This window comes from Mesorhizobium shonense (genome assembly GCF_040545255.1).
Classification (GTDB): domain Bacteria; phylum Pseudomonadota; class Alphaproteobacteria; order Rhizobiales; family Rhizobiaceae; genus Mesorhizobium; species Mesorhizobium shonense.
In genome coordinates, this window is sequence record NZ_JBEPLM010000005.1 from 398,605 (window position 1) to 512,321 (window position 113,717).

Genomic DNA, 113,717 nt, shown 5'->3' on the forward strand with positions numbered 1-113,717 from the left:
TGTAAGTGTCCATGTCAACCTCGGACTCGCCTTCGATCTCGGACCCGCCGGCGGCCAGCCGCGTTCTTGTCGTCCAGGCACAGGGTTCTCCTGCGAGACGCTATACGTCGGCAGTGTTGTGGGCCTCTCGGAAGAGCGGCAGCAAGGTGTCCAGGCGACGTCCCAAAGCTCTGAAAGGCCTGCCGGGTAGACCAGATCGACCTTTAGCCGATTTACTACTCAATAATGGTAATGGCGAGAATGTCCGCGAAGCTGATATGTTTCTAAGCCGACCGGTGACGCGATCGGTCAGGTGGGTGGAACAGCGATTTGGACATGCCGGCGGGGCACAAAGGCCCGCGCGATGAGTTTGAGCGCGCCTAACAGCTAACTGCCCGAACCTTTTGGAAAGAAAGCCATTTCAGCCGACGCTGAAGGGGTGGTGTCGTGCTGCTGATCGCAAGGATTCCGAGATGGCAAGTCCAGCTGACAATCCGACGATGATCCGGGAGTTTTTGCCGCTCGACGTCAGGGAGATCGTTGATTTCTTTCTCCGGCGTTGGAAGCTTGTGTGCAGTATTGCAGCGCTCACCTTCAGCTTATTTCTAGGCGCCGCCTATGTTATTCCGGCATCGTATACGGGCGTTGCGCAAATCCTGCTTGACGCCCCGATCGACTATATGACTCCGCAAGACTATTCCAATTCTGACTTTGCCGACAATCCAACATTCATCGAAAGTCAGATTGCAGTCCTGAGATCTGCCTCACTTCTTCAACAGGTCGTCGACAGCCAGAAGCTTACGGAAGATCCCAAGATCGGGCCGGCGGCATTGGTATGGCTCCAAGGCGCGCTGGGAGTCTCGCGCGTCGGGCTCGGCAACGTCATTGAGCTTGATGTGAGCACCTACGACCCGCAGAAAGCAGCATCGCTCGCCAATGCAATTGCCCAGGCCTATGTCAACGATCGAATAAAGTCCCGTTACGAAGGGGTCCAGAAAGCCTCGACATGGCTTAGCGAGCGGGCCTCCTACTTGCGGGCGGAGCTCAGCCGTTCGGAACAGGCCGTCCAGAAATTTCGGATCGATCACAATCTGCTGGCGACGCCGGCGGGCAGCCTGACCGACCAACAGCTGTCCGAATTGAACGTCGCTTTGATCAATGCGCGCGCCGAACTGTCGGAGAAACGGGCGCAGTATCAACAAGTCGACAAGCTGCAGATTGCCGGCGGCGACATCCAGTCAATGCCCGACGTCTTGCAATCCGTCGTGGTCAGCGCACTTCGATCGCAGCTGTCTCTGGTGAGCCGGAAGGAAGCCGACCTCAAATTGAAATACGGCGAACGGCATCCCGAAGTCATGGCGGCCCAGGCCGAGCGCCACGACATCGAGGGGCAGATTGCCGCCGAGGTCCAGCGCCTCATCGGCAACCTGAAGAATGAAGTCGACGCCGCCGAAGCCCGCGAGGCTTCACTGGCTCGGGCCCTGGACTCAGTATCCAACCGATCCGAGATCGAAGGTCAGGTTGGCGTTCAGCTGCGCGATCTCGAGAGGATCGCCGCCGCGAACAAGGAACTCTTCGAGACATTCCTGTCACGCGCCAAGCTCACCGAGGAAAAATCCACCCTCCTCAACAGCGGCGTGCGTGTGATCACCGATGCCAGCGTTCCGGGTGCACCGAGCTTCCCGAACAGGTCTCTTTTTGCGGCTCTGGGTTTGGTCTTCGGCATTTTCTTCGGCGGCGCCGGCGCCGTTCTTCGTGAGCTTTTCGCTTCCGGCTTCATGGCAAAGAAGCAGATCGAGGACGAACTGGCCGTTCCGGTTCTTGCGTCCATGCCAAGGATGTCGGGCTGGTCGAAGGACGCCCAGTCCCAGGCGCAGCCGGTGGCCTACCTCGAGCGCAAACCACTATCCAGATACAGCGAAGCGGTGCGGCGGCTCCGCCTCGGCCTGGAGGCGACGCCGGAATGGGACCGTTCGCCGCGCCTCATGCTCGTGACGTCGGCGATGCCCGGCGAAGGAAAGACAACTCTAGTGTTGAGCCTGGCCTGCTCCGCCGTGGCCGACGGCAAACGGGTTCTGGTCATCGATGCGGATTTGCGGCTGTCCGCCACAACGGCTTTCTTCGGCATGGCGGACAAGGTCGGCTTGGTCGACCTCCTCACTTTGCCGGTGAAGGCTGCAAACGCAATTCACCTGGACGAACGCTCGGGGATCTCCCTTCTGCCTGCCGGCGCAAGGACCCGCAACCCGCCTGCCCTTCTCGCTTCGGCGCGAATGCGCTCCATTCTCGATGAGCTTCGCGGAAAATTCGACACGGTGATCATCGACGCGCCGCCCGTTGGACCCGCTGCCGATGCCACGATCCTGGCGAAGCATGTCGACAAGGTCGTCTTTGTCGTGAAGTGGCGCGAGACCTCGCGCGAGGCCGTTGCCGAAGGAATTCGACATCTCGGCGGTCGGTCCAGGATTGCCGGTATCGCCTTGACAATGGTGGAGGAACCAAAGCTGCCGAGATACGGCCGTTACACGTCGCTCGAAAGCAGTGTCTCGGACAGTTACTATCTCAATTAGGAAAGAGACAATATTGCGCCATGCTCAACGCTGACTTATACCACAATCGGCCCCTGGAGCCGGCAGCACAAAGTCACGACGGCGAACTTGCCCGTTGGTGCGTGGTCCAGACGCACCAGCATTCCGAAAGCCTCGCCGAAAGGCACCTGCTGTCGCAAAGCTTCCGAACCTATCTGCCCAAGCGAAGGCGAACTGTCCGGCACGCGCGCAGTGTCAAAACCGTCTCCAGTGCATATTTCGACTGCTATCTGTTCGTCTCACTGGCTGTTCATCAGCAGAGCTGGTACCCGATCAACTCGACCGTCGGCGTCCGGAAGCTGGTCATGAGCAAAGGAATGCCGATACCGGCACCTTACGGCGTGGTCGAGTCGCTGATATCGGCAACCGACGATGACGGAATTTTGCATCCGGACATTCTGTTGAGGCCGGGTCAAAGAATCAGGATCATAGACGGACCGTTTTCGGACCAGCTAGGGGTTCTTGACCAGGTCGGCAGCGCTGGGGCGGTCAGGATTCTTCTTGATATTATGAACCGTTCGATTCCGATTACTATCGGCAGAGATAAACTCTCGGTAATTTCTTAATACTTATTGTGAAGTTTCATTTACTGTTTTCTGGTGGGACAATAGCCGAACCCACTCGACGGAATTGGCACCCAATTCACCCTGGGTGCGGCAGCTTGCAAAGACAACATCCGAACTTGCAGGCCGGCATTGAGAAGCTTGGCGCCGCAACGCTGCAGCGAAGTCAGCCGCCGAAGATTGGACAAATCTCACGTCGATCCAATGATGTTTCTGCTGACGCAGAGCGAATTGCGCCAGCAGAAACAAAATAGCGCGAAACCCCTTGCAGCCCGCACCCAAATCCAAATCAGGAAGCTACCGCCCCGACGGACCCGGTGAGCTTCACGATGACCTGCGGCCGCATCAGTATCGTCGCTGGTCCCCGGATGCCAAGGCAAGGATGGTGACGGAAGCGCTGGCGCCGAGAGCGAATGTATCGGCGCCGGCCCCTTCGCTTGGCGTGAGCCCGTCGGGCAGCCAAGCAGATGCAAGGCCCTCTCAAGCCAACGGAAGCGCTTTGCGGCCCCGCGAAACGGCACCGGTGCTGCCGATTGCCGTCGAACTATTTCGAGCGTTCAATGAAGCCGGCCTGAAATACGGGATAATTCAAGATCTGGCATCTCTACATGACGGACTGTCTGGCCGGGACGATCTGGATGTCCTCTTGGACAAGCACGACTATCCGGCCTTCTGCTCGATCGTAAGTCAGCTGCACGGCCGTCGCAGCGTCAGCCTGTCCTGTTACGACAATGTCTGCGCCGGACGGGAAGACTGGTTCCTGCCTGATTTCTCGCATGGCCGCTATCTCCATCTCGACATGCATATCGGCGGCCGGGTCGGCAGGGAATTTCGCAAGCGCTATCCGGTCTTCGATTATCCGGCGATTACGGGCTGGGGGTCGATCAGCATCGACGGCGTAGCGATTCCGGTGGTCTCCTCAGAAGACGAGCTTCGAATAACGATTGCCCGTTTCGCCTTCCGGGCCTGGGCGCCACCGTGGAGGCAATGGATCACCGTCGGCGATGGTTGGAAGGACCAAATTGCACGCCTGCCGTTTCTGTCCAGCGAATCCGGATTGCGTGTGATGGAATACGAACTTGGCGGCGGGCGAACGGTAAGCTGCAGGTTCATGCAAAGCGGCGACGTTTTGGCCGCCCATCGCGGAGATCTCGCCAGGCTGCGGCGTTCGATCCGGGAAATGTGCGGCTTCACGGGGCGCTATGGGATAGCCGATGCCGCGGTCCATCTGGCCCGCAAGACCTCATATCTCGGCTTGCGGTTCCTTCAGCGCTTGATGCCCGGCAGCTTTCCACCAAAGCGACGGCCCGCGGCAGGTGGATTCGTGGTGGCGCTCATAGGCCCGGACGGCACGGGCAAGAGCACCCAGGCTGACCGGCTGACCCAGATTTTTCGATGGAAATTTGGCTGCGCGCAAGCCTATGTCGGAACCGGCGATGGCAATGGATGGTGGCTTCGCAAGGCGCTGCAGGCTCTGGTTTTCCCCCATAGACGCCGCCTCAAGTCCCTGGCCGGCCACGACGGCAAAGATTCCCTCGGCCGGAGCGGAGCCAAGGAGGGCGTTGCAGCCGCCGCATTGGCATTGTGGGCGGTTTTGATCGCGTTTGAACGATACGCTGTGGTGAAACGCGCACATCGGTGGGCGACGCGCGGGCTGATCGTCATTTGCGACAGGTGGCCGCAGGCGCTCCGAAGCGGATATCTCGACGGGCCGACCATCCCACCGCACCTGTTCTCCGTCCCGGGCTTGTCAGCTCTCGCCCGGCTCGAGCAGCGGCTCTATCAGAAGATGGCGGAGTGCCGGCCGCACCTCACTTTGCACCTCGTCTCAGATTTTGCCGTCTCCGAACAGCGAAAGCCGGGAGACATCAAGAAAGAAGCGTTCGATGCGCGGCTGTCATTGATGGCGGAGCTACGAGCCAGGGACAAGAACATCCGGACCGTTGACGCCAGCACGGACGTAGAGGCGGTCGGCCGGGAACTGTTCAGGCACATCTGGCTGTCTTTGTAACAGGCGCGGCCGCGGAGTCCTCGGCCCACATCCATTCCTACACTAGACGCAACCTCGCCCGCGATCGCGCCAGGCGACAAGCGATCCCGGCCATGCCTGCGAAAGGCAGGAGCCGCCAGGCATCTCGCTCGATGCATTCGATCCTCTACCCGAGCCAGGATTTCACGTCCCCTGAGGTATAGGCAAATGAAGATCGTTCATGTGCTTACCCGACTGCTTCGGGCAGGCTCCGAAGAGAACACATTGGCTTGTTGTCTCGCTCAGGCGCGGCACGGCCACGAAGTGCTGCTGGTTCACGGCGAGGAATACGACCCGAGTCTACGGTTGTCCGTCGCCGGAGCCCTTCGAGTGGTGACGCTCGGAAAACTCATCAACTCGATTTCGCCCTCGCGCGACTTTTCCGCGTTCGGGCAGCTCACGCGCCTTATGCGCGATTGGCAGCCCGACATCGTGCACACACATCAAAGCAAGGCCGGCATCGTCGGCCGTCTCGCCGCAAGGGAAGCCCATATCCCCGGCATCGTGCATGGCGTGCACATTTTGCCGTTCGTGCATGTGGGCACTGCGCAGAGGCTGATATTCCTGGCTGCCGAACGCCTGGCCGCGAGGTTCACGCGCGCTTACATCGATGTCAGCCAGGCCATGCGCGACATTTGCATCTCCAATCATTTGGGCCGCCCCGATCAGCATCACGTCGTCCACTCCGGCTTCGATCTGGCACGTTTCGCGAACGCGAAATGGCCGCAAGAACCGCATCTGCTGCTGGGGACGGGCGCCGGCGAGCCAAAGCCACCGGTGGTCCTGATGCTGGCCGCGCTGGAACCGAGAAAACGCCACGTCGAGTTCATTGAAGCATTCGGGCAGGTCGTCGATCGAATTCCGAACGTGCGACTGCTCGTGGCCGGTGAAGGGTCGGCGCGAGCCGCGGTTGAATCGGCGATCGAACGATCCCCGTTCGCGAACAACGTTCGCATGATCGGCCATCACCGCGAGCCGGAACGGCTGATCAGCCTGGCGGACGTGTGCGTGCTGACATCCATGCGAGAAGGGTTGCCCCGCGTCATGATGCAATATCTGGCGGGCGGTCGAGCCAGTGTGATCTCGCACCTGCCCGGCGTGGAAGAGGTTGTGAAGCATGGCGTGAATGGAATTGTGACGCCGTCGGAAGACGTGGGTGCCGCCGCCGCGGCGGTCGCCGATCTTCTCGAGAACCAGCATCATCGCGCTCGACTGGCTGACGGCGCGAAACTCACCGATCTTTCGTCCTGGGGACTGGATTCCATGTGCGAAAGGGTCGAGCTGATTTATCAATCCGTCCTGGAGTCAGCCCCTGCAGCCGCAAGGCCAACCGAGGCGCGAATTCGCGACCGCCTGGCCAAGCAAACCATGGGGCTGCCCGGATTTTGATCGCCCTTTCGCTCCTTCGAACGAGCAGGGAGTTGCAAGGCCATTTCTCCAACCGAACGGATCCCCGCTGTCACGCCCTGGTCGACGCGTGTCGACTGGCCGTGAAGGCAGTTGTCAAGGCAAGCGGAGTACAGACGATGTGTTTGCGTGCTGACCAGCAATTTCCATCCCAGCCTTTGCGAAGCTGGAGCCGATGGCTCCTTACCGGATTCGAACCGGCGGCCGGCGTGTTCGCAATGATCGCCGGTCTCGCAATTGCTTTTGTCCTGCTCACGGCGCATGCGTCCCGCGCCGACGGCTATGCCTTCGACACCGGCGACGTCTTGCGGATATCCGTGATCGGCGAGGCGTCCTATCCGCTGGATGTGGTGGTCGATGATCGGGGCTCGATATCGCTGCCCATGTTGGGCGATATCCAAGCGCGAGGCCTCACCACCGTCGCCCTTTCAGAGGCCATTGAGCATGCATTTCGGCAGCAGAAGCTCATCCTCGAGCCGTTCGTGAAGGTGGAGATCGGTCAGTACCGGCCATTCTTCATTTCCGGAACGGTGGCTCACCCCGGATCCTACCCGTTTCAACCGGGAATAACGGTTCGCCATGCGCTCGCCATAGCGGGCGGCTTTCGGGCTAGCGCGGTGGGAAACACGGAGCCGGCCCTGCAAATAGCCGACCTGCGCAGCACTCGCGCAAATCTGGCGATCGAAGAATATCGCCTGAAGGTTCGGCTCGCCCGGCTCCTGGCGGAAAGCCGCGAAGACAAAACCTTCGTTGCTCCGGCGGATCCGCCGATCGAGTTCGGCGGACACCTGATTGCCGACATCATCGCGTCCGAACAAGCCCAGTTGAACGCGCGGCTTGCCGCGTATCAGGACGACGTCTCCTATCTGCAGGCCTCGCTGGATCGGTCGAAGAAGGAAGCTGATATGGTCGCCGCCACCAGAACGGAACGGGAAAAGACTGCAAACCTTCAGCTTGAAGAATTACAGTCTGCCCGCTCGCTGCGGGAAAAGGGGCTGATAACGAACTCGAATGTCAATTCGGCGGAAAGAGCGCATACCAGCTATCGGGCCGAATTGGCGCAGACCGAGCTGCAGCAGGAGCAGGTCCAGCAGGAGATGCTGAACGCGCAGAGCGAACTGCGAAAAAAGCGTCAAAGCCACGAAGTGGAGTTGATCGGGCAGACCCAGGACACGCAGGTCGAGCTTGGAAAAGTCCAAAGTCAGATCAGGTATGTCGCCGACAAGCTTCTGTTTATCTTTACTTACGGCGAACAGAGGACCTTTGACGACTTGCAAGGTTCGGTGAGAATTTCGATTTTCAGGCGCGACCAGAAGATCGCTCACGACCTCGTCGCCGACGAAAATACGGAAGTGAAAGCCGGCGACGTCATCGAGGTCTCGCTTGTGGCCAACAAGGGGTTTTACGCTCCGGACTCCGGAACAATGGCGCCTCCGAATACGGAAGGTGCGGCCACCCAGCCCGGCATCATCGGCCAATAAGACGAGCCTCGCTTTCTCAAGCAGCGCTAGGCTTCGAGCCTGCAGTCGCCGCTCCGCAATGCTCTGGATGAGCTGTGCATTTGATCGGTCTCCGGCCGACTGCACTTAGGGGTTAAGATCTCATCATCGGAACTTTGACAATGACCTTGGGGGCAGCACTGACCGCCTTGGGGAGCCGACTCCACAAGGCGAATTCTGATGCCGCGACGGAACTGAGGCCGCTCAGCCTCCTCCGTGCAACGGTGCGCCGCAAAACGTCTCGTCGCGCCCTGCGCCGCCGGCCCGTCGTCCGGTCGCACATCCCCGGAGCAATCCTGTTCGTCCTCGCCCTTGCGTTGGTTGGAGCCGATCTTTTACCGCGCTTCGTTGATTTCGGCAGGATCTCGCAGGCGCGGCCGTGGACCGATCTCGCGGCCGACTGGCGCCATTTTTCCGATCTGCCTGTATGGCTGGCCGGTCCGGGCGCTCTGCTGGTATTGCTGGCTATCGCGATCCTGGCCTTGCTCGCGGCTGTCGCGCGCTACGCAAGGCGCAAACGGAAGGGCAACTTGCCAGGCGCGTTCGCGAACGCCGGTGCCTCGATCACGGAGCCGGCGCCCGGTTCGGAACTGGCCGATGCATTGCGCTCTTGCCGGGCAGCGTTCGCCGGCGTCGCGCTCTTCAGCGGCGTGAGCAACATCCTCATGCTGACCGGCGCGATGTTCATGTTGCAGGTCTATGACCGCGTGCTGCCGAGCCGCAGCGTACCGACCCTGATAGCCATGGCGATATTGGCCGGCATTCTGTTTGTCGGACAGGCACTGATCGACCTTGCGCGCGGCCGCATCATGATCCGGATCGGCGCCGAGCTGGACGACGCGGTAGGGGGACGCGTCTTCACGGCTGTTTCAAGGCTGCCCCTGTATATCGGCCAGCAGGGCGATGGATTGCAGCCGCAGCGCGATCTCGACGGCATCCGCACATTTCTGTCGAGCCCCGGGCCGGGCACGCTTTTCGACCTCCCGTGGCTTCCTTTTTATCTGGCGATCATCTGGAGCCTTCATCCGACCCTCGGGATCACCGCCACCTGTGGCGCGATCCTGTTGGTGACGCTGACGGCCGCGACCGAGGTCTTTACGCGCAAACCGATAAGCGCCGCGGCTGTGACAGGCGTGCGGCGCAACAGCCTCGCCGAGGCCAGCCGCCGCAACGCGGAGGTGCTTGCGGCGATGGGCATGGGCAACCACCTGCACGACCACTGGCGGGAGGCGAGCCGTGAATATCTGGCGCAACAGCAGCGCGTCAGCGATATCGTGGGCGGCTTTGGCAGCTTCGCCCGCGCCTTGCGGCTGATGCTCCAGTCGGCAATGCTGGGTGTGGGCGCCTGGCTGGTGATCCAGGGCGAGGCGACGTCCGGGATCATCATCGCCGGCTCCATCCTTGCCGGCCGCGCGCTGGCGCCTGTCGATCTCGCCATCGCCCATTGGCGCAACTTCGTGGCCGCGCGTCAGAGCTGGAGCAGGCTGAGCAAGTTGCTCGCCCGATTGCCGCCGGACGCGCAGCCGATGGCACTTCCGGTTCCCGGTGCGAATTTGACGGTGGAGCGCATCGCGATCGGCGCGCCGGGCGCGCAGCGGATCATCGTGCAAGGTGTGGAGTTCAGCCTGGACGCCGGCTCGGTGCTCGGCATCATCGGACCAAGCGGCTCCGGCAAATCGAGCCTCGTTCGTGGGCTGGTCGGCGCGTGGCGACCGCTGGCAGGCCGCATCAAGCTGGACGGCGCCGCACTCGATCAGTGGTCGTCGGAACGCCTTGGCCGCTACATAGGCTACCTGCCCCAAGACGTCGAACTCTTCGCCGGAACCGTTGCCGCCAATATCGCCCGCTTCGATCCCGGACCGGATCCGGAGGCTATTGTTGCCGCCGCCCGCGCGGCGGGTGTCCACCAGCTGATCATCGGTCTTCCCAACGGCTACGAGACGCAGATCGGAGAGGGCGGAACCGCGCTTTCGGCAGGGCAGCGCCAGCGCGTTGCCCTGGCACGCGCGCTCTATCGCGATCCGTTCCTGGTCGTCCTCGACGAGCCCAACTCCAATCTCGACAGCGAAGGCGAAATGGCGCTTGCCGCAGCCATCCTAGGAATCAAGGCCCGCGGCGGCATCGTGGCGATCGTGGCGCATCGGCCGAACATCCTCAGCACCGTGGATTTCCTGCTGCTGATGAAAGAGGGGCAGATGCAGATCTTCGGCACCAGGGAGTGCGTCCTGACGAAGCTCCTGCCGATGCCGCAAGTCAGTGCCGAGGGCCTGCAGCCGGTAGCAAGCGCGCCACAATTGCGGAACTGAACACAGGACTCGGGCAAGCAAGGCGACGGACTTGAAGCGGCCTTCCTCCAACCGGCGTTCCATTCGCCGCAACCTGCTGGGCGGGACAACCGTCGTCGCGCTGCTCGTCGGCGGGGTCGGAGTCTGGGCCGGAACCGCGGACATTTCCGGAGCCATCATTTCGCGTGGCGCGGTAGTTGTCGAGACCAGCGAGAAGAAGGTGCAGCATCCGACCGGCGGCGTTGTCGGCAAGATCTTCGCGCACGACGGCGACCGTGTCCGAGCCGGAGACGTTCTGGTCCAGCTCAGCGACACCATTCCGCGCGCCAGCCTGGCCTATGTGACGAAGAACCTGGACGAGCTTTATGCGCGAAAATCGCGGCTTGAGGCCGAGCGTGACGGCAGTGAGCGGATTGTGCTTGCTCCCGAGCTTGCCGCGCGAGTGAACGACCCCGAGATTGCAGCCACGGTGGCCAGCGAGCAACGTCTATTCGATCTTCGCCGGGTCGAGGTGTCCGGCAACAAGGCACGCTTGCGCGAACGCATCGAGCAACTCGGCAAGCAGATCGAAGGCTACTCGGCCCAGGAATCGGCAAAGGCCAAGGAGATCAAGCTGATCAACGACGAGCTCGTCGACATCCGCAGCCTCGTCGAAATGAAACTCACCCTCAAGTCGAAGCTGACCGAATATGAACGCGAGGCGACACGCATCGAGGGTGAACGGGCGCAACTTGCATCGAGCATGGCGCAGGCGAAAGGGGCCATCGCCGAAGTCGAGCTGCAGGTCCTGCAGCTGGACAAGGAATTTTCCAGCCAGACCGGGAGCGAACTGCGCGATGTCGAAGCCAAGATCGCCGAGTTCGAGGAGAAAAAAGTCGCCGCCGAGGACCAGCTGTCGCGCATCGACATTCGCGCCCCTTCCAGCGGCACGGTTCATCAATCTTCGATCCATACCGTGGGCGGTGTGATCGGCGCAGGGGAGCCGATCATGCTGATCGTACCCGACACCGACACGCTCACCGTCGAGGTGAAGGCCGCTCCGCAGGACATCGACCAGCTCTCGATCGGCCAACGCGCGCTTCTTCGCTTCACCGCCTTCAACGTCCGCACCACGCCCGAAACCGAGGGTGTGGTCTCCATGATCTCGGCCGATGTGACGCGCGATCAGCACACCAATGAAGTCTACTACGTGGTGCGCATCACGCCCGGCCCGAAGGACCTGAAGAAACTCGGTCCTGTCTCGCTCATTCCCGGCATGCCGGTGGAAGCGTTCATCCGGACCGGTGACCGCAAGGTGTTCTCCTACCTGATGAAGCCTTTGACGGACCAGATGATGCGCGCCTTCAGGGACCAGTAGCGGCTTGCCGTGCGGATCGCGCAAATCCTAGTTCATCTTTAGCGACGGAGACTTGTCATGATGACAACCGAGCTGAAACCTCCGATTTTTCTGATTGGCAATTATCGGTCCGGCACCACGATTGCGCAGAAATTGATCGGGCTGCACCCCGACATCGTTACCTGGTACGAGCCAAAAACGGTGTGGCTTTATGCCGACCCGGCGCGGCGTCATGACGAATTTGGCGAAATCGATGCCACGAAAAAAGTCGCTCGTTACATTCGGGGCCGGTTCCTCGAATACCAGTTACGAAATGGCAATCGGCAGATCATGGAAAACACGCCCGCCAATGTCTTGCGCGTGCCGTTTGTCCACGAAATATTTCCTGAAGCCATATTTCTGTATATTACGAGGAATCCATTCTCCTACATAAGCTCGATGGAGCTCAAGTGGCAGCGAGCCAAGTCATTCAAGGGGCTTCTGCGTCTCCTGAAAATGACCCCCGTCACTCAGATTCACTACTATGCCACAGACCTTGCTAAACAGATCATTGCCAAAAGAATATTACGAAGAAAATACACCTCCATCTACGGCCCTCGCTACAACGGGATAGATCGGGACTTGAAGGAGCAAGAAAAACTGACGGTGATCGCGCGCCAATGGGCGCGCGGCAATCGGAAGGCTCGAGAAGATCTCGCGAGGCTGGGCAACAGCCGCGTGCTGTCGTTTCGCTATGAAGATCTTATCCAGGATCCTGAGCTGGTCTTGCGGCGCATCTTTGATCATTGCGGGCTGAACTGCACCGACGACATCGTTCGCACGGCCAAGGAGATGATCGATCCCGGCCGCCAGCAGAAATGGCTGCGCCTGGATCCGAACGAACTGGCGGCGATCATTCCCGAGGTCCAGGATGAGATGGATTTCTACCGCTACGAGATCCCGTCCCTTCTCGTTGAACATGGCTCGCGGCCAACGCGGGCTCCGTTGGCGTTTCATCAAGGCCGTCCGGATATTCCGTCTCCCCGCTGAGCGGTTCCGGGAAAGATGCATGGCCGCCCGCCTGGGTCGGTCGAGTAAGTAACCTGCACGTGGAGATTGGCGTGAGCGACATTCGGCGCGGGCTGGCAAAACGCAGTGTCGTGGGCATGTTCTGGACGGGCCTGTCCATGGGCGCCCTGGCGGTTGCGGAGCTTGTCGCCCTTCTCCTCCTGGCCCGGCTGCTCTCGCCCAACGAGTTCGGCCTTTACTCGGCAGCACTGATCGTCATCAAGTTTTCGGCCATCTTCCAGGGCCTTGGCATTACGCCTGCGATCGTGCAGCGGCCTGTACTGGAGGAGCGGCATCTTCGGGTGGGGTTCACCTTGTCGTGCCTGCTCGGACTTGCCGTGGCCGCGCTGGTATGGGCGATGGCACCTGCAATCGCCAGCCTTCTTCGCCTCCCCGATCTCATTCCAATCGTGCGCGCGATCTGCTTCATCTTTCTTTTCCAGGGAGCTTCCATGGTGGCGTTGGCCTCGGCCCAGCGCGCGTTGCGGTTCCGTTGGCTCGCGCTCGTCGACGCGGTCGCTTTCGCAATCGGTTATGTGGTCGTCGGTCCTGTGCTGGCTTGGCTCGGCTTCGGCATCTGGGCACTTGTCGCAGCGCTCCTGGTCCAGCAGTTGTTCCGCACGATCGTGCTGCTCGCCGGGCAGCGGCACCCGATGCGGCCGTTGCTCGAGCGAAGCGCGATTTTCGAACTGCTCTATTTTGGAAGCGGCTTCACCATTGCGCGGGTCTGCAACTACCTCGCCACTCAGGTGGACAGGCTCGTCGTGGGCCGCTACCTCGGCGCCGATGCGCTCGGCGTCTACGGCTTGTCGTCCCAGCTCATGACGACTCCGGCGGTCATCGTCGGCCAGGTGCTCGATCGCGTGCTGTTCCCCACCATGGCGCTGGTCCAGGAAGAGCCCGTCAGGCTTGCGCGTGCCTATCGCAGCGCGGTCGCCGGTTGTGGCCTGCTTGTCCTGCCGGCCAGCGTGGTTGTGGCGATCGTCGCGCCCGAATTGGTTCGGGTCATTCTCGGACGAGGCTGGGAGGGTGTAGTAGCCCCCCTCCAGATCCTGGCGTTCAGCATGCTGTTCCGCACGAGCTACAAGCTTAGCGACTCCGTCTCGCGGGCAACCGGAACGGTTTACGCACGAGCCTGGCGCCAGGCTGTTTTCACCGTCGGTGTCTTCGTCGGAGCCTTCATAGGGCAATTTTGGGGGGTGGAAGGTGTGGCGTTCGGTGTCGGCCTGGCATTCGGGGCCAACTTCTTCCTCATGGGGCAGTTGAGCCTGCGCGTGACCGGGATGACATGGGCGGATTTCTTCCTGGCGCACTTGCCTGGCCTCGCGCTAGCGGGCGTCGTCGGAACCGGCGTCTGGGCGTTCGTGGAATGGCTTCGCGCCTTCCAGCTGTCTCCTCTTCCGCTGCTCATCGATACGGCATTGCTGGCGTCTGCGGGGGGCCTGCTGTTGTGCTGGCTGCTGCCGTCGCTGTTCCTTGGGCGGGAAGGCCTGTCGCTGCTGCGCTTGCTCGCTGCAGTGGTGCCCGCGTGGCCTAGGATGAAGCAGGCAACAGACTGATCATCGGCGGAACTCGAGATAGGTCCGAGGATCACATTCTTCACGCGCAACGAAATCATCGCCTTGCTCGATCATGGGTCGGCCTGACCCGGGTCGGGCACCTGGAGGTTTCGTTGTTAATCGAGGGGAAATGCGGAAAGGAGATGTATCATGGCTGAACTATTCGAAACGCGGGTGGCGACAGCAGGCGACGATGTCGAGGAGAAAGGCTCCGGTACGATCGGAACCAACACCGGCGACCTGGAACTGGGCTACGACAGCACCACCCGCCAGACCGTCGGCATCCGCTTCACCGGCATCGACATCCCGCAAGGCGCGATCATCACCAGCGCCTACATCCAGTTCCAGGCCAATGAGGTGAAGACCGGCGCGGCCTCGCTGCTGATCCAGGGCGACGACACCGACGACGCCAGTCCCTTCACCAGCACCGCGTTCAACGTCTCGTCGCTGCCCCGGACGACGGCGTCCACCGCCTGGACGCCGGACCCGTGGACCACGATAGGCGAACAGGGTCTGGCCGAGCGCACGCCCGACCTTACGGCTATCGTCCAGGAGATCGTCAACCGCTCGGGCTGGGTGGCGCTCAACGACATGGCCTTCCTGATCACCGGCACCGGCACGCGCACGGCAGATTCATATGAATACAATCCCGCCGGCGCGCCGCTGCTGCACATCGAATATATCTTGCCGGGATCCGGAAATCCGGTGGCTTTCAATACACCCGCCGATAGCAATTCCGCCACCAACCAGATCGCCGAGCTCGCCGCGGCTGGTGCCCCAACCGGAATCACCGCTTCGGCCACGGATCCCGATGCCGGATCGAGCGTCACCTACAGCATCAACGATGCGCGCTTTGCCATCAATTCCAGCACCGGTGTCGTCACGCGCTCGGCCATCGGCACACTCGACTTCGAAACCCAGTCGTCCATCAACCTGACGGTGACGGCGACCTCCTCCGACGGCAGTACCGCCAACAAGATCTTCACCCTCGCCGTCCTCGACAGCCCGGAGCCGGTCGCGTTCAACACGCCGCCCGATGCCAACACCGCGGCCAACCAAATCTCCCAGAACGCCGCCGCAGGCACGGCGGTCGGCATAACCGCCTCGGCCACGGATCCCGATGCCGGTTCGACGGTCACCTACACGATCGACGATACGCGCTTTGCCATCAATGCCAGCACAGGCGTCATCACGCGATCGAGCACCGGCGCGCTCGATGCCCAATCCGAACCGTCAATCAATCTCCACGTGACAGCCAAGTCGTCCGACGGAAGCATCGACATCCACACCTTCACCGTTGACGTCACCGGCGGCAGCGGCCAGTTGCCGACATCGGTGACCTTGGCGCATACCATTCTGACTTCGCAGTGGTCTCCGCCAAGTCCCGATCCAACGGATATCGTCTATATTTCTCATCTCGGCACGCTGCTGGTTGCCGACAGCGAAGTCGATGAAATGTCCATTTTCACCGGCAAGAATCTCTACCAGATGAATCTGAACGGCACCCTGGCGGGTACGCTCACGACCATCAATTTCTCCGATGAGCCGGCCGGGGTCACCTACAATCCGACGAACCACCATCTCTTCTTCTCGGACGATACCGGCACGAAGAGCGTCTACGAGTTGAACCCAGGCAAGGATGGGCTTTACAACACGTCCGACGATATCGTGACCTCATTCAAGACGTCCGCGTTCGGCAGTTCGGATTCGGAGAGTCTTGCCTACGACACAAACCGCGGAGTGCTCTATCTCGAGGATGGCTCAACCCATAGGATTTACACCATCGCTCCGGGCCAGAACGGCAAATTCGACGGCGTCCCAAGCACGGGCGGCGATGATGTCGTGACGAGTTTTTCTGTACAATCGCTCGGAACCCCTTCTGACGGGGGGCTCGCGTATGATCCGGTCCACGACCTGCTTTATGTCATCACGTCACGCAACTCGGTGGCGATGGTGACGCCAACCGGGGATCTGCTGGGCACGCTCGATATCTCCGCCGCTCACGCGAAGAAACCGGCGGGATTGGCGCTGGCGCCGAGCAGCGACGATCCGAGTCATCACATGAGCCTCTACATCGTCGATCGGGGCGTGGACAACGACTCGAACCCGACCGAGAACGACGGCAAGATCTATGAATTCCATTTGAATGACTGGCTGCTCGCCTGACCCGTCAGCTGCGATCTTTCAGGCCCCCGGAGCGCGTCATGCCCGGCTCGAAAGGGCTGGGTCTGGTGGTGCCGAGCCAATGCGCCCCGGACGCGCGAGCGCGGCGCGTTGCAAGCGCGAGCGAGACAAACCGCCGCCGGCAAAAGAAAAGCCCGGATCGCTTGCGGCAGCCTGGCGTGCCGCAAGCGATCCGGGCTTTCAACGTAGAACCAAATAAATAATTAGAGCAGTTCGCCGTTTCCATGAAACGGTGAACTGCTCTGCTCTAAGCCCTATGGCCTCAAAACGCTGTTTTCAGCGATCATGCCGGTCGAAGAGGCTTACGATTGGCCGGGAGGGCCAAGGTGAATATGGTTCGTGTCTCCCCAGCCATTGCCCGGGCGTGATCCTCCCGACTGGGCAATCGCCTTCGAGTTCAGGCTCGTGCCGAGCAGAAGCGTTATCGCCGGCGGGGTCACCGCCGCAAAACGCCCCGCCTTCTTGAGAAAGTCCCGGCGCGCCTGAGACTCTGAAACCAGCGTTTCCGGCTTCCGTTCCGGGCGTTTTGTGCTTTCGGTTGGCATGTCAAATCTCCCCACACGCGTTTCAAGATTTCACGGACTTTACTCTATGCTTCCCGGGACGGAGGTACTAGTTCACCAAAAGGCTTAGATTTTCGCCCTGGGGTTCAAGAGCGTGCGAGCGATGCGCCGCGCAAGATCGGTCGAGCCACGCCGTGCCAGATCATCGGCCTGTGAAAACCGCCGTGCGCCCCACATCAAATTGCCGGCCAGGCGCAACGGAGCGCCGATGATCGGATGGGTCGCCGTGAACACGCGCCTCCAGTGCTGGAAACGGATCATCGGCCGCTGTGCGCATTTTGCCGGAATGTTGGTTCCGAAGAAATGCTGCAGGGCGAGGAGCTGGGTGTCGAGCGCATTGCGGGCGCGCCGATCCGCCATGGATGCCCGCAGCGCCGTCCAGTCCACGTCCTCCCTTTCCGCCAGTCGCGCCAGATCATGAAGGTGCCGCAGATCAATCCTTCCGCGCCAGTAGTCCCCCTCCTTAAGCAGGTCGTGCACGATCCAGTGCAGGGCGCGGGACCGGACAGACGGAATATTCACCCGCAGCCCGTTTCGCCGGACGAGCTTGGGCAGCTCAAAGCCGTTGCCCCTGCTCGGCCGGAGCTCCAGCATTCCGGCGTCCTGCTGCCGGACCATGCCTCGGGCGCCCGCCATCTCGACGTAGCCAAGCTCCTCGAGGCAGCTTCGCGCGACCGCTTCATCGGCCGGTTCCACGGCCAGATCGAGGTCGCTGGTCATCCTGCTGGGGACCCGATCGATCGGGGAAAGGAATAGGGGAACGGCCCCCTTGAGCAGGAGCGGAACGATGCCGCGGCGGTTGAGGGCCGCCACGGCTTCACGCAGTTGGGCTCGCAAGCGCAGATTTCGTTCCCGATTGCAGCCGTGAACGAACCGAAGATACTTGCGTACGTCCCGCGGGAGCCGACTGATCTGGCCGGCCCGCAACAGCGACGAGAACAAGTCCGGCGTGAGCAACGTGCGATTGGCCAGAGCAATCACCGCACGCCAGTCGGCCGCGTCGGCCGGACAGCCGCGAAGCCCCGCGACCAGTGCCTCAAGCGCGTTGCCTCGATGCTTCATCGGCAAGCTTTCGCGATCAGCTCTATTGCATCATCGAGCTTTGAATAGGTCAGGCGGTAGGTCTGCGCCGATCCGATGAGTTGGGTCAGCACGTCGAACGCGGCGCCACTCAGTTCTCGGCCGGGTGCAGACGCGCCGTTGAGCAGGACGCGCAATGCGCTGGCCGGATCGACCGGTTCCAGGCACGCTTTCGCGTCGCGACCTCGACGAAGCTGGATCACACTGCCGATGGGCGCAGGAGAAGGCGGCACGAACTGCCCCGGCACGGCAAACCGAACGCGCCTGCGGTCCGGGCGGCGACAGATTGGGACAGCGTCGATATCGGGGTAATATTCGGCCACAAGCGGCCATGCTCCCGCCTTGACCGCGGGGGCAAACGGAAGCCCCACGCCATGCCCCTTGGCGTCCAGCAGCGTCACGTCATCGGATGCGAAGCCGAACCCTGCATGGATCAATGCCAAGGTCAGCGTTGTCTTGCCCGCGCCCGGATTGCCGCAAAGAAGCACGAGGCGTTCATTGCCGACCAGCGCAGCCGCGTGCAGGGCAAGTTCGTAGGCGCCGTGATCGAGAACCTCGGTCAGCAATTGCCCTTTCAGCATGACGGGCAATTCGTCGCGCGAACAAGACAGGATCCAGTCGCCGTCCCGAAACAGGTGGACCCGTCCCTCGTGTTCAACCACCTGGAGCAGAATGTCGGCAGTCTCTGTTCGGACCTCGAGATGGCGAAATACGGAGACGGCGGGAAAGGCGCAGGCGGCCGGATAGACGATGCGTATGGTAAGGCCCGCAACGGCGACCACCTGGCTCACAGGTTCTTGAGCCGATGATGGAGAGAACGGCGCGCATGGCCGTATCAGGCTCAGTCGCTGCCAGTCCCCAAGCGCTGCCTCGACATGCCTGTTTGCCTCAAGCCTATCGACGCCGCTGCGGGCCATCTCGACCGAGATGGCCTGCGGCGATGTGCCTTCCTCCAGAGAGCGCCAGATGTCGGCAGCAGTATCGTTGACGGCGAAAATTGCCCGCTGGGATGGGCTGAACAAGATGTTTTGCCCCCTGACGCGGGCCAATCGCCCTTGGGTGACAAACCTCGCAGCGTGATCGGCAGAAGCTGGCGACATGGTTTCATCGACCGCCTTGTCCTGTTTCATCGCCTTCCTCTCGTCTACCATGCGGTGACGGTCTAAACTGTCGTTTGCAAAGCTGGCGGCAGCTTGCTGCCGGCGCGATTTCTCACAGCGCTTCGTCGGTGAACCGGGCCACGTCCCGATGCGCTGCGACCCACTGGCGATACGCCTTGTTCCAATATCCGCGGGCATCGGCGCCCGTCAGCACCTTGAACCCGGACGGCGGCAGCGGAAATTTGAACGGAATTGGTTCGTCGGACAGCCACAACAAAGCGTTGTCGCGACTTTCAACCGTCAGCGCCCACGTTCTTTCGAGACGACGCAATCCACGCATGTTTGCCGAAGTCAGCGCGAAAACCGATCCCGTGATCCTCAACCTGGGTGACTGATCGACAGCCTTGATCGGCGCTTGATGTGTGATCTCGCCTTTGGAGAGAAAGGCGTGCATGCGAATGAGGGTTCGGTCGATCCGCACGGTCTCCCCTGTCCCGTCCCGTTCGTTCGACGCAGGATCCACACTGATCCCCGAGAAGCACCCGTCGAACAGGCAATCTTCGACCGTGCCGCTGAGGAGATAATCGTTCTCCACCGCATCATCCCTGACCTCGCTGAGCCAGCACCCTTTGAGGTGAAAGCCGTCGGCCCGCTCGGCCAAGCGGATGCCGTCCCAGCAGCGGCGCACACGAACGCCTTCTATTGTCGCATTGGCGGTTCCGTCCCTGACAAGCAGTGCCGCGCTGTTGCAATAAGTATCCCGCCAGTCGGAGGTCAGCGGCACCTGACCGTCAAAGCGCCCTCCGAGGAAGTGGACGCCGGGGCAGTTGCGGATGACGACCGGATAGCGATTGACCGGCAACGTCCCCTCGTCGCAGCCCATCATCGCGCTGGGATCGCTGTTCCTGCTGTTGGCGACTGTGAAGGAAGCGTTGCGGGCGTCGATCGTCGTTCCGGCTTCGAGATTCCGAATCGATTGTTGCTCGTAGCCGTAGTCACCCGTCAGGACGAGTTGCTTGCCCCTCGGCGTCTGTCCTTCCGCTTGGCACGAGCCCGGCAGCAGAGCGCACACGGGATACAAACCGGCAAGGCCTATGAACGAGCGGCGATCCATCCCCATGCTCATCGATCAGCCGAATCACATGGCCGATGTCGTTCCAGACAGGCCAAAAGCACCGTCTCCAGCGCTCTTTCAGCCACGTCTTCGGGCGACGCCAGTCTTTCCACGTCGACTGACGCCAATACGCCGACGTGATCTTCCGTTCCCATTTCCTTCTCAAGATCGGCCGTCAGCTCATGGCAAGTTCGATCCGCCGCCGACCAGAGATCGAGGTCGCGGCCAGGGGACGCCCTTTGCATTCGCGAGGATTGATCGCCCCTCTTCAGAAGTCGATCCCGCGCCACGCCGGTCTCGGCGCGAAGATGGAGGAAAAGCATGTCATCGACGCCAATGTCAGACAGGATATCAACCCACCTCTCGGAAGTTGCCCGGCGCTTGCTCTTCAAAAATATGGACCAGAAGCCCTGCAGCAATCCCTGATCCATAATGACGATGGCGTTTTGTCTTGGCCTCTCGCTCTGAACGAAGGCAACCAGAACCCACATGTTCCAGATCACCCTGACTGCATCGGCAATCGATGACTGTCCGCTTTCGAGGACGAAGCGGGCTATTCGCATCAGCAGCAAGCGAAACTCACGATCCTTGATTCTTGGGGCGACAATGCCGACCCTGTAGATCTGCCGGCTGATGAAAGTTCTTGTCCCCCACGCCATTCGCACGTCGCCGACCAGCGGGCCGCAACGTCGCAAACCGTTCGCCAACAGACTGGAGGCGGTTGTCTTTCCGACCCCCGGCAGACCAAAGAATTCCACAAATCGGATGTCTGTTTGAAGCGCGCGCGTTCCGACGCTTGGCGGAAGTCTTGCCGCCAGGTCGCGAACCGCGTGCGAGGTCATTGGATTAAAGCGCTAAGGTTGACTCTTGAAGATCAAAGAACCTGAAGAGGCTCTTCCTCTTTTCTTCAATGCTGGAATAGTTGAGGTCCGGTCCCGGCATGCAGCTCTGGCTTCTGGTCGAGCCCGGTCTGCAGTGATCGCTGCATGCCGCGGTAGACCATGAGCAACGCCAGCGGCAACCAGAAGAAAGCCGAGGTTGATGGACCGAAGGAATCGCTCATCTGGTTTGCGACGAGGTAATTCCACACGGCGACCGACGTTCCGAGCACCATCACGTTCACTTCGGTCGCTTGCTCGCCCTTCCCCCTGTCGACCAATGTGTGAAGAACGGAGCTGATCAGATAGGCAACGACCAGCACAACGATAACCGATACCAACGCCAGGCCGGGCACTCCCAGCGTTCTGAAGGCGTCGATGAACAGGTTGTGGCTATGCGGAGCGATGTCGCCCACCCACTGGCCTGCCCCCACTCCCATGAACGGATGCGACAGGCCCAGATCGATCGATATGGACCACAGTTTCTGCCGCGACACGATCGAATGCGCCTCACCTCCGGAAAGCTGAAGTGACAGCAGCCTGTAGGCCCGCGGATTGAGGAACTGCAATGTCGCCAAGCTCAACTGGAACAATATCGGAGCCGCAATGGTCCCGGCGATCACAGTTACTGGGCGCTGCCTCCTTATCACCAGATAGACGCTGTATAGCCCGAAGAACGTGCCGAGACCTGCCACGCCAAGGACGAAGTTTGTCTTTGAGCCCGATTTCACCAAGCCCAAAAGCCCCGCCAGAAGGCAGCCCGAGAGGAGAATCCTGTGCCTTCGAGAAGCGACCAGCTTCGCGGCGACAAGCGGCAGACCGGCCGACAAGGCAATTCCGAGCTGGTTTGCGTGCTTGAAATAGCCCTCCGCCCGATCGGCGAACCGAGCATCGCCCAGCCCGATGGCGACGAGGCAGGATGTCGCGGCAACCATGATGACCATCGCCATCCCGATCCTGTCGATTGCCTCGAAACCCCTGGGCCTCGCGGCGATCACCGCAATCGTCGGAATAATGGCGAAACCAAATACCTGCGCGAAGACCGCGCGCATGGTCCTGATCGGATTGTCTGCATGAAGCGCCGACAGCAGGGACAGAACCATGATGAAAGCAGACATCGTCAGCACGGCAATCGCCAAGCCCGCTTCGGTTCGGTGAAGGCGTTTTGTCGCTTCGGCATAGGGAACGATACTTACCAGGGCGCAGAACAGGGCCAGCAAAAAGGAAAGCGAACCATCCGTCCCGGCGATCCGCGTGGCGCCGGGAAACCATATCGACACGATAAGCAAAAGGATGGATGCCTGCAGCATAGATGGAGACGTCACGCTGAAAGCGCTATGCGGCAACTGTGCGCCGACACTGCTCAGCCCCGCCGAGCAACGTCCAGCGGCCTTTTCGTCCTGATTGGCTGCGCCCGGGAACAGGGCTCCGTGCCACCATTCAAGACATGCTGCCGCACCGCGGGTGAATGTTCCGCGTACTATTCCATAAGCAGCGTAGGCTGAGCGCCTGGACAAGGAAATGAGCGAAAACGCGTCATTCGGAGAAGGTGTCCTACGCCTTTTGTGCAAGCAGCGGAGATGCAGCGATTTCCCGCCACCTGGTTGAGGCCGTCAGGCAGTGCGCCGAGATTGAGAGTTGGTACGGATTCGCAGATGTGGGAGACTTGTGACACGGCACACTTTTGAGTCTTCCACATTATAGGAGATCGCCGTGTTTTGGGGCCTTGTCGCTGTCGGCGCGATTGGCATCTTGCTGGGATTGCGCGTTCGTGCGCCTGCGCTCATCGTCGCGACCGCGGCGACTGTCGTGGTCGGCGCCGTTGCAGGCGGCATTGCCAGCTCGTTTGATTGGCACCGCCTGCTTTCGATCCTGCTTCTCGTTGTCACGCTGCAGTGTGCCTACCTGCTCGGCCTCCTCCTCGGTGTCATGTGGCGTCGGATGCCCCCCGAGCAATGACGGCCGCGGCTGCCATCTCCGTCGCCGCCGGTGCAGGTCCCATTCACCTCTGAGTGCCGCAAGATGCTGCGGTCTCTGCGGCAAGGACATGCATGAAGAAGAATTTGCGATCCGCTTGATCAGGACGCGTGGTCGAATTTCATTACGGCGAAAACGGTCCGCGCAAGAATGACGACATCGGCCCAAATGGACCAGTCTCGCACGTAGCGGCTGTCGATGGAGACGCGGCTGGGATAGTCGATTGCGTCCCTGCCCGTCACCTGCCAGAGGCCGGTCAGCCCCGGCCGGGTTCGGAGATAGTCGATCGCGCAGGCGCCGTAACGTTGCAGTTCGTCCGGGACGACCGGTCGAGGGCCGACACAACTCATTTCGCCGCGCAGCACGTTGATGAGCTGAGGCAACTCGTCCAGGCTTGATTTCCTGAGAATGTGCCCGAGGAACGTGATGCGCGGGTCATTCCTGAATTTCCAGTTCTGCTCCCATTCCTTGGCAGCTTCGGGATTGTTCGCAATATAGTCGGCGAGAACCTGATCGGCGTTGGCGACCATTGTCCTGAACTTGTAGCAGGCGAACCGCTTGCCGTTGAATCCGACCCGGGTGTGCGAGAATATTGCCGGTGAACCGTCGGTCAACAATATCAGTAGAGCAATCGCCAACATGACCGGGGCGGCGAGGACAAGCGCGATCGATGCGACCGTCACGTCCATGATTCTCTTGCGACGCCCCCCCAGCGGGCGATGGTTTTGACCCACGCTGATGCCGGGTCTGCGGGGATTCATGCCAAATGCGCTGATTGTCATGAGTTTCGCCAACGAACGCGGCTGGTTTTCCGCTCCCGATTTCACAGCGGCTGGTCATCCTCGGCAAGAACCGCAAAGGAGGTAGCGCCGCACCCGACCCTGATTACCCGTTAGCCTGATCCGCGCCTTGCAGGCATGATGGCAATAAGCCTTCTGATCGAATGACGTGTCACCAAGCACCCGTTTTCTGCAGTAGCAGTTCGGGCGGGTTCGGCTGTATTGCGGGAGCGACACAGGCCCGCAAAAGGCGTCCGCCGACGCAATGCATGAAAAAGCGTGCGCATCGCGTCCGGACGAGATCCGGCAGGACAGTTTGTTCCGCGTCAGGGATGTGAGCCTATCTGACAGTGGAGACCGCGCAACGTGGCGCCCAGCCTGAAGCCTTCGCCCCGTGATTTCCCTGCAAGGCCGCTTGCTCGTCATGCTGCCGAGATCGACCATGCGGAAGCACTGGCTATTGTGCGCAACCAAATAGCCTCGCTCGATCTCGATCTCTCTGGCCTCACCGTGGTCGTTGGCGCTTCGACAGGATACCATGCGGTGACAGCGACAGCCGCGGCGCTCGCCAATGCCGACCGCGTCATTGCGCTCGCTCGCATATCCGCCAGACATCCGAACCTGGCGGCGGCCGCAGACTCGACATTGGCATTCAGCAAATACGCCAAGGTCTCCGCGCGCGTGGAAGTCACACACCGCATCGACAGCCGCAAATGGCAGGACGTGGACGTCCTCACGAACTGTCCGCAGGTCGCGCCGATTTCGAGATCGCTTATCGAACTCTTGCCCTCGCGAGCGGTCGTTTCGCTGATGGCTGAACCCTGGGAGCTTTGGCCAGGCGCTGTCGATTTCGACGCCTGCGACGAGGCCGGCATCAAAGTTGCGGCTCCCAATCTCGCCCATCCGGCCATAGACCTGCTGCCGGAATTCGCGCGGCTGTGCTGCGCCTTTCTTGGTGACGCCGGCGTCGATCAGCGTGGCGCCAGGGTCGCAATCGTCTGCGACACGCCTTGTGCGCCGTTCCTCGAGCATATGCTGCGCGAAGGCGGAGCGAGGGTAGGTGTTTTTTCGCACCCGGCACTCCTGAGCGACGACGCATGGGATGTGATCGTCGTCGCTATGCGACCCTCCGACAAACCACCAATGGACATCAACTGCCTCGGCCGTATCGCCCGGAACTCGCGCCATGCGCTGCTGTTGCAGTTCAGTGGCGGAATCGATCGCTCGGCCGCCAGCTATTTCGGTCTCGGGGTTTGGCCGCCGAAGCGGCCCGCCCGTGGTCAGCTAGGCCTGCCGCTCGACCTACTCGGAGCCGCTCCGGTGATCCGCAGACTGACGGGAGGGCTGAAAGCCGCCGAAGCTGCATATCGCAACGCGGAGTTGGGCGAAGACAGTGTTGGATTTCTGGTGAAGGCAGGACCCGAGACGGTTGGCCGGAAACGTGCCTGAACAGTCGCCCGAACGTATCCGTTTCGCCAAAGGCCCCAAGCTGGCGCCCAACTTTCCTGACTCCCGGATCTGAGCCGCGGCCTCACAGAAACCCGCAGCTCCGATCCGAGGCAAAGGTGCCCAGCAGTCGTACCGTCGGACCCGCTAGGCAGAGACCGGTCGAGGAGCTTCAAAGCATCATCTGTCTGAGCTTGTAGGCTACCTCCGTGCGGTTCGTAGCCTTCAGTTTCTTCATGATGTTGCGGATATGGACCTTGACGGTGCTCTCGCAGAGATTGAGCTCGTAGGCAATTATCTTGTTCGCCTTGCCTTTCCTCAGCGCCTCCACAACCGCCGCCTCTCGTGCGGTGAACATGCCGGTAAGCGGGCGGGCGCCGTTTGCTGTCGAATGGATGATCTCGCGAAGCGCCAACACGCAGCTGGCGGGCACAAAGATGCCTCCGGCGCGAGCCAGGCCGATGGCCTCGGCGGCGACCTTCACCTTCACGCTTGTGGGAATGTAGCCTCGGGCGCCGCATTCAAGAGCCGCCAGGATTTCCCCCGGCTCATCGGAATCCACCACGACAATTACAGGTACCGTGCCAACCTCGCCAATGAAATGCACGAGCTCCGCCCGAACGCTTTGATCGGTAACCTTTCTGGCCCCCAGGATGACGAGGATCGCGGATGGCTCCGCCTCGCCGTCACTATGCTGGATCTCGTCAAGCGATCCCACCGCGCTGACGCGCAAAGCGGGATTGTGTTCGATAAGGCCACGAGCAAGGCATTCGCGCTCAAGTGCCCGCTTGTCGACAATTACAACCAGGCCTTCGCTTGGCTGTCCTTCTTCAGCATCGGACCTGTTAAGGCCGGTAGCGCTCGGCAGATGCCCATTTGGTACCGGTCCTGTTGCGTCGCTCCAAAAATCGGAAATCTGAGGATGTCCCATCGCCTTTTACTCCTCTCCGCCGCCGACCTTGCTTTCTCCCTTTTTGTATTTGCTCCCTCGCAAAGCCATGTCGAAGGCATGAACTGATACGCTCGTCTACCCGTGTGGCAGGCTGCCTAAATGTTGACTGGGGATTCTGGGAGTAGAGCACACGCCATCGCAACGTCCGGACGTATGGCACCCCCGCTCCATTGAGGTAACTCAGCCTGAGAGGCATACTACGATGCTGTGGAAAACGCGCATTAATCCCGGTTAACAATTTGGTAATTATATCTTAGGTGGCTAATATGCCCGAAAGGATTACAATCTGAAGTTGTGCATACATAAAGAAACACCAAAAAGACGAACGCGAGATCGCCACGGGCCGAGTGCGGAACCTTGCGATTTGGAGGAAACGGAGCCACAATTTTTGAAAGCTTATTGACCTCGGCTGTCAGTGCCCCCACCCAACCCCTGCAGTCGAGGTTCCTTTTTTGGCCGTACGCGGCGTTGCCCGGACGGGCAAAAATGGCGGGGAGCACCGGCGAGCGGATAGCTCGCTACGATCGGACCTCCTGCTACCGACCGCCTTTCGGCTGATAGCTTGTCTATGCCGTGGATCAGGTGTTCATGCGCTCAACCGTGGTCAGCAAGCCTCGATTAATGCATGTCGCCAGTGTGCAGCGGTTTTGGGAGAACGACATGCATCAAAACAAAGATTTAAAGCATGTCGCCCAGAAGTGTGCAGCGGTTCTGGGGCAACGACATGCATCAAAACAAAGATTTAAAGCGCGTCGCCTGAATCCGTTTCGACGCGGCGCGCCTTAGACAGGCACTGCGCGCTCCATGGCCAGTTCGGCTTCCAGGCTCTCGACATCCCGGAAGATCGAGGCGGCAGCCAACGTGCGCCCTCCCCTCTTGAAACGCAGCAGGCAGTCCCTGGCGGCGATGTCGCCCTCGACCACGATCTCTTCCCATCGTTCGGCATGAGCGACATAGTTGATCGGGACGTCGTAATGCTGGCTCCAGAAGAACGGGACTGCAACGTACTTCTCGCGGTATCCGAGCATGTTGAGCGCCGCGGCCTGCCCCTGTCTCTCAGCAACCACCCAATGTTCGACCCGGATATTCTCGCCGCTGTGGGGATCGGGCCACCGCGCGATGTCGCCGGCAGCGAAAATCCCTGGCTCGCTCGTTTCCAGGAAAGCGTCAACGGCGACGCCGCGGTCAACGACCAGCCCTGCCTTCTCGGCAAGCCCGGTGCGCGGCCGCACACCAATGCCGGCGACGACGAGATCCGCCGCCAGAGTACTGCCGCCGCTCAGTCTCACCGTCCCGCCCTCGATGCTGCCTAAGGTTTGCTCGAGATGGAACACGACGCCCTGCTCTTCATGCAGGGCGCGGATGAAGTCGCTCATCTGCGGACCCAGGATACGCTCCATGGGCCGCTTCTCCGGCGCCACGACATGGACGTCGATAGCGCGCGCACGCAAAGAAGCGGCAACCTCGAGCCCGATGAAACTGGCGCCAAGCACGACCGCACGACGTGCGGTGGCAGCTCGCGCGATGATCTCCCTGCAGTCCGCGAACGAACGCAACGTGCGGACATGCGGCTGGCCGGCGCCGGGGACGGCCAAGCGAACGGGTTCGGCCCCGGTCGCAAGCAGCAGCCTGTCATAGGGAATCCTGCCCCCATCCGCGAGGATGACCTGCCGCGCACGGGCGTCGACATGCATGGCTTCCGTGTTGAGCCGCAGGTCGATGTTGTTCTTGGAATAGAATTTTTCGCCGCGGAGCGGGATCCAATCCTCAGGGGCTTTTCCGGCGAGGTAGTCCTTGGAGAGGTTTGGCCGGTCGACGGGCGGCGATTGGTCGTTGCTGAGCATTACGATGCTGCCTTGGAACCGCTCCCGGCGCAGCATTTCGGCCGCTGCGAACCCCGCCGCGCCGCCGCCTATGATGACGATTTTCTCAGGCACCTGGCCGGAGCCCCCGGAGCGCGGTTTCGGAGCCGTCCGTTTCAGTTTCTCGCCGACGAATATGCGGCCGTCCCGCTGTTCGACCGCCCAGCAGGCAAGAGGATTGAGCGCAGGGGCGCGCAACGCTTCGCCCGTCCGCAGATCGAAGCAGGCATGGTGCCAGGGACAGCGGACGGTATCATCCGCGACAAGGCCATCGACGAGCGGCCCGCCGTAATGCGTGCATGTCGCACTGACCGCGAACACGTCGGTTCCGCGGCGCACCAGCAGCACCTGGTCGTCGCCACATCGGCCGGCCAGCTTGCCGCCGTCAGGAAGGTCCGCGAGCGCGATGCCCTGAATCAGATCCGGTCCGGTCGACTTGCCTTGGTCCTGGGCCATTGCCTTCTCCCGCGGCGATAGGCTCGGAATTCAACGGCAGTTTCTCGCCATTGGGGACATCCTGCAAACGAATTCAATCGGCAGTCGGGTGCAAATTTCATGATAGGAACCGGACTGCTCGCGTTCGTCGCGCAGATCGCGCCTTACTGAACTACCCGAGAGTTTGACTGGCAAGGGCATAGGTCATCGGTGCGGTTGCGCCGCCGACGGAATAATCGGCGAGGCGCTTGCCCATGGACATGGTCAGCACCGTGTCGAAGACAGGCATTCCGCTGTGCGACAGAAATGCGGCGAACTCGCCGCTCTCCATATGGGTATCGACCCGCAGGAAGCCACCCGAATGATCGGCCACGTGCGGCCGGACCACCGCGATGGCATCGGCATCCCGCTGCGCCACCACCGGGCCGATGACGTGGCCGCGGCCGAACGGCCGGCACAGGGCAAAGGCCTTGAGCCGGCCATCGTCGAAGAGCCCGTAGCCGACGGATTGATCGAGCAGCTTTTGGACGAGCGCTTCTCTAAGCACGCCGAAACCGGCGGCGTCGAGTGGGATGATCGCTTGCAGGTGCTCCGCACGCAATTGCCGCACCTCGCCATGCGCCTTGCCCATGCCGGCCGATCCGATCGCATGGACAACTCCCTGGCATTGGTAGACGGTCCTCTCCGGTTGGAAATCCAGCGAAAGATAAAGCCGCCTTGCCGCCCGGGTTGCGTTGAGACGCAGGTTACGCCCGGCGACCTTATCGAAGACCCGCTTCATCAGCCACTGCCCTGCCCCCAGCGTCTGCAGTCTCGGCGAGGTGATGACCATTCCGACCGTCGCGAAATCGGCGCCATGTGGGAACCACATGGCCGAGCCGAGAACGCGGCCGATATCATCGAGCGCCACGAACCCGTGCCCGCATTCGCGCAGGAACTGCCAGTCTTCGGCTCGATGCGGCCATCCCACGGACAAGGAGTGCGCGTGCAACCGGTCGAGATCGATGCCATCGATTTCGCCGATGCGCATCGAGAAGGTATCGATTTTCAAGCTTCCGGACGGCTTCAATTTCATGCCTCTGAAAGATTGCCTGACGGGTGCACGCAATGGCCGCTCCGCCCTGCCAACGCTAAACAACCAGACCGATACGATTTGCTCGAAAGCCCCGCGCCAACGCAAGATTCAACTGAAACACTTCCGCTTTCGGCACGCAATCGCGAAAGAAAGCCCACATCCTCTGCCGAATTGCTGCAGCATGCGGTCGACGGCACCAATCCCGGCGAACCCAAAATGCTTTTTGAGGACAGGAATGGACGTCCTAGACATCCTCGACCGTCTCGTCGCCTTTCCATCGGTCGCCGGCAAGCCGAACGGCGACATTGCCGGCTGGATCGAGGCCCATCTCGCCGAACAAGGAGTGAAGGTCACCCTGCTTCCGGGGCCGGAAGGCGACCGTTCCAATCTTTTCGCGACGATCGGTCCAGCCGATGTCCCAGGCTACGTCCTGTCCGGCCACATGGACGTCGTCCCCGCCGGCGAGCCGCAATGGAGCTCTTCTCCCTTCGCGCTGCGCCGCGACGGCGAGCGGCTCTACGGGCGCGGCACTACGGACATGAAGGGGTTCCTTGCTGCCGCGCTCGCGGCTGTGCCGCACGTGGCGGGCATGCGCCTGGCCAGACCGATCCACCTTGCCTTCTCCTATGACGAGGAGGTGGGATGCCGCGGCGTGCCGCATCTGATCGCCCGCCTGCCAGAACTTTGCGCCAAGCCGCTGGGCGTCATCGTCGGCGAGCCAAGCGGCATGCGCGCCGTGCGCGGCCACAAGGGCAAGGCGGCCGCCCGCGTGACGATGCGGGGCCGCACCGGTCATTCCTCGCGGCCCGATCTCGGCCTCAATGCCATCCACGCCATGGCCGAGGTGCTGAGCGCGACCGTGAGCGAAGCCGAGCGGTTGACGCACGGTCCGTTCGACGCTGCCTTCGAACCGGCCTATTCCTCGCTGCAGGCAGGCGTGATCGCGGGTGGACAGTCGGTCAACATCATCCCGGACACCTGCACGCTGGACCTGGAGGCGCGCGCCATACCCGGCGTCGATCCGGCCGGCCTGCTCGCACCCGTCAACGCAAGGGCCGAGGCCTGCGCATCCGAAGGCTTTCAGATCGAGTGGACGCCGATCAGCGCCTATCCGGCGCTGTCGCTGCCGCAAGACGCTGCACTGGCGGCATTGCTGCATGGGCTTACCGGCGAAGAGCCGCTTGCCGCCGTCAGCTACGGCACGGAGGCCGGGCTTTACCAGGCCGCCGGCTTCGACGCGATCATCTGCGGCCCCGGCGATATCGGCCGCGCCCACAAGCCGGACGAATATATCCTTGCCAGCGAACTCGCCGCCTGCCAGCGGATGATCGAGGCGCTGGGCGCGGGCTGCGCGGTCTGAGGGCACCGGAATGACATTCCTGTTCAACTCCGATGCGCGCCGCGGGGCTGTCTTCGCAGAAGCCTTTGCCACAGAGTTGCCCGACCTCCCCTTCGCCATGGACGCCGCGACGGTCGATCCCGACGCCGTGCGCTATCTGATCACCTGGACCGTGCCGGAAAATCTCGCCCGCTACAGGAACCTCGAAATCCTGTTTTCCATCGGCGCCGGCGTCGACCAGTTCCGCTTCGACGCGGTGCCTGCGCACGTGAAGATCGTGCGCATGATCGAGGACGGCATCGTGCGTATGATGCAGGAATATGTGCCGCTGGCAGTGCTTGCCCTGCACCGCAACCTGCCGGACTATCTGGCGCAGCAGCGCGCCGGCGAATGGCGCGATATCCCTCAGCTCCAGGCCGCCTCGCGGAGGATCGGCGTGCTCGGCCTCGGGCAACTCGGCCACGCCGTCCTCGACCGGCTGAAGCCCTTCGGCTTTCCGCTTGCCGGCTGGAGCCGCTCGCCGCGGCGGATCGAAGGCGTGACCTGCCATCATGGCGAACTCGGGCTGGATGAGATGCTGGCGGCCAGCGACATACTGGTCTGCCTGCTGCCGCTGACTGAGGACACGCGCGGTTTTCTCGGTGCCGGCTTGTTTGCGAAACTGCCCAAGGGCGCGGCGCTCGTTCACACCGGCCGGGGGCCGCAACTCGACCATGAAGCGCTTATCACCGCCCTCAACAGCGGCCATCTGTCGGCGGCGATGATCGACGTGACCGATCCCGAACCGCTGCCCAAGGGCCATTCGTTCTGGTCGCATCCGAAGATCATCCTGACCCCGCATGTCGCCAGCGTCACCCAACCGGCGACCGCGGCGCGGGCCGTCATCGACAACGTGAAGCGTCACCGCGCCGGGCTCGATCCGATCGGGCTCGTCGACCGGTCGCGCGGCTATTGAAATCCAACGGAAAGGCCATCCTTTGTCCCTGCTCAAGACCGTCGATACAGACCCAATCTTTTCGCCGCGCGAATCCAAGGCGCTGCCCGAACGGCTGATTGCCGGCAATCCCGCCTTCAAGACCTGGGCACAGGATGTCGCCAAGGACGACCTCGTCCATACCGGCGTCTGGGAGGCGACGCCGGGCGAGACGCGCTCGATCAAGGGCGACACCTTCGAGTTCTGCCATATCCTCTCCGGCGTGGTCGAGATCACGCCCGACGCCGGCGAGGCGATGACCTACCGCGCCGGTGACAGTTTCGTCATGAAGCCTGGCTTCACCGGAGTCTGGAAGACCATCGAAACGGTGCGCAAGATCTACGTGACGGTCGGCTGACAGGCGCTGATCTGCGCGGAAGATTTTGCCGTCCCCCGCGCTTGGCACGCAACTTTCGTCGGCGGCGGATCGGCGAACAGCGCATGCTGCGTGCCAGCACGCGCTAGGCTCGGGCAAATGCTCGAAAGTGATCGCCCCATGACGTTGAGCTTCGAATGAGCCTGAGCTTCGATCCCGACAAAATTCCCCTCCCCGTCGGCCATTTCGTTGGCGGGGAGCTGATTTCGGCCGAGGGCCGCATCGAGATGCGCCGCCCGTCGGACGGCAAGCCATATACCGCCTGCCCAGTGGCCAGCGCGGACATGGTCGACCGTGCGGTGGAAAGCGCCAAGGCGGCGCTGAAGGCGAGCAATTGGGGCGGCGTCCGGCCGCGCGAGCGCACCAGGGCACTCCAGGCCTGGGCCGACCTGATCGAGGCGGAAGCCGAAACGCTCGCCAAGGTCGAGGCGTTGAGCTCGACCCGCCCTGTCGGCCAGCTCGTCGCCGGCGACATCGCCGTCACCGCCGAGCAGATCCGCTTCTTCGCCGAATTCGCCGACAAGGAAGGCAGCGACCTCGTGCCAACTGACGACGCCAGTCTCGGCATGATTATGAGCGAGCCCTATGGCGTGGTCGGCGCGATCACGCCCTGGAATTTTCCGATCTCGATGGCCGGCTGGAAGCTCGGCCCGGCGCTGGCTGCTGGCAACGCGGTCGTGCTGAAGCCGTCCGAGATGACGCCTTTCTCGGCGGTCTACATGGCGCAGCTTGCCGTCAGAGCGGGTCTGCCGGCAGGACTAATCAACGTGGTTTTCGGCGACGGTCCGACGACCGGCACGGCGCTGACCGGCCATCCCGAGATCGCCAAGGTCAGCTTCACCGGCTCGACCCGCGCCGGCTCGGCCATCATGGAGAACGTCGCCCGCACCGGCGTCAAGCCGATGACGCTGGAACTCGGCGGCAAGAGCCCGCAGATCGTGTTTGCCGATGCCGATCTTGACAAGGCGGCGACGGCAATCGCCGGCAGCGTCACCTTCAACGCCGGCCAGGCCTGCGTGGCCGGCACGCGCCTGATCGTCGAGAAGAGCGTCGCCGACAGCCTGACGGCCGCCATACTGGAGAAGATGAAGGCGGCGCGTCCCGGCCCGACCTGGGACGAGGCGACGCAGTATTCGCCGATCATCTCGGAACGGCAGCGTGCACGTGTCGACGGCGTCGTGCGGGCCGCGGTCGAGGCCGGCGGCGAATGCCTGACGGGTGGCGGCGCAATGGATGCTCACGGCTATTTCTATGAGCCGACGCTGATTGCCAATGTCGATCAGGCCAATCCGGCGATCGTCGAGGAGATCTTCGGCCCGGTCCTGACGGTTCAGACCTTCGAGGCCGAGGAGGAGGCCCTGACGCTGTCCAGCCACCCGACCTATGGGCTGGCCTCCGGCCTCTTCACCGCCGACCTGTCCCGCACCATCCGCCTCGCGCGCAAGCTCGAAGCGGGTACGGTCTGGGTCAACCGCTACAGCCGCTCGCGCGACCACATCCTGCCGACCGGCGGCTACAAGCGCTCCGGCATCGGCAAGGATCTGGGGCGCGAGGCCTATCTCGCCAATCGCAGGACCAAGAGCGTCCTGATCAGCCTCTAGAGAGATGCCGATGAAGTCCTACTCGATCGCCCTGATCCCCGGTGACGGCATCGGCCGTGATGTGACCGCCGCTGCCTGGACGGTGCTGGACATGGCGGCCCGGCATTCAGGCTTTGCCGTAACCGGAACTGAGTTTCCCTGGTCCTGCCGCTTCTTCAAGGAAACCGGCCGCATGATGCCCGAGGACGGCATCGAGACCTTGCGCGGCTTCCACGCCATCCTTCTCGGCGCCGTCGGCTGGCCGGCGGAGGTGCCCGATTCCGTTTCTCTCCACGGCCTGCTGCTGCCGATCCGCAAGGCGTTCGTGCAATACGCCAACATCCGGCCGCACCGCCTGCTGCCGGGCGTGACGGGCCCGCTGCGGGCCGAAAGCTTCGATATCCTGTGCATTCGCGAGAACACCGAAGGCGAATATTCGGGCGCCGGCGGGCGCGTGCATCAAGGCACGCTGGACGAGGTGGCGGTGGAGACCTCGATCTTCACCCGCGCCGGCGTCGAGCGCATCCTGCGCTTCGGCTTCGAGCAGGCGCGGGCACGCCGGGGCAGGCTTGCCTCCGTCACCAAGTCCAACGCGCAGAAACATTCGATGGTCTTCTGGGACGAGATCACGCACAAGCTGGCGGCAGACTATCCGGATGTCGCGGCGACCAGCTATCACGTCGACGCGCTCGCCGCGCGCATGATCATGGCGCCGGAGAGCCTCGACGTGGTCGTCGCCTCCAACCTGTTCGGCGACATACTGACGGACATCGGCGCGGCGATCCAGGGCGGGCTCGGCTACGCCGCTTCCGCCAACATCAATCCGGACCGCTCGGCGCCGTCGATGTTCGAGCCGGTGCACGGCTCCGCGCCCGACATCGCCCATCTCGGCATCGCCAATCCGATCGCCGCCATCTGGTCCGGCGCGATGATGCTCGACCATCTCGGCGAAAGAGACGCAGCCGGCCGTGTCATGAAGGCGCTCGAAGCGACGACCGCTCGGGGCGTTGGAACCGTCGCCGGCAAGGACAGCACGGACGCCGTCACCGCCGCCGTCGTCGCGGCGCTCAACTGATTGCAGGGGTCGTTTCCGATGAAAAGCCTGAAAGACAAAACCCTCTTCCGCGAAGCCGGCCTGATCGGCGGCAAATGGGTCGCAGCCGGCTCCGGCAAGACCGTTGATGTGATCGATCCGGCGACCCAGTTGGCAATCGGCACCGTGCCCGACATGGCCGGCTCCGAGACCCGCACGGCCATCGAAGCCGCGGCTTCCGCCTATCGGGATTGGAAGAAGAAGACCCACGCCGAGCGCGCTGCCCTGCTGGAGGCCTGGCATGGCCTGATGCTCACGCATCTGGACGACCTCGCGCTGATCCTGACGACTGAACAGGGCAAGCCGCTGGACGAAGCCAGGGGCGAGATCCGCTACGGCGCTTCCTTCGTCAAATGGTTCGCCGAGGAGGCACGCCGCATCAACGGCCATACCATCCCCTCGCCCACGGCCGACCGCCGCATCATCGTGCTGAAAGAGCCCGTCGGCGTATGCGGCATCATCACGCCGTGGAATTTTCCCAACGCGATGATCACCCGCAAGGTCGCGCCGGCGCTGGCCGCCGGCTGCACGGTGGTGATCAAGCCCTCCGAGTTCACGCCCTATTCGGCGCTGGCCCTTGGCGTGCTCGCCGAACGGGCCGGCATCCCCGCCGGCGTCATCAACATCGTCACCGGCATGCCGGCCGGGATCGGCAACGAGATCATGGCGAACGAGACCGTGCGCAAGATCTCCTTCACCGGCTCGACCCGGGTCGGTTCGCTGCTGATGCGCGGAGCGGCTGACAGCGTGAAGCGGCTCAGCCTCGAGCTCGGCGGCAACGCGCCCTTCATCGTCTTCGACGATGCCGATCTCGACCTCGCCGTCGAGGGCGCGCTCGCCTCGAAATTCCGCAATGGCGGCCAGACCTGCGTCTGCGCCAACCGTATCCTCGTCCAGGCCGGGGTCTATGATGCCTTCGCCGCGAAGCTCAGCGCCCGCGTCAACGCCATGACGGTCGGGCCAGGCACTCAAGCCGGCGTCGCCATCGGGCCGATGATCAATATGGCGGCGGTCGAGAAGATCAACCGCCACGTCGAGGACGCGCTCGCCAAAGGCGCCGAGATCATCACGAAGAGGCCAGCCTTGCCAGAGGGGCCGCAATATGTCGCGCCGCTGGTGCTGACGGGCGCTACGAACGAAATGCAGCTCGCTGGCGAGGAAACCTTCGGCCCGGTCGCGCCGCTTTTCCGTTTCGATACGGAAGAGGAGGCGATCGCGCTCGCCAACGGCACGCCCTATGGGCTCGCTTCCTACTTCTACACCGAGAACCTGAAACGCGCCTGGCGCGTCGGCGAGGCGCTGGAGTTCGGCATGGTGGGGCTCAACACCGGCTCGGTCTCGATGGAGGTGGCTCCCTTCGGCGGCGTCAAGCAATCCGGCCTCGGGCGCGAGGGCGCGCAGGCCGGCATCGAGGAATATCTCGAGATGAAGAGCTTTCACATGGGAATAGGGCAATAGGGAATAGGCAACAGCCTACCTCACCCTGTCGAGCGCCTTGTAGTAGAGGCCGACCATCGGCAGGAACCAGGGCTTGCCGGAATAGCCGGGAATGGCAGGCCACTCGAGCCCCTTCATCGGATTGCGGTCCTCGCGGCCGAGCATGGCATCGGCCATGATCATGCCGAGATGGGTGGAAAGTTGCGCGCCGTGGCCGGAATAGCCCATCGCGTACCAGACCCCGTCATGGTAGCCGGCTCGCGGAAAACGGTCCTTGGTCATGTCGACCAGCCCGCCCCAGCAATAGTCGATCTCGACCTTGGCGAGTTGCGGGAAGATCGCGGCGAGGCCTGCCCGCAATATCTCTCCGCTCTTGGCGTCGGAGCGCTGGTCCGAGGTCGCCGAGAAGCGGGCGCGACCGCCGAAGATCAGGCGGTTATCCGGCGAAAGCCGGAAGTAGTTGCCGATGTTCATCGAGGTCACGCATGTCCGGTTGCCCGGCATGGTCGCGGCGATCTCCGCGTCGCTCAGCGGCCGCGTGGCGATGATGAAGCTGCCGACGGAGATGATCCTGCGGCGGAAAAAGCCGAAATTCGGCGTCGTGTAGGCGCCGGTCGCCACCAGCACATCGTTGGCGCTGATCCGGCCGCGCGATGTGGTCAGTTCATGTCTGGCGCCGGCCTGCTTGCGGTCGGTCACCGCCGCATTCTCGTGGATGACGGCGCCATGGCGAGCGGCGGCCGTGGCGAGACCCGCCACATAGCGGCCCATATGCATCATGGCGCTTTTCTTCGACAGCATCGCGCCATGGAAGGGCGAGCCGATCTCGGACTTGAGATCGGCCGCCGACAGCAGCGCCGTGTCCGGATCGACCTCGGCATGGACGGCCTCGAAATTGCGGGCGATCGCTTCGAAATGCTGCGGCTTGGAGGCGAGCTTCAACTTGCCGGCGCGGCGGAAATTGCAGTCGATGCCTTCCTCTGCGACCAGCGCCTCGATGGTCTCGACGGATACGTCCAGCGCGCGGTAGAGGGCGCTAGCCCGCTCCTTGCCGAGCTCCGCCTTGGCCGAGAGATAGCTGTGGGCGAGGCCGTTGTTCAGATGCCCGCCATTGCGGCCGGATGCGCCCCAACCCACCCGCTCCGCCTCGAGCACCGCCACCCTCGCGCCGGCCTTCGCCAGCTGGCGCGCGGCGGCGAGGCCGGTGAAGCCGCCGCCGATGATGGCGACGTCATAATGCCCCTCGACCGGGCCTTGCGCCCCGCCGGAGAAGACAGGGGCCGTGTCGTGCCAATAGGAAACGAATTTCATCGGCAATCCGCCTGTTTCAAAGCCCGACCACGCCCGGCAGACCGGAAATATCGGCGATCTCGACATAGCCATAATACGGGTTGGCCGGCTCGTGGTCACGATTGACCCAGACCTTGTTCTTGATGCCGAGATCATGCGCCGACATCAGGTCGTAGCGGAACGAAGACGAACAGTGAAGGATATCCTCCGGCCCGCAGCCCAGCCTATCAAACATATACTCGAAGGCCTTGAGGCGAGGCTTGTATGCCTGCGCCTGCTCGGCCGTGTAGACGGCATGGAACGGCGCGCCGAGCTTCTCGACATTGGACATGATCTGCGCGTTCATGGCGTTGGAGAGGATAACCAGCGGAATTTCCTTGGCGACCTTCGCCAGCCCGGCCGGAACGTCCATGTGCGGCCCCCAGGTCGGGACACGCTCATAGACCATCCTGGCGTCGTCGGCACTGAAGGCGACGGCGTTGCGCTTGCAGGCGCGCTCGAGCGCGTTGTGGATGACGTCGGCATAGGGCTTCCAGTCACCCAGGATCTCATCGAGCCGGTACGCCGCGAAGTTCTTGATGAATTCCAGCATGCTCGGTTCATCCAGCCGGTTGCCATAGAGGTCGCGCGCCGCTTCCGCCATCTGGAAATTGGTCAACGTGCCGTAGCAGTCGAAGGTGATGTATTTGGGCCTGAAAGAAGCCATGTCCGTCGATCTCCGGTGGAAGCACATCCGCGTTGGATATATTTCATCATAGGCCGGCCAGCAGCGGGCCACCTGATCGAAATGGCCTTTCCAAAAGCAGAAAGTTCCGTATCCGCCGTCCGGTTTGGCACGCTGTAGCATCTTGCCTGTCGATGGCGGCGCCGTCCCGCGCCGTGCAGCGCATGTGCCGGAAGCAGTGCCAGCACAAGATGCGGCGCGCACCCCGCGCTACGGCGAAAGATACCGCCGAAGCCGAAACCTTCAGACGATCTGCGGCGCGCCGATGCCCGAGACTTGGGAGCAGACGGAAGGATGCTCCATGCAGCAGTGCGAGATCGAACTCCAGGACTTCGGGCCGGACCATATCGAGGGCGCGGTGGCGCTTTCTCGCCAGGAGAATTGGCCGCATCGTCCGCAAGACTGGCAGATGGCGCTGCAGCTCTCCAGCGGCGCGGTAGCGCTCGACGACCAGGGCCGGGTCGCCGGAACCATCCTGGTCACGCCATACGGTACGGATTGCGCGATGATCAATATGGTGATCGTCGACAGGAACATGCGAGGCAAGGGGCTCGGGCGCCGGCTCATGGAACAGGCCTTCGCGCTTGCCGAGAGCCGTCCGCTGCGGCTCGTCGCGACGACCGACGGCATGCCGCTCTATCAGAAGCTGGGCTTCGTGCCCTCCGGCACGATCCTGCAGCATCAGGGCAAGGTCACGGAGCTTCACACGCCTGACGGCGTGCAAGCCGCAAGCGCCGACGATCTGCCGGAGATCAAGGCGTTGGACCGCGACGCCTATGGCGCCGACCGTGAAGCCTTGATCGATGCGCTGGCCGAGCGCGGCCAATTCGCGGTCATCCGCGGCAACGGCGTGATCGAAGCCTATGCCGCGATCCGCCCGTTCGGACGCGGCGAGGTGATCGGTCCGGTCATCGCGGGAAGTGCCGGTGACGCCAAGGCCTTGATCGGCTTCTTCGCCGCGTCGCGTCCGGGCGCCTTCCTGCGCGTGGATACCGACAGCAGGACCGGCATCGCCGGCTGGCTGACCGAAATCGGCCTCGCCCATGTCGGCGGCGGTGTGGCCATGGACCGCCCGTCGAAGAAGGACTCAGAACAGGTCAGGCCGAAAGTTTACGCCCTCGCCAACCAGGCGCTCGGCTAGAGCCGGATGATCTCGGATCGAGTCGATCCGAAGTCTGAATCCGGCTCTAAATCAAAGAGATAGAGCATGATGTCGTCCGAAAACCGCCTCACACTTTTCGGCATCATGCTCTAGTCACGAGGACAAACAATGCTCGCCAATTCCCTGATCGAACTCGACCGCGCCCATCTCATCCATCCGGTCTCCTCCTATCGCGGCCATGAGGCGCTCGGCGTGCGCGTGCTGAAATCGGCGAAGGGGGCGACCGTGACCGACGCGTCCGGCCGCCAACTCCTCGACGGTTTCGCCGGGCTGTGGTGCGTCAATGCCGGCTATGGCCATGACCGCATCGTCGAGGCGGCGGCCCGGCAGATGCGCGAGCTTCCCTACGCCACCGCCTATTTCGACCTTGGCTCGGAGCCGGCCATCCGGCTCGCCTCGGAACTGGCCGATCGCGCGCCGGGAGACCTCAATCACGTCTTCTTCACGCTTGGGGGGTCGGACGCGGTCGACAGCACGATCCGTTTCGTCCGCTACTACTGGAATGCCAAGGGCGAGCCGAAGCGCGACCAGTTCATTTCGATCGAGCAGGGGTATCACGGGTCGTCGGTGGTCGGCGCGGGGCTGACCGCCCTGCCCGCCTTTCACGCCGGTTTCGGCATTCCCCTTGATTGGCAGCACAAGATCCCCTCGCCTTACCCCTATCGCAACCCCGTAGGCGAGGACGGGAACGCGATCATCGCCGCCTCGCTCGCTGCGCTGAAGGCCAAGATCGAGGAAATCGGGCCGGAGCGGGTCGCCGCCTTCTACGCCGAGCCGATCCAGGGCTCGGGCGGCGTCATCGTCCCGCCGAAAGGCTGGATCAAGGCCATGCGCGAGCTCTGCCGCGAACACGGCGTCCTCTTCATCGCCGACGAGGTGATCACCGGCTTCGGCCGCACCGGGCCTCTGTTCGCTTGCACCGATGAGGACATCGTTCCCGATTTCATGACGACGGCGAAAGGGCTGACCTCGGGCTATGTGCCGATGGGCGCCGTGTTCATGGCCGATCATGTCTACAACGTCATCGCCGATGGCGCGGGCAGCGCGGCGGTCGGCCACGGCTACACCTATTCCGCCCATCCCGTCAGCGCCGCCGTGGCGCTCGAAGTGTTGAAGCTCTATGAGGACGGCCTTCTCGAGAACGGCGTTAGAGCCGGTGCCCGCCTGATGGCGGGCCTGTCGGGCCTGAGCGACCATCCGTTGGTCGGCGAGGTGCGCGGCCGCGGCATGCTTGCGGCGATCGAACTGGTGGTCGACAAGGAGAGGAAGACGCCACTTCCCGCCTCGGCGATGCCGGCGCGGCGGGTCTTCGACAGGGCCTGGGACAACGGCCTCATCATCCGCGCTTTTGCGCACGGCGTTCTTGGGTATGCACCGCCGCTCTGCTGCACCGACGGCGACATCGATGCGATCGTCGAGCGCACGCGCCGGACGCTTGACCAGACGCTGGACGATCCCGATGTCCGCAAGGCCCTTTCATGAAGGGCGATGAATTTTTCGCATCTCGAAATATCGCCGGGGCCGACGATTTCGCAATTTTGTGCCGCAGCCCCGCGCCTTTTCGGCGAATCCAGCGCGGGGGAAGTGCCAGACTGCTTTTAAAGACAAGGCCAGAAAGCCCGAATTTCCGGGCTTTTGAAGAAGGTGAACGCCCTGAGCAGCACGGAATTTTGTTCTGTTCAGCACCAAGCAATTCAGCCGCGCGCAGAGGAGAGCTAGTTCTTGGCCAGGGCCTTTAGCGAATTCAAATACATGACCTTCGATGTGGTCGGCACGCTGATCGACTTCGAGGGCGGCATAACGAGCTGCCTGGCCGGGATTGCCGCCGAGGCTGGCGTTGCCGTCGACGGCGAAGAAGCGCTGGCCCTCTACCGGCAGGCCCGCTACATGCCCGACGCGGGCCTGTTCCCCGACGATCTCGCGCGCGTCTACATGGTTATCGCACCGCGGCTCGGCCTGCCGGCCAACGAGAAATACGGCGTCCGCCTGCGGGATTCGGCCGGCATCTGGAAAGGCTTCCCCGACAGCGCGGCGGCATTGGCCGACCTTGCGAAATCCCACAGGCTGATCGCCATGACCAACGCCCGGCGCTGGGCGCTCGATCATTTCGAGAAGCAGCTCGGATCGCCCTTCTTCGCCACCTTCACCGCCGACGATACCGGCACGGAGAAACCGGACCCGGCGTTCTTCCAGAACGTCTTCGATTTCGTTGCGTCCCGCGGCGACAGCAAGGACGACATCCTGCACGTCGCGCAAAGCCAGTATCACGACATCGGTATCTCCCGGGCGCTTGGTTTGACCAATTGCTGGATCGAGCGCCGGCACGCCCAGAAGGGCTATGGCGGCACCATCGAGCCCGAGCGCTTCACCGTGCCGGATTACCACTTCACATCAATGGCTGCCTTGGCGGCGGCCGTGCGGGAAAGCCTGAAGGAACGAACCTGAACCCAAGCCCGGAAAGCCGCAGCAAGACGAGCATACCGACCAAACCGACAGAAAGGGGAATGACATGACCGACAAGATCACCAACTGGACCAGTGCAGACGATGCCATGGTCGAAAACGCCATCCGCCGGGGCGCCAGCCGCCGCGAACTCCTCAAGATGCTGCTAGCCGGCGGCGCCGCGGTTGCCGCGGGCGGCGTGGTGCTTGGCCGCGCCACTCGAGCCCTCGCCGCCACGCCTGTTTCCGGTGGAAATTTCAAGGCGGCCGGCTGGTCGTCCTCGACGGCCGACACGCTCGATCCGGCAAAGGCGTCGCTTTCCACCGACTATGTCCGCTGCTGCTCGCTCTACAACCGCCTGACTTTCCTCGACAAGGACGGCAAGACGCAGATGGAGCTGGCCGAAAGCTTCGACAGCAAGGACGCCAAGACCTGGACGGTGAAGCTGCGCAAGGGCGTCACCTTCCACGACGGCAAGGACCTCACCGCCGACGACGTCGTCTTCTCGCTGAAGCGCCATCTCGACAAAGCGGTCGGCTCAAAGGTCGCCAAGATCGCCGCGCAGATGACCGGCTTCAAGGCAGTCGACAAGTCGACCGTGGAAATCACGCTCGCCGATCCGAACGCCGACCTGCCGACCATCCTGGCGCTGCATCACTTCATGATCGTGGCGGACGGCACCACGGACTTCTCGAAAGGCAACGGCACCGGCGCCTTCGTGCTGCAGACGTTCGAGCCGGGCGTGCGTTCGGTGGTCACCAAGAACAAGAACTACTGGAAGTCGGGCAAGCCCTATCTCGACTCTTTCGAGTTCATCGCCATCACCGACGACAGCGCCCGCGTCAACGCCCTGATTTCCGGCGACATCAATTTTGCGGCCTCGATCAATCCGCGCTCGATGAAACTGCTGGCGAGCCAGCAGGGCTTCGAACTGTCGAAGACGACCTCGGGCAACTACACCGACCTCAACATCCGGCTCGACATGGATCCGGGCAGCAAGGCCGACTTCGTGGCCGGCATGAAGTATCTCGTCAACCGCGAGCAGATCGTCAAATCGGCATTGCGCGGCCTCGGTGAAATCGGCAACGACCAGCCCGTCTCGCCGGCGAACATCTTCCACAATGCCGACCTCAAGCCGAAGGCCTTCGACCCGGACAAGGCGAAGTTCCACTTCCAGAAGGCGGGCGTCCTCGGCCAGTCCATCCCCGTGGTCGCGTCCGACGCCGCGACCTCGTCGATCGACATGGCGGTGATCATCCAGGCTGCCGGCGCAGATATCGGCATGAAGCTCGACGTCCAGCGCGTCCCGTCCGACGGTTACTGGGACAACTACTGGCTCAAGGCGCCGGTCCATTTCGGCAACATCAATCCGCGCCCGACGCCGGACATCCTTTTCTCGCTCCTCTACGCCTCCAACGCGCCCTGGAACGAGAGCCAGTACAAGTCCGAGAAGTTCGACAAGATGCTGGTCGAAGCGCGCGGCTCGCTCGACCAGGCCAAGCGCAAGGAGATCTACGGCGTAATGCAGACCATGATCTCCGAGGAAGCCGGCACCATCATCCCGGCTTACATTTCCAACGTCGATGCCCTCTCCAGCAAAGTGAAGGGTTTGGAAGCGAACCCGCTCGGTGGCATGATGGGCTACGCAATGGCGGAATACCTCTGGCTCGAAGCCTGAGAGGCGCCTGCCGGGGGCCGGTCAGCCGGCCCCCGGCACTGCATTGCGCAACATTGTTTGGCCGAACGCAACCGCAGGGAGCTTCCATGAAGTCTGGGGTTTTAAACCTCGTGCTGAAGCGGTTGGCGGTCGCGGTCGTCACCCTTCTGATCGTCCTGTTCGCCGTGTTCTTCGCCACCAGCATGCTGCCTGGCGACACGGCGTCGATCCTGCTCGGCCAGGCGGCGACCCCCGAGGCGGTCGCCGGCCTGCGCGAGGCCATGCATCTCAACGACCCGGCGATCCTGCGCTTCCTGCGCTGGCTCGTCGGCCTGCTTCACGGCGACCTTGGCACCTCCTACGCCAACGACATGCCGGTCGCGGCGCTGATCGGCGGGCGCTTCGTCAACACCATGAAACTCGCCGGCATCACCACGCTCATCTCGGTGCCGCTGGCGCTGACGCTCGGCATCACCGCCGCGATGCTGCGCGGCTCCTTCTACGACCGGATCGTCACCGTGCTTTCGATCGGCGTCATCTCCGTGCCGGAGTTCATGGTCGCGACGCTGGCGGTCCTGCTCTTCGCTGTCTATCTCAGATGGCTGCCGGCGCTGTCCTCGGTGAACGAGGCGCATTCGCTGACCGACATTGTGCGCATCTATGCGATGCCTGTGATCACGCTCACCTTCGTCATCTCCGCCCAGATGATCCGCATGACCCGCGCCGCTGTGATCGAAACGCTCTCCACGCCTTACGTCGAGATGGCGCTTCTGAAGGGCGCATCGCGCAGCCGCATGGTGCTGAGACACGCGCTTCCCAACGCCCTCGGACCGATCGTCAACGCCGTCGCGCTCTCGCTGTCCTATCTGGTCGGCGGCGTCATCATCGTGGAGACGATCTTCAACTATCCCGGCATCGCCAAGCTGATGGTCGATGCGGTCGCGACCCGCGACCTGCCGCTGATCCAGAGCTGCGCGATGATCTTCTGCCTCGGCTATCTCCTGCTCATCACGGCCGCCGACATCATTGCCATCATGTCCAACCCGAGGCTCAGATGACCATGGCGCGCGCGGCATCCTCCCGACGGTCCTTCCTGGGCCACAGCTACAACCTCGTGGGCGTCCTGGCCTCGCTGGTCATCCTGGCATGGACGCTCGTCGCGATCTTCGCGCCCTACATCATTCCCCATCCGATCGGCGACATCGTCGACGACGACTATTTCGGCCCGATGCGCCAGGGGCTGTGGCTCGGTTCGGACTATCTGGGCCGCGATATGCTCTCCAGGGTTCTGATGGGCGCGCGCTACACGGTCGGCATATCGCTCGCCGCCGTCTCCATCGCCTGCTTCTCGGGCGTCATGCTGGGCATGATCGCGGCCGTCACCGGCGGCTGGCTCGACACCTGCCTCAGCCGCTTTCTGGACGCGATGAACTCCATCCCCAGCAAGCTGTTCGGCCTCGTGGTCGTCGCCGCCGTCGGCTCGTCGATCCCGGTGCTGATCCTGACGCTCGCCGTCATCTACATCCCGGGCGCCTACCGTTTCGCTCGGGCGCTCGCCGTCAACATCAACACGATGGATTTCATGACCGTCGCCCGCGTTCGCGGCGAGAGCACGGTCTATCTCATCGGGTCCGAGATCCTGCCCAACATCATCCGCCCGGTGCTGGCCGACTTCGGCCTGCGCTTCGTCTTCATCGTGCTCTTGCTCTCCGGCCTCTCCTTCCTTGGGCTTGGCCTGCAGCCGCCACTGGCCGACTGGGGCGCGCTGGTGCGCGAGAACATAGGCGGCCTGCCCTTCGCGGCACCCGCCGTCATCGTGCCTTCGCTGGCAATCGCCAGCCTCACCATCAGCGTCAACCTGCTGATCGACAATCTGCCGCAGAAGATCAGGGACAGGGACGCATGACCAATCTCGTCGAGGTCAGGAACCTGCGGATCGAGGCGACGACCGACGCCGGACGTCTCGTCGAAATCATCAAGGGCGTCAGTCTCGACATCCCGAACGGCGAGATCGTCGCTTTAATCGGCGAGAGCGGCTCGGGCAAGACGACGCTGGCGCTCTCGCTGATGGGCCATGCGCGGCCCGGCTGCCGGATCACAGGTGGCGAGATCAACGTGGGCGGCAAGGACATGGCCGCGCTTTCCGAAAAGCAACGCGCCAAATCACGCGGCACCGACATCGCCTATGTTCCGCAAAGCGCCGCCGCCGCCTTCAACCCTGCCGCGACCATCATGGACCAGGTGATCGAGGTCACGCGCATCCACAAGCTGATGCCGCCCGAGCAGGCGCGCCGGCGCGCGGTCGAGTTGTTCAGGGCGCTGTCGCTGCCGGACCCGGAGGGGATCGGCGCCCGTTATCCGCACCAGGTTTCCGGCGGGCAATTGCAGCGGCTGGCGGCGGCCATGGCGCTGATTGGCGATCCCAACCTGGTCATCTTCGACGAGCCGACCACGGCGCTCGACGTGACGACGCAGATCGACGTGCTGAAGGCGTTCAAGTCAGTCATGCGCGCTGGCGGTATAGCAGGTGTCTACGTCTCGCACGACCTCGCGGTCGTCGCCCAGATCGCCGACCGCATCGTAGTGCTGAAGGGCGGCGAAGTGCAGGAGATCGGCACGACGGCTGAAATCCTTTCGGCTGCCATGCACCCCTATACGCTGGAACTGCTGGCCGCCTTCGAACCGAAACCAAGGCAGACGCAGGCGGATGGAGATTCGGGAGCGAAGCCGCTGCTTCGCATCGACAATCTGACCGCCGGATACGGACCGGTGAAACCTGACGGGCAGCCGGTTATCCGCGCGGTCGAGTCCGTCAGCCTTGTCGTGGAGAAAGGGCGCAACCTCGGCGTCATCGGCGAATCCGGCTGCGGAAAATCGACGTTGGCGCGAGCCATCGCCGGCATCCACCCGGCGGCCTCCGGCGACATCGTGTTCGACGGTAAGGCGCTGGAGCGCGCCGCGAGGAACCGCAGCCGCGACCAGCTGCGCGAGATGCAGATCGTGTTCCAGTATGCCGATACCGCGCTCAATCCGGCCAAGCCTGTCGAGGACATCGTCTCGCGGCCGCTGGCCTTCTATCACCGGCTCGACAGGCAGGCGCGCTCGAAGCGCGTCGACGAACTGCTCGACATGGTGCGCCTGCCGAAGGCGCTGCGCTACCGTCATCCGTCAGAACTCTCGGGCGGCCAGAAGCAGCGGGTGAACTTCGCGCGTGCTCTGGCGGCCAACCCCAAGCTCATCATCTGCGACGAAATCACCTCGGCGCTCGACACTGTGGTGGCGTCCGCCGTGATCGAGCTGCTCAAGGAATTGCAGCGCGAGTTGGGTTTGTCCTACATCTTCATCAGCCACGACCTCTCGGTGGTCGAGGCCATCTGCGACCAGATCATGGTGATGTACAATGGCGAGCGGGTGGAGCAGATCACGCCTGACAAGGTGAAGGCGCCCACCCACCCCTATTCCAAGCTGCTGTTCTCCTCCGTGCCGAAGCTTGACCCGACTTGGCTCGACGGCCTCGTCCGCGATCCCGAGCTGGTCAGCCAGTACGGCCACCGCTGACTACATCGGAAATAGGCCGGAAGACTGGGAGTGACGGCAAGTTTTTCAGCCACGATTGTGTCACCAGATCAACGCGCAGGCAGGCAGAATGAAGCTTGATCGACTGGACTCTCGCTTGCTTAATATTCTGCAGACCAACAATCGCCACGGCACGGAAGAGCTTGGCCAAATGGTCGGCCTGTCGGCAACGGCGGTCCAGCGTCGTCTCAAACGGCTTCGGGAAGGGGGAGCAATCGAAGCTGACGTTTCGATCGTGAAACCCAAGACTGTCGGCCGGCCTATTGCAATGCTCGTGCTGGTTTCGCTCGAGCGCGAACGGGCTGACATCGTCGACCGCTTCAAACAATCGATCCGCCAGACTCCGGAAGTGATGAACGGCTACTACGTTACGGGAGAAGCAGATTTCGTTCTCATCGTCACATCCCGAAGCATGGAAGATTATGAAGCTTTTACCCGGAGATTTTTCTACGAGAATCACGACATCAAGGGGTTCAAGACAATGGTTGTCATGGATCGAGTGAAGGTTGGGTTTTCCATGCCAATCGATTTCGAGCATTGTCTTGATTGATGATGCGTTTAGGCCTGTCAACGGCGTGGTGCAGGCAGCCCGTGATGTGAATCTCTGCAAGAACGTGCCGCAAAAATGGGCGCGAGGCGAGCGCCGATCCGAAGACCTGGTTTACCCTGCCGCGGTCCGACTCCGACGCGTTCGGAGCGTTTCCTCTTACAAACCTACGATTGGCAGGAATTCTGCGGAAATTCAATGGAATAAGACGAAATTGCGTGCCCCGACGGACATAAGCTGAGGTTACGTTTTGTAGTCCTCGAGGGTGGAATGCAGATGGAAGCAGTCGGCCTTGAACAGGAGGGCTCGCAACAGCATCCGTCGCCGAATTTCGTTGAACTGAAATTCGTCTGTTTCTGCGATTTGGCCCCCTTAGGGATCCGAGAATGACGACCAGCGAAGATGTCGCCGAAATGGACCGTCGATCGGTTCTACATCCCTTCACCACGGCACGGACAGGAGGCGCCTGGGCATGGCTCCTGTTCTGAAGGTTCGCGAACTCCGCAAGGCATTCGGCGCGGCCAGCGTTCTCAACGGAGTGAGTTTGCAGATGCGCCAGGGCGAGGTCATTTCGCTCGTTGGTTCTTCCGGCTCGGGAAAGAGCACCGCGCTACGATGCATTAACTTTCTTGAGACCCCGAGCTCCGGTGAGATCGAGGTGATGGGCGATGCGATTTCCGCCTTTCAGAACGAACTCCACGAAACGGAAATCATCAACGCGGCCAATATCAGGATTTTTCGTCGCCGCATCGGCATGGTGTTTCAGAGCTTCAACCTGTGGCCCCATCGAACCGTGCTTGGGAACGTGACCGAAGCGCTGGTCTACGTGCTGCGCAAGAACAAGCGGGAGGCGAATGAAGCAGCGCTTTCGGCGCTATCCAAAGTGGGCATGGCCGATTTTGGCCACCGGTATCCAAGCCAGCTTTCGGGCGGGCAGCAGCAACGCGTGGCAATCGCGCGTGTTTTGGCGATGCAGCCCAAGCTGATGCTTTTTGATGAACCAACCTCCGCGCTCGATCCTGAGCTGGTCAGCGAAGTCTTGAAGGTCATCAGAACGCTTGCCGATGAGGGAGCGACCATCCTCCTCGTCACGCATGAAATGAGGTTCGCTCGGGAGGTGTCGAACCGAATGATATTCCTGCACAAGGGTGTCGTTGCGCAGGATGCCGGGCCGGAAGAACTGTTTCGAAATCCCGCAACCCAAGCGGTGAAGCAGTTCCTTTCCAGCGTGATTTCAACCGCCGCCTGATGGCGGCCATCAAACAGAAAGCAAAGAGGGGTAACTCAGAATGCTCGTAAAGAATACACTTCGCTCAATCTGCGTATCCGGCCTGATGGCGGCGGCAATAAGCGTCGCATGGGCCGAGGACGGCGTCTTACGCGTGGGCACCGAAGGCGATGCCCCCCAGTTCAGCATGGCTGACGCCAACGGCAACGTTACCGGCTTCGACGCCGATATCGCCAACGGCATTTGCGCCGAGCTTAAGGTCAAATGCAAATTCGTGGTGCAGACGTTCAGTTCCTTGGTTCCGTCGATGGACAGCGATCGCTTTGATGTCATCATCTCGGGTCTCGGCATCACCAACGAAAGGATGAAGAAGATCGACTACTCCGTCCCCTATGCAACCACACCCCAGTATTTCGTGGTTCCGAAGGATTCTTCGCTCATGGGACTAAAGAGTCTTGCGGAAATCGAGAAGGCGCTGGCCGGCAAGACCATAGGTGTCGTGAATGGCACCACATACGCGCAGTTCATCAAGAAACATATTCCGACCGCGGACCTGAAGACCTACGACGCCACGACCCAGCAGAATTCCGATCTCGCGGCAGGCCGGCTTGACGCTGCATTCGGCGATTCCCCGACCTGGGTCGACTTCCTCGGCTCACCGGACGGCGCCAACTTTGCCCGCATCGACGTCAAGGTCACCGGAGCGGACGATCACGAGGCGCTGGGCTATGGCATGGGTGTTGGCCTGCGCAAGGGCAATACCGAACTCAAGGCCAAGCTGGACGGCGCACTCTGCAACATGATCGACAGCGGCAAGGTGAAGGCTGCCTCGGAAAACTGGTTCAAGGACGACTACACAATCGCGTGCAACAAGTAATCATCCGACAGGCAACAGACCGTCGCGGCAATGCCGCGACGGTCTGATGGAATGTTTTCATGTTGCACGATATCTGGGTGCTGATGGTCGAGAAGGGCTGGCTCCTTGCGCTGCTGCGCGGGGCCGGTATCACGCTTCTGATCGGCTTTGTTGGCGTGGTTGTAGGATTGGCGGCGGCGATACCGCTTGCCATCCTTCGTTGGCGCCAGGTCCCTGTTCTGTCACAGCTTGTTGATGCCTACAGCATCATCATCCGCGGCGTTCCGGGACTACTGGTCATTTATCTCCTGTTCTTCGGCTCCGTCGACTGGGTGCAGAGAATTGCCTCGGCGTTCGGCTACGCGGATAGCGCCGAAAACGCCTATCCATTCCTTATCGGCATTATCGCGATCGCCGCCATTTCATGCGCGTACTCGATAGAAGTCATACGAGGCGCGCTGCAGGCAGTTCCCATTGGCCTCCTGGAGGCGGCTCGATCGCTTTCTTTGTCGCCGCGCGTGACCTTTTTTCGCGTGACGCTACCGCTCGCCCTCAGGCTGGCTCTGGGTGGGATCAACAACGTGTGGCAGATGACGATCAAGGATACCTCGCTCGTATCGGTCGTCGGTATGCAGGAACTGATGCGAGCGGCAGCGGTCGCCGCAGGAATCACGCGCTCGTCGCTTCTATTCTATTGCTTGGCGGCCGCGATGTTCTTCGCCATGACCGCCGTGAGCCAAGTTCTGTTCAACCGCGCCGAAAACCATTTCAATCGCGGCTTCAGTAGAGGTTAGGATGGATTTCAGCATTGTCACATATGCGGTTCCATTTCTCTTCGTCGGCGCGAAGACGACCCTGCTGATTGCAGTTTTCGGCGTCGGTCTTGGATTGCCGTTCGGCATCCTGCTGGCGACAGCCCGCATTTCCCAGACCGGCACGGTTCGCAAATGCGCCGACTTCTACTGCGCGGTCTTCAGGGGCACGCCGATGCTCGTGCAGATCTTTGTGATCTACTACGGCCTCGCGCAAATAGGTTTCATACGCCACAACGCGGTTTTGTGGTGGCTGATCGGCGACAGTCTGCACGCTGCCATCCTTGCCGTCATTCTCAATACCGGTGCCTATACGGCGGAGATCTTCCGTACTGCCCTGCACTCGCTGCCGCGCGGGCTGATCGAGGCGGCAGAAGCCTGCGGCATGTCCGGGTGGGTGGTCTTCCACCGTATCAAGTTTCCTCTGGCGCTGCGTCAGGCCTTGCCTTCCTACAGCACCGAAGTCGCCGTTATCGTCAAGGAATCGAGCCTTGCCTCCACCATAACGGTGCTTGAAATCACCGGCTACGCGAAACGGCTGATGAGCGAGACATTCGCCATCATGGAAATCTTCGTCGTCACCGCTGCCTTCTATCTTGCAATCAACGTCGTCAGTCTGACTGCCCTGCATGCCATCGAAAGGCGCCTGTCTTTCGAACGGCATTCCGCACGCTGAAAGGGTGCCCCATGTCCAAGCTTACCTTTTTCGATCAGAACAATCTCCCCGAACCCAGGAGAGGCGAACCGCTGCCGGAACGGCGCGTGGAAGGTGATCCCCGGTTTCTAACTTGGGATATCGCGCAGACCGCTGATGGCCAAGTGCAGGCTGGCGTATGGGAAGTCACGCCTGGCGCTTATCGTTCCATCAAAGGCGGGACCTTCGAATTTTGCTACATCCTTTCGGGGGTTTCGGAGCTCATAGAGGATGGGTTCGAGCCGCGCCGAATTGCAGCGGGCGATGCCTTCGTCATGCACCCAGGATTCACGGGGGTCTGGCGGGTGATCGAGCCCACCCGGAAGCTCTGGGTCTCGCGCGATTGAGCGCGTGGATTGAACCAGAGATGCACGCCATGGATCCCATCTCCGCGCGTCCCTTTAAGTCCACGCCGTACTGGTGGGACGACTGCGCGTTTTCTGCTCTGCCGGTGTGGCCGGTGATCCCCAGATGCGACGTCGCCATCGTCGGCGGTGGCTATGCGGGCCTGTCGGCGGCCATCGAGCTCGCGAGGGCCGGACGCAGCGTTCAGCTTTTCGACCGGCAACCGATAGGGCAAGCCGCGTCCAGCCGAAACGGCGGCATGGCGAGCGGCAGCATAAGGCCGGGCCGCAAACAATTGATACGAAGGTTTGGTGAAGCGCGCGCCAATGGCATCTTGATGGAAGGAAAGGCTGCGCGAGAGGATCTTTGGGCCTTTCTCGAAGAGGAGCAGGTGGAGTGCGACTTTTTCCTTTCTGGCCTTTTCGACGGAGCGATAAACGACCGCGAATGCGAAGAGTTGAGCCGATACGCCGAGTTGTTGCAACGTTTTCTAGGGATTGAGGCATTTTCAGTTTCCCGTGCAGAGGTATCGCGATACATCGGCACGGAGGTCTACGCGGGTGGCTTCGCGCGCATGGACATTGGTGGTCTTCATCCCGCCAAGCTGCTGGCCGGCATACTACGGGTCGCCCGGGCAACCGACGCGGTCATTCACGAGGATACGGCGGTGCTGGCGATGGTCGCCGAGGCCGGCGGCGTGCGTGTCGCCACGTCGCGCGGCGAGGTCTTCGCCAAGAAGGCGCTGGTGTGCACCAATGCCTATACTGACAACTTCGATCCCTGGCTTCGCCGTCGTCTCGTGCCGGTGCGGAGCCGTATCGTCGCCACCGAGCCTCTAGGCAACGGCGTCATGGAGCGCCTGATGCCGAAGCGCATGATGTATGGCGACACAAGGCAGCTCAGTTACTACTACCGTCCATCGCCAGACGGCTCGCGTATTCTATTTGGCGGGCGCGACGGCACGACGGAAGGGGATCCGCTTTCTCCAACCACGCACCTGCGGTCCGAACTCGGACGCATATTTCCCGAACTGGCAGGTATTGGCCTGACGCATAGCTGGTTCGGCCAGGTCGCAATGAACCGTGACATGATCCCACGAATGTTTACCGTGGGCGACACCATCTATGCCACCGGGTTCTGCGGATCCGGCGTGGTTTGGGCGCGCTGGCTCGGCAAGAAGGCTGCCTTCAAGCTTCTTGGCCAAACAGAGAAGGCCCTGTCGGCCTTCGACTTCGATCCGCCGCCGAAGGCAGTGCCATTCTACCAGGGCAAGCCATGGTTTATCCCGATCGTCTATTCGCTCTACGCGTGGAGGGACAAGCGCGCGATGCGCCGCAAGAATGAGCGCGAGAAACGGTGATGATCTTTTTCAGCGGTCGCGCGCATGGCGTTGTTTTGCGATGCTTTCGCGGTGCGCAAGACCCTAGTTCGTCAGCCGTGGTGGCCACCATTGACTACATCGGAAACAGACTGGGCAGCGGCATGTGCGCCTTGACGATGGGAGACTTCAGCACCACGAAGCTGAAATATTTGTCGATGCCGATATCCATGTCGGTGAGCCGTTCCATGATCGTCTGGTACTCGCCGATGCCGGCGGTCACGAATTTCATCAAATAGTCGTAGCCGCCCGACACGAGGTGGCATTCGATGACCTGGTCGATCTTCTCCACCACGGCGAGAAAACGGGCGAAGTCCACCTGGCGGTGGTTCTTCAAGGTGATCTCGGTGAACACGGTCAGCGTTTGGCCGAGCTTGCCGATATTGACCTGCGCCGAATAGCCTTCGATGTAACCTTCCGACTGCAGCTTCTTGACCCGCATCAGGCATGGGCTGGGCGACAGGTGCACCAGCTCGGCCAGTTCCACATTGGTGATACGGCCGTTCTTCTGCAATTCGTACAGAATCTTGATGTCGATCCGATCGAGTTTCACGGCCGTCTCCACAGAACGCATGCCACAGCACAAAATGCTGCCTTGCCAGTCACCATCGACACTATCACAGCCCACCGGCCTGTCCATCAGAGCGGATACCGCTTTGAGACGCATCGGCTCCCGATTTCGGCCGAGCTGCCGGAATAAAATTCCGCCTCAGCCTCAACTGCGGCAGCGGCTGCCTGCGCAACGCGCTAGATTGGCGCTTCAAGGTGGAGAGACCATGCGCGCGCCGCTGCAGCAAATCGAAACGTCCGGCGAACTGCCGCAATCCGCGGATGCGGTGGTGATCGGCGGCGGCATCGTCGGCGTCTTCGCTGCCTACTATCTGGCAAAGCGCGGCATGAAGGTCGCGCTTATCGAGAAGGGACGCATCGGCGCCGAGCAGTCCAGCAGGAACTGGGGATGGTGCCGCCAGCAAAACCGCGATGCCCGCGAGCTGCCCATGGCGACACGAAGCCTGGATCTGTGGGAGCGCTTTGCGGCGGATACCGGCGAGGATACCGGCTTTCGCCGCTGTGGCCTGCTCTATCTCAGCAATGACGAGGCGGAACTGGCCGGCTGGGCGCGTTGGCGTGACTTCGCAAAGACGGCCGGCGTCACCACGCATATGCTCGACAGCACCGAGGCAAGCGATCGGGGTCTCGCAACGGGCCGGACGTGGAAGGGCGGCGTCTTCTCGCCGACCGACGGCACCGCCGATCCATCGCGGGCCGCGCCGGCGGTCGCCCGCGCCATCCTCAAGCTCGGGGGCAGCGTGCGCCAGAATTGCGCCGCGCGCGGCATCGAGACCGAGGGCGGGCGCCTGAGCGCAGTGGTCACCGAAAGCGGAACGATCCGGACGAAGCTGGCGGTCCTCGCCGGCGGCGCCTGGGCGTCCTCCTTTTGCCACCAGTTCGGCTTCCGCTTTCCGCAAGCGTCGGTCCGCTCCTCCATCCTGTCGGTCTCGCCCGGCGCGGAAGGCCTGCCCGATGCGCTGCACACGGCACGGATCTCGGCCACGCGTCGCGGCGACGGCGGCTATACGCTCGCCATAAGCGGACGTGGGCGCGTCGACATGACGCTGCAGCAGTTGCGCTTCTCCTCGCAGTTCCTGCCCATGTTCCTGAAGCGGTGGCGCAGCCTCGCGCCGGGCGGCCTGCAGGGCGTGCGCTCGGGGCACGAAACGCTGCAACGCTGGCGGCTCGACAGGCCGACGCCGATGGAGCGGATGCGCATCCTCGATCCGGCCCCGGATCGGGCGACCATCCGCCTGACCCACGCCCGCGCGCTCGAGCTGCTGCCGGCGCTGCGCAAGACATCGATCAGCGCGGCCTGGGCGGGCTATATCGACAGCACACCGGACGGCGTGCCCGCCATCGGCGAGATAGACACAGTTCCGGGTTTCTTTCTGGCCGCCGGATTTTCGGGACACGGTTTCGGCATCGGGCCTGGCGCCGGGCACCTCGTCGCCGATCTGGTGACCGGGTCGGAACCGATCGTCGATCCAACATCCTACGATCCACGTCGCTTCGGCGCTTCGGCCTGGGGGAAGGTCGCCGATTTCTAAGACGTGATCCTTGCCGAGCCTCCGGAATTGCATCAGCTTCCCCGGACAAAGGCGCCGATAAGCGCCGGCCGAACAGGCGCCTGCCCGCGAAATCGGCCGACAACGCCGGGCGCGCAGCCGGTCTGCGCCGCGACGAGTTCGACGGCGGCCAACTGACAATAGCGCCCCTGGCACCGCCCCATGCCGACGCGTGAAAGCGACTTCACCCTGTTGGCCTCGCCGCCACCGAAATCCGCGCCCTCACGCACGGCTCCGGCAGTCACGCTCTCGCAGCGGCAGACGATCGCGTCGTCGGGGAGTGCACGCACCATCGCGGACGGCCAGGGAAAGGCGCAAGCCAAACCGCGGGCAAAGCGCTCGAGCCGCGCCAGCTTGCGCAGATCGGCGCCGACCGAGGGCGCTGGACGTCCGAGATCGGAAAGACATGCCGCCGCGGCAAGGCGTCCCGCGATCTCCGCCCCATCCGCCCCGAGGAGTCTGGCCCCGTCGCCCGCAAGATAGACGCCGTTACCCGCCCGGCCCATCGCGTCGGTCTTCGGCAGCCATTGGCGCCACTGCTCGTCATAGGTGAAGGCGCATCCCGCCAGATCGGCCAGATGCGTCTCCGCCCGCAGGTGCCAGCCCATGCCGATCATGTCGCATGGGGTTAGGCGCTCCCGGCCGCGGGCATCGCGCCAGCGCAGCGCTGTGACGCCCGTCTCGTCCGCCTCGATACTGTCCAGCGCCACACCAGCATGATAGCGGCGGCCGAGCCGCGCCCGCAGGACCAGACCGCGCAACGCGACGACCGGCCGGGCGGCAAGTCCCCAGAACCCCCGCATCTGCTGATGCCAGGACGAAGTGTCCAGCACCGCCGCCACATCCGCCCCAGCCTTGAGGAGCTGCGCGCCGACCAGCGTCAGCAGAGGTCCCGATCCGATCAGCACGATGCGCCGCCCAAGCGCGACGCCCTGTGCCTTGAGCGCGATCTGCGCCGCGCCGAGGCTATAGACGCCGGCGCTCTGCCAGCCGGCGACCGGGGCGACACGGTCGGATGCGCCGGTGGCAAGGATCAGGCGGTCATAGCCGATCACCTGCACGCCGCCCTCCCCCAGCACCTGGAGCCGACCCTCATGCACGGCGATGACGGAGCTTAGCGCGCAATGGGTGAGCCGGCCCTTCTCGGCCAGCCGGTCGAACAGCGCATGCAGCGCGCGCGCCTTCGCCGCCTCCGACCCGTAGAGCTGCTTCGGCGTGCGGGCGAAGCCGGCAGGCGGACGGCGATAGATCTGCCCGCCCGCGCGATGTCCTTCGTCGATCACCACCGGATGGAGCCCGGCATCGACCAATGTCGCGGCGGCCCTTATGCCGGCCGGACCCGCGCCGACGATCACGACCCGCGGCGACGAGGTCCCGTTCACGGCCAGCCCTCCGGCGGCGTGGTGCGCAGCCGCATGCCCTCGACGATAACGGTTGTGCAGGCACGCAGACGCGGTCCCTCCTCCTGCCAGACCCAGCAATCCTGGCAAGCTCCCATCAGGCAGAAGCCGGCACGCGACTCGGGTCCGAACTCCGAGCTTCGTAGGGCGTGTCCGGACCCCAGCATGGCGGTCAGCACGGTGTCGCCCGCAAGCGCGCCGCGCATTTCGCCATCGAGAAGGAACTGCACCTCTGCCCGGTCGCGCTCGGCCAGCCGGACGATGCGGCCGGCGGTGATCATTCCGCGGCCTCTCGCACCGGGCCTGGGCGAGGCAGTTCGGGGAAGCGTTCGCAGACCGCTTCGAAGGCCGCCTGGACACGCTGCGGCCCGGAGCGTCCTTTCATGCGCCGGAAGATCTCCGTCTTGGCGAAGAACCGCCAGTGGATCGGCAAGGCGTCCAACAGAGTGTGGAGCCGGTCATAGGCCGCCGGCGTCCATTGCGCTTCGTAGCCGTCGCGCTCCGGGCCGAAGTGGAAATGACCGGCGGACGGCACCTGCCCCGCGCGCAACCGCTCCGTCGCTTGCGCGTCGACCTCGCCGCCGCTGAGGACGACGCCATAATCGCGCTCGGCTGCGGCCGCCGAGACATAGCCGCGCCGCACATCCTGGGCGATCCGCCAGGCCTCGCGCTGATGCGGATCGCCGCGCCCGCCGCCTCCGGCGGAGCGGATTTCCAGCACGTCGCCGGGCTGCAGGACCGCCGTGTCGATGTTGCCCAGCCGCCGCTCGTGCTCTGTCCCCGGATTGACGACCATGTCCGACAGGCCGGCTGCCTTGCCGCCGAGCACGCCCCAGGGACGAAAGAAGCTGCGATCCCGGTTGCGCGCCGTGATCCTGGAGTCGGGGGCAAAGACGCGGAAGGCCATCTCGGTCGCCAGCCCGCCGCGCCAGCGGCCTGGGCCGCCGCTGTCCTTGGCGAGCCCGTATCTCACGAACTCGACCGGCGTTTCGGTCTCCGTGATTTCGATCGGCGTGTTCTTCAGATATGCGGCATCGGCGCCCGATCCGTTGGTGCCGTCGCGATGCGGCATCGCGCCGCCGCCGCCCACCACGGGGTTCACCGCCGCGATGACGCTCCGGCTGGTGCGCTCATCCGTGGTCATGACGTTGACGATGCAGTTGTTGCCGGCCGGCGCCGCCGGCAGGCGTTCCGGCACGGCTTGCGAAAAAGCTCCGAAGATGACCGACCGCAGCCGGGCGCAGGTGAGCGAGCGCATGCCGACGGCTGCGGGATGGACCGGGTTCAGCACCGAACCTTGCGGCGTGATGCAGGTAAACGGCCGGGTGAGACCCGTGTTGAGCAGGATCTTCGGGTTGAGCGTATAGAGCACATAGTAGACGCCGACGAGCAGCATGGTGTGGCGCGGGTCGCCGCCTGAAGGCACATTGAGCGAGGAGCCGAGCTGCGGATCGGAGCCGGTGAAGTCGAGCACCGCCTCGTCGCCCCTGATGGTCAGCGTCAGCTTCAGCCGGCAGGGATTGGCCTCGACGGAATCCTCATCGGCGTAGTCGGCGAATTCCCATGTGCCGTCGGGCATGGAGCGCAGCACGTCGCGCGCCTGCGCCTCCGCATGGTCGAGGAGAGCTGAAACGCCTTCGATGAAGCCGGCCTTGCCGAACTTCTTCACCATTGCCTGGATCTTGCGCTCGCCGGTGTTGAGCGCGCCGACCAGCGCCTTGATGTCGCCGATGTTGAGGTCGGGCTTGCGCACATTGGTGCTCATGATCTTGAGGATCGTCTCGTCGAAGACGCCTTCCCTGACCAGCTTCATCGGCGGAAAGCGGATGCCTTCCTGATGGATTTCGGTCAGCGCGCGGCTGAGCGAAGCCGGCACCGCACCGCCCATGTCGGTGTTGTGAATGTGCCCCCCGGTCCAGGCGACGATCTCGCCGTCGACGAAGACCGGCTTCCACAGATGCGTGTCGGGCGCGTGCGTGGCGACGTGGCCGGAATAGGGATCGTTGGTGAAGGCGACGTCTCCGGGCCGGTAGTCGTCGACCATCGCGATCGCGCGGTGATAGGAAAGCCCTGGATACCAGGTGGCGCCGAGTTCCATCGGGACGGCGAAGGTCGCCCCTGAACGGTCCATCAGCATCACTGTGAAATCCTGCGTCTCCTTGACGAAGGCCGAGTGCGCGGTGCGATGCAGCGTGTGCGCCATGTTCTCGGCGGCCGCGCGGGCATGGTTCGCCAGAACCTGAAGGTTTGTGCGGTCGAACAATGGCGTCACTCCACGAAGGTCAGGAGAAGGTTGAGGTGGCGGTCGACCCGTGCCTGCGCTCCGGCGGGAATGGCAAAGGTGGTGTCCTCCTGAACGACCACAGCTGGCCCCTGGAACGTGCTGCCGGGTACCAGGTTCTGCCGGTCGTGGAGGTCGACGGTCTCGACGCTCGTGCCAGTATAGACCGGAAGCCGACGGGCCACACTGACCGGGGCTTCGATCTCGTCGATCTCCGGGAAGGAGAGCGCCGGCCCTGCGCCGATCGCCGACAGCCGGACATTCACAAGCTCTATCTCACCCTCCAGGTCGTGGAAATCGTAGAGCTGCTCATGAGTGCGGTGGAAGGCTTGCTTGACAGCATTCACGTCGCCATCCGCCAGCCATTTCGGCGAAAGGACGACCTCGATCTCGTAGCTCTGACCGACATAGCGCATGTCGCAGGAGAGATTGAGCTCAACCGCCGCATCATGCCCCTGCGCCGCAAGCCAGTCGCGCCCCTCTTGCGCGAGAGTCTCGAAGGTCTCACGGATGGTCGGCAGCGATGCGGCCGACAGCGGACTGAAGATCGTGCGAATGAAGTCTCCGCGCAGGTCCGCCACCAGCCCGCCCAGCGCCGACACCACACCGGGACGGCGCGGAGCCATGACGCGCTTCATCCCGAGCTCGCGGGCCAGGAACGCGCCGAGCATGGGGCCGCCGCCGCCGAAGGGCATCAGCGTGAACTCGCGCAAGTCGACGCCGGCGCGCGAGGCGAGCTTCTCGACTTCGACGAACATCTCCGATACCGCGATGTCGAGGATCGCCTGCGCGGTCTGCTCGACTGGGCGCCCGAGCCGGGCAGCGAGCTCGCCGACCGCGCGATGCGCCAGTCCGGTATCGATCCGGAGCTGGCCATAGGCCATCTCGCTGTGGCCGAGCCAACCGCACACCACCATGGCGTCCGTCACCGTCGCCCGCTCGCCGCCACGGCCATAGCATGCCGGTCCAGGCGTCGAGCCGGCCGACTCCGGTCCGACGCGCAGCACGCCTTGCGCGTCGACACCGGCGATCGAACCGCCGCCGACGCCGATCGAGCTCACCGACACGGACGGAATATGGAGCGGAAACTCGCCGATCAACTCGCCGGTCCCGAACTGCGCCTCGCCGCCGATGATCAGTGCGAAATCGGCCGATGTCCCGCCGATGTCGAGCGTAAGAACCTTGTCCTCGCCTGCCTGGCGCGCCAGCCATGAGGCGCCGATGACGCCAGAAGCCGTTCCCGACAGCAGCATGTTCACGCAGGCGCGCTTGCCTTCGGCAGCGTTCATCAGCCCGCCGTTCGACTTCGTCAGCATCGGGCGGGCCGGCACGCCGCGGGTTTTCAGCCGCGCTTCCAGAGCCGTCAGATAGGCCGAGACGCGCGGATGGACGTAGCCATTGAGGATGGCGGTCGAGCTGCGCTCGTATTCGCGGATGACCGGCCACACCTCGGCTGAGGTGAAGACGAAGAGCTCGGGCGCAAGACGCGCGATCGCCGCCTTCACCGAAGCCTCCTGCGCGGCATTGCGCCAGGCATGCAGGAAGGACACGATGATCCCTTGCGCTCCGTTCGCTTTCGCCGCCGCGACCGCCCTCTCCACCGCCGTCATGTCCGGCGCCTGGGTTTCGCTCCCATCGGCACGCATGCGAGCCGGAATGCCGAACACCATGTCGCGCGAGATCAAAGGGTCCGGCCGCGAGCAGAACAGCGAGTACATGTCCGGCATGCGAAGCCGCGCGAGTTCGATCAGGTCCTCGAAGCCCGCATTGGTGAGCAGCGCGAGCGGCGCGCCCTTGCGCTGGATGATCGTGTTGATGCCGACCGTCGTGCCGTGCACGAAGCGCGTCATATGGGTCGGATCGAAGCCTTCGCGCTCGGCCAGAAGGGCAAGGCCGGTCATCAGCTCGGCGCCCGGATCTTCAGGCGTCGTCAGCACTTTCAGCGAGGCGACCCGTCCGGAGCGGGCTTCGAGCGCGCAGAAATCGATGAATGTCCCGCCGATATCGACGCCAACCTTCCAGTCGGCCCCATTCTGCGCTGCATCCGCGATGGCACCATCCATGACGCGTCCCTTCCTGTCTTGCCAAACAAATGCTGGCATGACCGGATGGTCCGGGTCCAAGATGGATGACGGGCTAGGTTATAAGCCCTGCTTATACTCTTCCGTCTCGTTCACCCAGGACAGCGGAGCATGCGGCGCGGATCTGATCGCGCATCATCTCATCGGCCCGCGAAAGCGCCCGTGCTCGCGAGGTAAGCAGCGCGATCGGGAATTCCGGTCCCGCCACCAGCGGCCTGACTTCAAGTCCGGCAAACTGGCGCCACGGCAGGAGCGCGTCGACCAGGGCGATGCCCATGCCGGCCTGGACGAAGCCGACCGCGGAGATCGACACGTCGATCTCGAGCGACGGCGAAAGTGTCACGCCCTGGGCGCGGGCCGCATGGGCCAGTTCGTCGGCGGGACGGGTGTTTCCGCGGTAGGATATCAACTCCTCACCGACGAGATCAGCGAGCGTCAGCTCGGTCTTCTTCTGCAACGCGTGCCCGGCGGGCAGCAGGCAGGCGAAGCCGATGCTGCCCATCACCTCGGCGTCAATGTCGGGAGGCAGGCGATCGTCCATGGCCACGCCCAGGCTCGCATCGCCCGCGCGCAGCATGTCGATGATCGCGGCGATCGGCGCAATGTTGGAGCGCAGCAATATATCGGGATGCTGCGCCCGGAATTTGGTGAACGCGCGCGGCAATATCGCCATGGCCGGCGGGGGCGAGGCCGCGACCCGCACCAGCCCGGTCCGGCCCAACCGCAGGTCAGTGGTCTTGCGGCGAAGGCCCTCCAACCCCGCCGACAACCGTTCGGCATCTGCAAAGATCTCCAGCGCCTCCGGAGTAGGCCGCAGCCGGCCTTTCACCCGCTCGAACAGCGTGAAGCCGAGTTCGTCCTCTGTGTGGAGCAGCACCTGGCTGAGCGCAGGCTGAGAAATGTTCAGCATCCGCGCCGCGGCGGTGACGGTGCCCGCGCGCATGACGGCGATGAACACTTCGAGCTGCCGAGCCCGCATTGCCACTCCATAGGTAAAGCTTATGGCTTTTGTCCAAACCCATCTTTGACGCAATGCCGCGGCGCGGACAAGATGGACGCATCCAAGGATCGGCCGCTCTGCGCTAGGGAATGACTATGGGTGTGATCGTGCTGGGCGGCGGCCTGATGGGGACGGCTTCGGCCTATTTCCTCGCCAGGCGCGGCGCGCGCGTTACGCTGATCGAACGCAACCGCGTAGGGGCCGGAGCAACCGTCGCCTCTTTCGGCAACATCCGGCGCACCGGGCGTCATCTGTCCCAGCTTCCGCTGGCCCACCGCTCGCTGAGACTGTGGGGCGAGGCCGAAAAAATGCTTGGCCGCGACGTGGAGTTCCGGGCCACCGGTCATATCCGGCTGATCTTCGATGACGGCGGCCTCGCCGAATGCGGGCCTATGCTCAAGCCGCGCGGCCCTGGGGGCTCGAGCTGGAGGAACTCGACTCGCGCGAGATCCGTGCCCGCTTTCCCGGCCTCGGTCCCGACGCGATCGCGGCGTCGTTCTCGCCGCATGACGGCAGCGGCAATCCGCGGCTGATCGCGCCGGCCTTTGCCGAAGCCGCTCGCAAGCTCGGCGCGGAAATCATCGAGGGAGCCCTGGTCGAAAAGATCGAGCGGACCGACTCCGGTTTCCTTGTCGCCACCTCAAAAGGTTCATTCGCCGCCGAATGCCTGCTCAATGCCGCGGGTGCTTGGGGCGCGCGCATCGCCGCGCAGTTCGGCGAGGAGGTTCCGCTCGACGCCCGTGGCCCGCAGATGGGCGTGACGGAGCCGCTGCCGCATCGCATCTTGCCGGTGGTCGGCATCTGGACACGCGACAAGGATTACGGCGCCTATCTGCGTCAGGTCGAGCGCGGCAACATCGTCTTCGGCGGCGCGGCCGAAAGGGTGCCGGTGGACCTCGATCCAGGCTATGCGGCCGCCGACCCCATGCGCCTGCCGGCGCAGTTGCGCGCCGTCGCCCGGCTGCTGCCGACGATCGCGCAGGTCGCGGTCATCCGTACCTGGTCCGGCTGCGAGGGCTACGTGCGGGACATGCTGCCCGTGATGGGGCGCTCGGCGACGACGCCAGGACTGTTCCACGCCTTCGGTTTCAGCGGACACGGCTTCCAGCTTGGCCCGGGCGTCGGCGACGCCATGGCCGAGCTCATCACGACCGGCCGCTGCGAGACGCCGCTCGATGATTTCAGGGTCGATCGCTTCAGCCGCGCCTGAAAAGCGGCGCTGCCAGGAAGTGGAAAGAGTTGGCTTCTATCCGACCAGGCGGGATGAACTCGAGATGTTTACACCTGAGAGTGCGGCAATCACGGCAGCGGTGACCTCGGCGGTGTGCGCCGCGCCGCCAAGATCCGGACTGAGATACTCTCCTCGACCGGTGACGGTTTCAATTGCGTGCCTAAGGCGACGCGCCGCGGCCTGCTCGCCGAGATGGTCAAGCATCAGGCTCGCTGTCCAGAACGACCCAAGCGGATTGGCGACGCCCTTGCCGGTGATGTCGAAGGCCGATCCGTGGATTGGCTCGAACATCGACGGACGCGCGCGTGACGGGTCGATGTTCGCGGTTGAGCCTATGCCCAGCGAACCACCGAGTGCCGCGGCCAGATCGGACAGGATGTCGGCATGTAGATTGGTCGCCAGCACCGTGTCGATGCTGCCGGGCTTGTTGACCATGCGCTGGGTCATGGCGTCGACCAGCATCCAGTCGACGGTGAGGCCGGAATAGTCTCGAACGACTTCGCGCACGACTTCGTCCCACAGCACCATGCCATGGCGCTGCGCGTTCGACTTGGTGACGACGGTCAAGAGCTTGCGCGGGCGCGACATGGCAAGATCGCAGGCAAAACGGGCGATCCGCTCGATGCCGCTGCGGGTGAAGACCGCAACATCCATGCCGACCTCGATCGGCAGGCCGCGATGGGCGCGGCCGCCGACGCCGGCATATTCGCCTTCGCTGTTTTCGCGCACGATCACCCAGTCGATCTGCTGGCCGAGTTCAGGCCGCAGCGGACCGGTGAGGCCTGGCAGAAGGCGCGTTGGCCGCACATTGGCGTATTGGTCGAACCCTTGGCAGATGGCCAGGCGCAAACCCCACAGCGTGATGTCGTCCGGCAGGTTCGGATCGCCGACCGAGCCGAAATAGATCGCGTCGAAGTCCTGGATCTGAGAGAGCCCATCCTGCGGCATCATGCGGCCGTTGCGGCGATAATAATCCGAGCCCCAATCGAAACGCTTGAACTCGAAGGCAAGGCCCGGCTCGACGGCAGCGAGCGCTTCCAGCACCTCGACGCCGGCCTCGACAACCTCCGGGCCGATGCCGTCACCGCCGATCACGGCGATCCTATGCAAGGACATTTTCTGCTTCCTTTTCGATGGCAGCGACGATGGCGCTGGTCATTCCTTCGGTGTTGGTGGTTTCGCGAATGTCGCCCGTCCGCGTTTCGGGCCGCGCGAGCGCGGCCATCGTGGCCTCCGCCAAGATCGACGATGCGGCGAGCGCCTCTGCTATGCCTCGGTTGTGGCCAAGCCATTCTAATAGCATGCGAGTGGATTCGACATCATCCCGACCTACCATCTTCTCACCAACGTCACCCTGGGTTGAGGGCTGGAGAGCTATGACTGGTTCTTCATGGCGCAGAAGGCGCCCTTCCCGAGAAGCTGATCTGCGCCGACCTCGACTATTACATCAACTACAAGCTCAACAAGAAAGGCGTGGGCCTGGAGATATTCGCGCCGGAAGCCTTCAAGGAATATGCCCGCTGCACGACGCCCGAGCAGATCCATGCGGTGTGCGAGGACTACCGCGCGACCGCGACGCTCGACCTCGCCATGGACACCGCCGATTCGGCAGGAAGACGATCCAGTGCCCGGTCATGGTGATCTGGGGCAGCAACAGCCATGTCGGACGGCATCTCAAGCCGATCGAAGCCTGGACCCCTGGGCGCCGGATCTCCGAGGCTGGGCCATTGCGACCGGCCACTATCCGGCCGAACATCGCCCCGACCTGGTCTATGAGAGCTTCTGGACCTTCTTCAACGGAAACGAGCCGAAGCCCTACCAGCCTTGAGGATGCGCCGAATTGGCTTTCGACCGCGGCGGCAGCAGCCGCCACGCCCGTCTACAATTGCGAACAGAGACGGTAGGCCTCATAGATCGACGAATAGATATCCCGGCTGGCAACAGCGTCCCCAATGCGGTGCAACTCGAACGATCCAGCGGTTGGGGGCTTCTTGCCCTCTTTCGCCCTCGCTCCGGTCATCAGCGCAATGTCGGTGACGCCGTTGTTGGAAGAGCGGGCACGCAGTTCCTGATAGACGTCCTCGATGGGGACCGTGCCACGCTCGACTATGACTTGAGCCGCGCTCAATTCCATCTCTGTACCGGTGAGCTCATGCCGGAATCTGGCGATGATGCCGTTGCCTTGGCGCACGGCTTTGATCAGCCGGACGTCACTGACGACCCGGATGCCGAGTTCCGCGGCGCGTTTGCGGAAGCTCACCCTGTCTGGATAAGGGGTCTCGACCGCCAGCGTGTCGTCCGCGATGGCGAGTGTGACCGCACGGCCCAGGCGGGCGAAATGAAGTGCGCAGGAAACAGCCGCCTGGCGTCCGGTCTCGTCATAGATGAGAATGTCGTCCTTCGCCGGCACGGCTCCGGTCAGCATGTCCCAGACGCTGTCGCAGTGTTCAGCGCCGTCCAGCCGTTCCATGTCCGGAATGCCGCCCGTGGCGACGATCACTGTGTCGGGCCTGTCGGCAAGGACGATCTCCGCATCCGCGTAAGCGTTGAGGCGGACATCCACACCGAGGCGGGTGAGTTCGTTGACGCGCCAGTCGACGATGCCGATGAGATCCTTGCGATCGGAGGCGGAGGCGGCGATCAGCACCTGGCCGCCAAGCCGCGCTCCAGCTTCGAGCAGGATCACGTCGTGCCCGCGCTCGGCGGCAACCCGCGCCGCTTCCATCCCGCCGGGCCCGCCGCCGACCACGACCACCCGCCTCGGCGTTTCGGCCCGGTCGATGATAGGGCTGACGATCGTTTCGTGGCCGCTGGCCGGGTTGTGGACGCATTGGACCTTCTTGTAGAGGCAGTAGGATGCGCCGACGCAGGGGCGGATGCGCTCCTCTTCTCCCCGTATCACCTTGTTGACGATATGCGGGTCGGCGATATGCGCCCGCGTCATGCCGACCAGGTCGACAAGCTTCTCGCGGATCGCATGCCGGGCCGTCGCTACGTCGCGAATGGCTGCCGCGTGAATGACGGGCAGCCTGGTTTCCCGCTTGAACTGCCCGACCAGCGGCAGGAACGGCGCGCTCCGGCTGAACATGCCAGGCATGTTCTGCTCGGCCAGGGCCAAGTCGGTGTCCATCCGACCAAAGATGCAGTTGAAGAAATCGATATGCCCTTCCCGCTCGAACAGCTGGGCGAAGGCAAGGCATTCCTCGAAATCCGACCCATTCTCGACCGCCTCGTCGATCACGAACCGGATGCCGATGGCAAAGTCGTCGCCGACCGCCCGGCGGATCGCCTCGTGGACCATCAGGCCGAAGCGCGCGCGGTTTTCGAGCGTGCCGCCGAAGCCGTCCGCGCGCCGGTTGGTTCTTGGAGAGAGGAACTGACCGATCAGATGTCCGCCGGTGACCGTCTCGACGCCGTCGAGACCGCCATCGCGGCAGCGCCTGGCGGCGCTTGCGTAGTCGCCGACGATCCTGCCGATGTCCGAGGCATCCATCTCCTTCGGGAAATTCCGGTTTCGCGTCTCGCGTACGCGCGACGGCGCCACCGGCGGGAGCCAGTTGCCGGCATAGGCGGTGGCGCGCCGGCCAAGATGCGAGACCTGGCACATGACGGCGGCGCCGTGGCGGTGGATTCGCTGTGACAGCGATCGGAGATGCGGGACGATGCGATCGCTCGAAAGATCCAGTTGACCGCCGCCCCAGCTGGAATCCGGCGACGTCATCGCCGAGCCGCCCATCATGGTCATGGCAAGGCCACCGCGCGCCTTCTCCTCGTGGTAGCGCTGGTAGCGCTCGAGCGGCAGGCCGCCATCGTCCAGCATCGAAGCGTGACTGGTGCTGACGACGCGGTTGCGCAGAACCAGTCCCTTGAGCCGGAACGGTTGAAGCAACGGATCCAGCGATGTCTCCCTACGCTTGGACTGCGGTGCCGCTAAGGTCACGTCCTGCTCCGAACCATTCATGAAAGTTATAGTCCGTCATTTGGAGAGCCTCAGAAAGATTGAAAATTCTTTTGGTGGCTATACGCTGCACGTATGGCTGGCTTCGCAAAACTCGTTCCTTCCGCGCGCGGACTTCTGGTCTTCGAGGCCGCTGCCCGGCTGGCAAGTTTCACGGCCGCTGCCCGGGAGTTCAACGTCACGCAACCGTCCGTAAGCCGCAGCATCGCCCAGCTCGAGGCCGATATTGGCGTCGCTCTTTTCACGCGGAATTCGACGGGATTGACCCCGACCGCGGACGGCCGCGCGCTCTATTCGGCGGTGCGCGAAGGATTTGACGGGATCGAGGAGGTCATCCGCGGGATCAAGGAGAAGAACGCCGCAAAGCCGGTCGTCACGCTCTCCCTTTCAAGCTCGCTGGTGACGCATTGGTTTGTTCCGAGGCTGAGCGTCTTCGCGACAAGATTTCCGGACGTGGACCTGAGATTCGAGCTGATCGCGGGCGTTCTGCGCGGGCCGGTCGAGAACGTCGACCTGGCCACCAGAATCCTGGCCGATGACGACTTAAGCTATCACCGTTGGGCGTTCTCGCCGGAAATCATCGTTCCGGTGTGCAGCCCATCCTATCTGTCGGCCCATGGCCGGCTGAAGCACGACGCGGACGGCGAGGGCCATGTCTTGCTTCATCTCACCGATGCCAAGCTGCAGTGGCTGGATGCCTGGGGCCACGTCGCCGACCGCAAGACCAGCAAGGCAAAGTGGCTCGAATTCTCGGACTACGCGGTTGTGCTCCAGGCCGCGATGAACGGCGAAGGCGTCGCGCTCGGCTGGCTCAGCAATGTCTCTAGGGCTTTGCTTCAGGGGACACTTGTCCCTGCATCGGACCGCCAGATCAACACCGGCCGGACCCATCACCTGATTGCGCCGCGCTCGAGGCCGGTGCGGCCGATCGTCTCCGAGATCTGCGCCTGGATGATCGCTGAGATGCAAGCCGAGTTGAAGGCCTTGCATCCAATGTTGCGGCCGGACGTCTGGCGAAGGGCCGGCTCCAACTGATCGTAGGCTAATGCCTGTCGCCCAGAAGTGTGCAGCGGTTCTGGGGCAACGACATGCATCAAAACAAAACTTTAAAGCGCATCGCCTGAATCCGTTTCAACGCGACGCGCTTTAAGGCTCGGCCACGCGTCGCGCTCGCAAGTTCAATCCAACGAAGTGCCGGCTTGCCTATTTGGTATGCTGGTATAACGTGTAGCTGGTATGGTGTCTTTTGAATGGGGCGTCATAGCGGAACAGCAGACGAGCCGACCATCTTGGCCGGCGCTTTTGGGAGGAGATATCAATGAAGTTCGCAATCGTTGCGGCGCTCGCCGGCGCCGCGCTGGCTAGCGTTTCGGGTCTGCCGGCAATGGCGTCTCCGGACGCGCCGGTCATCGCGCTGGCCAACGCCTATTACGGCAATACCTGGCGTCATCAGATGGTGGAGGCGTTCGAGGCTTCGGCCAAGGAAGCCAAGGCCGCCGGACAGATCGCCGACTACATCGTCATGAACGGCGACGGCTCGGTCGCGCAGCAGAACAGCCAGATCGCCGAGCTGATCCTGAAGAAGGTCGACGTGCTAGCCGTCGACGCCGCCTCGGAGACCGCGGTCAACGGCATCATCGAAAAGGCCTGCAAGGCCGGCATCATCGTCATCTCCTTCGACTCGGTCGCCTCCGCTCCCTGCAACTACCAGCTCAATTTCGACTTCAAGGGCTACAAGGCCGCTCAGGCGGAAGCCGTGTTCAAGATGCTCGGCGGCAAGGGCAATGTCATCCAGGTGCGCGGCGTGAAGGGCTCGGCGCCCGACAACGACATGTTCAACGCCCAGCAGTCGGTGCTGGCCAAATATCCCGACATCAAGGTGGTCGCGACCGTCTACGGCCAGGCGACCGCATCGGTCGCGCAGTCGGCGATCGCCAACGTGCTGCCCTCGCTGCCGCATGTCGACGCCGTGCTCGGCCAGGGCGGCAGCGACGATGTCGGCATCGCGCAGGCCTTCGTCCAGTATGGCGGCGACTACAAGGACAAGATGCCCGTCATCGAAGGCGGCGGCGGCACCGATTTCGTCAAATGGTGGGCCGATGAGAACACCAAGAACGGCTACCAGACCGTGTCGATGAACACCACGCCCGGCATCGGCGGCGCCGCCTTCTGGCTCGGCCTGTCGCTGCTCAAGGGCGCCAAGGCGCCCAAGCTGATGATCATGCCGGTGGCAACCGTCGATGCCGGCAACCTGAAGGACTACGCCAAACTGCCGGGCGGCCAGATCATCAGCCCGAGCTATTCGCTGGACTGGGTCAAGCAGAACCTGCTCAGCAAGTAAGGCAGACCGTTTAACGGATCGGGCGCCGCCCCCACAGCGGCGCCCGATCTTCGCCTGCGAAGAAGCGGAGGACGAATGTCCCATCTTGCCGTTGCCGCACAGGGCAGCGCCGTAGCCACGGGGCCCGCTGCCCCTGCCCGGCCAAGCGTCGTTTCGCTCAGCGGAATAACCAAGAGCTTCGGGCCGACTCTCGCCAACGCCGGGATCGATCTTTCCGTCCGTGCCGGCGACGTGATCGGCCTGGTCGGCGGCAACGGTGCCGGGAAATCGACGCTGATGCGCATTCTGTGCGGCGCGATGTGGCCGACGCTCGGCTCGATTTCCTTTGCCGGCGCGGAGGTTGCTTTCGCCGGCTACGACACCGGCGAAGCGCAGCGGCGCGGTATCCGCATGGTGCATCAGGAGCTGTCGCTCTGCGCCAACCTGTCCGTCGCCGAAAACTTTTTCCTGGAAACGCCGAGCGACTCCGCAAGCCGGCCTGGCTGGCGCGCGCTCTATCGCACCCGCGCCCGCACAGCGCTCGACGCCGTCTTTCCCGGCAATACAATCGACGCCGACGCCGAGGTCGGCCACCTCACCATCGCCGAACGGCAGATGGTGGAGATCGCGCGTGCCGCGGCGACGCCCAGCGTCAAGCTGATCGTGCTCGACGAGCCGACATCCTCGCTCGATCTCGACCGCTCGAAGCAGCTCCGCGCCTTCATTCGCGAGCGGGCCAAGGCCGGTCTCGCCTTCATCTTCATCAGCCACAAGCTGCAGGAGATCATCGACATCGCCACCGAAGTCGTGGTGTTGCGCAACGGGCGCACCGCTTGGCAGGGCCATACGACGAACGCCTCGATCGGCAAGCTGGTGCAACTGATGGGGGGCGATGCCGATCCAGTTCACCAGCACGCCGTCGCGGCCGCATCCTCCCAGGATGTGCTGGTGCGGCTCTCCGGGCCGCTGACGGCCGAGCTCGGCCGCGACATCGACATCGTGCGCGGCGAGATCGTCGGGCTGGCCGGTCTCGAAGGCAGCGGCCAGAAGGAATTGCTGCACGCGATCTTCGACCCCGGCCGAAAGCAACACGCTGTCGTCGCCAGGCATGCGGATGCCGGCTTCATCGCCGGCGACCGGCAGAAGGAAGGCGTGTTCCCGCTGTGGAGCGTGCTTTCAAACATCAGCATCGGCGCGCTTGCCCGCCGCCCGGCGCTGGGCTTCGTTTCCGACCGCGCCAGCCGCGATACCGCTTCGCGTGCCGCAAGCCGCCTGCGGCTCGACGACCGGCGCTTCCAGTCCAACATCACCGAACTCAGCGGCGGCAACCAGCAGAAGGCGCTGGTGGCGCGCGCGCTTGTCGCCGACACGCCGGTCATCCTGCTCGACGACCCGACGCGCGGCGTCGACATCGCCACCAAGCAGGATTTCTACCGGCTCTGCATCGAGGTCGCGCGTAGCGGCCGCGCGCTGGTCTGGCACACGACCGAGGATGCGGAACTGCTCGCCTGCGACCGCGTGCTGGTCTTTTCCGGCGGCCGGATCGTGAAGGAACTGGCAGATGAAGCGATCACCGAGCAGGCGATCGTCGGCGCCTCCTTCGCCCAATCGACTGACAAGCAGACGAGTACCGCGCGAAACCGGACCGCCATGGCGGGTCTCGCTCGCCGGCTGGTGAACGCGGCGCCGTTCATCGGGCTCGCCGCCGTGCTCGCCATCATGATCGCGATCAATCCAGCGGTCGCCTCCACCTTCGGCCTCGACCTGCTGTTGATGCCGGCGCTGTCGCTGGTGCTGGTGACCGCGGCGCAGATGTTCATCGTCGGCGGCAGCGAGATCGATCTCGGCGTAGGCGCCTTTGCAGGTCTCGTCAGCGTGCTCAGCGCCACGCTGCTCTACGACCAGCCGTGGCTCGGCGCGCTGGCACTGGTGGTGGCGGTCGCCGCCTATGCCGGGCTTGGCGGCCTGATCCAGGCGCGCAAGATCCCGGCGATCGTCGTCACGCTCGGCGCATCCTTCATCTGGGTCGGGATAGGCTATGCTCTGCAGCCGACACCGGGCGGCGCCAGCCCGGACTGGCTGTCGGCCCTCTTCAACTGGTCGCTCGGTGTCGTGCCGACCTCGATCATCCTGATCGCCGCCGTGGCGCTGATCGTGCTCGTCATCGACAGGCTGCCGCTCGGCGTCGTGCTGCGCGGCTTCGGCAACAACCCGGCGGCGATGATCCGCTCGGGATGGTCGCCGACGCGCTACGCGCTGGTGCGCTATCTCATCGCCGGACTGTTCGCCGCCGCCGCCGGTCTGTCGCTGACGGCCATCAACACGGCGAGCGACATCAATTCCGGCAATTCCTACACTTTGCTTAGTGTCGCCGCCGTGGTCATGGGCGGCTGCTCGCTGCTCGGCGGCGTCATCTCGCCGGTCGGCGCCGTCGCCGGCGCGGTGACGCTGTCATTGATCGGCGCGCTGCTCGGCACGCTCAGCGTCAGCAGCGACTACAACGCCGCCACGCAAGGGCTGATCCTGATCGCGCTGCTCACATTGCGCAGCCTGACCGCCGACCGTGGGAGCGAGCCATGAACGCATTCGCGGGATTCGGCATCTGGGCGCAGCGCAACCGCTGGATCTGGTCGGCGATCGGCGTGCTGCTTTTATGGCTGGTGCTGTCATTCGTCACCAACCGCTTCAGCCTGTCCAGCCTGTCCGGCGTCGTTCTGTCGGCCTCCTTCCTGACGGTCGTCGGTATCGGCCAGATGTTCGTAGTGACGACCGGACGCGGCAACATCGACCTTTCGGTCGCCTCGGTGATCACGCTCAGCGCCTTCGTCGCCCTGCTCACCATCAAGGGCCAGGATGCGAACCTCGCCATCGGCGTGATCGCCGCCATCCTGCTCGGCCTTGGCGTCGGGGCGCTCAATTCGCTGCTGGTCGTCGGGCTCGGCATCCCGGCGATCATCGCGACATTGGCGACCGGCTATGTGCTGGCGACGGCGACGCTTCTGTCCAACAAGGCGATCCCGGGCTTCGCCGTCAGCCCTTCGCTGAAGGAACTGGCGACCGGGCGCATTTCCGGCGTGCCGATCATGGCCGTCATCGCCGTCGTCGGCGTGGCGGCTACTTCCTTCGTGCTGCGCTACACCGTTTTCGGACAGCTCTTGTCGGCGGTCGGCCAGAACCGCGCCGCGGCGCGGCTTGCCGGCATCCGCAATGGCCCGGTGATCGCGTCGGCCTTCATCATCTCTTCGGTGCTGGCATCGCTCGATGGGCTGCTGCTCGGCGCCTATATCGGCGGCGCTTTCCTCGAAATGGGCCAGCCCTATCTCTTGCAGTCGATCGCCGCCGTGGTGCTCGGCGGCACGCTGATCTTCGGTGGCTCGGCGACGGCTTTGGGCACGTTCTTCGCCAGCATCCTGCTCATCCTCATCGTCACCACCATGCAGATCATCGGCCTGCCTCCGGGCGCGCAGGACATCGTGCAGGGCGTCGTCGTCATCTTCGTGCTGGCGCTGGCGGGGCGCCAGGCTCTGGCGCGGCGCGCCTCCGTCGATCCTGCCGATGGCGAGGCGGACCCGGCGGCCAAGGCGGAAGCGAGCGCGCCGGGCATCCACCCCGGCTGAGAGACACGACGCGATGATTTCCTCTTGCCAAATCGTGGTAGAGTGATCATACCAGTATATGAGATGACGATTGGCGAGACCGTCGTCCGAAATTCAGGGAGCAAGGCCAAATGACAACGATTGCGCTGTTCGGTGCGGGCGGCAAAATGGGCTACCGTTTGTCGACCAATTTTCGCGGGTCGCCCTATACGATACGCCATGTCGAGATCAGCGAGGCGGGCAAGGAGCGCCTGAAGACCGGACTCGGCATCGATACAATGAGCGTCGACGAGGCGCTCGCGGGCGCCGAAGTCGTGATCCTCGCGGTTCCCGACACGCATATCGGCAAGGTCGCGGCCGGCGTCGAAAGCAAGCTGGCGCCGGGGACGATGGTGATCGTGCTCGACGCCGCGGCGCCCTTTGCCGGCCATCTGCCGAAACGTCCGGACCTGACCTATTTCGTCACCCATCCCTGTCATCCGCCGATCTTCAACGACGAGATCGATATGGCGGCCAAGAAGGACTTCTTCGGCGGCGTCAAGGCCAAGCAGCATTTCGTCAGCGCCCTGATGCAGGGGCCGGAAGAGGACTACGCCAAGGGGGAGAAGATCGCCCAGATCATCTGGGCGCCGGTGATGCGCTCGCACCGCGTCACCGTCGAGCAGATGGCGTTGCTCGAGCCTGGCCTCTCCGAGACGGTCTGCGCTTCCCTGCTCGTCGTCATGAAGGAGGCGCTCGACGAGGTCGTGGCGCGCGGCGTCGACCGGCAGGCGGCGCTCGATTTCCTGCTCGGCCACATGAACGTGCTCGGCGCCGTCATCTTCGGCGAAACCAAGGGCGTGTTCTCGGACGCCTGCAACAAGGCGATCGAGTTCGGCAAGCCGGTGCTGATGCGCGACGACTGGAAGCGGGTCTTCGAACCGGAGGAGATCGCTGCCAGCATCCAGCGCATCACCTGAGATAGCTACTATCAGGTACAAATCACCTGAATTAGTGATTGACTCATCATACCAGTTGGCTTTAGCTGGCCCGGCTCGGATTGCTGGGAAAATCCGAAGTGGACGAGTGGAGGAACGGCGGGGAGCGGCAGCGAGGGTCGGTTCGGATGAAAGCCGGCGAAGGCTTTCAAGATCCGAGCGGCGCGGCCGGCACCGCCTGACGAATTCAAACACAGACGATTGCCTCGATCGAGGCACGGTTTTCAACGGGAGGACTTCATGAAACTCACTCGCAGAATGACGCTTGCGGCTTTCGCCGGCGTGCTCGCACTGGGCACCGCTATGCCTGCCTATGCGGCGGACCTGATCGCCATCATCACGCCTTCGCACGACAATCCGTTCTTCAAGGCGGAAGCGGTGGGCGCCGAAGCCAAGGCCAAGGAGCTCGGCTACGACACGCTGGTGCTGGTGCATGACGATGACGCCAACAAGCAGTCGGAGCTGATCGACACCGCGATCGGCCGCGGCGCCAAGGCGATCATCCTCGACAATGCCGGCGCCGACGCCACCGTCGCCGCCGTGCAGAAGGCCAAGGACGCCGGCGTTCCCGCCTTCCTGATCGACCGCGAGATCAACGCCACCGGCGTCGCCGTGGCGCAGATCGTCTCCAACAACTACCAGGGCGCCCAGCTCGGCGCGCAGGAATTCGTCAAGCTGATGGGCGAAAAGGGCAATTTCGTCGAGCTGGTCGGCAAGGAGTCCGACACCAACGCCGGCATCCGCTCCAAGGGCTATCACGACGTGATCGACGACTATCCGGACCTGAAGATGGTCGCGCAGCAGTCGGCCAATTGGAGCCAGACCGAGGCCTATTCCAAGATGGAATCGATCCTGCAGGCCAACCCCGACATCAAGGGCGTGATCTCCGGCAACGACACGATGGCGATGGGCGCCTATGCGGCGCTTGCCGCCGCCGGCCGCAAGGATGTCATCGTCGTCGGCTTCGACGGCTCGAACGACGTGCGCGACTCCATCACCTCCGGCGGCATCAAGGCGACGGTGCTGCAGCCGGCCTATGCCCAGGCGCAGATGGCCGTCGAGCAGGCCAGCGACTTCATCAAGAACAAGAAGTCGCCCGAGAAGGAAAAGCAGCTCATGGACTGCGTGCTCATCAATGGCGACAATGCTCCCAAGCTGGAGACCTTCGCGCTCAAGAACTGAGCTGGCGCGATAGAAGCTGCGAGGGGCGAACGCTTGTTCGTCCCTCGCCTCCATTTCACTTTCGGGTATCCTTGATTGCCATGACCAAGCCGGCTTGTCCGCTCAAGAAGAGTTGGCTGATCCTTGCGCTCACTGCCGCCGTCGGCCTCAGCGCCTGCAAGATCCTGCCGACGCCCTCGGCGCAGGGTGCCGATAGCGGCAACAGCTCCGCCTTCAATCCCGACAAGATGGTCGAGGAGATCTGGGCCTCGAAGGTCATCCCCTATCTGCAGCAGAAGGCCGGGCCGTTCGCCGAGGTCCATGCGCTGGCGAAGACCGATCCCGCCGCTGCCGGCGCAAAATACGGCAATCCGAAGAAGCAGGCGAATTCGCCATGGACCTTCGCGGTGCGCGTCGAGGGCAAGATCGTCGCCGCCAACACGCAATCGCGCGCGGCAACCATCGATGTCGACGTCGACGGCGACGGCAAGGCGGACGCGCGGGTGCAGATCGGGCCGGCCATGCGCGGTACCGCGCTGCGCGACAGTCTGGACTTCGTGCAGTTCAACGACTTCACCAACCAGATCGACTTCGCCCAGTTCGGCAAGGCCTTCAACGCCCATGCCGGCAAGACGGTGCTGTCCAAGCTGCCGCGCGATGGGCTCGAGGGCCGCACCGCAAAGGTGCTCGGCGCCTGTACGATCGAAGGCGGCCAGGACCTGCCGCTGGTGACGCCGGCGGAGGCCGAGATCGGGCCGAAGCCATGAGCCCCTCGCTCGGTCACGACGTCATCCTCAAGCTCGAGGACATCTCCAAGGTCTATGCCGGCACCGTGGCGGTCAAGCATGCCAATTTCGAGGTGCGCAAGGGCGCGGTCAACGTGCTGGTCGGCGAGAATGGCGCCGGCAAATCGACGCTTATGAAGATCATCGCCGGCGTCGAACGGCCGACCGCCGGCCGCATCCTGCTCGACGGCAACGAGGTCTCCTTCTCGTCCTCCGGAGACGCCGTCAGCCGCGGCATCGGCATGGTGTTCCAGGAGCTCAACCTATTCGGCAACCTCTCGGTCGCCGAGAACATCTTCGCCACCCGCGAGCTGACCAACGCCTTCCGCAAGATCGACCACAAGGCGCAGGAGCGGTGCGCCGCCGAATTCCTCGAACAGCTCGAAGCCGGCATCCGGCCCGACATGCTGGTCGAGGACCTGCGCATCGGCCAGCAGCAATTGGTCGAGATCGCCAAGGCGGTCTCGCTCGACGCGCGCATTCTGATCATGGACGAGCCGACCTCGGCGCTGAGCGCGGCCGAGGTCGAGATCCTGTTCAAGGTGATCGCCGATCTCAAGGCGCGCGGCGTGGCGATCGTCTACATCTCGCACCGGTTGGAAGAGCTGATCCGTATCGGCGACTACATCACCGTGCTGCGCGACGGCCGCATCACTGGCCAGGAGGCGATGAGACAAGTCGACACGCAGTGGATCGTGCGACAGATGATCGGCTCGGACGCCAAGGATTTCGCCAAGGCCGACGGCCATCAGCCCGGCGAAGAAGTATTCCGCGCCGAGGAAATCTGCCTGCCGCGCGTCACCGGCGGACTAGCGGTCGATCATGTCTCGCTGTCGCTGCGCGCCGGCGAGATCCTCGGCATCTACGGATTGATGGGCGCCGGCCGCAGCGAGCTGTTCGACTGCATCATGGGCCGTCACGGCCAGGCGAGCGGCAGGATATTCATCGACGGGAGGCCGGTAAAGGAGCGCGACACGGCGCGGCGTATCCAGCGCGGCCTGGCGCTGATCCCGGAAGACAGGCAACGCGAGGGACTGGTGTCGATCCTGTCGGTCGCCAGCAACCTGACGCTTGCGAGCCTGTCGCGTTTCGTCAGCCTGTTCCACATACGCGGCGGCGCCGAGCGCCAGGCCGTCACGCAGATGGTGCGCGAGCTGGCGATCAAGGTCGCCGATCCGATGCAGGAAGTCTCGTCGCTGTCGGGCGGCAACCAGCAGAAGGTGGTGATCGGCAAGGCGCTGCTCACCGACCCAAAGGTGCTGTTGATGGACGAGCCCAGCCGCGGCATCGATGTCGGCGCCAAGGCCGATGTCTTCCGCACCATGCGCAAGCTTTCACGCGACGGGCTGGGCATTCTCTTCGCCACCTCCGACCTCGACGAGGTGATGGCGCTGTCCGACCGGATCGCGGTGATGAGCAACGGAAAACTGACAGGCATGTTCGATCGCGCCGAGGCGACGGAAGCGGCGATCGTCGCCGCATCGGCGCTTGGCCACGGGCCTGTGCATGGAGAGCAACGCTGATGACCGACATTCCAGCCAAGGCTGCGGCGCCATCCGCATCCAGCGGCTCCGTACTCTTGACGCTGATGAAGCTCAGGACCTTCATCGCCCTGATCGCCGTCCTGGTGTTCTTCTCGATCGCGGCGCCAAATTTTCTGTCGGCCGCCAATCTGATCCTGATGGCCAAGCACGTGGCGCTCAACGCTTTCCTCGCCATGGGCATGACCTTCGTCATCATCACCGGCGGCATCGATCTGTCGGTCGGCTCGATCGTCGGCTTGTGCGGTATGGTCGCTGGCTATCTCGTGCTCAACGGCATCGACCTGCAGATCGGCTACACCGTCTATTTCAACGTCGTCGAGATAGCTCTCATTACGCTTTCGGTCGGCATACTGATCGGCGCCGTCAACGGCTTGCTGATCACCAGGCTGAACGTCGCGCCCTTCATAGCCACGCTCGGCACGCTCTATGTCGCCCGCGGCCTGGCGCTTTTGTCGTCGGACGGCCGCACCTTCCCCAACCTCGTCGGCAAGCCGGAGCTCGGCACCACCGGATTCGGCTATCTCGGCGCCGGCAAGCTGCTCGGCCTGCCGGTCTCGATCTGGATACTGCTCGTGGTGGCGCTTGGAGCCGCCTACCTCGCCCGCTACACGCCGCTCGGCCGCCACATCTTCGCCGTCGGAGGCAACGAGCGTGCCGCGCGCATCTCGGGCGTGCGGGTCAACATGGTGAAGATGTTCGTCTACATGTTCTCCGGCTTCTGCGCGGCGATCGTCGGTCTCATCATCTCGTCCGAGCTGATGGCTTCGCATCCGGCGACGGGTGAGAGCTTCGAGCTCAACGCCATCGCGGCTGCCGTGCTCGGCGGCACCTCGATGTCGGGCGGCCGCGGCACGATCGGCGGCACCATCGTCGGCGCCTTCGTCATCGGCATCCTCTCCGACGGGCTGGTGATGATGGGCGTCAGCTCGTTCTGGCAGATGGTCATCAAGGGTCTCGTCATCATCGTCGCCGTCGTCGTCGACCAGGCGCAGCGCCGGCTGCAGAGCCGCGTGACGCTGATGCAGATGGCGAAGGCGGGCTGACCATGGCGGCATTGCGCGGAGCGCTGATCGGCTGCGGCTTCTTCGCCGTCAATCAGATGCATGCTTGGCGCGACATAGACGGCGCCTCGATCGTGGCGATCTGCGACCGCGATCCCGAGCGATTGCGGATCGTCGGCGACCAGTTCGGCATCGAGCGGCGCTACAGTGATGCGGCCGAAATGTTTGCCGGCGAGACGCTCGACTTCGTCGACATCGCAACCACCGTCGGCAGTCATCGGCCGTTGGTCGAGATGGCTGCCGCCAACTGCGTACCCGTGATCTGCCAGAAGCCGTTCGCGCCGACGCTTGCCGACGCCAAGGCCATGGTGAAGGCCTGCGCCGACGCCGGCGTGTCGCTGATGGTGCATGAAAACTTCCGCTGGCAGTCGCCGATCCAGGCTGTGCGCGCCGTGGTCGACAGCGGCGAGATCGGCAGGCCGTTCTTCGGGCGCATCTCCTTCCGCTCGGCCTATGACGTGTTTTCGGGGCAGCCTTATCTCGCGACCGGCAAACGCTTCATCATCGAGGATCTCGGCATCCACATCCTCGACATCGCCCGGTTCCTGCTCGGCGACGTGTCGAACCTCACCGCGCGCACCGCGCGCGTCAATCCGGACATCGCCGGCGAGGACGTGGCGACGATGCTGATGGATCACGAAGGCGGCGCCATCTCCGTGGTCGATTGCAGCTATGCGACCAAGCTTGCGACCGAACCGTTCCCCGAAACGCTGATCGAGCTTGACGGCAGCGATGGCACGATCCGGCTGGCACAGGGCTACCGACTGACGGTCACCGGCAAGAGCGGCACCACGGTCAGCGACGTGTCACCGCCGCTGCTTTCCTGGGCGTCGCGGCCATGGCACAATATCCAGGAAAGCGTCGTCGCGATCCAGAAACACTGGGTCGAGTGCCTCAACGCCGACAAGGAGCCGGCGACATCCGGCGCGGACAATCTCAAGACGTTCGCCCTGGTTGAGGCCGCCTATGCCGGTGCCGCCAACCGGCAACCAGTGCGGATCGACGACCTGCTCAAATGACCACGGATCCCCTCCTCCTCCACGGCACGCGCGCGGTCGACGCCGAACCGGTCCGGCTCGTAGCCGGCCCGCTCAGCGCCGATTTCGTCAACGGCAATCTGCGCACCGTCCGCCATGGCGGCGTCGAGGTGCTGCGCGCCGTCGCCTATATCGTGCGCGACCGCGACTGGGGCACTTATGAGCCGGTGCTGGCGGATCTGGTCATCGAACAGGGTGACGACCGTTTCTCGGTGCGCTACTCGGCAAGCTGCGAGGGGCCGGGCGGGAGCCGGCTCGGCTTCCGCGCCACGATCGAGGGCCGCGCCGACGGCAGTCTCAGCTTCGATGTGAGCGCGCTGCCGGAAAGCGATTTCGAGACCAACCGCTGCGGCTTCTGCATCCTGCATCCGATCGCCGGTCTCGCCGGCAGCCCGGTCAAGATCGAGCATACGGACGGCAGCGTGGCGGACACGAAGCTGCCCTTGCTGATCGACCCCTGGCAGCCGTTCAAGAACATGCGCGCCATCACTCACCAGGTCCGGCCGGGCGTCGGCGCCGAATGCCGGATGGAAGGCGATATTTTCGAGATGGAGGACCAGCGCAACTGGTCGGATGCCTCCTACAAGACCTATGTGCGGCCGCTCGCTTTGCCGTGGCCCTACGTGCTGCCGGCCGGACAAACCAATCGTCAGACGATCACGCTGCGCATCACCGGCGACCCCAAGGTGACTGCCGCGACAACTGGCGCCGAACCTGTTCACGTCGAACTTGGCGAGGCCGGAGCGAACCTCCCCGATGTTGGCGTGGTCATTTATCCCGAAGATGTCGAGGCGGCGCTTGCCAAGCTTCCGCAGCTGTCGAACCTTGGCCCGCAGCAGCTTCTCCTCCACTATGATCCGACATGCGGCCACGGCCTGGACGCCTTGCGCGCCCATGCCAGGCTCGCCGCCGCTTTCCCCGCCAAGACAACCCTCGAATGCGTCGTCGCCTGCGCCGGCGATCTCGACGTTGAACTCTCCGGCGTTGCCGAGATGGTGCGCAGGGTGGGTCTGCGCCTCGATGCCGTCGCGGTCTCGCCTTCGGTCGACCGGCAGTCTACGCCGCCCGGCAGCGTCTGGCCGGCATGCCCACCGCTCGAGGACGTCTACGCCGCCGCCCGCCGCGCCTTCCCCGGCATCCAGCTCGGTGGCGGCATGTTCAGCTATTTCACCGAGCTCAACCGCAAGCGCATTCCCGCCGACGCGCTCGATTTCATCACCCATTGCACCTGCCCGATCGTGCACGCGGCGGACGATCTCAGTGTCATGCAATCGCTGGAGGCGCTGCCTTTCATCACCCAGTCGACACGGGCGATCTACGGAGCGAAGCCTTATCGCATCGGACCCTCGACCATCGCGATGCGGCAGAACCCCTATGGCGGCGCGACCAAGGACAATCCACACGGCCAGCGCATCGCCATGGCCAATCGCGATCCGCGCCATGCCGGCTTGTTCGCTGCCGCCTGGACGATCGGCTATGCCGCGCGCGTGGCGCCGGCCGGGCTGGAGATGCTCACGCTTTCCGGCTTCACAGGGTCGTTCGGCCTGCTCGCGGCCGCCGGCGAACCCGCCGAAGAAGGAAAGCCGCGGCCGATCTTCCATGCTGTGCAAGGCCTCGCCGCGCTGGCCGGCCATACGCATATCGCTGTGCGCGTCAGCGGCGATCGCGTGGCTGCGCTGGCGGGCCGCTCGCCGGCTGGCGCCGTGACGGCCTGGCTGGCAAACATCGCGTCGGACGAGGTGCCCGTCGACATCTCGGCGCTGGTTGGCGGAGCGGCAGGTCCGGTTACGATCTGGGACGAAGTGGGTGAACGCACGCTTGCAATCGGCGCGGCTTCAGGGCGCTTCACCATGCCGGCTTACGCCATAGCAAGGATCGGCTGAACGAAGTTATTTCTCAGAGCTCATCACATAGAGGGCGCGCGAGCGTTCGAGGTGCTTGATCATCGCCTTCTCGGCGCCTTCGGCGTCCTTCTTCTCGATACAGCCGATGATCTCTTCGTGCTCGGTCAGTGTGAACTTTTCCTTGCCGGTCCAGATCAGCATCTCGGTGTGATATTCCTTCAGCCAGCCGAGCATCGCCTCGCTGACGGCGACATAGATCGGATTGCCCGAGATCGCCGCGATCTGGGTGTGGAAGCGCATGTCGGCGGAGATGAAGGCCTCGGCATCGCCGCGCGCGGCGCGCTGCTCGGCGACGGTCGCTCTCAACCGCTGCACATCCTCGGGCGTCGCCTTCTCGGCCGCTTCCTTGACCATGCCGCGCTCGAAGAAGATGCGCGCGCTCTTCAAATGCTCCAGCGTATCCTTCGACGACGACAGGATGATCTTGGCCGCGCCGTCGACCTGCTTGATGATCGACTTGGCGGTGAGCTGCAGCACCTTGGCGCGCTCACCATGCGAGATGGCGACAAGACCCATATTGCTCAGCGCCTGCATCGCCTCGCGAATCGCCGGCCGGCCGACTTCGAAGCGCTCCATCAGCTCGCGCTCGGACGGCATGTCGTCACCCGGCTGCAACTCGCCGCTGGTGATGAGGCGCTTCAGCCTGGCAAAGACTTCATCGGAAAGCTTGCGCCGGACGATCGGTTCCGAACGGTTCATCGCCGCGAATCACTCCTTGACCCAGACCCAATCTAACACCGCGACTGCAATTTCCGGAATGGCCGTCACCTTTCGCATGGCGCTCCGCCAGGCAGGATATTGCTTGCAATGCTTATGTGCTCATTATACCAGATTTCGAGCACAGGGAATTCTTTTCCTGCCTTTTCGACTGAGTATGACCGGCCATGATCACCCTCACCTATCGCATCGAGACCGCGGGGAGCATCGAGGCGCTGGCGGCCAAGATCGCCAGCGACCAGTCGACGGGCACCTTCGTCGCGTTGCCCGGCGAGACCGAGGAGTTGAAGGCACGGGTGGCGGCGCGCGTGCTGGCGATCCGGCATTTGCCGGACGCGGCGCAACCGTCGATACCCGAGGCCGGCGGCGGTCCCTTCAAGCGCGCCGATGTCGACATCGCCTTTCCTTTCGACGCGATCGGTACCGATCTCGCGGCGCTGATGACGATTGCGATCGGCGGCACCTATTCGATCAGGGGGCTCACCGGCATCCGCGTCGTCGACATGAAGCTGCCGGAAGAGTTCCGAGGCGCTCATCCCGGCCCGCAATTCGGTGTCGCCGGCAGCCGCAGGCTCACCGGCGTCGAGGGCCGCCCGATCATCGGCACTATCGTCAAGCCGGCGCTGGGTTTGAGGCCGCATGAGACGGCCGAGATGGTGGGCGAGCTGATCGAGGCCGGCGTCGATTTCATCAAGGATGACGAGAAGCTGATGAGCCCGGCCTATTCGCCGCTGTCGGAGCGGGTGAAGGCGATCATGCCGCTGATTCACGACCATGAGCAGAAGACCGGCAGGAAAGTGATGTACGCTTTCGGCATCTCGCACGCCGATCCCGACGAGATGATGCGCAACCACGATCTGGTGCTTGAAGCCGGCGGCAATTGCGCGGTCATCAACATCAACTCCGTCGGCTTCGGCGGCATGGCCTTCCTGCGCAAGCGCTCCGGCCTGGTGCTGCATGCGCACCGCAACGGCTGGGACATCCTCACCCGCCATCCCGGCCTCGGCATGGACTTCAAGGTCTGGCAGCAGTTCTGGCGGCTGCTCGGCGTCGACCAGTTCCAGATCAACGGCATCGCCTCCAAATACTGGGAGCCGGACGACTCCTTCATCCGCTCCTTCGAGGCGGTGACGACGCCGCTCTTCTCGCCTGATGATTGCGCCCTGCCGGTGGCTGGCTCCGGCCAGTGGGGCGGACAGGCGCCGGAGACCTATGAACGCACCGGCCGAACGGTCGATCTCCTCTATCTCTGCGGCGGCGGCATCGTCAGCCATCCGGACGGGCCGGGAGCCGGCGTGCGCGCCGTGCAGCAGGCCTGGCAGGCGGCGGTCGAGGGTATTGCGCTGACGGACTACGCTCGCGGTCACCCCGAGCTAGCGCGCTCGATCGAAAAGTTCGCCGACGGCAAGGCGGCCTGAGCATGCAAAACCTGCTTCTCAGCTATTACGGCGACGACCTCACCGGCTCGACCGACGTCATGGAGGCGCTGGAACTCGGCGGCGTGCCGACCGTGCTGTTCATGCGCAAGCCCGATGCCGGACTGATGACGCGCTTCACGCATTGCCGCGCCGTTGGCCTTGCCGGCACCAGCCGCAGCGAGTCCCCGCAATGGATGGACACGCATCTGAAGGACGCCTTCACCTGGCTGAAGACGCTTCAAGCCGAGATCTGCCACTACAAGGTCTGCTCGACCTTCGATTCCAGCCCGACGATCGGCAGCATCGGCCGCGCGATCGAGATCGGCCGCGCGGTGTTCGCGCAAGCCTGCGTGCCGCTGGTGATCGGCGCGCCGCAGCTCAAGCGCTACACCGCCTTCGGCCACCTCTTCGCGGCCTATCGCGACAGATACTACCGCATCGACCGCCACCCGGTGATGAGCCGTCATCCGGCGACGCCGATGGATGAGTCCGACCTCCTGGTGCATTTGTCGCGCCAGACGAACCTCGCCTCGGGCCTGCTCGATCTGGCGACGCTGCAATCGCCATCCCGATCGGACGCCCTGGACCGCCGTCTCAGGGAAAGCGGCATCGTGCTCGTCGACGTAGACAGCCGTGAAACGCAGGCGCTCGCCGGCAAGGAAATCTGGCGCACCCGCAAGTCGGGCGGATATTTCGTCGCCGGCTCCTCCGGCATCGAATATGCGTTGCTCGCCGAATGGCAGGGCAATGCAGGGGCAAGCGCGAGGTTCCAGCCGCCCGGCGCCGCCGACCGCATCGCGGTGGTGTCGGGCAGTTGCTCGCCGACGACGGAACGGCAGATCCGGCATGCGATGAGCGACGGTTTCGACGGCATCGAGGTCGACCCCGTCGAGCTGGTCTCCGAACGCTCCGGAAGTGCGATCGCGCGCGCCGTGGCGGCCGGATGCGCCAGCCTGGAAGCCGGACGCAGTGTGATCCTCTATACGGCTCTCGGTCCTACAGCCGACCGCGGAGCGGAGATCGACCGCCAGGAAGGCGCCCGCCACAAGCTTGGCCGCGGCCTTGGCGAACTGCTTCGCGCATTGACCGTGGGCCAGCAATTGAAGCGGGTGATCATCGCCGGCGGCGACACGTCCAGCCATGCGCTTGGCCAGATGGGCGTCGACGCGCTGACGGTGAGAATGCCGCTGCCGGCATCGCCCGGCTCGCCGCTGTGCGTCGCCCATTCGAGCATCGCTGCGGTCGACGGGCTGGAGGTGGCGCTGAAGGGCGGACAGGTCGGGACCGATCGCTATTTCTCGGCCATCCGTGACGGTCTCGGCGGTTGATAGCGCCATGCCGCACTCACCCGTTTTCGGCCCGCTGTCGCCAAGGGACTGATCAATGATGCCTCAAGTCTGGATCGGCACAAGCTGGAAAATGAACAAGACACTGGCACAGGCGCGTGCCTTCGCCAGCGGACTGCTTGCCGACCCGGAAGGCGACCCGCGGGTCCAGCGTTTCGTCATCCCGCCCTTCACGGCGGCGCGAGAGGTCAAGGCGATGCTGAGGGATACCTCCATCAAGGTCGGAGCCCAGAACATGCATTGGGCCGACGAGGGCGCATGGACCGGCGAGATCTCCCCGGTGATGCTGAAGGATTGCAGTCTCGACATCGTCGAGCTCGGCCATTCCGAACGCCGCGAGCATTTCGGCGAAACCGACGAAACCGTTGGCCTCAAGACGGAGGCCGCCTTGCGCCACGGCCTGACCCCCTTGATCTGCATCGGCGAGACTTTTGCCCAACGCGAGGCCGGCTTGGCCCGCGAAGTTCTCGACAGGCAGGTACGCGGCGCGCTCTCCAAGCTCAGCGCCGCGCAGAAGCGTGCGCCGATCCTGCTCGCCTACGAGCCGGTATGGGCAATCGGCATCAATGGCATTCCGGCGACCTCGGACTATGCCGATGCCCGCCAGGCAGAGATCATCGCTACCGCTGAGGACGTGCTCGGGCGCCGCGTTCCTTGCCTCTATGGCGGTTCGGTCAACCAGGACAATTGCGCTGAACTCATCGCATGCCCGCATATCGACGGGTTGTTCATCGGACGCGCTGCATGGGCTGTCGAGGGCTACCTCGACATCCTGTCCAGATGCCTCGCCAAACTATGAGGGAGACGATCATGAAGCTCGCGGTTGCGGGAGACAGCGCCGGCGAAGGCCTGGCCAGGGTTCTTGCCGACTATCTGAAGGACAAGCACGAGGTTTCGGAAGTGTCGCGCACCGAAACCGGCCCCGACCCGTTCTACGCCAATTTGTCCGACCGGGTCGCGAGCGACGTGCTGGCCGGCAAATACGACCGTGCCATTCTGATATGCGGCACGGGGATCGGCGTCTGCATCTCGGCCAACAAGGTGCCGGGCATCCGCGCGGCGCTCACCCACGACACCTACTCCGCCGAGCGCGCCGCGCTGTCGAACAATGCGCAGATCATCACCATGGGCGCGCGCGTGATCGGGCCCGAGCTGGCGAAGTCGATCGCCGATGCCTTTCTCAAGGAGACGTTCGATCCGCAGGGGCGGTCGGCCGGCAACGTCGCCGCCATAGATCAAGTCGACGCCAAGTACAACGCTCGCTGAACCCTCGGGCGCTGGCCCGGCGATTTCTCCAGCGGCACTGCTACCGCTTAGCGAATTTCCGGCTGTTTGGCTCGCCAAGAAAACACAACGTTCCAAGCGGCCGGGAAACGCTTTAGTCTCGCGGCCGAAATTGTACAGGGAGACGCCAATGAGCCTGACGCAGAAGCTGATCAACGACGGCAATGCAGCGGTCGACGAGATGCTGGTCGGCATCATGGCTGCGCATCCTGAGCATCTTTGGCGCCCCGACAATGCGCCGCGTGCGGTTGTCGCCAGACACGGTCCGCGCACCGGCAAGGTGGCGCTGGTCATCGGCGGCGGCTCAGGCCATGAGCCGACCTTCCTTGGCTATGTCGGCAAGGGATTGGCGGATGCCGCCGCGATCGGCAACGTCTTCGCCTCGCCGCCTCCGCAGCCGGCGGTCGACGCGGCGATGGCCGCGAGCGGCGGCGCCGGCGTCCTGTTCATGTACGGCAACTATGCCGGCGACGTGATGAACTTCGACATGGCCGCCGAGCTTCTGGAGATGGAAGGCATCGAGGCACGGACGGTGCTGACCACCGACGACATCGCGTCGGCGCCACGCGACCAACGGCAAAAGCGCCGCGGCGTGGCCGGCAACGTGTTCATCTTCAAGGCCGCGGGTGCGGCCGCCGACATGATGATGCCGCTGGACGAGGTGGAGCGGATCGCCCGTCACGCCAACGACCGCACCTTCACCATGGGCGTGGCGCTCTCGTCCTGCTCCCTGCCGCAGACGCGGCGGCCAAGCTTCGATCTCCCCGTTGGCGAGATGGAGATCGGCATGGGCATCCATGGCGAGCCCGGCGTGCGACGCGGCCCATTGCATTCGGCCGACGATGTCGCCGACGAAATCATGGATGCGATCCTTGCGGAAATGAAGGCGCCGGCCGGCGATCGCGTCGCGGTGCTGGTCAATTCGCTCGGCGCAACGCCGCTGATGGAGCTCTACATCCTGAACGCCCGGATCGCCGAACGGCTGCAGGCTGCCGGGCTCACCGTCCACAAGACGCTGGTCGGGCCCTATTGCACGTCGCTCGACATGGCCGGAGCCTCGATCACCATCATGCATCTCGATGACGAATTGCAGCGCATGATCGACCATCCCTGCGACTGCGCCATGTTCCGGAGCTGAACGAGATGGAGTTTACGACCAAGGATTTGAAGGCCCTTTTCGGCGCCTTCTCCGAGCGGATGACGACCGAGCGCGACAGGCTCTGCGCGCTTGACGGGGTGATCGGGGACGCCGATCACGGCATCGCCATGGAACAAGGCATGAAGGCCGCTGCCGACGCGGCCCAGGCCGCCGAGGGCACGTTGCAGGATGTCTTCAACGCCGCCGCCAAAGGCTTTCTCAACGCAGTCGGCGCCTCCTCCGGACCGCTCTACGCGACCGCCCTTCTGCGCGCCGGCAAGGCCGCGGGCCCGCGCGGATCTATGCCGAGCGGCGAGCTGCGGACCGTCATTGCGGCGATGCGTGATGGCATCGTCCAGCGCGGCAAGGCCGAACCCGGCCAGAAAACCATGCTCGACGCCTGGGCGCCGGCTGCGGATGCGGCAGTCAATGGCCAGAACGCCGCCGCCATAGCCGCCGCTGCCCGCCAGGGAGCGGAAGCGACGCGCGACATGATCGCCACCGTCGGCCGCGCCGCACGTCTCGGCGAGCGTTCGCTGGGTCATCCGGACCCCGGCTCGGTTTCAGCCGCAATGCTGGTCGAAGAAATCTGCAATGCGATGAAGACCGCCTGACCACCTGTTGCGTGGGCTAAAAGCAATTCCAGGAAAAAGTGTGAAACGGTTTTCCGTCCGGAATTGCGCAGAAACAAATTGTTAGAGCAGTTCGGCGTTTCCATGAAACGGTGAACTGCTCTAGCCAAGCGCGTTCCTTGGCTTCAGACGACTTCCTGCCCAAAATGCGCGCGTAGAATGGCTCGCATTACGGGCGTGGCGCTCAGACTGGGGACGGCGCTCGGCGTGCGCATCAAAAATCGACGACAGGCGTGTCCGGCATCTGCTGTTCGAGCAGTGTCCAGAACACGGAGCCCCGGGTTTCAGAGTACCATTGCTCGAAATCCGCAAGCGCGGCACGGATATTGGCGGATTGGTTCCCGTTCGTGTCCCGGAACATTGCCAGCGCAACCGGCGCAAAATGCGAGATCACCTGCGAGCGCGCCTCGCTGTCTGCATTCCAGCCGAGGCTCGTGCGCAAAGCGGCGAAGGCGCTCGCAACGGCGATATCCTCACTTTCGGCCGGGGCTATCGCATCGGCGATCATCTGCATGAAATTGAGCCGCCGGAAAGCAAAGGCGCGGTCCTGTTCCAGAACTGCGATCTGCCTTGCTGCCTCGTGCCGGAAACTCGTCTCCACAGCTTTGGCGGACTCGGCCGCAGTCCTCAGTTCAAGCAGAAAAGATGCTGGCATCGCGTCATCTCCTCGGAAAGATCCGACAGCCAATTCTAAAAGCATGTCTCCCGAAAGTGGGCCCGGTTTCGGGACGAAGACATGCTTAAAATCAAGAACCTAAGGCAGGTCGCGTGAATCCTTTTTCACGCGACCTGCCTTAAGAGGACGGCGGAAGAGAGTGGGAGTCGAACCCACCAAGGACCGGCTCGCGGCCCCTCCCGGATTTGAAGTCCGGACGCCCCACCGGGGACGATGCTCCTCCAGAAGCTTTCGCGATTGGCGGCCCACTGTCGTCCTGGCGGCGAAACAGGTCCAGCCGATGCTTGTTGACGCGACGCAGGTCACCGCGTCGCAAGGTGACGCCGTGCCGATCGAGGAATTCGAGGATGTGGACAGCGACCTTGCGCCCGCTGCCCGCCCTGTCGCGAAACTGTGCGACACTGAACCGTCCTTCATGCTCGGCCGCCAGATCGCAGACGATCTCGACGATCTCGCCCAGCGCCGAGTGAAGGAAGAAGTGATCATGCGCAACCTCATGAACCGTGCTGATGCGTCCGGAGAGCTTCAGGACCTTGCGGATTTCCGCTTCCGGCCGGGCAAGCTCGCTTGCGATGTCGCGCACTCTTGGGGGATGGAATTTCACCGGCCCAGCTAGCCGTGGCTCGATCTCGCGCCAGAGGGTCTCTTCCCTGGCCGCGAGACGGACCTGATGTCCCGGAAGCCGTACCCAAGCGCCGTCAAGCTCGATCTGACCGACGCGGACCAGACTTCGCATCGCAGCGGCGAAGGCCGGCGCAGGAAGACAGGGATCGAGCTGAAGGCGCAGCTTTTCCATTCCGATGCCTGGCAAATCCGGGTTGCCGCCATGAAAGCTCTCCAGGATTGAGTCCAGGTGGCGCTTGAACCGAGCCCAACCGATTGACGAGACCACGAACGGCGTCTCCCCGACGGAAATCGTCGCAAGGCCGAGACAATCGATCAGGCTTGCGACCTCGCCGGCGCCGAGGGCACGATCGCGTGCGAAGGCTCCTAGATCCAGATAGCGGGGCGGCGTGTCGAGCAGCGCAGCGACGGCCTTTTCCGGAGCCGGAATGGCGAATGCTTCGAGCATGGCCAGCCGATCCGGTGAGCGGCGTTTCCGGCTCGGACCTCTGAGGTCGATGAAGCGTCCGCCGCCGATGGTTCGCTGGGCGGAGGTGTCGCGCATCACATAGGCGTCGCCGGCCGCAGCGGCGATCGGGTTCTCCAAAACGATCTGGACCTTGGCCGTGCCGCCCGGCGCTATAGGCTCGTCGTTGAGAAGCACGATCCTCGCTCCAACCTCGGCAGCGGCGTGGTGGAGCCGCACCGGGAACCACTGCCCGATCGGCCTTGGCTCGCGGGGCAGCAGGCGCAACTCGGCGTCGATCCTGTCCGCCGGCGCGTGAAGCGCGGGATCGAGGATCACGTCTCCGCGGCGGATCGCCTCCTTGCTGACGCCGTCGCCTGTCAGACAGAGCGCGCAGCGGTCTCCGGCTCGGCCGCGCTCTGCCACCCGGTCCTGAGCGTGGATCGAGCGAATGCGCGCGGCAAGCCCTGGCGGGCTCACCACCACGCTGTCGCCGACGTCAATGCAACCTGAAAGCACGGTGCCGGTCGCGACAGTGCCGATGCCATGCAGGGTAAAGCAGCGGTCGACCGCCAATCGAAAGCGGCCCGCGGCTGAGCGCCTGGCAAAGCGCGATGCCTCTTCGAACAGCAGGTATCGAAGGTCATCGATGCCTTCGCCGGTAACGGTAGAGGCCGGGACAACCTCAGCCTCCTCCAAGGCGGTACCGGCAACGGCGGCGCTGATGTCCGCGGCAACGGCTGCGCGTCGTGCCGGGTCGGCCAGATCGCACTTCGAGAGCACGACCAGCCCGCGCCTGACACCAAGGAGATCGATGATCGCCAGGTGTTCACGCGTCTGCGGCATGACGCCGTCGTCGGCCGCCACGACCAACAGCGCGAAATCGATGCCGCTGGCGCCGGCGACCATGGTGTGGACGAAGCGCTCATGACCGGGAACGTCTATGAACCCGACGATGTCCCCGCTCGGCGTCGGAAGATAGGCGAAGCCGAGGTCGATCGTCATGCCGCGCGCCTTCTCTTCCTGGAGCCGGTCCGTATCGACGCCGGTCAGTGCCTGCACCAGCGCCGTCTTGCCGTGGTCGACATGTCCCGCCGTGCCGACGATCATGGCGCAGGCTCCTCGAGCGACAGCGCAGCGCGGCGCTCGCCCTCGGCGATATCGTCCGCGGTGAGCGCGCCGCGCGCCGCGTCGATATACCGGCCTGCGAGAGCACTGCCGCCTGCCCGCGCACGCAGCAGCCAGGCATAGGCTTCGACAGCGTCGGCGGGAACGCCGGCGCCGAGATGGCAGGCGGCGCCGAGCAGCGCTTGACCGTCGGCGTCGCCGCGCAATGCCGCCTTGCGCCACCAGCGGACCGCTTCGGCAGGATCGCGCGGCACGCCGAGCGCATCGTGATAGAGCATGCCGACACGGGTCATTGCCGATGCGATCCCTCGCCCGGCGGCGGCCAGCGCCCAGCGCCGCGCCTCGGCGATGTCGGGCTCGATCACCTCACCCTCGAGCAGCATCCAGCTCAGCATGTCCTGCGCCGGTCCGTCGCCTTGTTCCGCCGCGGCCCTATAGAGTTCGGCCGCGCGGCGGTAATTCTGCTCGACGCCTTCGCCACGGAAATAGAGCGAGGCGAGGTTCCGCTGCCCGACCGGATCGCCGGCTTCGGCGGCGAGCGCCAGCCAGCGGAAGGCAAGACTGCAGTCACGCTCGACGCCGAGCCCCTCGGCGAAACAGGCGCCGATATTGTTTTGGGCGCGAGCCGATCCGGACCGCGCCAGCGGCTCCCAAATGCCGAGAGCTGTGGCGTAGTCGCCCCGGTTGGCAGCGTCGAGGGCCGCCGCCAACTGGTCGGCCGCAGATGCCGGGGCGGCCTTGCGCGCGAGATGATCAAGCCATCGCACCGCCGCCTCCCAGAGAGAAGTTTGCGAGATTGGCCACAAAACCGGCTTCGTCTTCAAGGCAACGCAGATCAAGCACGAGCGCCCGCTTTTCGACGCGCCCGATCACCGGAACAGGCAGCGCGCGCAGGGCGGCCGCCAGTGCTTCCAGGGCCTGACCGCTGTCTGAATGGGGGCTAAGTGCAAGCCCGGCGCTCGGCAAGGTATCGAGCGGCATTGCGCCCGATCCGACCTGGCTGCGGCACTCCGTCACCTGCACTATAAATTGATCGCCCAGAGCGTTGGAGAGCAGAGGAGCCAAGCGCTGGGCCTGCGCGGCAATATCGACGGCGAGGCGCGCGAGCAGCCTGAGCGTCGGCAAACGCTCGGCCAGGCGATCCGGGTTGCGATAGAGCTTCAGCGTCGCCTCCAGCGCGGCCAGCCGGAGCTTGTCGACGCGAAGCGCCCGCTTCATCGGGTTTCGGTTGACCTCGGCAACAAGATCCTTCCTGCCGACGACGAAACCTGCCTGCGGCCCTCCGAGCAGCTTGTCGCCCGAGAAGGTGACGAGATCGGCGCCGTCCGCGATCGCCTCGCCCACGGTCGGCTCGTGCCTGAGGCCATATTGGGTAAGATCGATGAGCGTGCCCGAGCCGAGATCGTGGACGAGAGGCACGCCGCGTTCCCTGGCGATTGCCGAAAGCTCGCGCGCCGGGACTTCGGCCGTGAACCCCTCGATCCGGTAGTTCGACGTGTGCACCTTGAACACGAGTCCGGTCGCCGGACCGATGGCCGACAGATAGTCCCTGGGATGCGTACGGTTGGTGGTCCCGACCTCAACGAGCTTCGCTCCCGCGCGGGTCATGATGTCCGGCATGCGGAACGCGCCGCCGATCTCGATCAGCTCGCCACGCGACACGATCGCCTCGCGGCCAAGCGAGAGCGTGTTGAGGACGAGGAGGACCGCGGCCGCGTTGTTGTTGACGATGGTCGCGTCCTCGGCCCCCGTGAGCTCGCATATGAGCATGCGCAGATGATCGTCGCGTTCGCCGCGTCTGCCGGTCCCGATATCGAATTCGAGCGCCACTGCCTCGCGCATGGCGGCGCGCATTGCCTCGGCGGCTTCGTTCGCGATGAGCGCGCGGCCGAGATTGGTGTGCAGCACAGTGCCGGTCAGGTTGAAAACCGGGCGCAGCGATGGGTGCTCGGCGGTCTTGAGCCGGACAAGTGCGTCGGCGGCGAGGTCGCACGGATCAGGCACCGCGGCCCCGGTGCGCCACGCTGCCCGCGCTTCTTCGAGCACATCGCGGATGGCGCGCGTCGTGGACTGCTGCCCGAAGCGCTCGACCGCCGCAGCCGCGAGCGGCGTCTTCAGCACCCGATCGACTGATGGGAGATCGCGCAGGCGAGTTGCGGGCAGATCGGACATCGCACCCTCAATAGCCGATCAGGAACGGGTTGAACGATCCGCGGCGATAGCCGGTTTCGCGCACCAGCATGTCGAGGCCAAGCGTTGCCACGTCATCGGCGATCGGGTCGAGACCCGGATCCTTGTGCTGATGCAGGATCTTCACATAGCAGCCGCAGGAATCGCAGGTCTCGGCCTTCACCATGCCCGGCCCGCCCTCGATCTCCTGGTAGCCGATGCCCTTGGTCGAGCCGCACAACGTGCATTTGATGCGCACATGGTTCCACAGCGTGCCGCATAGCGAGCATGCGCAGAAGCGCGACCCATGGGCTCCCTGCCAGCCGACAATGATCGAGGATGCCGGCGGGGATCCGCAGGCGGGGCATGCTCCCTCGCCTACCGGCACCAGCGCAGGGGCGTTCAGCCGGGCGGCGAGACGGGCGAAGTGAACCTGCAGCGCGGCCGCGACATAGACGTGTTCGGCGAGCGCCTCCATCGGGATCGCACCGGCGAGCACATTGCGCACCATGCCAGCGCGCTTCGCCGGAGTGGCCTGCCTCAAACGGTCCAGCGCATCGGTCGCGGCGCCGGGCTTCTCGATCTCCGACGCCGCGGCGATCAGGCGGTCGAGCGTCTCTGCGGCCGTGTCGAGGACGAGTTTGTTGCGATCGAGCGGCGGCATTCCAAAGCTCCTCGCGCGCTCGCGCGCCGAGGCATCAGGCATCTCCGGCTCCGCCAAGCCCTCCTGACTACGGTGCTGCACATCGGCGAGAGCGGCAAGAAAGCGAAGATAGGGACGCAGCTCATGGCCTGCAGCCAGCGCGTTCCACCTCTGCGCGCGGCGAGAGAACAGACTTGCAGGCTCTGGAAGGCGGGCAAAAGGAGGGGCGGAGACCTCGCCTATGGCGGTGGGGTCGGAACCCGCCGGAATGATCTGTCTTGGCATTCGAGCCTCACGAACCGCACGGGTCACGTGGTTGCCTGACCGGCACAAAAATCATGTGCGAACACAAAACTAGGGCGGCAAAGTCATCCGACCAGCGCCCGCCCTATTCGGCGGGCTTCGATCCCGATGATCCTGTTCCCTTGCTCGATTTGGTGACGAGCTCCCGCAGCCATTTGCGGTGATGCCGCCAGGCCCAGCCGCCGGTCACCCGTCCGCGCGTCATGGCTGGAATGGTGCCGCGCACCCAGATGGCCGAGTAGAAATGGACGATCCAGACGCCGATGATCGCCACCGCCGCTATGGAGTGGACAAGTATGGCCACGCGCTTCTGATCGATCGTCGTATACTGGGAGAAATATTGATCCCATGCCGCCAATCCGCTGGAGATGAGGATCACAATCAGCACCGACATCGACCAGAAGACCAGTTTTTGGCCGGCATTGTACTTGCCGACCTCGGGAACATTGTCCTCGTGGTTGGCCAGCACGTCACGGAAACGGCCGAGCCACGTCCCGTCCTCGCGCCTCCACAGATTGGCCTTCCAGAATCGAAGGAAAAGTCCAAGGAAGCTGAAGAAGAGCACGACGCCGATCCAGGGATGGATGAAGCGCGTGAACTGTCCCCCGCCGAAAAGGCCGGACAGGAAGAACAGGCTCGGGTGGAACATCGCAAGGCCGGACAGGGCGAGCAGGACCAGGCTGGCCGCCGTGATCCAGTGGTTGATCCGCGCCCCCACCGTGTAGCGGTCCACGATCACCGGCTTGCCGGGATGTATCTGTTCGTTCGGCTTGAGGTCATCGGCGGCCATGGCTGTCGCCTTCCGTCAGCTCTTCGGCGTGCTCCTCATCCGCCTCGGAGACCCTGTTCGGTCCCATGATCAAATGGTGGAGCAAGCCGACGCCGGCCGCCACGCCCAACACCGTGAGGCCGGCATATTTGGTCACACCTTTCCAAGCCTCCACCAACGGACTGATCTTCGGGTCCTTGGGCAGGCCGCTGTAGATCTCGGGCTTGTCGGCATGATGCAGCACATACATTACATGTGTCCCGCCGACGCCCGGCGGATCATAGAGGCCGGCATTGACGAAGCCGCGCGACTTCAAATCCTCCACCCGCTTGGCGGCCCAACCCTTCATCTCATCCTTGGTGCCGAAGACGATCGCCTGGGTCGGGCAGGCCTTGGCGCAAGCCGGACCCTGACCGACCGCCACGCGGTCGGAGCAGAGCGTGCATTTGTAGGCCGTATGGTCGACCTTGGAGATGCGCGGGATGTTGAAGGGGCAGCCCTTGATGCAATAGCCGCAGCCGATGCAGTTCTCGTGGACGAAATCGACGATGCCGTTCGAATACTGCACGATCGCGCCCGGCGCCGGGCAGGCCTTGAGGCAGCCGGGATCGGCGCAATGCATGCAGCCGTCCTTGCGGATCAGCCATTCGAGCTCGTTGGTCTCGGGGTTGTCCCATTCGCTGTAACGCATCAGCGTGAACATGTCCGGCGTCAAGTCGGGCGGATTCTCGAAGGCGCCGGCGAAGACGCCGACCTCCGGATGCGTGTCGTTCCACTCGAGGCAGGCCGTCTGACAGGCCTTGCAGCCGATGCATTTCGAGACATCGATAAGCTTGGCGACTTCGGTCAGCTGCGTCTCGGGAGCAGGCACGGTAGACGCCGAGCGGCGGATGAGGTCCTTCTCGGAAAAACGCGGGGCCGTGTCCGTCGTCGAAGGATTGGGAAGGGGAGGAAACATCGCTTGCTCCTCCTATGCCACCGGCCCTGGAGCGGGCTCGATGTTGACCAGGAATGCCTTGTACTCCGGCGTCTCGATATTGGCGTCGCCGACAAAAGGCGTCAGCATGTTCGGACCGAAGCCTTTCTTTGCCGCTCCGGTGAAGCCCCAGTGCAGCGGTATGCCGACGATGTGGATGGTCTTGCCGTCGCAGGTGAGCGGCCTGATCCGCTTGGTCACCATGGCTTTCGCCACGACCGAGCCGCGCTTCGACCAGACGCGGACGTATCCGCCCTTGGTGATGCCCTTCTCGGCCGCGAGCTGTTCCGATATCTCCACGAAGAACTCCGGCTGCATCACCGCATTGACGATGACGTGCTTGGTCCAGAAGTGGAAATGCTCGGTCAGGCGGTAGGAGGTCGCCGCATAGGGGAACTCCGGCGAGGCCGTTTCGGCGAACTGGGCCATGTCGCCTTGGAACACCCGCGCGGCGGGATTGCCGCGGACCTTGGGCGCCACCGGATTGACGATCGGCGACTCGAACGGCTCGTAATGCGCCGGGAATGGTCCGTCGCGCATCATGGTTCGGGTAAAGAGGCGCGAGACGCCTTCCGGGTTCATGATGAACGGGCCGACCTGATCGGGCTTGGCAGTGGGCAGGATGTCGGGCACGTCGTAGCCCGACCACTTGGCGCCGTCCCATTCGATCACTTTGCGGCTCGGATCCCAGGGTTTTCCGGTAAGGTCCGCAGAAGCCCTGTTGTAGAGGATGCGGCGATTGGCGGGCCACGAGAACGCCCATTTCGAATAGAAGCCGGCGTCGTCCGGATCGCTCGTGTCCCGCCGCGCCATGTTGTTGCCGTTCTCGTTGAAGCAGCCGGAATAGATCCAGCAGCCGCAGGCTGTCGAGCCGTCGTCGCGCAGTGCTGCAAAGGCCGGCAGCAGCTTGCCGGGCTCGGCCAGCACTTTCGTCGGGTCGGCCGTGTCGGTCACCCTGGCGAGCGCCCTGCCGTTGATCTCCTGGGCAAGTTCCTCGGCTTTCGGATCGCCGGGATCGGCATAAGGCCAGGTGAGCTTGACGATAGGATCGGGGAAGGCGCCGCCTTCCTTGGCGTAGAGCGCCTTGAGGCGAAGATAGAGCTGCGCCATGATCCATGTGTCGCGCTTGGCTTCCCCGGGGGGCGTGCCGCCGGCCCAATGCCACTGCAGCCAGCGCCCCGAATTGACCAGCGAACCGTCATCCTCGGCAAAGCAGGTTGAGGGCAACTGGTAGACTTCCGTCTGGATCTGCGACGGATCGACATCGTTGTACGGCCCGTGGTTTTCCCAGAACCGCCCAGTCTCCGTGTCCAGCGGATCCATGATGACAAGGAATTTCAGCTTCGAGAGCGACTCGATCACCTTCTTCTTGTTCGGAGCCGCCTGCAGCGGGTTGAAGCCCTGGCAGAAATAGCCGTTCATCTTGCCCTGGTGCATCAGCTCGAAAGCACGCAGCAGATCGTAGCCCGGCAGGTCGAGCTTCGGCAGGTAGTCATAGGCGAAGTCGTTCTCCGGCGTCGCCGCGTCGCCCCACATCGACTTCTGGAAGCTTACGAAGAACTTCTTGTAGTTCTGCCAGTAGCTCATCTGGTTCGGCCGCAGCGGCTTGAAACCGCGCGTCGACATATAGGTGGCGAGATCCGGCTCCTTCTGTGTCGGCAGCGTGAGATAGCCGGGCAGCAGGTTCGACATCAGCCCGATGTCGGTCAGCCCCTGGATGTTCGAATGGCCGCGCAATGCATTCATCCCGCCGCCGCGAATGCCGATGTTGCCGAGCACGAGCTGCAGCATGGCCATGGCGCGAATGTTCTGCGAACCCTTCGAGTGCTGGGTCCAGCCGAGCGCATACATCGACGTCATCGCCTTGTTCGGCGCCGACGTCTCGGCAATCATCTTGGCTACCTGCAGGAATTTCTGTTTCGGCGTGCCGCAGATGCGCTCGACCATCTCCGGCGTATAGACCGCGACATGGTTCTTGAGCAGGTTCCACACGCAACGGGGATTGGCCAGGGTTTCGTCGACAACGGCGAAGCCGTCCGGCCCGACATCGTAATCCCAGGTGGACTTGTCGTAATCCCGTTTCGCCTCGTCATAGCCGGAGAACAAGCCATCCTTGTAAGCGAAGCCCTGCTTGACGACATAGGCCGCATTGGTGAAGGCCTTCACATAGTCCCATTGCACCTTGTCGTTCTGGATGCAGTAGTTGATGAGCCCGAGCAGGAAGGCGATGTCCGTTCCCTGGCGGATCGGCGCATAGACGTCTGATACCGAGGCTGAGCGGGTGAAGCGCGGGTCGATGACGATGAGCTTGGCGCCGCGGTTGGCCTTCGCTTCCGTGACCCATTTGAAGCCGCAAGGATGCGCTTCGGCGGCATTGCCGCCCATGATCACGACAAGATCCGTGTTCCTGATGTCGGTCCAGGAGTTGGTCATTGCGCCGCGGCCGAATGTTGGGGCGAGACTCGCCACCGTCGGGCCGTGTCAGACACGTGCCTGGTTGTCGAACACCAGCATTCCCGCGCTGCGAACCACCTTGTAGGTCGCGAACGCGGTTTCATTGGTCGAAGCCGAGGCGGCGAGAAAGCCCGTGGTGATCCACCGGTTGACCGTCACGCCGTCATTGTTCCTGGCGACGAAGTTCTTGTCGCGATCGTCCTTCATCAGGCGGGCGATGCGGTCCAGCGCCTCCTCCCAACCTATCGGCTCGAACTTGTCGGACCCGGGCTTGCGGATCAATGGATGCTGCAGCCGGGTCGGAGATTTTACGAAGCCGAGCAGAGCCGATCCCTTGGGGCATAAGGTGCCGCGATTGGTCGGATGGTCGGTATCGCCCTCGATATGGGTGATCTCGGCCTTTTCGCCCTTTCTGAGATCGCCTTTCGAATACATGATGATGCCGCAGGCCACCGAGCAGTAGGGGCAGGTGTTGCGCGTCTCGACCGTGGTCGCGAGCTTGAAGGGCCGTATCGCCGCCGCATGCGCGGCCTCGATGTCGGCGAAGCCGAAAGCTCCCAACGTCGTGCCGGCGAGACCCGCGCCTGCCGTCTGCAGGAACGCGCGCCGTGAGAGTTCAACATTCATCTGGATTTCCTCCCGAATTCCATGCCCATAGGGGCATCCAGAACCAAGGGATACGCACGCCATTTTGAGCCGAATTGGCGTAATGTCAAACACTTAGAGCGCAGATCGAAGTCGGCAAATGATTCCGCGCAGGAAAATGCGATTGACGCTTTTCGGAACGTGGTCCTACAGTATCGCGTGGTCTTGGAAACGGCTCCCGCGTCGCGGGGCGATATCACCGAAGCACCTCCGCGCCTGACCAGCCTTGCTCATGGCGGCGGTTGTGGTTGCAAGCTGGCGCCCTCCGTCCTTCAGCAGCTTCTTGCCGGGCAGGCGGAACCCAGCCCCTTCAGGCAGCTCCTTGTCGGCACCGAAACCGGAGACGATGCTGCCGTCTGGCAGATCGACGACGCGACCTGCGTGATTGCGACCACCGATTTTTTCATGCCGATGGTGGACGATCCTTACGATTTCGGCCGGATCGCCGCGGCCAACGCACTCTCCGACGTCTATGCTATGGGCGGCCGGCCGATCATGGCCTTGGCCATCGTCGGAATGCCGATCGGGAAATTGCCGACGCATACGGTGCGGGAAATCCTCAAAGGCGGCCGCGACATCTGCGCCACAGCCGGGATACCGGTCGCGGGCGGCCACTCGATCGACTCACCCGAACCGATCTACGGGCTTGCCGTGACCGGCATCTGCCGGCCAGCGGACATCCGGCGCAATTCGGGGGCCAGGCCGGGAGATGCGCTGATCCTGACCAAGGGACTCGGCGTCGGGATCTATTCAGCGGCCATCAAGAAGCAGGCGTTGTCGCTGAGCGGCTATCAAGAGATGATCGCTTCGACGACCCTTCTCAATCGGATCGGAGCGGAACTCGCCAAGGACGCAAGCGTGCATGCGATCACCGATGTGACCGGCTTTGGCCTGCTCGGACACGCCCTTGAGATGGCGCGCGGCTCAGCCTGCGAGCTCGTGATCCGCGACCGCGACATTCCGGTCTTTGCGCAGGCCTCTTCACTTGCAAAACAAGGCTTCGTCACCGGCGCGTCGCAGCGCAATTGGGCAAGTTGCGGCGATGCGGTGCGGCTGCATGAAGGCATGCCGGAATGGTGGCGCGATCTGCTTACCGATCCACAGACCTCAGGGGGGCTGCTGATTGCCTGCGAGCCCGGCAGCGCCAGCGCCCTGGTCGAGACAATCGTCGCAAGCGGCTATCCGTCGGCTAGATTGATCGGATGTGTCAAACGCGGCCGACCTGCCGTAGCAATCGAGGAATGAATGTCAGGATCGGGCTACGAGCCGAATCCGTTTCGACGCGACGCGCTTTAGCGCTTCAAATTAGGCCTGATTGTCTCGACCTCTTCTCGCGTACTCGTATCGGGCAATTCGCTAGGACCATCCGGATTCGGCGCCGGTTTTTCACGCGTGTCCCTCGGCGGCTTGTCCTTCGGATCGGGGTTAGATGGGTTTGGTTTGCGGGCCTTTTCCCGTTGCGTTGATTTCGGCATCGTACAGGTTCCTCTCCCTGCACAACTTTGGAGAAAGGTTGTGGTTCCGCGTCAAGTCAGCAGGCGATCGGCCGTACTCTGCTCATCAGCGAGTTCCGCTGTTGCCCGTTTCCTCAGCCCGCGATCCCTGGCGGCACTGCGCGGCTATCGGCGGTCGTCACGCCTACCGGCCAATCGGCGTCAATCCGAACAGGATGACGAGCCAAGCCGGCCACGGCACGGCAAGACGCGGCAGGGTGCCGGTCAGATGCGTGAAGCCCGATCAGGACGACCTAGGGCGCCAGGAAGGACGGGCTTGTCGTCGCGAGCAGGTTGTCGGAACGAACGTGGCCGTCACGCCTGACGCCGCCGTGATCGATCAGGCGGGCGATCATCGCGCGCCTTGCATGATGAGGTGTCAGCGTGTGGTCGGCGTTTGGCAGAGACACCCTGGTCACGCCACGAATGCTGTCAAGCCGCTCTTCCTCCGGGCCGAAATGGCGGGCGATCTCCTTCAGGCTCAAGTCGCCTTCCGAGGTCACCAGGAGAACCCGCACGCCCCGGCCGCAAAGCTCACGCATCCAGCGTTCCACCCGCCGCTGTCCCGCCAGCGCGGCCGGATGCAGCATCGACAGCGTAGACTTGATCGCCTCCAGCCCGCGCCGGACGATCAGCCGGGCGTGGCGCGAAGCGATCCCGCGCCATGCCGGAGCGTCCGGGTCGGGGCTCTCCTCCATGACGGCGGCGTTCCGCGCGGACACGGCCTTGGAAGTCTCGTAAGTCTTCCAGACCGCCATCTCCAGCGCGTAGGAACTGTTCCAGGCGAAGCAGAGCGGGTTGATCATGGTCAGCGCGCATATCCGCCGGTCGGCCCGCGCGGCGTGAAAAGCCTGGAAAGCGCCTGCGCAGACGCCGACCAGGCCGACAGAAGAATAGCCCGCTCGTTCCATCCAGTTGACCGCACGGCTGACATCATGGCGGGTACGCTCATCGTAGAGAAACAGGCGCCCTGGTTCGGTCTGACCGCTGAGGCCAAGTCCGGGCAGATCGATGCGCAGCGAAGGCAGGCCTTCCGCCGCGAGTTCTCGCGCCGCTTCCACGGTGCCACGCGCCCAGCCGACATGCGGCACGCCGCCCGCATTGAGAAAGATCACCGGCTCGGCCACAGCTTGGCGGCGGCGCGGCCGACAAAACACGCCGCAGATCTCGGGCTCCGGTCCGATCAGGACCGGCTCTTCCGTATAAAGCGGACCGACCAGGACCTCCGACGCGTCGCGCGGCCCCTTTGCCGGCAACATGGCCTTTCCTGTGACCGCCTCGCCGGCATGGCCGGCCATCCAGGCAGCGCAACGATCGAGAGCGGCGGCCGGAATCCGGTTGGCGGTCGGGTCGCACATCAACAGAGGATAGCCGTCGAACTCGGCCGTGGTGATATCCCCGACGTTCGCCCTTTCTCCACGAATTTCGTCAGCGGCGAACGGCTTGCCGTTGATAAGCACCAGCATCGGCAGGGATGGAAGGTCTGCTGCGGCCTGCCGCCAGTCGAGCGCCGCAAGGTCGGCCAGCGTCTCATGCGAAATCCGAAAGCCGGCCGCCTCGCGCCCCTCGGTGAAAGGCCCCTCGCCCGCCGAACGGCTGGCCAGCGGCGCGTCGATCATGCGCGACATGGCTGTGATCTCGCGGACATAGGCCTTGCCGGAGGACGGCGGCGCCAGCAGCACGAGACCGGCCACGTCGGTTCGTCCCGCAGCCGCCAGCGGCGCCAGCAGCGCGCCCAGCCGGAAGCCGACCAAAATGACGTCGGCCACGCCGCAATCCTGCTTCAGCCGGTCGATCGCGGCGCCGATGCTTGCCGTCCACGCATGCACCTGGCCGGGCGTTGCGTGATCGCCGGCAGCGTTGCCGCAGCCGGGATAGTCGAACTGCAGCGCCGGCAGACCGCTTTCGGTCACCATGTCTGCGAGCAGCTTCAGGAAGCGCCGGCTGCACAGGTCCTCATGCCCATGCGCCCCGGCGATGACGACGCCACGGTTACGCCCCACGGTGCCTTTGCCTTCATTGAGCCAGCCGATCGTGTCGGCGAAGACTATCCCCTTCATGCCATGCTCCTAGCGGGCTCGAACGCTCGTCTGATCTCTGCCCCGATTTCTGCATTGTCGGCTTGTGGCGCATCGTAGGCTATGTCGCGGTCGTCATTCAGCGCCGTCACGACGCCGGCCGGGATGGCCGAGGGCGGCCCGTCCAGGCAAATTTCCTTCTCCGCACCCGGCATAAGGTGGAAGCTATTCTCGCGCGGGAGGAACCGCTCGTCCTTGATGGCGACGTGATAAGCGGCGCGCCTGCAGGCAAGCCGCAGGCGCCAGCCGTCTTGTCCGCGCACCAGCCGCGCCGACAGGCCGACATCGCGCCGCGCGATCATGACGCCGGGAAGCACGTGGAAGGCCTCGGCCAGGATCTCTCCGTCGCCGCCTTCGAGCCTCGCTACCGTCACCTCGTGACCGGCCGGACCGAAACGATAGGCATAGGACAGGTCGAAGAAAGCGCCGAGCAGCGAGAACGCCGGCAACGACCGCGCCGCGCGCGCCTGCACGGTGACCGGCTGGCGCGCCGTCACCACCGGGGTGACGCCATCGCGCAGGCACGCAAGCGACAGCGTCGCCTCGACGGCCTTTGCCCCATCATTGACGAGATGGATGCCGAGCCCGTTGACGCCCTCGTCGCTCAGCGTCAGCCTGAGCGGCGCAAAAGCGCGCCTCAGCGCATGCCAGACCGATTTCGGCCGTCCGGTGGAATCGACGACGCCCCACCCGGCGCCCGGGCGAAGATCCTTCCAGAAGAACAGCAGCGCGCCCGCCGTCGGCGAGGCTGGTCTGCGCCATTCGTCGATCGTTCGCTCAACCACCTCGGCGGTGACGGCGCGCGAGAGGTCGAGGTAGCGCGCCGGATCCTCCGTGCGCAGCCGGCGTGCATCGACGCCGAACAGCGTCTCCAGATAATGCTCGCGCACGTCCTCGAAATCCCACGACGCACCTGCATCGCGCGGCACGCCGGCCTTCCAGCGCGGATCGTGGCCGGGCGGAACGGGCAGATGCTCATCCAGTGTCGCCTGTTCCGGCACGTTGGCGAAGGCAAGGCACTCGCTGGCGAAACGCACCTCCGCGCGGCGCGCATCCTCCAGCGGCCGGCAATAGGCGCCGACGCCATAGTAATGCGTCGGGCCGCCATCCGCGGCAAAGGGCAGGCTGCCGCCGGAGGGCGACGAGGACACCAGCGCCAGATTGGGCAGGATCGCCTGCGCGGCCGGACGCACGACCGCGTCGAACCAGGGTGTCGGATCCATCGCCGCCGGCATGCCGAGCATCGCAGCCTGCTGCGCCACCTCGCTGCCGCCGCACAGCACCGCCAGCGACGGCGAATGCCGAAGCCGCTTCAGCAGATTTTCCACCTCGCGCGACAGCGCCGCCCGCCAGGTCTCGTCCTTCGCCGGATAATCGAAATTGGCGAGCATCAGATCCTGCCAGACGAGAATGCCCATCTCGTCGCACAACTCATGGAAGGCATCGCCCTCGTAGGTGAACGTGCCGCCGATCCGCAGCATGTTGACGCCGGCCTGGCGCACGAGATCGAGGTCGGGCTCGATCTCGTGCCGCTCGCATGGCAACCGCACAGGATCGGACGGCGTCCAGACCGCGCCGCGGCAGAACACCGGCACACCGTTGACGAGCAGACGGAAATCGCGTCCGTCGGTGCCGCGATCGATCTCGATGCGGCGGAAACCGACCCGGCCCAGCCGGCTGCGCACCGCGCCGAGCGTCGCCGTCACTTCGTGCAGCGCCGGCTCGCCATGACTGTTCGGCCACCATCGGGCGACATCGGCAATGTCCAGTTCCGCCGTCAACCGGGTGGGTGTCTCGACCTTGAGGCGCGCGCGCGCTCCGGCGCAGCTGACATGCGCCGTTTCCACATCGTCCAAAGGTTCAGCGAGGGTGATCGCAACGGCAAGGTGTCCGGTGGTGCCGTCGAGGCTGGCGCGCATGTCGGCATCGACAATGCGCTGCCCGCCATTTTCGCGGATCAGCTTGACGGGACGCCACGGCCCGACGACGTCGAAGTTCGGACACCAGCCCGGCATGTGGCCAATCAGTGTCGTGCGCACCAGCCGTAGCCGCTGGTCGTCGATCATGCGCGGACGCCAGCGGGCGCGCGGACCGGTCGCCGTTTCCAGATAGCGGTCGAGGCTGCGCAGGGCGATGGCGAGCTGCTCGCCGCCTGAAAGCGTTACCGCAGCCTCATGGCGCTCGAACATCGAGGTCGAGGTGAGCAGCAGCCGGTCGTCAAGCCAGACCTCGCCGATGGTCGCCAGCCCCTCGAACATCAGCCGCACCGAGCCGAGCGTGTCGAGCCTGCGACTGTACCAGACATCGTGGTCGTGCAGCGGGGTCGGCTGCGCGCGGTCCCAGCGGCCATGCTTTTCCAGCGTGCCCGCCGCAGTGCCGGGGCAGGCCGCTTCCAGCCATTCGGCGTTTGCGTCGATATCGTCCGGCGAAGCCCAAGCGCCGGCCGCCGAGACAGCCATCCGCCAGCCTCGGTCCAGCGATTCAGCAGTGTCGGAGCTCGACACCGTGGCGTCCATTCACACACCCCTGCCCAAATGCGCCCGGCCGGCCCCTAGGCCGCCTTGGAGGCGACACCCGCAACGCGGGCGTCCAGCACGTCCATCACCGTTTCGTAGGCCTGCGCCATTGGCGTGATTGCCTCGGCCAGCCCCTCGAACCGCTGCCGCGCCATCGCGCGCGCGAGCTTGAACTGCATGACCTTGGCGGCCTCGGCAATCTCGCCAGCGGCTTGCGCCGCCTCGGCCAGGCAGGTTTCGCCATGCTGCCCCAGCCATTCGAGATGACTGCCGAGGAGTTCGAAATTCGCGCCGACCTGCCGCAGCGTGTTGAAGGCATAGGTATGGAAATAGTCCGGCGACCGGCTCGCCAACGTTTCGGCGTGACGGCCGAACGCAGCCGCATAGGCGGCGAGCGGATTACGCTTCGGCCGCCGCTTGAGGTGATGCGCGAGCAGCGCCGCCGCGGTCCCGACCGCGTCACGGGCCGGCCGCGTGGCATCGAACTTCACGAACTCCGCGTAAGGAAACAGCGGCAGGCCGCCGGCCGGCACATCGTCCCATTGCCCGAAAATGCCGTCATAGTCTTCGCCCTCGAGCGCGAAGTAGCCGTCATTGTGGAAGTAGCGCATCTGCCGCCGCTCGGGATCGAGCGCGTTGATGCCGACCGTGGTCTTGGAATGGCCGCTGCGATAGGTGATGCCTTTGGTGTCGGGCAGGTGGAAGGCGTCGACCTCGACCAGCGGCAGCCGGCCGAGTTCGACCTGGGCCAGCACATGCGTCTCCAGCCTGTCGAAGATGGCCAGTTCCTGTATGTCCAGCCCGGCCAGCCGCTGCAGATCGGCGGTCGGGAACTTGAAGAAGGTAAACTGATCACCCTCGAAATCCTGCGCCACGGTGAAGCCCAGCGCTGCGACCGGATCGTGGCCGGTCGCGTGCAGAACCTCGATCAGGAGATCGACATAGCAGTTGGTCTGCGGCCAGCGCCGTTCGGCATCGTGCAGCCGGTGCGGCCGGTAGCTGGCCGGGTCGAGGCCGGCGATGGCGCTGCGCATGTCAGACGCCCCACAGCACGTCGCGGACCGCCGCCGGCCAGGCCGCGGCGTCCGGCCCGTGATGGCGGAACAGGGCCAGCGCCACGCGCTCCAGCCCGAAGCCGACGCAGGCCGAATGGCAGAGCTCCCCGTCGGCGAACTTCAGGCCCCAGGTTCGGCCAAAATGATCCTGATGATAATTGAAGCTCAGACAGGCGGTCGGCTTCTCGATGCTGGTCACCGGGATCAGCAGCTCGAATTTCAAGCCCTGGTCGCGCTGATTGTTGGCCATCATCTTGCCGCCGCGGCCGAAGAACGGATCGTTGGCGAGATCGACCTCGCAGCGAAGCTCGAGCGACTCGATCATCGCCTTGCCACGCTTCAGCCAGCTTTCGCGGAACGAGCGCACTTGCTCGGCCGTGCCGATCTTGACGAATTCGCGCATGCGGAAGAGCTGCATGCGCGCCGGATCCTTCGACGGCTCATGGCGGAAGCAATACGAGGAGAGTTCGAAAAGCAGGCCCTGCGCCGGCACCGGGCCGCGCGCAGCGACGGTGGGATAGAGCGGGTAGCAGGCCGCCGGCGTCAGCGCGACGTCAGTCGCCTTCTGCAGCTCCGTCCAGTCCCCGCCATCCGCCATCATGCCGAGCAGTTGCGCATGCTCGCGCTCGCCGCCCATGAAGGAGTGCACACAGCCGGCAAGCTGCGGAAAGCTCTTCATGTAGCCGCTCTTCTCCAGCGTCGCGCGGCTCATGCCCGGCGGAAAGTGGATGCGGGTGGCCTTGTCGGGCGCCCCGAGCCGGGTGACGAGACGCTCGAACCGCTCGATCACTTCCTCGAATGCGCCCGAACGGCCGTAGAGGCCGTCGATGCCGGATTCGAACAGGATGCCGTTCTCGAACAGGCTGTCGAGCAGCGACTTGGCATCGAATGTCTTGGCGTCCATCTCAGCCCCCCAGGCCAGTGTCGAAGCGGCTCATCAGCATGAGCGTCGCGGTATTGGAAAGGATGCGGTCGTTGGAGATCATCACCGGCGCCGAGGTCACATCGCGCAAGTGCCGGCCGACGCTGAACGGGGTGCCGTTCTTGTAGCCGAGGATGCCGTTGACCAGCATGGCGAGACGCACCACGGCGCCCGCCTTCTCGCTGGCCGCGACCTTCAGCGCGTTGATCTCGGCGGCGAAGCCGATCGAAGACAGCGCGTCGTCGTCGCCACTGGCCGCTTCGAAGCGGCGGATGGCGGCCGTCAGGTGCCCTTTCATCTCCTGCAAAAGGGCGGCCGCCTCGGCGAGCCTCAGCGCGCCCGGCGGCATGGCGTCGGGCTGCTTGCGCGCCGCCCCCTTGACGAAGGCCTGCGCCCGGTTGAAGGCATCGGCGGCGATGCCGAACCAGGTCGCCGCCCAGAAGATGTGCGAGCTGGCAAGCATCGACTGCGCCGCGATCTCCGAGAACGGCTTGGGGAATATCTGCGCCGCGTCACCCGTGGCGACCAGGTGAAAGCCATCGGAGCAGGTGCCGCGCATGCCGAGCGTATCCCACACCGACGTGCGTTCCAGCGTGCGGTTGGCATCGGCCGGGATCACCACCATGACCTGATCGGAGCTTGCCGCATCGGGGGCGCGCCGCGCCGTGGCGAGGATGGCGTCGGCATAGTTGCCGTAGGAGATGACGGTGGCTTCCTTGGTCAGCGCGAAGCGCCCGCCGGCAACCTCGACCGCGCAGATCGAATTGCGCAGATTGCCGCCGATGCCGGCCTCCGTCGTCGCCGACGCCATCAGCAGCTGCTCGTCGGCAATGCGCCGCATATAGGCTCGGTGCCAATCGCTGGCGCCGCCATGCGTGACGAAGCTCGACGTCTTGATCTGGTGCATTGCATAGATCATCGCGCTCGAGCCGCAGGCCTGGCCGAGCTGGACGATGAGATCGGCGATTTGCATCGTGCCGAGCCCCTCGCCGCCATGTTCGATCGGGATCGCCACGCCGAGCAGGCGCTCGCGCTTCAGCGCCTCGACCGTTTCGGCCGGGAAACGGCCTTCCTTATCGACGGGATCGGCATGGCCGGCGGCGATCTCGGCGACGCGGCGCATGCGTTCGGTTGCGGGTTCCGGCGCTTCCGCGATCGAAGCGGCCTCGATTTTTCTCAACACGTTCATGGCGCTACGCCGCCTTGCGAGTCAGTTGCGAAACGGCGTCCGCGATGTTGGCGAGCGAAGAGAAGGTGCGCCGCGTCAGCATCGTCTCGGGGAATTCGATGTCGAACTCCTCTTCGAGCGCCAGCATCATCTGGACCGAGGCGAAGGAAGTCAGCCCCGCGTCGTAGAGATTGGCGTCATCGGCGAGCGCGCCGAAATTCACTGGAATCATCGGATGCTGCTCGAGCAGCGAGCGAATATGGTCGATCATGGATGGCCCACCCTGGTGCATGTTCAGGCGGCAAACATCGCAGAGGCAGAGCAACCGTGACGTTAACGGCGCCGGGCAGTTTCAACCATGGCTAAGGGTCGGTAACGGCCCGCGCTACAATTTTAACAGGCATTCGCCGGCGATGTCTGCTTTCAGCCGGTGGAACAGCCGATCCCTAAGATCAAGATAAGGTGCATTGCGGCCAATCGGTTTCGGCGTCGGCCACTCGCAGATCGATTTGTGACGCCGGTATCGGGAAGTGATCGGGTCCGCCGGGATTCGGCCTTATTTTAAGCAATTCTAATGGAAAGCAGACCCAGTTGGGGTACACTCGCGACTTGAAGCGCGTCGTGTTCGAACCGCCTTTTGTGAGGCGCTCCACTGTCTTGTTTTTAAGCATGTGGCAAACGCGGGGCATTCTTGGGCGACATGTTCTGGAAACGGTTGCGCCAATGCTGCTCGAGCGAGAGGGACCTCTCAAAACTTTGCTGGCAACCGCGACCAGCGCCGCCGAGGGTCGGGGCGGCATGGTGCTGCTCGAAGGCGAGGCCGGGATAGGCAAAACTGCGCTGCTGCAGGAATTCGCCGGGCGGGCGGGCGCAGGCTGCCGGGTGCTCTGGGGCTGGTGCGAGGCGCTGTTCACACCGCGTCCGCTCGGTCCCCTGCAGGACATGGCGCAGGCTCTCGACCCCGAGGTCGCGGCGTTGCTCGACCAGGGGGCCGCGCCGGAGCGGCTCTTTCCCGCGCTGCTAAGCGCGCTGCAGCACGCCAAGGGAACGACTGTGCTCGTTTTCGAGGACGTGCATTGGGCGGATAACGCGACGCTCGATCTCATCCGATATCTCGGCCGGCGCATCTCCGTGCTTCACGCCATGCTGGTGCTCAGCGCGCGCAGCGACGAACTGGTCGCCGACCATCCGCTCACGCATATAAGGGGCGACCTGCCGGCGGCATCACTGACCCGCATATCGTTGAAGCCGCTTTCGCCCCAGGGGGTCATGACCCTCGCCGAGCAGTCGGACCGCGCCGGCGCAGATCTTTACCAGATCACGGGGGGCAACCCCTTCTTCGTCTCCGAGCTTCTGGCGAGCAGCGAGGCGGAACCGGGACATATTCCGGATTCGATACGCGACGCGGTGTGGTCGCGGCTGTCGCGCCTGACGGGCGGCGAGCGCGAGGTGCTGGAGATGATGAGCATCGAGCCGGGCAGCGTGGAGCCGTGGCTGATCCGCGCCCTTCTCGGCGCCAAGGCGGACGCGCTCGTCGACCGCTGCGTGGCCCGCGGATTGCTGCGGCGGGACGCTCTCGGCGCCTTGACCTTCCGCCACGAGCTTGCCAGGCAGGCGACGCTCGAGCGGCTGTCGCCCAGCCTTCAGCGGTCGCTTCATGGCAAGGTGGAGGCAGCGATAGCAGGGCTTCCGGCGGCGCAGGCAAGCGCCCAGCTTGCACGCCGGGTGCACCACGCCGCCGCCGCCGATAACGGGGCGCGGGTCCTCGACCTCGCGCCGCAGGCGGCAGAGCAGGCTGCGCGCCTGGGCGCGCATCGTGAAGCCGCCGCGCATCTGGCGACGGCGCTCCGATACATCGCGCAGGCGCCGCCGGCCGAGGCCGCTCAGCTTTACGAATCCTGGGCCTACGAGGCCGGACTGGCGCTGCAGGTCTATGACACGATCATCGAGGCGCGGCATAACGCTATTCAGATCTGGCGCGAACACGGCCGTCCAGACAAGGTCAGCCTCAACCTGCGCAGCCTTTCGAGGCTGCATTGGCGCCGCGGCGAGGGCGAGCAGGCGGAGCACTTCGCCAACGAGGCGGTGAGCGAGGTGGAGAACCTGCCGCCGGGGCCGGAACTGGCGATGGCCTACAGCACCTGCTCGCAGTTGCATATGCTGCACTATCGCTTCGACGAGGCGATTGAGTGGGGCCTGCGCGCGATCACCCTGGCCGACCGGCTGGGCGAGGTCGAAACGCGCGTCCATGCCTTGAACAATGTCGGCACCTCGCTTTTGTTCGACGACAGACCGGGCGGTCGCGAACGAATGGAGGAAAGCCTGGCGCTCGCGCTCGAGCACGGGTTCCACGACCATGCGGCGCGAGCCTACACCAACTATGCCGAATATGCGGTAGTGTCCAAGGACTTCGCGCTCGCCGAGCGGCTGCTCTCCGAAGGCATCGTGTTCGCCGCCCGGCATGACCTCGATTCGCCGGCGCAGTATCTGCTCGGCAGGCAGGCGCAACTTCGCATGGAACAGGGCCGCTTTCGCGACGCCGAGACCATAGCGCAGGGCGTGATGAAACTGGAACGCCTGCCGGTGGTCATGCACCTGCCGGCGCTCACCGTGCTTGGCAGGGTGCGCGTGCGGCTGGGCGAAGGAGGCGGCCCTGCCCTGTTGCAGCAGGCTCTGGAGGAGGGACTGCCGACCGGCGAACTGCAACGCATCGTGCCGGTCCGTATGGCGCTGACAGAGGCCGCCTGGCTTGCCGAGGACCGCGCGGCCGGCCACGAGCAGCTGACGGCGCTGGCCGCGATGGACCTCGCCAATTTCCGCCCTTCCGACCTCGGTGAACTGGCTGTCTGGTGGCGGCGATGCGGGATGGAGGAGCCGCTGCCGGCGCCGACGACACGCATTCCGTGGCGGCGCGCGGTCGAACTTGGCGGCGATCCGTCGACAGCGGCCAAGGAATGGGAGCGCCTGGGCCTCCCCTACGAGGCGGCGCTTGCGCTGATGCAGGTGCGGGGTGCCGATGCCCCGATGGCCTTGGCGAGCGCCGTGACAAGGCTGGAGGCGATCGAGGCGCGCCCCGCCGCGATGCTGGCACGCAAGCTGGCACAGCGCCTGGGCATCGCCGGCCGGCTGCCGAAGATGCGCCGGGGGCCGTACACGGCCGCCCGCCAGCACCCGCTCGGCCTGACGCAGCACGAGCAGCAGGTGCTCGCGCTGATCGCGGAGGGCAAGAGCAACAAGGAGGTCGCCCGGACCCTGTCGCGATCGCCCCGCACGGTCGAGCACCAGGTTTCGGCAGTGCTCGGCAAATTCAACGCCGCCAACCGGATGGAAGTGCTGCTCAGGCTGCGCGGAGAGCCGTGGCTGCTCTCCACCGCCGCACCCTAAAGCGCGTCGCGATCTTTCAGATTCGCTCCCTGTGCTTTAGTTTTTGATTTTACGCATGTCTTCGTCCCGAAACCGGTTCCCACTTTCGGGAGACATGCTTTGATCCCGCGAAATTAGGAAAGCTACAGCCGAAATTTGGGTGATCGTACCGATGTGCGCGAAGACGGCGGCGCGTAGGCTCAAGTCGGCTGATATCCCAGGCAGGGCGCCTGTCCGGGAGTTCGCTGAACCGAAGGGAGAGATAGCGATGACCAGACGTTTTAGCGCATTTGCATTTGCGCTGCTCGCTGCCACGGGTGGCGCGGCGGCATCGGAACTGGTGCCGGGCAGCGGCCACAGCATCCAGCTCGGCAGCTTCAGCGGCGCCGTCTATTACACGATCGAGCAGGACGGCTACCGGGTCGTCGCGACCATGGCTTCCGGGGCCGAGCAGCAGCCGGTCCGCGTCGTCTCCACGCTCGCGGCGGGCCAGCGCATGATGATCTCCGTGCCGCAGGCCGTCGGCCAACCGTCGATCGATTTCGAAATATTGCGCGACGGCAAGGCACTGCTCGTCAGCGACCCGAACTTCGTTCCGGCCACCGCCGCGGAGAACGACCTGACGCTGGATAGCGCGGAGCCGGTCAAGACGTCTGCCACCGCGCCCTGAATCGGGCTGGTTGGAACGTGCGGGGGCGCTCACTCCGTTGCACTGGGGCGAAGCAAAGAGCGAAGCGACGCAGCAGGCCCCCGCCGTCGCTATTGGATGACAGACAAATGGGTAGCTTGCCGCAGACGGTTGTCCTGGCTTCCGCTGTCCTGAGTCTCGCGGCCGGCGTAGGCGCGGCGGGGCAGGATGCCGCCGGAAAGTTCTACAGGGTCGTCGACGGCAAGGCCGACGCACGGACCTATGACGGTTTCAGGCGTTACCACGCGGGCTGCGACCGCTGCCACGGCCCTGACGGCGTGGGGTCGACCTTCGCGCCGTCCCTGGTCAGCCGACTGCCCGACATCGAAGCCTTCCGGCGCGCCGTGCTCAACGGCCGTGCCGACGGCGGCTCGGTGATGAAGGGGTTCGCCGGCGATCCCAATTTCGCACCCTATGTGGACGAGATCTATGCTTATCTGCAAGCCCGCACCGACGGCTCGCTCGGCCGCGGGCGGCCCGGCAGACTGCAGCCGTAGCAAGCCCTGGTGCTCCCGCTTCAAGCCAGATCGATGGCGACGTCTTCCGGCGCGATTGCCACGCCCCCCGACGCGGCAATGCGGACTATGCCGCCAAGGCTCCCGACTTCTTCGCCGTCCAGGTGGCGATGTAGTCCATCAGGCCGGGGTTGAGGCAGTCATAGGGTTCGAGCCCGATCGACTTCAGCTGGCCGCGGATGCCGGCCATGCGGCTCGGGTCGACGCCGGATTCGATGATCGACGACACGAAGGCGGCAAAGCCCGGCGGCGACCAGCCGTCCTCCTCGAAGCGCTCGGGATGGATGAAGGACAGGCCCTTGAAGGGATGGTCGCGCTCGACCGGGCCGTACATGTGGACGCCGCAGCCGGTGCAGGCATGGCGCTGGATGAGGGCCGAGGGGTCGACCACCTTGAGCTTGTCGCCGTTCTCGGTGACGGTGACGTCGCCGGTGCCGGCAACGGCAACCACCGAGAAGATCGCGCCGTCCGGCTTCCAGCATTTGGTGCAGCCGCAGGCATGGTTGTGGGCGATCTGGCCCTTGACCTTCACCTTCACCGGCTTGCTGGTGCACAGGCAAACCAGCGTGCCGCCCGAGAAGCTCGCGCTTTCCTTCGGCAGGCCGTTGTCGATCGAGTGATGCAGTTTTTCCGCCATTCCTACTTCCTCCCATGTTGACCACAGAGGTCGCGGGCATGATGGCCCGCGGCCGGTGGCATTGCTTCAGTAAACCACGACGCTGCGGATCGACTTGCCCTCATGCATGAGGTCAAAACCCTTGTTGATGTCGTCGAGCGTCAGCGTATGCGTGATCATCGGGTCGATCTGGATCTTCTTTTCCATGTACCAGTCGACGATCTTCGGCACGTC

Annotated in this window: 92 protein-coding genes, 1 tRNA gene and 3 pseudogenes (1 of these 96 running past the window's edge); 56 read left to right on the forward strand and 40 right to left on the reverse strand. The window is 63.9% G+C overall.

The features are described from left to right. Positions 1–13, reverse strand: partial view of a hypothetical protein gene (locus tag ABID26_RS16555; RefSeq protein WP_126099069.1) — the start only. The gene continues 620 nt to the left of window position 1, outside the view; 13 of the gene's 633 nt are visible here — the first part of the coding sequence; its start codon is at positions 11–13; the stop codon falls past the left edge of the window. 439 nt (positions 14–452) lie between these two features. Between ABID26_RS16555 and ABID26_RS16560 the strand changes: the two genes are divergently transcribed. From ABID26_RS16560 to ABID26_RS16605, 10 genes are all read left to right on the forward strand, one after another. Next, positions 453–2,549, forward strand: a complete 2,097-nt coding sequence (locus tag ABID26_RS16560) for a GumC family protein (protein WP_126099068.1) — start codon at positions 453–455, stop codon at positions 2,547–2,549. A 20-nt stretch (positions 2,550–2,569) separates the two neighbouring features. Continuing rightward, complete coding sequence (gene nusG / locus ABID26_RS16565) at positions 2,570–3,133, forward strand: transcription termination/antitermination protein NusG (RefSeq protein WP_126099067.1); 564 nt, start codon at positions 2,570–2,572, stop codon at positions 3,131–3,133. 379 nt (positions 3,134–3,512) lie between these two features. Further along, positions 3,513–5,141 carry a hypothetical protein gene (locus ABID26_RS16570; RefSeq protein ID WP_292344661.1) on the forward strand — a complete coding sequence of 543 codons (1,629 nt, stop codon included), beginning with the start codon at positions 3,513–3,515 and terminating at the stop codon, positions 5,139–5,141. Between the two features lie 186 nt (positions 5,142–5,327). Beyond that, entirely contained in the window at positions 5,328–6,548 is a 1,221-nt protein-coding gene (locus ABID26_RS16575; protein ID WP_292298279.1) for a glycosyltransferase, read from the forward strand. 236 nt (positions 6,549–6,784) lie between these two features. Next, the gene (locus ABID26_RS16580; protein WP_292298277.1) at positions 6,785–8,047 is read left to right on the forward strand and encodes a polysaccharide biosynthesis/export family protein; all 1,263 of its coding nucleotides are present in this window, start codon (positions 6,785–6,787) and stop codon (positions 8,045–8,047) included. Positions 8,048–8,187: 140 nt separating this feature from the next. Further along, the gene (locus ABID26_RS16585) at positions 8,188–10,371 is read left to right on the forward strand and encodes a type I secretion system permease/ATPase (RefSeq protein WP_354415970.1); all 2,184 of its coding nucleotides are present in this window, start codon (positions 8,188–8,190) and stop codon (positions 10,369–10,371) included. Positions 10,372–10,402: 31 nt separating this feature from the next. Then, the gene (locus tag ABID26_RS16590; RefSeq protein WP_126099064.1) at positions 10,403–11,707 is read left to right on the forward strand and encodes an HlyD family type I secretion periplasmic adaptor subunit; all 1,305 of its coding nucleotides are present in this window, start codon (positions 10,403–10,405) and stop codon (positions 11,705–11,707) included. Positions 11,708–11,764: 57 nt separating this feature from the next. After that, positions 11,765–12,715 (forward strand): sulfotransferase family protein, encoded by a 951-nt coding sequence (locus ABID26_RS16595; protein WP_292298274.1) that lies wholly within the window; start codon positions 11,765–11,767, stop codon positions 12,713–12,715. Between the two features lie 71 nt (positions 12,716–12,786). Further along, a complete protein-coding gene (locus ABID26_RS16600) occupies positions 12,787–14,292 on the forward strand; it encodes a lipopolysaccharide biosynthesis protein (protein ID WP_292298272.1) in 1,506 nt (501 codons plus the stop codon). A gap of 150 nt (positions 14,293–14,442) precedes the next feature. Next, positions 14,443–16,458: an RTX toxin gene (locus ABID26_RS16605; protein WP_292371256.1), complete on the forward strand. Its 2,016-nt coding sequence runs from the start codon at positions 14,443–14,445 to the stop codon at positions 16,456–16,458. Positions 16,459–16,778: 320 nt separating this feature from the next. Here the strand turns inward: ABID26_RS16605 and ABID26_RS16610 are convergent, their stop codons facing one another. The 6 genes from ABID26_RS16610 to ABID26_RS16635 all read right to left on the reverse strand — a co-directional run bounded on the left by ABID26_RS16610 (position 16,779) and on the right by ABID26_RS16635 (position 22,521). Beyond that, entirely contained in the window at positions 16,779–17,021 is a 243-nt protein-coding gene (locus ABID26_RS16610; protein WP_126099062.1) for a hypothetical protein, read from the reverse strand. Between the two features lie 84 nt (positions 17,022–17,105). Further along, complete coding sequence (locus ABID26_RS16615) at positions 17,106–18,101, reverse strand: nucleotidyltransferase family protein (protein ID WP_292344655.1); 996 nt, start codon at positions 18,099–18,101, stop codon at positions 17,106–17,108. Continuing rightward, positions 18,098–19,249: a PqqD family peptide modification chaperone gene (locus ABID26_RS16620; protein WP_292371257.1), complete on the reverse strand. Its 1,152-nt coding sequence runs from the start codon at positions 19,247–19,249 to the stop codon at positions 18,098–18,100. Before ABID26_RS16620 ends, ABID26_RS16615 begins: the two co-directional genes overlap by 4 nt. An 82-nt stretch (positions 19,250–19,331) precedes the next feature. Continuing rightward, complete coding sequence (locus tag ABID26_RS16625; RefSeq protein WP_292344653.1) at positions 19,332–20,333, reverse strand: hypothetical protein; 1,002 nt, start codon at positions 20,331–20,333, stop codon at positions 19,332–19,334. Between the two features lie 8 nt (positions 20,334–20,341). Further along, positions 20,342–21,175 (reverse strand): AAA family ATPase, encoded by an 834-nt coding sequence (locus tag ABID26_RS16630; protein WP_292344652.1) that lies wholly within the window; start codon positions 21,173–21,175, stop codon positions 20,342–20,344. A gap of 65 nt (positions 21,176–21,240) precedes the next feature. After that, complete coding sequence (locus tag ABID26_RS16635) at positions 21,241–22,521, reverse strand: O-antigen ligase family protein (RefSeq protein ID WP_292344651.1); 1,281 nt, start codon at positions 22,519–22,521, stop codon at positions 21,241–21,243. Positions 22,522–22,924: 403 nt separating this feature from the next. Here ABID26_RS16635 and ABID26_RS16640 point away from each other — a divergent pair, with 403 nt between their 5' ends. After that, positions 22,925–23,170: a hypothetical protein gene (locus ABID26_RS16640; protein WP_292298256.1), complete on the forward strand. Its 246-nt coding sequence runs from the start codon at positions 22,925–22,927 to the stop codon at positions 23,168–23,170. A 119-nt stretch (positions 23,171–23,289) separates the two neighbouring features. Here the strand turns inward: ABID26_RS16640 and ABID26_RS16645 are convergent, their stop codons facing one another. Then, positions 23,290–23,970 (reverse strand): sugar transferase, encoded by a 681-nt coding sequence (locus ABID26_RS16645; protein WP_245460284.1) that lies wholly within the window; start codon positions 23,968–23,970, stop codon positions 23,290–23,292. A 363-nt stretch (positions 23,971–24,333) separates the two neighbouring features. Between ABID26_RS16645 and ABID26_RS16650 the strand changes: the two genes are divergently transcribed. After that, positions 24,334–25,416 (forward strand): hypothetical protein, encoded by a 1,083-nt coding sequence (locus tag ABID26_RS16650; RefSeq protein WP_292344650.1) that lies wholly within the window; start codon positions 24,334–24,336, stop codon positions 25,414–25,416. 169 nt (positions 25,417–25,585) lie between these two features. On the opposite strand, the gene ABID26_RS16655 is transcribed toward ABID26_RS16650, so the two are convergent. From ABID26_RS16655 to ABID26_RS16665, 3 genes are all read right to left on the reverse strand, one after another. Next, a complete protein-coding gene (locus ABID26_RS16655) occupies positions 25,586–26,344 on the reverse strand; it encodes a helix-turn-helix transcriptional regulator (protein ID WP_292298245.1) in 759 nt (252 codons plus the stop codon). A gap of 803 nt (positions 26,345–27,147) precedes the next feature. Beyond that, a complete protein-coding gene (locus ABID26_RS16660) occupies positions 27,148–28,683 on the reverse strand; it encodes an FAD-dependent oxidoreductase (RefSeq protein WP_292371258.1) in 1,536 nt (511 codons plus the stop codon). A gap of 151 nt (positions 28,684–28,834) precedes the next feature. Then, on the reverse strand, positions 28,835–29,737 hold the full coding sequence (locus ABID26_RS16665) for a GNAT family N-acetyltransferase (RefSeq protein WP_292338763.1): 903 nt from the start codon (positions 29,735–29,737) through the stop codon (positions 28,835–28,837). Positions 29,738–29,972: 235 nt separating this feature from the next. Between ABID26_RS16665 and argE the strand changes: the two genes are divergently transcribed. The 6 genes from argE (at position 29,973) to ABID26_RS16695 (ending at position 36,556) form a co-directional block, all read left to right on the forward strand. Then, positions 29,973–31,097: an acetylornithine deacetylase gene (gene argE / locus ABID26_RS16670; protein WP_354415971.1), complete on the forward strand. Its 1,125-nt coding sequence runs from the start codon at positions 29,973–29,975 to the stop codon at positions 31,095–31,097. 10 nt (positions 31,098–31,107) lie between these two features. Continuing rightward, a complete protein-coding gene (locus ABID26_RS16675; protein ID WP_354415972.1) occupies positions 31,108–32,031 on the forward strand; it encodes a 2-hydroxyacid dehydrogenase in 924 nt (307 codons plus the stop codon). Between the two features lie 22 nt (positions 32,032–32,053). Beyond that, positions 32,054–32,407 (forward strand): cupin domain-containing protein, encoded by a 354-nt coding sequence (locus ABID26_RS16680; RefSeq protein ID WP_354415973.1) that lies wholly within the window; start codon positions 32,054–32,056, stop codon positions 32,405–32,407. Between the two features lie 155 nt (positions 32,408–32,562). Continuing rightward, positions 32,563–34,026: an aldehyde dehydrogenase family protein gene (locus ABID26_RS16685; RefSeq protein ID WP_354415974.1), complete on the forward strand. Its 1,464-nt coding sequence runs from the start codon at positions 32,563–32,565 to the stop codon at positions 34,024–34,026. A 10-nt stretch (positions 34,027–34,036) separates the two neighbouring features. Beyond that, positions 34,037–35,080 (forward strand): tartrate dehydrogenase, encoded by a 1,044-nt coding sequence (locus ABID26_RS16690; RefSeq protein WP_354415975.1) that lies wholly within the window; start codon positions 34,037–34,039, stop codon positions 35,078–35,080. A gap of 18 nt (positions 35,081–35,098) precedes the next feature. After that, positions 35,099–36,556 carry an NAD-dependent succinate-semialdehyde dehydrogenase gene (locus tag ABID26_RS16695; protein ID WP_354415976.1) on the forward strand — a complete coding sequence of 486 codons (1,458 nt, stop codon included), beginning with the start codon at positions 35,099–35,101 and terminating at the stop codon, positions 36,554–36,556. 15 nt (positions 36,557–36,571) lie between these two features. On the opposite strand, the gene ABID26_RS16700 is transcribed toward ABID26_RS16695, so the two are convergent. After that, positions 36,572–37,846 (reverse strand): NAD(P)/FAD-dependent oxidoreductase, encoded by a 1,275-nt coding sequence (locus ABID26_RS16700; RefSeq protein ID WP_354415977.1) that lies wholly within the window; start codon positions 37,844–37,846, stop codon positions 36,572–36,574. Positions 37,847–37,862: 16 nt separating this feature from the next. Beyond that, on the reverse strand, positions 37,863–38,531 hold the full coding sequence (locus ABID26_RS16705) for a haloacid dehalogenase type II (protein WP_354415978.1): 669 nt from the start codon (positions 38,529–38,531) through the stop codon (positions 37,863–37,865). Positions 38,532–38,850: 319 nt separating this feature from the next. Between ABID26_RS16705 and ABID26_RS16710 the strand changes: the two genes are divergently transcribed. The 14 genes from ABID26_RS16710 to ABID26_RS16775 all read left to right on the forward strand — a co-directional run bounded on the left by ABID26_RS16710 (position 38,851) and on the right by ABID26_RS16775 (position 53,228). Continuing rightward, entirely contained in the window at positions 38,851–39,690 is an 840-nt protein-coding gene (locus ABID26_RS16710; RefSeq protein ID WP_354415979.1) for a GNAT family N-acetyltransferase, read from the forward strand. A gap of 129 nt (positions 39,691–39,819) precedes the next feature. Further along, positions 39,820–41,193 carry an aspartate aminotransferase family protein gene (locus ABID26_RS16715; protein WP_354415980.1) on the forward strand — a complete coding sequence of 458 codons (1,374 nt, stop codon included), beginning with the start codon at positions 39,820–39,822 and terminating at the stop codon, positions 41,191–41,193. Between the two features lie 270 nt (positions 41,194–41,463). Then, positions 41,464–42,156, forward strand: coding sequence for an HAD-IA family hydrolase (locus ABID26_RS16720; RefSeq protein WP_435528579.1), 693 nt, complete (start codon positions 41,464–41,466; stop codon positions 42,154–42,156). Between the two features lie 64 nt (positions 42,157–42,220). Beyond that, entirely contained in the window at positions 42,221–43,831 is a 1,611-nt protein-coding gene (locus tag ABID26_RS16725) for an ABC transporter substrate-binding protein (protein ID WP_292344639.1), read from the forward strand. Between the two features lie 86 nt (positions 43,832–43,917). After that, the gene (locus ABID26_RS16730) at positions 43,918–44,868 is read left to right on the forward strand and encodes an ABC transporter permease (RefSeq protein WP_292344638.1); all 951 of its coding nucleotides are present in this window, start codon (positions 43,918–43,920) and stop codon (positions 44,866–44,868) included. Then, on the forward strand, positions 44,865–45,716 hold the full coding sequence (locus ABID26_RS16735; RefSeq protein ID WP_292344637.1) for an ABC transporter permease: 852 nt from the start codon (positions 44,865–44,867) through the stop codon (positions 45,714–45,716). Before ABID26_RS16730 ends, ABID26_RS16735 begins: the two co-directional genes overlap by 4 nt. After that, the gene (locus ABID26_RS16740) at positions 45,713–47,368 is read left to right on the forward strand and encodes an ABC transporter ATP-binding protein (protein ID WP_292344636.1); all 1,656 of its coding nucleotides are present in this window, start codon (positions 45,713–45,715) and stop codon (positions 47,366–47,368) included. The genes ABID26_RS16735 and ABID26_RS16740 overlap by 4 nt, the downstream gene beginning before the upstream one ends. A gap of 88 nt (positions 47,369–47,456) precedes the next feature. Then, complete coding sequence (locus ABID26_RS16745; protein ID WP_127428399.1) at positions 47,457–47,936, forward strand: Lrp/AsnC family transcriptional regulator; 480 nt, start codon at positions 47,457–47,459, stop codon at positions 47,934–47,936. A gap of 469 nt (positions 47,937–48,405) precedes the next feature. Continuing rightward, entirely contained in the window at positions 48,406–49,182 is a 777-nt protein-coding gene (locus ABID26_RS16750; protein WP_292298208.1) for an amino acid ABC transporter ATP-binding protein, read from the forward strand. Between the two features lie 85 nt (positions 49,183–49,267). Next, a complete protein-coding gene (locus tag ABID26_RS16755; RefSeq protein ID WP_435528580.1) occupies positions 49,268–50,038 on the forward strand; it encodes a transporter substrate-binding domain-containing protein in 771 nt (256 codons plus the stop codon). Between the two features lie 59 nt (positions 50,039–50,097). Further along, a complete protein-coding gene (locus ABID26_RS16760) occupies positions 50,098–50,811 on the forward strand; it encodes an ABC transporter permease subunit (protein ID WP_292298204.1) in 714 nt (237 codons plus the stop codon). A 1-nt stretch (position 50,812) separates the two neighbouring features. Beyond that, positions 50,813–51,505: an ABC transporter permease gene (locus ABID26_RS16765; RefSeq protein WP_292298202.1), complete on the forward strand. Its 693-nt coding sequence runs from the start codon at positions 50,813–50,815 to the stop codon at positions 51,503–51,505. 11 nt (positions 51,506–51,516) lie between these two features. After that, entirely contained in the window at positions 51,517–51,870 is a 354-nt protein-coding gene (locus ABID26_RS16770) for a cupin domain-containing protein (protein WP_126099033.1), read from the forward strand. A 29-nt stretch (positions 51,871–51,899) separates the two neighbouring features. After that, positions 51,900–53,228: an NAD(P)/FAD-dependent oxidoreductase gene (locus ABID26_RS16775; protein ID WP_435528578.1), complete on the forward strand. Its 1,329-nt coding sequence runs from the start codon at positions 51,900–51,902 to the stop codon at positions 53,226–53,228. A 94-nt stretch (positions 53,229–53,322) separates the two neighbouring features. Here the strand turns inward: ABID26_RS16775 and ABID26_RS16780 are convergent, their stop codons facing one another. Then, positions 53,323–53,799: an Lrp/AsnC family transcriptional regulator gene (locus ABID26_RS16780; protein WP_126099031.1), complete on the reverse strand. Its 477-nt coding sequence runs from the start codon at positions 53,797–53,799 to the stop codon at positions 53,323–53,325. A gap of 223 nt (positions 53,800–54,022) precedes the next feature. On the opposite strand from ABID26_RS16780, the gene ABID26_RS16785 reads away from it, so the two are divergent. Next, the gene (locus tag ABID26_RS16785; protein ID WP_292344635.1) at positions 54,023–55,348 is read left to right on the forward strand and encodes an NAD(P)/FAD-dependent oxidoreductase; all 1,326 of its coding nucleotides are present in this window, start codon (positions 54,023–54,025) and stop codon (positions 55,346–55,348) included. Positions 55,349–55,380: 32 nt separating this feature from the next. Here ABID26_RS16785 and ABID26_RS16790 read toward each other — a convergent pair whose 3' ends face one another. The 5 genes from ABID26_RS16790 to ABID26_RS16810 form a co-directional block, all read right to left on the reverse strand. Then, positions 55,381–56,748 carry an FAD/NAD(P)-dependent oxidoreductase gene (locus ABID26_RS16790; RefSeq protein ID WP_292344634.1) on the reverse strand — a complete coding sequence of 456 codons (1,368 nt, stop codon included), beginning with the start codon at positions 56,746–56,748 and terminating at the stop codon, positions 55,381–55,383. After that, complete coding sequence (locus ABID26_RS16795; protein WP_126099028.1) at positions 56,745–57,047, reverse strand: (2Fe-2S)-binding protein; 303 nt, start codon at positions 57,045–57,047, stop codon at positions 56,745–56,747. Before ABID26_RS16795 ends, ABID26_RS16790 begins: the two co-directional genes overlap by 4 nt. Continuing rightward, the gene (locus tag ABID26_RS16800) at positions 57,044–59,029 is read right to left on the reverse strand and encodes a hydantoinase B/oxoprolinase family protein (protein ID WP_126099027.1); all 1,986 of its coding nucleotides are present in this window, start codon (positions 59,027–59,029) and stop codon (positions 57,044–57,046) included. The genes ABID26_RS16795 and ABID26_RS16800 overlap by 4 nt, the downstream gene beginning before the upstream one ends. 5 nt (positions 59,030–59,034) lie before the next feature. Further along, complete coding sequence (locus tag ABID26_RS16805) at positions 59,035–61,110, reverse strand: hydantoinase/oxoprolinase family protein (RefSeq protein ID WP_126099026.1); 2,076 nt, start codon at positions 61,108–61,110, stop codon at positions 59,035–59,037. Between the two features lie 91 nt (positions 61,111–61,201). After that, a complete protein-coding gene (locus ABID26_RS16810) occupies positions 61,202–62,107 on the reverse strand; it encodes a LysR family transcriptional regulator (protein ID WP_126099025.1) in 906 nt (301 codons plus the stop codon). A gap of 116 nt (positions 62,108–62,223) precedes the next feature. Between ABID26_RS16810 and ABID26_RS16815 the strand changes: the two are divergent. Then, positions 62,224–63,338, forward strand: a pseudogene (locus tag ABID26_RS16815) (NAD(P)/FAD-dependent oxidoreductase). A 36-nt stretch (positions 63,339–63,374) separates the two neighbouring features. Here ABID26_RS16815 and ABID26_RS16820 read toward each other — a convergent pair. Then, positions 63,375–64,475, reverse strand: a complete 1,101-nt coding sequence (locus ABID26_RS16820; RefSeq protein ID WP_292344628.1) for a tartrate dehydrogenase — start codon at positions 64,473–64,475, stop codon at positions 63,375–63,377. After that, positions 64,462–64,584, reverse strand: coding sequence for a hypothetical protein (locus ABID26_RS16825; RefSeq protein ID WP_292338424.1), 123 nt, complete (start codon positions 64,582–64,584; stop codon positions 64,462–64,464). The genes ABID26_RS16820 and ABID26_RS16825 overlap by 14 nt, the downstream gene beginning before the upstream one ends. 248 nt (positions 64,585–64,832) lie before the next feature. Between ABID26_RS16825 and ABID26_RS16830 the strand changes: the two genes are divergently transcribed. Further along, positions 64,833–65,000, forward strand: a complete 168-nt coding sequence (locus tag ABID26_RS16830; protein ID WP_292344627.1) for a hypothetical protein — start codon at positions 64,833–64,835, stop codon at positions 64,998–65,000. 238 nt (positions 65,001–65,238) lie between these two features. Here the strand turns inward: ABID26_RS16830 and ABID26_RS16835 are convergent, their stop codons facing one another. Further along, on the reverse strand, positions 65,239–67,320 hold the full coding sequence (locus ABID26_RS16835) for an oxidoreductase (protein WP_292344626.1): 2,082 nt from the start codon (positions 67,318–67,320) through the stop codon (positions 65,239–65,241). A 72-nt stretch (positions 67,321–67,392) separates the two neighbouring features. Between ABID26_RS16835 and ABID26_RS16840 the strand changes: the two genes are divergently transcribed. The 11 genes from ABID26_RS16840 (at position 67,393) to apnL (ending at position 81,681) form a co-directional block, all read left to right on the forward strand. Further along, positions 67,393–68,352: a LysR substrate-binding domain-containing protein gene (locus ABID26_RS16840; RefSeq protein ID WP_354415981.1), complete on the forward strand. Its 960-nt coding sequence runs from the start codon at positions 67,393–67,395 to the stop codon at positions 68,350–68,352. Positions 68,353–68,635: 283 nt separating this feature from the next. After that, entirely contained in the window at positions 68,636–69,658 is a 1,023-nt protein-coding gene (locus tag ABID26_RS16845; RefSeq protein ID WP_354415982.1) for an ABC transporter substrate-binding protein, read from the forward strand. 75 nt (positions 69,659–69,733) lie between these two features. Beyond that, on the forward strand, positions 69,734–72,217 hold the full coding sequence (locus ABID26_RS16850) for an ATP-binding cassette domain-containing protein (protein ID WP_354415983.1): 2,484 nt from the start codon (positions 69,734–69,736) through the stop codon (positions 72,215–72,217). Further along, positions 72,214–73,254, forward strand: a complete 1,041-nt coding sequence (locus tag ABID26_RS16855) for an ABC transporter permease (RefSeq protein ID WP_354415984.1) — start codon at positions 72,214–72,216, stop codon at positions 73,252–73,254. The genes ABID26_RS16850 and ABID26_RS16855 overlap by 4 nt, the downstream gene beginning before the upstream one ends. A gap of 110 nt (positions 73,255–73,364) precedes the next feature. After that, the gene (locus ABID26_RS16860) at positions 73,365–74,192 is read left to right on the forward strand and encodes a phosphogluconate dehydrogenase C-terminal domain-containing protein (RefSeq protein ID WP_354415985.1); all 828 of its coding nucleotides are present in this window, start codon (positions 73,365–73,367) and stop codon (positions 74,190–74,192) included. A gap of 258 nt (positions 74,193–74,450) precedes the next feature. After that, entirely contained in the window at positions 74,451–75,392 is a 942-nt protein-coding gene (locus ABID26_RS16865) for a D-ribose ABC transporter substrate-binding protein (protein ID WP_292338432.1), read from the forward strand. Between the two features lie 80 nt (positions 75,393–75,472). After that, on the forward strand, positions 75,473–76,138 hold the full coding sequence (locus ABID26_RS16870) for a DUF2291 family protein (RefSeq protein ID WP_354415986.1): 666 nt from the start codon (positions 75,473–75,475) through the stop codon (positions 76,136–76,138). Then, the gene (locus ABID26_RS16875; protein ID WP_354415987.1) at positions 76,135–77,679 is read left to right on the forward strand and encodes a sugar ABC transporter ATP-binding protein; all 1,545 of its coding nucleotides are present in this window, start codon (positions 76,135–76,137) and stop codon (positions 77,677–77,679) included. The genes ABID26_RS16870 and ABID26_RS16875 overlap by 4 nt, the downstream gene beginning before the upstream one ends. Further along, the gene (locus tag ABID26_RS16880) at positions 77,679–78,743 is read left to right on the forward strand and encodes an ABC transporter permease (protein ID WP_354415988.1); all 1,065 of its coding nucleotides are present in this window, start codon (positions 77,679–77,681) and stop codon (positions 78,741–78,743) included. The genes ABID26_RS16875 and ABID26_RS16880 overlap by 1 nt, the downstream gene beginning before the upstream one ends. Before the next feature lie 2 nt (positions 78,744–78,745). Then, positions 78,746–79,780, forward strand: coding sequence for a Gfo/Idh/MocA family protein (locus ABID26_RS16885; protein WP_354415989.1), 1,035 nt, complete (start codon positions 78,746–78,748; stop codon positions 79,778–79,780). Next, the gene (apnL, locus tag ABID26_RS16890; protein ID WP_354415990.1) at positions 79,777–81,681 is read left to right on the forward strand and encodes a D-apionate lactonase; all 1,905 of its coding nucleotides are present in this window, start codon (positions 79,777–79,779) and stop codon (positions 81,679–81,681) included. Before ABID26_RS16885 ends, apnL begins: the two co-directional genes overlap by 4 nt. 6 nt (positions 81,682–81,687) lie before the next feature. On the opposite strand, the gene ABID26_RS16895 is transcribed toward apnL, so the two are convergent. Continuing rightward, a complete protein-coding gene (locus ABID26_RS16895; RefSeq protein WP_126099012.1) occupies positions 81,688–82,401 on the reverse strand; it encodes a transcriptional regulator NanR in 714 nt (237 codons plus the stop codon). A gap of 185 nt (positions 82,402–82,586) precedes the next feature. Between ABID26_RS16895 and oiaX the strand changes: the two genes are divergently transcribed. From oiaX to dhaL, 6 genes are all read left to right on the forward strand, one after another. Continuing rightward, the gene (oiaX, locus tag ABID26_RS16900; protein WP_354415991.1) at positions 82,587–83,837 is read left to right on the forward strand and encodes a 3-oxo-isoapionate-4-phosphate decarboxylase OiaX; all 1,251 of its coding nucleotides are present in this window, start codon (positions 82,587–82,589) and stop codon (positions 83,835–83,837) included. A gap of 2 nt (positions 83,838–83,839) precedes the next feature. After that, positions 83,840–85,165 (forward strand): four-carbon acid sugar kinase family protein, encoded by a 1,326-nt coding sequence (locus ABID26_RS16905; protein ID WP_354415992.1) that lies wholly within the window; start codon positions 83,840–83,842, stop codon positions 85,163–85,165. Between the two features lie 58 nt (positions 85,166–85,223). After that, positions 85,224–85,982 carry a triose-phosphate isomerase gene (locus tag ABID26_RS16910; protein WP_292338765.1) on the forward strand — a complete coding sequence of 253 codons (759 nt, stop codon included), beginning with the start codon at positions 85,224–85,226 and terminating at the stop codon, positions 85,980–85,982. A gap of 11 nt (positions 85,983–85,993) precedes the next feature. Continuing rightward, the gene (derI, locus tag ABID26_RS16915) at positions 85,994–86,449 is read left to right on the forward strand and encodes a D-erythrulose-4-phosphate isomerase (protein WP_292338440.1); all 456 of its coding nucleotides are present in this window, start codon (positions 85,994–85,996) and stop codon (positions 86,447–86,449) included. Positions 86,450–86,597: 148 nt separating this feature from the next. Continuing rightward, complete coding sequence (locus ABID26_RS16920) at positions 86,598–87,605, forward strand: dihydroxyacetone kinase subunit DhaK (RefSeq protein WP_292344618.1); 1,008 nt, start codon at positions 86,598–86,600, stop codon at positions 87,603–87,605. 5 nt (positions 87,606–87,610) lie between these two features. Beyond that, on the forward strand, positions 87,611–88,219 hold the full coding sequence (dhaL, locus tag ABID26_RS16925) for a dihydroxyacetone kinase subunit DhaL (RefSeq protein WP_354415993.1): 609 nt from the start codon (positions 87,611–87,613) through the stop codon (positions 88,217–88,219). A gap of 232 nt (positions 88,220–88,451) precedes the next feature. On the opposite strand, the gene ABID26_RS16930 is transcribed toward dhaL, so the two are convergent. The 9 genes and pseudogenes from ABID26_RS16930 to fdnG all read right to left on the reverse strand — a co-directional run bounded on the left by ABID26_RS16930 (position 88,452) and on the right by fdnG (position 99,051). Further along, entirely contained in the window at positions 88,452–88,937 is a 486-nt protein-coding gene (locus tag ABID26_RS16930; protein ID WP_354415994.1) for a hypothetical protein, read from the reverse strand. A gap of 106 nt (positions 88,938–89,043) precedes the next feature. Beyond that, a tRNA-Sec gene (locus tag ABID26_RS16935) sits at positions 89,044–89,136 on the reverse strand. A 129-nt stretch (positions 89,137–89,265) separates the two neighbouring features. Next, positions 89,266–91,092, reverse strand: a pseudogene (selB, locus tag ABID26_RS16940) (selenocysteine-specific translation elongation factor); the annotation flags it as partial. Beyond that, entirely contained in the window at positions 91,089–91,877 is a 789-nt protein-coding gene (locus tag ABID26_RS16945) for a tetratricopeptide repeat protein (RefSeq protein WP_354415995.1), read from the reverse strand. The gene ABID26_RS16945 and the pseudogene selB, both read right to left, overlap by 4 nt. Next, entirely contained in the window at positions 91,864–93,282 is a 1,419-nt protein-coding gene (gene selA / locus ABID26_RS16950; protein ID WP_354415996.1) for an L-seryl-tRNA(Sec) selenium transferase, read from the reverse strand. The genes ABID26_RS16945 and selA overlap by 14 nt, the downstream gene beginning before the upstream one ends. 7 nt (positions 93,283–93,289) lie before the next feature. Continuing rightward, the gene (gene fdhE, locus ABID26_RS16955) at positions 93,290–94,207 is read right to left on the reverse strand and encodes a formate dehydrogenase accessory protein FdhE (protein ID WP_354415997.1); all 918 of its coding nucleotides are present in this window, start codon (positions 94,205–94,207) and stop codon (positions 93,290–93,292) included. Positions 94,208–94,310: 103 nt separating this feature from the next. Next, positions 94,311–95,015 carry a formate dehydrogenase subunit gamma gene (locus ABID26_RS16960; RefSeq protein ID WP_189521505.1) on the reverse strand — a complete coding sequence of 235 codons (705 nt, stop codon included), beginning with the start codon at positions 95,013–95,015 and terminating at the stop codon, positions 94,311–94,313. Further along, positions 95,002–95,952 (reverse strand): formate dehydrogenase subunit beta, encoded by a 951-nt coding sequence (gene fdxH, locus ABID26_RS16965; RefSeq protein ID WP_126099002.1) that lies wholly within the window; start codon positions 95,950–95,952, stop codon positions 95,002–95,004. The genes ABID26_RS16960 and fdxH overlap by 14 nt, the downstream gene beginning before the upstream one ends. A 12-nt stretch (positions 95,953–95,964) precedes the next feature. Next, positions 95,965–99,051, reverse strand: coding sequence for a formate dehydrogenase-N subunit alpha (gene fdnG, locus ABID26_RS16970; RefSeq protein WP_354415998.1), 3,087 nt, complete (start codon positions 99,049–99,051; stop codon positions 95,965–95,967). A gap of 213 nt (positions 99,052–99,264) precedes the next feature. Between fdnG and selD the strand changes: the two genes are divergently transcribed. Continuing rightward, entirely contained in the window at positions 99,265–100,314 is a 1,050-nt protein-coding gene (selD, locus tag ABID26_RS16975; RefSeq protein ID WP_354416002.1) for a selenide, water dikinase SelD, read from the forward strand. Positions 100,315–100,816: 502 nt separating this feature from the next. On the opposite strand, the gene ABID26_RS16980 is transcribed toward selD, so the two are convergent. The 6 genes from ABID26_RS16980 to ABID26_RS17005 all read right to left on the reverse strand — a co-directional run bounded on the left by ABID26_RS16980 (position 100,817) and on the right by ABID26_RS17005 (position 108,572). Beyond that, entirely contained in the window at positions 100,817–102,622 is a 1,806-nt protein-coding gene (locus ABID26_RS16980) for an alpha/beta fold hydrolase (protein ID WP_292371282.1), read from the reverse strand. Further along, on the reverse strand, positions 102,619–105,156 hold the full coding sequence (locus ABID26_RS16985) for a glycoside hydrolase family 2 protein (RefSeq protein WP_292371283.1): 2,538 nt from the start codon (positions 105,154–105,156) through the stop codon (positions 102,619–102,621). Before ABID26_RS16985 ends, ABID26_RS16980 begins: the two co-directional genes overlap by 4 nt. A 35-nt stretch (positions 105,157–105,191) precedes the next feature. Further along, positions 105,192–106,190 carry a DUF1839 family protein gene (locus tag ABID26_RS16990; RefSeq protein ID WP_292366723.1) on the reverse strand — a complete coding sequence of 333 codons (999 nt, stop codon included), beginning with the start codon at positions 106,188–106,190 and terminating at the stop codon, positions 105,192–105,194. A 1-nt stretch (position 106,191) separates the two neighbouring features. Then, on the reverse strand, positions 106,192–107,115 hold the full coding sequence (locus ABID26_RS16995; RefSeq protein WP_292338452.1) for an amino acid--[acyl-carrier-protein] ligase: 924 nt from the start codon (positions 107,113–107,115) through the stop codon (positions 106,192–106,194). Between the two features lies 1 nt (position 107,116). After that, positions 107,117–108,256 (reverse strand): acyl-CoA dehydrogenase family protein, encoded by a 1,140-nt coding sequence (locus ABID26_RS17000; protein ID WP_292371289.1) that lies wholly within the window; start codon positions 108,254–108,256, stop codon positions 107,117–107,119. A gap of 70 nt (positions 108,257–108,326) precedes the next feature. Then, a complete protein-coding gene (locus ABID26_RS17005; RefSeq protein ID WP_292338453.1) occupies positions 108,327–108,572 on the reverse strand; it encodes an acyl carrier protein in 246 nt (81 codons plus the stop codon). Positions 108,573–109,024: 452 nt separating this feature from the next. Here ABID26_RS17005 and ABID26_RS17010 point away from each other — a divergent pair, with 452 nt between their 5' ends. From ABID26_RS17010 to ABID26_RS17020, 3 genes are all read left to right on the forward strand, one after another. After that, positions 109,025–111,685: an ATP-binding protein gene (locus tag ABID26_RS17010; RefSeq protein ID WP_292371290.1), complete on the forward strand. Its 2,661-nt coding sequence runs from the start codon at positions 109,025–109,027 to the stop codon at positions 111,683–111,685. Between the two features lie 247 nt (positions 111,686–111,932). Continuing rightward, complete coding sequence (locus ABID26_RS17015; RefSeq protein ID WP_245460281.1) at positions 111,933–112,334, forward strand: hypothetical protein; 402 nt, start codon at positions 111,933–111,935, stop codon at positions 112,332–112,334. 107 nt (positions 112,335–112,441) lie between these two features. Continuing rightward, a complete protein-coding gene (locus ABID26_RS17020; RefSeq protein WP_292371284.1) occupies positions 112,442–112,849 on the forward strand; it encodes a c-type cytochrome in 408 nt (135 codons plus the stop codon). A gap of 85 nt (positions 112,850–112,934) precedes the next feature. On the opposite strand, the gene gfa is transcribed toward ABID26_RS17020, so the two are convergent. Together gfa and ABID26_RS17030 are read right to left on the reverse strand one after the other, a co-directional pair. After that, entirely contained in the window at positions 112,935–113,504 is a 570-nt protein-coding gene (gene gfa, locus ABID26_RS17025; protein WP_292339005.1) for an S-(hydroxymethyl)glutathione synthase, read from the reverse strand. Between the two features lie 66 nt (positions 113,505–113,570). Continuing rightward, positions 113,571–113,717: pseudogene (locus tag ABID26_RS17030) on the reverse strand (S-(hydroxymethyl)glutathione dehydrogenase); the annotation flags it as partial.

Bases quoted from the DNA above. Each gene is read 5' to 3' on its own strand.
- ABID26_RS16775 (WP_435528578.1), top strand. From the start codon at position 51,900: ATGGATCCCATCTCCGCGCGTCCCTTTAAGTCCACGCCGTACTGGTGG.
- ABID26_RS16740 (WP_292344636.1), top strand. From the start codon at position 45,713: ATGACCAATCTCGTCGAGGTCAGGAACCTGCGGATCGAGGCGACGACC.
- ABID26_RS16985 (WP_292371283.1), bottom strand. From the start codon at position 105,156: ATGGACGCCACGGTGTCGAGCTCCGACACTGCTGAATCGCTGGACCGA.
- ABID26_RS16620 (WP_292371257.1), bottom strand. From the start codon at position 19,249: ATGAAACAGGACAAGGCGGTCGATGAAACCATGTCGCCAGCTTCTGCC.
- ABID26_RS16585 (WP_354415970.1), top strand. From the start codon at position 8,188: ATGACCTTGGGGGCAGCACTGACCGCCTTGGGGAGCCGACTCCACAAG.
- ABID26_RS16810 (WP_126099025.1), bottom strand. From the start codon at position 62,107: ATGCGGGCTCGGCAGCTCGAAGTGTTCATCGCCGTCATGCGCGCGGGC.
- ABID26_RS17000 (WP_292371289.1), bottom strand. From the start codon at position 108,256: ATGCGCCGCGTCGCCGAGATCGCCGCCGGCCATGCCGATCCCGTCGAT.
- ABID26_RS16760 (WP_292298204.1), top strand. From the start codon at position 50,098: ATGTTGCACGATATCTGGGTGCTGATGGTCGAGAAGGGCTGGCTCCTT.
- ABID26_RS16870 (WP_354415986.1), top strand. From the start codon at position 75,473: ATGACCAAGCCGGCTTGTCCGCTCAAGAAGAGTTGGCTGATCCTTGCG.
- selA (WP_354415996.1), bottom strand. From the start codon at position 93,282: ATGTCCGATCTGCCCGCAACTCGCCTGCGCGATCTCCCATCAGTCGAT.
- ABID26_RS16635 (WP_292344651.1), bottom strand. From the start codon at position 22,521: ATGCTGCAGGCATCCATCCTTTTGCTTATCGTGTCGATATGGTTTCCC.
- ABID26_RS16560 (WP_126099068.1), top strand. From the start codon at position 453: ATGGCAAGTCCAGCTGACAATCCGACGATGATCCGGGAGTTTTTGCCG.
- ABID26_RS16820 (WP_292344628.1), bottom strand. From the start codon at position 64,475: ATGTCCTTGCATAGGATCGCCGTGATCGGCGGTGACGGCATCGGCCCG.
- ABID26_RS16630 (WP_292344652.1), bottom strand. From the start codon at position 21,175: ATGACCTCGCACGCGGTTCGCGACCTGGCGGCAAGACTTCCGCCAAGC.
- derI (WP_292338440.1), top strand. From the start codon at position 85,994: ATGAAGCTCGCGGTTGCGGGAGACAGCGCCGGCGAAGGCCTGGCCAGG.
- ABID26_RS16700 (WP_354415977.1), bottom strand. From the start codon at position 37,846: ATGAAATTCGTTTCCTATTGGCACGACACGGCCCCTGTCTTCTCCGGC.
- ABID26_RS16730 (WP_292344638.1), top strand. From the start codon at position 43,918: ATGAAGTCTGGGGTTTTAAACCTCGTGCTGAAGCGGTTGGCGGTCGCG.
- ABID26_RS16695 (WP_354415976.1), top strand. From the start codon at position 35,099: ATGAAAAGCCTGAAAGACAAAACCCTCTTCCGCGAAGCCGGCCTGATC.
- ABID26_RS16750 (WP_292298208.1), top strand. From the start codon at position 48,406: ATGGCTCCTGTTCTGAAGGTTCGCGAACTCCGCAAGGCATTCGGCGCG.
- ABID26_RS16570 (WP_292344661.1), top strand. From the start codon at position 3,513: ATGGTGACGGAAGCGCTGGCGCCGAGAGCGAATGTATCGGCGCCGGCC.
- ABID26_RS16645 (WP_245460284.1), bottom strand. From the start codon at position 23,970: ATGACAATCAGCGCATTTGGCATGAATCCCCGCAGACCCGGCATCAGC.
- ABID26_RS16910 (WP_292338765.1), top strand. From the start codon at position 85,224: ATGCCTCAAGTCTGGATCGGCACAAGCTGGAAAATGAACAAGACACTG.
- ABID26_RS16840 (WP_354415981.1), top strand. From the start codon at position 67,393: ATGGCTGGCTTCGCAAAACTCGTTCCTTCCGCGCGCGGACTTCTGGTC.
- ABID26_RS16880 (WP_354415988.1), top strand. From the start codon at position 77,679: ATGACCGACATTCCAGCCAAGGCTGCGGCGCCATCCGCATCCAGCGGC.
- ABID26_RS16610 (WP_126099062.1), bottom strand. From the start codon at position 17,021: ATGCCAACCGAAAGCACAAAACGCCCGGAACGGAAGCCGGAAACGCTG.
- ABID26_RS16855 (WP_354415984.1), top strand. From the start codon at position 72,214: ATGAACGCATTCGCGGGATTCGGCATCTGGGCGCAGCGCAACCGCTGG.
- ABID26_RS16895 (WP_126099012.1), bottom strand. From the start codon at position 82,401: ATGAACCGTTCGGAACCGATCGTCCGGCGCAAGCTTTCCGATGAAGTC.
- ABID26_RS16605 (WP_292371256.1), top strand. From the start codon at position 14,443: ATGGCTGAACTATTCGAAACGCGGGTGGCGACAGCAGGCGACGATGTC.
- ABID26_RS16865 (WP_292338432.1), top strand. From the start codon at position 74,451: ATGAAACTCACTCGCAGAATGACGCTTGCGGCTTTCGCCGGCGTGCTC.
- ABID26_RS16765 (WP_292298202.1), top strand. From the start codon at position 50,813: ATGGATTTCAGCATTGTCACATATGCGGTTCCATTTCTCTTCGTCGGC.
- ABID26_RS16980 (WP_292371282.1), bottom strand. From the start codon at position 102,622: ATGAAGGGGATAGTCTTCGCCGACACGATCGGCTGGCTCAATGAAGGC.
- ABID26_RS17020 (WP_292371284.1), top strand. From the start codon at position 112,442: ATGGGTAGCTTGCCGCAGACGGTTGTCCTGGCTTCCGCTGTCCTGAGT.
- ABID26_RS16835 (WP_292344626.1), bottom strand. From the start codon at position 67,320: ATGAATGGTTCGGAGCAGGACGTGACCTTAGCGGCACCGCAGTCCAAG.
- ABID26_RS16795 (WP_126099028.1), bottom strand. From the start codon at position 57,047: ATGATCACCGCCGGCCGCATCGTCCGGCTGGCCGAGCGCGACCGGGCA.
- oiaX (WP_354415991.1), top strand. From the start codon at position 82,587: ATGATCACCCTCACCTATCGCATCGAGACCGCGGGGAGCATCGAGGCG.
- dhaL (WP_354415993.1), top strand. From the start codon at position 87,611: ATGGAGTTTACGACCAAGGATTTGAAGGCCCTTTTCGGCGCCTTCTCC.
- fdxH (WP_126099002.1), bottom strand. From the start codon at position 95,952: ATGTTTCCTCCCCTTCCCAATCCTTCGACGACGGACACGGCCCCGCGT.
- ABID26_RS16920 (WP_292344618.1), top strand. From the start codon at position 86,598: ATGAGCCTGACGCAGAAGCTGATCAACGACGGCAATGCAGCGGTCGAC.
- ABID26_RS16660 (WP_292371258.1), bottom strand. From the start codon at position 28,683: ATGGCCCAGGACCAAGGCAAGTCGACCGGACCGGATCTGATTCAGGGC.
- nusG (WP_126099067.1), top strand. From the start codon at position 2,570: ATGCTCAACGCTGACTTATACCACAATCGGCCCCTGGAGCCGGCAGCA.
- ABID26_RS16755 (WP_435528580.1), top strand. From the start codon at position 49,268: ATGGCGGCGGCAATAAGCGTCGCATGGGCCGAGGACGGCGTCTTACGC.
- ABID26_RS16785 (WP_292344635.1), top strand. From the start codon at position 54,023: ATGCGCGCGCCGCTGCAGCAAATCGAAACGTCCGGCGAACTGCCGCAA.
- ABID26_RS16720 (WP_435528579.1), top strand. From the start codon at position 41,464: ATGACCTTCGATGTGGTCGGCACGCTGATCGACTTCGAGGGCGGCATA.
- gfa (WP_292339005.1), bottom strand. From the start codon at position 113,504: ATGGCGGAAAAACTGCATCACTCGATCGACAACGGCCTGCCGAAGGAA.
- ABID26_RS16885 (WP_354415989.1), top strand. From the start codon at position 78,746: ATGGCGGCATTGCGCGGAGCGCTGATCGGCTGCGGCTTCTTCGCCGTC.
- argE (WP_354415971.1), top strand. From the start codon at position 29,973: ATGGACGTCCTAGACATCCTCGACCGTCTCGTCGCCTTTCCATCGGTC.
- ABID26_RS16735 (WP_292344637.1), top strand. From the start codon at position 44,865: ATGACCATGGCGCGCGCGGCATCCTCCCGACGGTCCTTCCTGGGCCAC.
- ABID26_RS16845 (WP_354415982.1), top strand. From the start codon at position 68,636: ATGAAGTTCGCAATCGTTGCGGCGCTCGCCGGCGCCGCGCTGGCTAGC.
- ABID26_RS16875 (WP_354415987.1), top strand. From the start codon at position 76,135: ATGAGCCCCTCGCTCGGTCACGACGTCATCCTCAAGCTCGAGGACATC.
- ABID26_RS16990 (WP_292366723.1), bottom strand. From the start codon at position 106,190: ATGCGCAGCGCCATCGCCGGCCTCGACCCGGCCAGCTACCGGCCGCAC.
- ABID26_RS16715 (WP_354415980.1), top strand. From the start codon at position 39,820: ATGCTCGCCAATTCCCTGATCGAACTCGACCGCGCCCATCTCATCCAT.
- ABID26_RS16625 (WP_292344653.1), bottom strand. From the start codon at position 20,333: ATGGATCGCCGCTCGTTCATAGGCCTTGCCGGTTTGTATCCCGTGTGC.
- ABID26_RS16995 (WP_292338452.1), bottom strand. From the start codon at position 107,115: ATGGACGCCAAGACATTCGATGCCAAGTCGCTGCTCGACAGCCTGTTC.
- ABID26_RS16595 (WP_292298274.1), top strand. From the start codon at position 11,765: ATGATGACAACCGAGCTGAAACCTCCGATTTTTCTGATTGGCAATTAT.
- ABID26_RS16575 (WP_292298279.1), top strand. From the start codon at position 5,328: ATGAAGATCGTTCATGTGCTTACCCGACTGCTTCGGGCAGGCTCCGAA.
- ABID26_RS16615 (WP_292344655.1), bottom strand. From the start codon at position 18,101: ATGAAGCATCGAGGCAACGCGCTTGAGGCACTGGTCGCGGGGCTTCGC.
- ABID26_RS16675 (WP_354415972.1), top strand. From the start codon at position 31,108: ATGACATTCCTGTTCAACTCCGATGCGCGCCGCGGGGCTGTCTTCGCA.
- ABID26_RS16685 (WP_354415974.1), top strand. From the start codon at position 32,563: ATGAGCCTGAGCTTCGATCCCGACAAAATTCCCCTCCCCGTCGGCCAT.
- ABID26_RS16905 (WP_354415992.1), top strand. From the start codon at position 83,840: ATGCAAAACCTGCTTCTCAGCTATTACGGCGACGACCTCACCGGCTCG.
- ABID26_RS17005 (WP_292338453.1), bottom strand. From the start codon at position 108,572: ATGATCGACCATATTCGCTCGCTGCTCGAGCAGCATCCGATGATTCCA.
- ABID26_RS16655 (WP_292298245.1), bottom strand. From the start codon at position 26,344: ATGGGACATCCTCAGATTTCCGATTTTTGGAGCGACGCAACAGGACCG.
- fdhE (WP_354415997.1), bottom strand. From the start codon at position 94,207: ATGCCAAGACAGATCATTCCGGCGGGTTCCGACCCCACCGCCATAGGC.
- ABID26_RS16745 (WP_127428399.1), top strand. From the start codon at position 47,457: ATGAAGCTTGATCGACTGGACTCTCGCTTGCTTAATATTCTGCAGACC.
- ABID26_RS16960 (WP_189521505.1), bottom strand. From the start codon at position 95,015: ATGGCCGCCGATGACCTCAAGCCGAACGAACAGATACATCCCGGCAAG.
- ABID26_RS16665 (WP_292338763.1), bottom strand. From the start codon at position 29,737: ATGAAATTGAAGCCGTCCGGAAGCTTGAAAATCGATACCTTCTCGATG.
- ABID26_RS16860 (WP_354415985.1), top strand. From the start codon at position 73,365: ATGACAACGATTGCGCTGTTCGGTGCGGGCGGCAAAATGGGCTACCGT.
- ABID26_RS16850 (WP_354415983.1), top strand. From the start codon at position 69,734: ATGTCCCATCTTGCCGTTGCCGCACAGGGCAGCGCCGTAGCCACGGGG.
- apnL (WP_354415990.1), top strand. From the start codon at position 79,777: ATGACCACGGATCCCCTCCTCCTCCACGGCACGCGCGCGGTCGACGCC.
- ABID26_RS16580 (WP_292298277.1), top strand. From the start codon at position 6,785: ATGATCGCCGGTCTCGCAATTGCTTTTGTCCTGCTCACGGCGCATGCG.
- ABID26_RS16705 (WP_354415978.1), bottom strand. From the start codon at position 38,531: ATGGCTTCTTTCAGGCCCAAATACATCACCTTCGACTGCTACGGCACG.
- ABID26_RS16725 (WP_292344639.1), top strand. From the start codon at position 42,221: ATGACCGACAAGATCACCAACTGGACCAGTGCAGACGATGCCATGGTC.
- ABID26_RS16690 (WP_354415975.1), top strand. From the start codon at position 34,037: ATGAAGTCCTACTCGATCGCCCTGATCCCCGGTGACGGCATCGGCCGT.
- ABID26_RS16930 (WP_354415994.1), bottom strand. From the start codon at position 88,937: ATGCTTTTAGAATTGGCTGTCGGATCTTTCCGAGGAGATGACGCGATG.
- ABID26_RS17010 (WP_292371290.1), top strand. From the start codon at position 109,025: ATGCTGCTCGAGCGAGAGGGACCTCTCAAAACTTTGCTGGCAACCGCG.
- ABID26_RS16805 (WP_126099026.1), bottom strand. From the start codon at position 61,110: ATGGATGGTGCCATCGCGGATGCAGCGCAGAATGGGGCCGACTGGAAG.
- ABID26_RS17015 (WP_245460281.1), top strand. From the start codon at position 111,933: ATGACCAGACGTTTTAGCGCATTTGCATTTGCGCTGCTCGCTGCCACG.
- ABID26_RS16825 (WP_292338424.1), bottom strand. From the start codon at position 64,584: ATGGCCGCGCTCGCGCGGCCCGAAACGCGGACGGGCGACATTCGCGAA.
- ABID26_RS16710 (WP_354415979.1), top strand. From the start codon at position 38,851: ATGCAGCAGTGCGAGATCGAACTCCAGGACTTCGGGCCGGACCATATC.
- ABID26_RS16770 (WP_126099033.1), top strand. From the start codon at position 51,517: ATGTCCAAGCTTACCTTTTTCGATCAGAACAATCTCCCCGAACCCAGG.